Raw genomic sequence first — 112,651 nt, 5'->3', positions numbered from 1 at the left:
CCGTCGCCGACCGCCTCGCCGAGGACCCGGATGCGGGCGTACGCGTGCGGCTCGCGCTGTGCCACCCGGCACCGCCCCCTGCTCTGCTGCTGCGCAGCTACCTGGAGTACGACGGGCCTGACCGGCTGCACCTGACGACCCGGCCCGGTTTTCCGGTCGCCGGTCTCGCCCGGTTCGCCGGCGACCCGGACCCGGCGCTGCGGCTGCTGGCTCTGCTCGACCCCGAGGTGCCCGCGGCGGTGGTCGACGGGTTGCTCGCCGACCCGGCCCGCCCCGTGTGGACGGCGGCGGCCCGCCACCCGCGGCTGCCCACCGACCGGCTGCGGGACCTGCTCGGCACCGAGCGGGCTCGTCACGCCGCCGCGAATCCCGCACTCGACGCCGCCACGCTGCACGGGCTGCTGGACGCAGCCCGCATCCCGGCGACACCGCGCCAGGCGAGGTCCGGGCCGTGATGCGCGTCCCGGGGGCGCGGACGTGCCCCGGGACGCGCTGCCACGCGGCGGGGTCAGCCGCGCCGCCACTTCTGGTTGGCGCCGCCGGTGCACTCCCAGGTCGACAGCGGGGTGCCGGTGCCGCCCCAGCCGGTGACGTCGACACACTTGTTGGCTTGCGGGTTCACCAGGTCGCCCGCGCCGGTGAGCACGAACTGCTGGGCCGGGTTGCCGCTGCAGCCGACGATCTGTATCGCCGCGCCGTTCGCGGTGGACCCCCAGGCGACGTCCATGCACAGACCGTTGACGGTGCGGATGGTGCCGTCGCCGGGGAAGTTCCAGTTCTGCGCGTTGGTGCCGTTGCAGTCCCACAGTTGCAGGCGCTGGCCGTCGACGAAGTTGGAGTTCGGCACGTCGATGCACTTGTCCTGCCAACCGATGATGCGGCTGGTCGAACCGCCGCCCCCGGTCGTGGTGAGGGTGAGCCCGTACGCGCCGAGGATCTCGTTGACGGGCTGGTAGAAGGTGGTGCCGCCGGTGGAGCAGTTGCCCGAGCCGCCGGAGGTGACGCCCTGGGCCTGGTTGCCGCTCATCCACGCGCCGCCGGAGTCGCCGCCCTCGGCACAGGCCGTGGTCTGGGTGAGACCGTAGACGGTCCGGCCGTCGGAGTAGTTGACGGTGACGTTCTTGGCCTGGATCACGCCGCAGCGCCAGCCGGTGGTGCGCCCGGATCGGCAGATGGACGCGCCGATCGCGGCCTCCTGCGACCCGGCGACGGCGACGTTTCCGCCCGCGTAGTTGTTCACCCACGGCCGCGGGGTCCAGTTGGCGTTGGTGCGCACCCAGGCGTAGTCGTTGCCAGGGAACGACGATCCGGCGAAGGTGCCCTGGCCGACGTTGTTGTAGCCCAGGGTCGGGCTGCCCGCGCCGCCGCAGTGCCCGGCGGTGACGAAGCCGCCGTTGTTGACGGAGAAGCCGATCGAGCACAGCGTGTTGCCGTTGATGACGTACTGGTCGCCGCCGCGGATGTCGTACAGCGGGCGCGGGGCCTGGCCGGTCACGACCCGCACGTCGGCGGCGGCCAGGCCGCTCGCGGCGAGGAACCGGCCCGCGGCGGCGGTCGTCGCCGCGCTCACGGTGACGGTGTTGGCGGCGACGTCGACATACCAGCCGTGCACGTCGCGGCCGGCCGCGGCGGCCTTGCCGTCGAGCTTCGCCTTGACGGCGTCGAGCTGCCGCTCGCTGCGGTCGACCCGGACGGGCAGCGCGCCCGCGGCACGGGCCTGGGCGGCGGCGGCCTCGTCGAGGACGCCGACCTTGAGGCGGCTGTCCTCGGGCGAGTACCAGGCGCCGGCGAACCGGCTGCCGAGGCGGGCACGCACGGCGCGCTCGACGACGGGCGCGGCGGCCTCGTGCGCCTGGCGGACGCGGGCCTGGTCCGCGGTCAGGCCCAGGTCGCGGTGCAGCGCCTGCTGCATGCCGAGGTCGGGGGTGGGGGCGGCGTAGGCGGGCGCGGGGGCGATCAGCGCCACGGCGAGCACCGCCGCGCTGGTCAGCGCAGTGAGTCTCACGTCGAGTCCTTCAGGGGTAGGACGGATCAGGGCGTGAGAGCGCTCTCAAGAAACAGACTTTACTGTGGACGGATCCGAAGTCAATAGATACCGATGTATTACTCTGCGTGCGCGACCAGCCGGCGGGGCGCCGCAGGGGGCGGGGCTGCGTCAGGGTTCGGGGAAGGACTCGCGGGCGAGGGCGAAGATCTCGTCCGGCGCGGCGGTGTCGTCGGCGGAGGTGACCGCCTCGGTCGCCGCCATCGCGATCGCGGCCAGTCGCCGCAGCTCCTCGGCGGGCACCTGCCCGCGCAGGGAGTCGAACTCCTCTTCCTCCTCCAGCTCGCCGTGCTCGATCACGGCGTCACGCAGGTTGGCCAGCTTCTCCGCGAAATCGTCGTGCTCCAGCCCGAGTTCATACAGCTCCAGCAGGTCTTGCTCGGCCTGGTCCTCCTCCTCGATGCGGGCGTCCACCACGGCGTCGCCGTCGGCCAGCCGCGCCCGCGCCAGCGGATGCACCAGCAGCTGCTCGATGCTCTCGTGGACGGCCAGCAGGCGCACCAGCTCGGCGAACAGGTCCCGGCGGCGCGCGCCACGCGCGCCGTCCAGCTCGTCGAACAGGTCGCCGAGCTGCTGGTGCTGGACCAGCAGCACGTCGATCACGTCGCCGGGGTCGAAGGGCGGCGGCGCGGGGGCGGCCCCGGCGGGCACCCGCTTGGCCGGGCGCGGCGGCTTCGGCACCCGCGAGCTGGGCGCCTGGTCATCGGGCGGCACCACGCTCTTCTTGCCCGTGGCGACCTTGGCCATGGGGCGCGCCCGCTGGTCGGAGTGCATGGTCTTGACGAGTTCGCGGACCAGCTCGTCCTTGTGCATCTGCGAGGTCCCCGGCACGCCCTTCTCCCGCAGCAGCGCGCGCAGTTCCTGCACCTTCATCCGGTACGCGTCGCGCTCGGTGCGGCCGCGCTGCTCCGCCTGGGCGTCGCCGGTCGCCTCGTCGTCCGCCGGCTCGCGCTCGGACATCCGCGTCACCTCACAAAGTCCGTTTCGTCACCATAGTGACCGAACCTGTGGGGCTGCGGGCCGAAACAGCGCCATGGCCGCCGTACGGGTCACCACAGACCCACGGCGGGGCGGCTACCGGCCGAGTTCCCCCGAGCGGTAGTGGCGGCGGCAGAGCACCTGGTAGCGGACCTCGGAGCGGTCGGCGGCGGCGGTGTCGCCGATGACGACCTGCTCGCCCTCGCGGGCCACCGCGCCGTCGACTATGCGCGCGTTGAGCAGGCCCTCCCGGCCGCACCAGCACAGCACCTCGACCTGCAGCCGGTTCACCTCGTCGGCCAGCTCGAACAGCCGCTGCGCGGCCGGGAACAGGAAGGAGCGGAAGTCGGAGGCGAGGCCGAAGGCGTACACGTCGACGTCGTAGGAGTCGACCAGGTCGGCCAGCTGCTCGATCTGCTCGACGGTGTAGAAGCACGCCTCGTCGCAGATCAGGTAGTCGATGCGGGCGCCGTCGCCCCACGCCTTGCGCACCAACGCGATGAGGTCCATGTCGTCGGTGACCTCGACGGCCGCGTGGGCCAGCCCGATCCGGGTGGTGACCTGCGGACCCATCGAGCGGTCGTTGCGGGTCAGCACGAGCCCCCGGCGGCCCTGGCGGCCGTGGTTGTGATCCATCTGCAGGGCAAGGGTCGACTTGCCGCAGTCCATCGGGCCCCAGAAGAACTTCAGGGCGGCCCCGTGGCGCAGTCGGCCGTCCCCCGCGGACTGGCAGTGCGCCGGGGCGATGGTGGGTTCGTCAGCAGCGGTCACGGAGGGGCAGCCTAGTGGCTACCCCTCCGTTATCGGGAATCCATGACGGCGATTCGCAGGCCGCCGGGCGTGTCAGAGCCTCTCGGGCGGGGTGTTGCCGACGGCGGAGATGGCCCGCGCCATGGGCACCATCATCAGCATGATGAACCCGACGACGAAGAACACGATCAGCGAGATGATCGCGACCCGGTACGAGCCCGTCAGGTCGTACGCGAGACCGAACAGCAGCGGCCCGAGCCAGCTGGTGCCCTTGTCGGAGATCTCGTAGAGGCCGAAGTACTCGCCCTCCTTGCCACGCGGGATCAGCTGGCTGAACAGCGAGCGGCTCAGCGCCTGGCTGCCGCCGAGCACGATGCCGATGGCCCCGCCGAGGATCACGAACGGCACCGCCTGGCCGTACGGCAGGAAGAACGCGGCGACCAGGATGCCCGTCCAGCCGACCAGGCTGCCGAGGACCGTCTTCCACGCGCCGAACGTCTTGGCCAGCCGGCCCAGCAGCATCGCGCCCGCGAACGCCAGGAACTGCACCATGAGGATCGTCGGCATGAGCACCGTGTTGTCGAAGCCGAGCTGCTTGGACCCGTACGTGCCCGCCATCGCGATGACGGTCTGGATGCCGTCGTTGTAGATGAGGAACGCGCCCAGGAAGAACAGCGTCAGCGGGAACGCCCGCATCTCCTTGAGGGTGTGCCCGAGCTGCTTGAACCCGTCGATCAGCACCGAGCCGCGGGCAGTGCCCGCCGGCGACGGCCGGTCGCGCAGCCACAGCAGCGGCAGCGTGGTGAAGCCCGCCCACCACAGGCCCGCCGACACCAGCGACCAGCGGGCGATCTCGCCCTGGTTCTCCTCGCCGCCGATCAGCACCACGATCACGTTGAGCAGCAGCAGCAGGCCGCCGCCGAGGTAGCCGAAGGCCCAGCCGCGGCTGGACACCCCGTCGCGCTCGTTCTCGTCGGCGATCTGCGGCAGGAACGAGTTGTAGACCACGATGCTGGCGCCGAACGCCAGGTTCGCCACGAGGAACAGCCCCGCACCGAGCTGGTAGCGGTCACCGGTCAGGAACACCAGGCCGCAGGTCGCCCCGGCGCCGATGTAGGCGAAGATCGCGAGCCAGATCTTCTTGCTGGCGGCCCGGTCGGCGATCGCCCCGACCACCGGCAGCAGCAGCACCTGCAACAGCACCGACAGCGAGGTGGTGTACGCGAACAGCGAGCCCGCCTTGAACGACATGCCGAGCAGGTGCACGTCGCCCGCGGCGTCGGCCCCGTTCTCGGCGATGGCGGTCAGGTAGGGGCCGAGGAACGCGGTGACGACCGTGGTGGAGAACGCCGAGTTGGCCCAGTCGTAGAAGTACCAGCCGACCCGCTCACGTTTGGTGCTCTCGCCATACCCTTCGGCAGGCGCGGGGGGTGCGCTGACATCAGCGGTCATGCCTTCTCCTCGCTACGCTCGTCGGCGGCACGGCCAAGCCCGCCGATTCGCTCGCTCTGCTCGCTCATTCCTGGTCCTTCCAGAGGCCCCGGTGCGTGAAAACTTCCCGTAACACGGCGATGCGATCGGTCATGATGCCATCCACACCGAGATCAAGTAACCCCTCCATCACGGCAGGATCGTCGACCGTCCACACATGCACGTGGAGCCCGAGGGCGTGCGCGTGGTCCACGAACCGCCGGTCGACCAGCCGCACCGCGCCGAACCGGATCGGCACCTGCGCCGCGACCGCTGTCGGGGGCAGCACGATGCGCCGCCGCAGCCGCGAGGCCAGCCACAGCCGGGCCGTCTCCCGCTGCGCCAGCGAGGTGGCGTACATGGGACCGGCCAGCTCCCGCGCCCGCTGCAGCCGCGCGTCGGAGAACGATGCCAGCAGCACCTGATCCGGGGTGGCGCGCTCGTGCACCGCGGTGACGGTCGGCGCGACAGCCGCGTCGGCCTTGATGTCGATGTTGAACCGGATCTCCGGCCAGGCGTCGAGCACCTCGTCGAGCCGTGGCACGGCGGCCGACCCGCCGACCCGCACCGTCTTCAGGTCTGCCCAGGTCATCGACGCCACCGCCTGCGGTTCACCGGCGACGCGGCGCAGGTTCGCGTCGTGCAGCACCACGGCGATCCCGTCCCGGGTGGCGTGCACATCGGTCTCGACATAGCGGTAGCCCGCTTTCACCGCCCGGTCGAACGCGTCGGCGGTGTTCTCGTCGCCCTCGGCCGCGCCACCCCGATGGGCGAAGGCGAGCGGCGGCGCGGCGAGATACGGATGGGGGTGACCCTGCGGCGTCTCCATCTGGGAAAGCTTGCCACTGCCGGGTGCGGATGGATGGCCCGCGTACTGACCGCTCGCCAACAACGGGCGACATCGGTGAGAATGTCCGCACCACCGCGTCGAAACAAATCGATCTTTCCGGGGCCGCTGGTGGGGAGTCCACGGCGAATCGCCGTTCAGGCGATCGCCGGGACGATCCACTAGCGGAATGGATGCTCTGAAGGGGTGCTCAGGTGGCCGACGACGACCCTGTGGACTGGCTGCGACAGCTGTCCCCGGTTCAGCGTGCGCTGCTGGACCGGCTGGCTGACGGCGCGACGATAGCCGCGGCGGCCGCCGCGGAGTACCTGTCGCTGCGCACGGCCAACCGCCGTATCGCCGACCTACGCCAGGAACTGGGCCTGGCCACCACCCGCGAACTGGTGGCCGCCTACCGCTCCCGCCGGGGGTAGCCGCGACGGCCCGGCACCGGCCCGACCTCCGTCAGCGTGCGCTGCGCGGCCGGGCGCGCCGGGTCTCGGTGGGACGGGACGGGTCGGTGAAGCGCGGGACGTCGGGCTCGCCGGCGCGCAGCGGGGCCAACTCGACGGTGATCGCGTCGATGATGCGGTCGGCGATGCGCTGCGCCGCGCCCGGCCGGGCCGCGTCGATGCCGGACAGGTCGACCGGCGGGCCGACGTGCACCCGCACCCGCGGCCGGTGCCGCAGCGACTTCCCGACCATCGGCCACATCCCGGTGGGCGCGGCGTACGGGATGACCTCGTGGCTGCCCCAGATCGCGATCGGCACGACGGGCGCGCCGGTGGCCAGCACGAGCCGGCCGACGCCGGTGCGGCCGCGCTCGGGCCACATGCCCGGGTCCAGGCCGATCCGGCCCTCGGGATAGATCATCAACGGCGCGCCGCCGTTCAGCGCGGTGACGCTGTCGGTGACGGCGTTGCCGGCGGTCGGCTCGCCGCGGTCCACCTGGATGTGGCCCTGCCAGCGCATCAGCGGCCCGATCACCGGGGTGCGGAACAGGCCCGCGTTCGCCATGATCCGCGGGTACACGCCGAGCCTGCGGAAGGCCGCCGCGACCGCGACCGGGTCGAAGGGGCTGATGTGGTTGGCCGCGAGGATCAGCGGGCGGCCGCGCAGCCCGGCGGGGATGTCCCCGGTGACCTCCATCCGGGTCAGCAGCCGCACCACGCCTTCGGCCAGCAGCATCGCGAAACGCAGCAGCGGGGGCGGGGACCAGCTCGTCGAGGGGCTCACGGTCCACGATCCTGCCATGCGCCGTCACGGACCCGGGCACTTGTTCGACGCAGGGTCCCCGAAGTCGCCCACCGGGCCGCCGACCTGTGCGTATGGTCGGCGAAAGGGATCGATCCGGCAAGTGGGGAGTCCACGGCATGGACGCGACGGAACTGGCCCGGTGGCAGTTCGGCATCACCACCGTGTACCACTTCCTGTTCGTCCCGATCACGATCGGCCTGTCGTTCCTCGTCGCGGGGCTGCAGACGGCCTGGTCGCGCACCGGGGACGAGAAGTGGCTCAAACTGACGAAGTTCTACGGCAAGCTGCTGCTGATCAACTTCGCGATGGGCGTGGTGACGGGCCTGGTGCAGGAGTTCCAGTTCGGCATGAACTGGAGCGAGTACTCGCGCTTCGTCGGCGACATCTTCGGCGCGCCGCTGGCCCTGGAGGCCCTGCTCGCGTTCTTCCTGGAGTCGACGTTCCTCGGCCTGTGGATCTTCGGCTGGGACAAGCTGCCCAAGAAGATCCACCTGGCCTGCATCTGGATCGTCGCGGTCGGCACGGTGCTCAGCGCGTACTTCATCCTGGCCGCGAACTCCTGGATGCAGAACCCGGTCGGCTTCCGGATCAACCCGGAGCGCGGCCGGGCCGAGCTGACCGACTTCGGGGCGGTGCTCACCAACAAGGTCGCCATGATCACCCTCCCGCACACGATCACGGGCGCGTTCCTCACCGCGGGCGCCCTGATGGCCGCGGTGGCCATGTGGCACCTGGTGCGCCGGCCCGGGCGCGACACGGCGGCGTTCCGCAGCGCGGTGAAGCTCGGCTCGTGGACGTCGCTGGTGGCGATGGCGCTGCTGTTCATCACCGGGGACATCCAGGGCAAGATCATGACCGAGGTGCAGCCGATGAAGATGGCCGCCGCAGAGGCCCTCTACAGCACCGAGCAGCCCGCGCCGTTCTCCCTGTTCACCATCGGCACGCTCGACGGCAGCCGGCCCGTCTGGTCGCTGGACGTGCCCCGGGTGCTGTCGTTCCTGGCCACCGGCACCTTCGACGGCCGGGTGCAGGGCATCAACGACCTGCAGGCCGAGTACGCGGCCAGGTTCGGCCCCGGCGACTACACACCCAACATCCCGGTGACGTACTGGTCGTTCCGGCTCATGATCGGGCTGGGCATCCTGGCCGCGCTGCTGGCCCTGTGGGCGCTGTGGGCCATCCGCAAGGGCCGCTCCCCCGCGCCGCACCGGCGCACCACCCGGCTGCTCATGTGGGGCATGATCGCGCTGCCGCTGCTGCCACTGGCCGCGAACTCCTTCGGCTGGATCTTCACCGAGATGGGCCGGCAGCCCTGGATCGTGTTCAGCCAGATGAAGACCGCGATCGCGGCGTCGCCCGCCGCCTCCTCCGGCGACGTGATCACCTCGATGATCGTGTACACCCTGCTCTACGGCGCGCTGGCCGTCGTCGAGGTGGGCCTGCTGCTGCACTACGCCCGCGCCGGGCTGCCCGACGTCACCCCGCCACCGGCCGCCGAGTCCGACGAGGACCGGCCGCTGGCGTTCGCGTACTAGGAGATCGCCGTGGCGCTGTCGACGCTGTGGTTCCTGCTCATCGCGCTGCTGTTCACCGGCTACTTCGTGCTGGAGGGCTTCGACTTCGGCGTCGGCATGCTGCTGCCGGTGCTCGGCCGCGACGACCGCGAGCGCCGCGTGCTGATCAACACCATCGGCCCGGTCTGGGACGGCAACGAGGTCTGGCTGATCACCGCGGGCGGCGCGATGTTCGCCGCCTTCCCCGAGTGGTACGCGTCCCTGTTCTCCGGCTTCTACCTGCCGCTGCTGCTGATCCTGCTCGCGCTGATCCTGCGCGGGGTCGCGTTCGAGTACCGCGGCAAGCGGCCCGCGGCGTCGTGGAAGCGCCGCTGGGACTGGTGCATCGTGTTCGGCTCCGTGGTGCCGGCGTTCCTGTGGGGCGTCGCGTTCGCCAACATCGTACGCGGCGTGCCGCTGGACACCGGGCACAACTACACCGGCAGCCTGTTCACCCTGCTCAACCTGTACGCCCTGCTCGGCGGCCTGACCATGGTCGCGCTGTTCCTGACCCACGGCGCGATCTTCGTGGCGCTGAAGACCACCGGCGACATCCGGCACCGGGCCAACCTGCTGGCCGAACGCCTGGGCGTGTTCGCCGCGATCGCCGCGGTGCTGTTCCTCGGCGTGACCCTGCTGCGGCGGGCCACCCCGGCCGCCGTCGTGCTGGCCGTGCTCGCCGCCCTGTGCCTGGTCGGCGGCCTGATCGCGAACCGGATGCCGTCCCGCACCGACCCGCAGGGCCGGCGCGAGGGCTGGGCGTTCACGGGCACCGCCGCGGCGATCGCGCTGGCCGTGGCGTCGCTGTTCGCCGACCTCTACCCGTTCGTGCTGCCGTCGACCGTCGACCCGCTCGCCAACAGCCTGACCGTGACCAACGCGTCGTCCACGCCGTACACCCTCAAGATCATGACCTGGGTGGCCCTGGTCTTCACCCCGATCGTGCTGCTCTACCAGGGCTGGACCTACTGGGTGTTCCGCAAGCGCATCGGCACCAGCCAGATCCCCGAGGAACCGGCCCCGGTGCCCGCCGGCGGCGGCCGCCCCGCCTGAACTCCCCGCGAGCCGAAGGAAGGCCACCTTCCCATCGCCATGCGTTGTAGAAGGTGCCCTTCCCCACTCCGGGCGTCCATGACCCGGGCGAGCAGTTCGGCGCACGGAGACCGCCGCTCGCCGACGCGGGGCCGGGCGGGCACCGACGGCATTCACCATCGCCACTAGACTGCCGGATCGGGAGCAGCGGCCGTTCGCCCGGGTGGACGGCCCGCACCGACTGCCGAGGGCGCACACGGGCCGAGCCCGGGTGGCGGCAGCGCATCCGCGCACCTACGGCCACACAGCCGGACGTGCGTCTCCTCCTCGGCAAGGAGCAAGCTCCATGACCCCACGCAGAGCCCTGCACGCCCTGTGGCTCGCCGTCGTCCCCCTCATCGCCGCGGTGGTCCTCACCGTGGCCTCCCCCGCCGCCGCCGCGACCCTGACCGAGGTCACCGGCTTCGGCGCGAACCCCGGCGGCCTGCGCATGTTCCTCTACGTCCCGAACACCGTCGCGCCCCGGCCCGCCCTGCTGGTCGCGGTGCACTGGTGCCACGGCGACGGCCCCGCGATGTACAACGGCTCCGACTACGCCCGGCTCGCCGACCAGTACGGCTTCATCGTGGTCTACCCGTCGGTGACCCGCAGCGACGGGTGCTTCGACGTCGCGTCGAGCGCCACGCTCACGCACAACGGCGGCGGCGACTCGCTCAGCATCGTCTCGATGACGAAGTACGTGCAGCAGACCCACAACGCCGACCCGGCCCGCACCTACGTCACCGGCGTCTCGTCCGGCGGCATGATGACCAACGTCCTGCTCGGCGCGTACCCGGACGTGTACCGGGCCGGCTCGGCCTTCGCCGGGGTGCCGTTCGGCTGCTTCGCCGGGACGGAGAGCTGGAACAGCGCCTGCGCTCAGGGCCAGGTCGTCAAGACCCCGCAGCAGTGGGGTGACCTGGTCCGCAACGCCTACCCGGGCTACACCGGGGCACGGCCGCGGATGCAACTGTGGCACGGCGTCAACGACGAGGTCCTGTCGTACGTCAACTTCGGCGAGGCGATCGAGCAGTGGACCGACGTGCACGGCCTGAGCCAGACGCCGACCTCGACCGACACCCCGCAGTCGGGCTGGACGCGCACCCGCTACGCCAACAGCTCCGGGCAGGTGCTGGTCGAGGCCGTCAGCATGGCCAACACCCCGCACAACCTGCCCGTGCAGTACGGCGCGGCGGTCGCCTTCTTCGGCCTGAACACCACCGCCAGCCCGTCGGCGAGCCCGTCCACCCCGCCGTCACCCAGCGCGTCGCCGTCGGTGTCGCCCTCACCGTCCCGGTCGCCGTCGCCGAGCGCGTCACCGTCACCGTCGCCCAGCGGATCGCCTCCGCCGACCGGCGGCTGCACGGCGGCGTTCACCGTGAGCAACGCCTGGACCGGCGGGTTCGTCGCCGCGGTGCGGGTCACCGCGGGCAGCGGCGGGATCGACGGCTGGCGCGTCGCGCTGGCGCTGCCGTCCGGGGCGACCCTGGTCAACGGCTGGAACGGGCAGTTCACGGGGACGACTGGCACGGTCCAGGTGAGCAACCTGGGCTACAACGGCAAGCTGGCCGCGGGCGGTTACACCGACTTCGGCTTCCAGGCCAACGGCGCGCCGGCCGGCACCACGGTGACCTGCACGGCACTGTGACCTCGCCGGGGCGTATGCAGCTCGGGACTGGTTCACATGTCGGGATGCACCCGCCGCGCGGCGACGCCGCCGAGCGCGAGCGGCGCTGACCACGCGCACGAAGAAGCGGGGTGGCCGTGACGGCCACCCCGCTTCCGGGAAATCTCAGGCGCCTGCCGCGCCCAGCTCGGCGAGCTTGGCCTCAAGCTCGGCCAGCTCGGCGCGCAGCTTCAGCGCGTGCGCCTCGGCCTCGGCCCGCTCGGCGGCCAGGATGTGCTCCACGGCCTCCTGCACACCCGGCACGTCCAGCATCGACACCATCTTCAGCGCCTCCTGCGCCTTGATGATGTAGGGCTTGGCGAGCGCCTTGGTGCCCTGGACCGCGCCGACCGTCCACTCGCCCTCGGTGTAGGCCAGCGTCACGGTCAACCCGGCCGGCGGCTTGACCTTGGGGCCCTTGCCGGCGGCGGGCTTGCGCGGGGCGGGCGCCACGGCGGGCGTCTCCTGTTCGGACACCTCGGGATTTACGGACACGGGTCGCTCCTGACGGACAGGCTTCTCACGGATGATCATGAACTCGGGCTCGGGCGGGGCGACCGGCTCCGGAACCGGCTCGGGCGTGGGCTTGCGGCCCGTGGCGCCCTTGGGCGCGATGACGAGATCGCCGGGCGCGAACGGCAGCACGTCGCTGCCGAACTTGACCATGATCCATTCATCGTGGGTGGCCGGGTCGTCGAGCTGCACGACCTGTCCCAGCTGGCCCGCGATCTGGCCGGCCGCCTCGGTGAACATGACCCGGGGCCGCTTGCCGGTCGCAAGCGTCTCCTGGATCTGCGTCAACTCCTGAGTCGACAGTGCCATAACCGCGCTCCCACCCTCCAGCAGCGGCAGCACCGCCACCGCAGATACCCTCGCCGAACACATGTTTGATACGCATGTTCTATCAGAGGCCACCGACAAGAGCGGCACTGACACCATGCGGAAAGTGGGGACATCTTCGCAGCACCCACCCGATTCGCGCACCGGGTGTGTCGGCGGTGACAGTGTCGCGGTCTGTCGCGGCCGCACCACGGTTGCTCTAATGGGGCGATGGGGATCATCATCGTGACCGGCGGCAGCCGCGGCATAGGTGCCGCCACCTGCGTGAAGCTCGCCATGGCGGGACATGACGTCGCCGTCGGCTACCGGGGGGACGCCGACGCGGCGGCAGAGGTCGTCGCGAAGGTCGAGGCGTCCGGACGGCGGGCGATCGCGGTGCGGGTCGACGTGTCCGACGGCACGCAGGTGCGCGAGCTGTTCGACCGCACGCAGGCCGAACTCGGCACACCCACCGGACTGGTCAACAACGCCGCGGTGAGCAGCGCCATCGGGCCGTTCACCGAGCTGTCCGAAGCCGACCTGCGCCGCGTGGTCGAGGTCAACGTCGTCGGCGCGTTCCTCTGCGCCCAGCAGGCGGCCCGGCGGATGGGTCCGGGCGGCGCGATCGTCAACGTCTCCTCGGTCGCCGCGACCCTGGGCAGCCCCGGCGAGTACGTGCACTACGCCGCGTCGAAGGCGGCGGTCGAGACGCTGACCGTGGGCCTGTCCAAGGAGCTCGGCCCCGCCGGGATCCGGGTCAACACGGTCTCCCCCGGCGTCATCCACACCGGATTCCACGCCGGCAGCGGCGAGCCCGGGCGCGCGGACCGACTCGGTCCGGCCGCCCCATTGGGCCGCTCGGGGCAGCCCGAGGAGGTCGCGAACGCCATCGTCTGGCTGCTGAGCGACGAGGCGTCGTACACCACCGGCGCGACCCTCAAAGTCTCCGGCGGCCGCTGACCCCCGCCGCCGCGGCAGGCGCGGCTCATGATCCACCGACTTGCCAGGCACCTGGTCGAATGCCGCCTCAAGATACGCACAGGTGCCCGGCAAGTCGAACGGTCATGGTGAGGAACGTCCCCGGGTCGAAGCGCGGAAGGCGCCAGCCGCCGGCCCCCGGCGCGGTGTCAGGGGCGGGCGGGCTCGTGGTGCTCGGGGTGGGCCGGGGCGATGATCACTGGTTCGGCCAGGGGGTGCGCGGAGCGGGGCAGGATCACCCGCACGACCAGGCCGCCGCCGGGGCGGGGCACGGCGACGGCGTCGCCGCGGTGGGCCTGGGCGACCGCGCGCACGATGGACAGCCCGAGGCCGCTGCCGCGCGACGAGCCGACCCGGTCGGTGAGCCGCCGGAACGGCTCGAACAACGTGGGCACCTCGTACGACGAGATGACCGCGCCGGTGTTGCTCACCACGATCTCGGCATGGCGGGGCCGGGCCACGGTCTGCACGCGCACCCAGCCGCCCTCGACGTTGTACCGGGTCGCGTTGTCGATCAGGTTGCGGATCATCTGCTCCAGCAGGATCGGGTCGCCCGTCACCGGCGCGGGCGTCAGCTCGCGGCCGATCTGCACACCCAGCCGCCGGGCCAGGCCCTCGGTGGTGTCGGCGGCGATGTTCGCCAGCTCCGCGATGTCGACCAGGCGGCGCTCGGTCACCGCGTCCTCGGCGCGGGCGAGCGTGAGTAGGGCGTCGATGAGCCGCTCATGGCGCTGGTTGACGGCGAGCAGGTTCTGGCCGAGCTGGTGCACCTGCGGCGGGCTGTCGGGGCGGCTCATCGCGACCTCGACCAGGGTGCGGTTCAGCGCGATCGGGGTCTTCAGCTCGTGGGCCGCGTTGGCGATGAACCGGCCCTGACCGGCGAAGGCCTCGTCGAGGCGGTCGAGCATGCTGTCGAACGAGTCCGCGAGGCTCTTCACCTCGCCGGGCGGGGCGTCCAGATCGATGCGCTTGTGCAGGGTGCGCCCGGCGATCCGGTGCGCGGTCGCGGTGATCATGCTGAGCGGGCGCAGCAGCCGCCCGGCCACGAACCAGCCCGCGGCGGTGGCCACGACCCACATCGCCAGCAGCGTCAGCCCGCCCTTGAACAGCAGGTTGGCCTGCATCGAGTCCATGATCGTCTGCTTGGACGCCGCGATGGAGCTGACCATCTCGGGGCTCTGGTAGCCGCCCGCGTACCTCTTGTCGGCCAGCAGGATGCCCATGCTGTACTCCATGGCGTTGTTCACCATGATCAGCACGCCGGCCAGCACCGACCCGCCCGCCAGGGCGAACACGAGGCTGAACACCACGGTCAGGCGTACCCGCAGATTGCCCCGCCACTCGCCCATCAGCGGATCCGGTAGCCGACGGCGGTGACCGTCTCGATGGGCTGCGGGTCGCCCAGCTTGCGGCGCAGACCGCTGATGGTGACCCGCACGATCGTGGTGAACGGGTCCATGTGCTCGTCCCAGACCTTCTCCAGCAGCGTCTCCGCCGACACCACCGCGCCCTCGGCCCGCAGCAGCTCCTCCAGCACCGCGAACTCGCGGCGGGACAGGCTGACGTAGCGGCCGTCGCGGTACGTCTCACGGTGGTGCGGGTCGAGCCGGATGCCGGCCCGCTCCAGCACCGGCGGCGTCGCCGGGCGGGCCCGGCGGCCCAGCGCCCGCACCCGCGCCACCAGCTCCGCGAACGCGAACGGCTTGGGCAGGTAGTCGTCGGCGCCGAGGCTGAGCCCGGCGACCCGCTCGGCCACCGTCACCGACACCGTGAGCATCAGCACCCGCACGTCCAGGCCCTGCGCCACCACCTGGCGGCACACCTCGTCCCCGTGCACCCGCGGCAGGTCACGATCCAGGACCATGACGTCGTACGCGTTGACCGCGAGCTTCTCCAGCGCCGCCGCCCCGTCGTAGGCGACGTCGACGGCGATCGCCTCCTGCCGCAGCCCCTCGGCGATGGCCTCGGCCATCAGTTCCTCGTCCTCCACGACCAGGACCCGCACCCTTGCCACCTCCTCGACCGACCGACCGCAAGTATGCACGGGCGTTGTTAGCGCAGCGTTAGTGAAATCCCTCTCGGCACCCTCACACCCCCTGTTGTTGGCTACCGAACGTGACTGGAGAGCTGGCTGAGGCGGTAGTCGACCTCGCGGCGATCGCGGGCAACGTCGAACGGATCGCCGGGGCCACGACCGCCGCGGTGATGGCCGTGGTGAAGGCGGACGGGTTCGGCCACGGCGCGGTGCCGGTGGCCCGGGCCGCGCTGGCCGGCGGCGCGACCTGGCTCGGGGTCACCAGCGCCGCCGAGGCGCTGCAGTTGCGCTCCGCCGGACTCACCGCGCCGGTGCTGAGCTGGCTGCACGGCCCCGGCACCGACTTCGCCGCACTGGCCGCCGCCGAGGTGGACGTGTCGGTGGCCGCCCCGGAGCTGCTCGACGCGGTCGCCGCCGCGGCCCGCGCCACCGGCCGCACCGCCCAGGTCCACCTCAAGATCGACACCGGCATGTCGCGGCACGGCGCCACCGCCGAGGGCTGGCCGGAGCTGGTCGCGTGGGCCCGCAAGTACGAGCGCGAGGGCGTGCTCGCCGTACGGGGCCTGTGGTCGCACCTGGCCACCGCCGACTCCTCGCCGTACGGCGTGACCGCGCAGACGGCCGCGTTCGCCGAGGCGGTGGCGTACGCCCGGGACGCCGGGCTGGACCCGGAACTGCTCCACCTGGCGAACTCGGCCGCCGCCTTCACCGCCCCGCACACTCACTTCGACCTGGTCCGTGCCGGCATCGCGGTGTACGGGGTCGAGCCCGTGCCCGGTCGCGCCTTCGGGCTGCGTCCGGCGCTCACCCTGCGTACGCAGGTGATCATGGCCAAGCGGGTGCCCGCCGGGACCGGGGTCTCCTACCAGCACACCCACGTCACGACCCGGCCCACCACCCTCGCCCTGATCCCGCTCGGCTTCGCCGACGGCATCCCGCGCGGCGTCGACGGCCGCGCACAGGTCCTGCTCGGGGGGCGGCGATTGCCGATCATCGGCCGCGTCGCCATGGACCAGTGCGTCGTCGACGCCGGCGATCTGGACGTACGGATCGGCGACCCGGTCACCGTCCTCGGCCCCGGCGACTCGGGCGAACCCACCGCCACCGACTGGGCCACCTGGGCAGACACCAACCCGCACGAGATCCTCACCGGCATCGGCACCCGCGTGCCCCGCCGCCACGAAAGGAAGGGCACCTTCACAGCGGACGTCCGTGTAGAAGGTGCCCTTCCTTTCCCGCACCACGGAAGGAAGCGACCATGAAGCTGGCCGTCATTTATGGGGGGCGCAGTGGGGAGCACGACGTCTCGTGCAAGAGCGCCCGCAGCATCCTGGCCCACCTGGACCGCGCCCGGTACGACATCACCGAGGTCGTCATCGGCCGCGACGGCGCCTGGCACGTCGACGGCATCCCGGTGAGCATGGGCGACGCGCTGCGCACGCTGGGCCGCGCCGACGTGGTCTTCCCCGCGCTGCACGGGCCCTACGGCGAGGACGGCACGGTGCAGTCGCTGCTGGAGCTGGCCGGTGTGCCGTACGTCGGCAGCGGCGTGCTGGCCAGCGCCACCGGCATGGACAAGGAGTTCACCAAGAAGATCCTGGCCGCTGACGGGCTGCGGGTGGCCGACGGCGTCGTGCTGCGCCCCGGCCAGGACGACGTGTCCCCCGCCGACCGCGAGCGCCTGGGCCTGCCCGTCTTCGTCAAACCGGCCCGCGCCGGGTCCAGCATCGGCGTCACCCGCGTCGACGACTGGGCGCAGCTGCCCGCGGCGCTGGCCGCCGCCCGCGCCTGCGACGGCAAGGTCCTCGTCGAGGCCGGGGTCGTCGGGCGCGAGGTCGACGTGGCCGTGCTGGAGCACCCGGACGGGTCGCTGCAGGCCGGGCCGCCGCTGGAGATCCGGGTCACCGGCGGGCACGACTTCTTCGACTACGACGCCAAGTACACCGCCGGTGAGGTGGTGTTCGACATCCCGGCGAGGCTCGACCCATGGGTCACCGCGCTGCTGCAGTGCCGGGCCCTGCAGGCGTTCGCCGCGCTGGAGTGCCGCGGCCTGCTGCGCGTGGACTTCTTCCTGCCCGCCGACGGCGGCGAGCCGGTCCTCAACGAGGTCAACACGTTCCCGGGGTTCACCGCGGCGTCGCAGTACCCGCGCATCTGGCAGGCCGCCGGCATGTCATACCCGGAGCTGCTGGACACGCTCGTGAACACCGCGGCCGCCACGGCGGCCCGCTCCCTGACCGCCCTGGCCGGGCGGCGCTGAGACGCCGCGGAGCCGGGCCACTGGGGAGGGCCGGCTCCGCGGACACCTCGCGCCGGCCCGGGGACGCCGACCGCCCGAACCTGGCGGCTTAGGCGGTTCGGCTCCCCGGGCCGGCGCACCAGCTCAGGAGTGCAGCACCTCGGCGAGGAACGCGTCGACCCGCGCGTCGACCGCGTCACCGGGCACGCATGCCAGGTCGGCGCACATGTACGTGCCGACGGTGTCGCCGCGCCGTCCCGCGTCGCCCTTGCGGCGCGCGGTGAACAGGGTGACCTCGTCGGACGGGCGCACCGACTGGCACAGCAGGCACATCGCGGCCCGCCGCCGCGACATCACCGAGTCGGCGGCCCGCAGCAGCAGGCCCACCGGTCTGCCGTCCCGCCAGCGCAGCAGGTAGCCGCGCTGCTCCAGCTTCCCGTCGCGCCAGCCGAGGAAACTGCGTCCCGCCCAGTCCAGCTCGGCGAAGTCCTTCGGCAGTGTCATCGCGGATGCGTCGCCGCGTGAGCAGTTCGCCATCGCCCGCCTGATCTGCGGTTCTGTCATCGCTTCCACCCAGCGGAGGCTACGCGCGGCCCACCGGGCCGGGCCACCGGTTTTGCAGCGGTGACCAGCGGCACCCGCGGCACACCCGTGCGGGGTATGCGCCCCCGCGCCCGATATCCTGGGCAGATGATCAAGGCCGTGGTGTTCGACGTGGGCGAGACGCTGATCGACGAGACCCGCATCTGGAGCCGCTGGGCCGACCGCCTCGGCGTGCCCCGCTTCGCGATGCTCGGGCTGCTCGGCGGCATGGCCGCGATGGACCGCCCGCACGGCGACGCGTTCGCGCTGCTGCGCCCCGGCCTCGACGTCGACGCCGAGATGGCCGCCTGGGCCGCCGACGAGCCGGACGGGCTGCGCGAGAACTTCGACGAGGTCGACCTCTACCCCGACGTGCGCCCGGCCTTCGCCGAGCTGCGCCGCCGCGGGCTTGCCGTGATCATCGCGGGCAACCAGCCGCCGCAGGCCAAGGCCGCGCTGGAGCGGATGGACCTGCCGGTGGACGCGATCTACACCTCGGCCGAGTGGGGCATCGAGAAGCCCCATCCGAGCTTCTTCACCAAGGTCGCCGAAGTCGCCGACCTCGCCCCGGCGGCGATCTGCTACGTCGGCGACCGGGTCGACAACGACGTGCTGCCGTCCACCCGCGCCGGCATGAAACCCGTGCTGGTCCGCCGCGGCCCGTGGGGCTACCTCGGCTCGGAGAAGCCCGAGGCGGCGCGCCACGCCACCATCGTCGACAGCCTCGACGCCCTGCCCGACCTGCTGCGGCCCGCCTGACCGAGTGCTGATTCGCCAACCGCCTGCGGCCCGCCGCCCGCGCTCCTTAGCGTGGAGGTGATCCGTCGAGGAGGAGCGATGCCCAAGAACAACCAGTCCCGCCGCCACCCGCGCCAGGACAAGCCGCGTGTCGAGCAGGACCAGCCCGGAACGCCGCACGCCGAGCACGACCACGCGCCCGGCGAGCACGCCGCCTGGGCGTCCGAGCACGCGCAGGAGCAGTCCCGCCAGCGCGCCATGGCGGCGCGGGAGAAGGCCACCCGTACCCAGATGTCGGTGGGCCAGTCCGGCGTGATGCGCCTGAAGAAGGGCAACCAGCCCCGCGGCGGCCGCTGACCCGGTCCCGCAGACCCGGCCCCAGGGCCGTGACCTGCTGCTACCGTTGACCGAATGGAAGGCTGTGATACCGGGCCGGGCCGATGCCCGGCCTGCGCGTACCGGCCGGCACTCCGGGCGGGCCTCAGGTGATCGATGGTGGGCGACCACTGGATCCAACTCGTTCTGGTAGCCGTACTGATCGTGTTGAACGCGCTGTTCGCCGGCAGCGAGATGGCGCTGGTCTCGCTGCGTGAAGGCCAGCTGCGCCGGATGGAGCAGCAGGGTGGCGGAGCCGCGGCCGCCGCGGCGCTCGCCCGGGACCCGAACCGGTTCCTGGCCACCATCCAGATCGGCATCACCCTGGCCGGGTTCCTGGCCTCGGCGACCGCCGCCATCGCGCTGGCCGAGGTGCTCCAGCCCGCGCTGGGCTTCCTCGGGCGCGCCGCGCGGCCCGCCGCCGTCATCGTGGTGACCCTGCTGCTGACGTTCCTCACCCTGGTCTTCGGTGAGCTCGCGCCCAAACGCGTCGCGATGCAGCACGCCGAACGGTGGGCCAGGCTCGCGGGCCGGCCGCTGACCGTGCTCGCCACCGTGTCCCGGCCGTTCGTCTGGGTGCTGAGCAAAGCCACCGATCTGGGCGTACGCCTCATGGGCGGCGACCCGCACCGCCACCGCGGCGACGAGATCACCCCCGCGGAGGTGCGCGACATGGTCAGCGTGCACCGCGGCTTCACCGCCGAGCAGCGCCTGATCATCGCGGGCGCCGTGGAGATCACCGAACGGGTGCTGCGCGAGGTGCTGATCCCGCGCCGCAACGTGTTCACCCTCGACGCCGACCTGCCGGTGGAGGTGGCCCGCAAGGAACTCGCGGGCTCGGGATTCTCGCGCGCGCCCGTGGTGCGCCGGCGCAACCTGGACGACACCCTGGGCGTCGTGCACCTGCGCGACCTGCTGGCCGACGACGCGGCGGGCCTGGCCGACCTCGCCCGCCCGGCGCTGCTGCTGCCCGACTCCCTGCACGCCGCGGACGCGCTGCGCCGATTCAAGGTCGAGCACCAGCAGTTCGCCCTGGTCGTCGACGAGCACGGGGCGGTCGACGGCATCGTGACGCTGGAGGACCTGCTGGAGGAGGTCGTCGGCGAGATCTACGACGAGACCGACCGGGACGTCATGGCGGTGCAGCAGGGCGACGACGGCGACATGCTGCTGCCCGGCATGTTCCCGATCCACGACCTGCCCGACATCGGGGTGAACCTGGACGAGCGGCCCGGCGGCGACTACATCACCATCGCGGGGCTGGTCATCGCGATGCTCGGGCACGTGCCGACCCGGCCGGGCGAGATCGTGCACCTGGACGGATGGACCGCGCAGGTGACGTCGGTGGACCGGCACGCGATCACCGAGATCCGGCTGCGCCCCTGCGGCGGCCCCGCCGGCGACGCGCTGTGCCCACCGAAACCGCGCACCGGGTGACCCCGGTTCCGTCCGGGTTCAGGCCGGGGCGAGCAGGGTGTCGAACACGGTGGTGAGGAAGGCGTCGAACGCGGCGGGCGAGCGGTCGGTGCGTGCCCGGATGAGCGTGCCCTCCCAGGCGTTGAGGAGAAAGCCGGCCGTGACGGCGGGGTCGAGGTCGGTGCGGATCCCCCCGGTGCGCTGGGCCTCGGTCAGGGTCGCCGCGATGAGGGCGGCCCACGTGTCGAAGCTGTCACGTACGGCGTCGCGGACGGTGTCCATGTGGTCGACGATCTCCGCGCCGAAGTTGCCGTAGAGGCAACCGCGCTGGTAGCCGTGCCGGACGACGTCGTCGCGCAGGAACGCGAAGTGCGCCCGGAGCCGGTGGAGCGGTGGCGTGCCGGTGTCCGCAAGGTCCTCGAGCCGGCGGTCCGCGCCGTACCGTTCGAGCGCCACGACGGCAAGATCCTCCTTACTGTCGAAGTGGTTGTAGAACGACCCCTTCGGCACCCCGGCGGCGTCGGTGATGTCCTTGACCGCCGCAGCGTGGTAGCCGCGGCGGTGGAACTGATCGAGCGCGGCCGTGACGATCTCCTCGCGCATGCTCTTCCTGCCCATGAGCAGCACCTCCGCGTTCAATATGACCGGTCGTCTCGATCGCGTCAAGGCCTGCGCGCCGTGATCCAGCCCTCGTTGTCGCGGTTAAGACGACCGGTCATATTTGCGCTGTCGACCCCGCTTCACCTGACAACGGAGGCAGCACCGTGAACGATCTGACGGAGTTCGTCATCAACGCCCACGGCGGCCTGGACCGCTACCGGCGGTTCAGCTCGGCCACGGTCCACTTCCGCTCGGGCGGAGCACTGTGGGCGATCAAGGGCCAGGAAGGGATCTTCGACGAGGCCGACGTGCGGGTCGACCTGACCCGGCAGCACGCCAGTCACCGCCCCTTCACCGCGCCCGACCTGCACACCTCGTTCACGGCACAGCGCGTGGCCGTGGAGAGCGACACCGGCGAGGTGAAGGCCGAACGGCTCGACCCCCGCGCGGCCTTCGCCGGGCACACCCTGCACACCCCCTGGGACGACCTCCACGTCGCCTACTTCGCCGGCAACGCCATGTGGACGTACCTGACCTCGCCGTTCTCGTTCGTTTCGCCGGGCTTCCGGACCGAGGAACTGACCCCGGTGACCGAGGACGGGCAGACCTGGCGCCGCCTCAAGGTCACCTTCCCCGAGCACATCGCCACCCACTGCCGGGAGCAGACGTTCTACTACGACCAGGACGGCCTGCTGCGTCGACACGACTACACGGCCGAGGTCATCAACGCCGGGCCGGCCGCGCACTACTGCTCCGACCACCGCGAGTTCGACGGCATCATGGTCCCCACCAGGCGGCGCGTGCACCCGCTGGGCGAGGACGGCACGGTGGCGCGCGACATCGAGCTGGTCACCATCGACGTCGACGGCGTCACGTTCGCCTGATCCCCGCGGCGCCCGGGTGTCGAACCCGGCTCGGTCCGGGTCTGCGCCGCTAGCGGAGCCACGGCAGGTCGGCCTCGGGTTCGAAGAGGGCCGCGTACAGCGTGGCGTCGGAGCCGGGTCCGGTCAGCGCCAGCGGCACCCGGGTGGCCAGCTCGCCCTCGTCGAGCAGGATCAGGCCGTGCCGGGCGAGCAGGCGCAGCACGTGCTGGACGGTCTCACTGTTCCCGCGTCGCCGCGGCAGCAGCAGCCGCCCCGACGCGGGCGCATCCCCGAGGTGCAGCACCACGGCGTACGGACCGACCATGGACAGCCGGACCATCAGCGGCTCGGGACCGTGCAGCACCAGCGTGAACGACACGTCGCCGTTGACGTCGGTGTCGTCGGCGACCCGGCCGAGCGCCGCGAGCTCGTGACACAAATCGCGGTAGGGCAGGCGGTCCATCGCCGCGGTCACGAACGAACGGTTCGGCGCCGCCGGACTGCGGTACGCCGTCCTCAGGTGTTCCATGCACGTGGCGAGCACCGCCTGCCGGAACCTGCTCACCCGCACCGGTGGCGCTCCGCTCCTGCTGAACGCCGTGTTGCGGATCCGCCTCGTGCGGCCGTGTCGCGCCAGCAGGTCCAGCACCGCGGGCACCGTCGAGCCTTCGGACAGACAGCGCTGCAGCCAGTCGCTCCAGGTCGCCAGCAGTTCGGGCCCGAGGCCGGGCACGTCGCCGCGCGCTTCGAGGATCGCGTGCTCCGCCGCGCGGCGGGTGGCGTACGCCCGGTCCTTCTCGTCGCGGGCCAGCGCCACCCAGCGGTCCCGGCCCTCGCGATCGACCGCGAGCATCGCCACCACGACCGACATCATCATGACGGGGTCTGCCGCAGCCGCGGCCAGCAGCCGTCCGTGACATTCGGGGCGGTCCATCGCCAGCAGGTAGAGCCGCCCGCGCTGGTGCTCGTCGGCCGGGTCGGCCGGCACCGGCACGCCGACGCAGCCGGCCAGCGCCGTCACCTCGCCGACGAGTGAGTCCGAGTCCGCCACCACGCGACCTCCCCCCGCCAAGCGTGTCCCCGCGCATCGGCCGGTCCGTGCGAGGGATCATGCCAGAGACGCTCGATCAGCCGCCGAACAATTCGGCGAGCTGCGGGAATCTGGCACGGCTCGCCTCACCACCAAACCTGACGTACCGGTCACGAGGCATTTCGCTGGGGCGTTCGTCGAATTCGTCCGGTGGCTCGATCCCGGCGCCGATCGCCGGTGGGATCTTCTCTAGAACCAGCTCGAAAGCATGTTCGCCGACCCCGCACAGCTCCCCCATGTCCGGGAATTCGGCGTTGGTCCAGGGCCGATCGCCCGCCAGCGCGGCGATCTCGGGGATGTCGGCGAGGGCGTCGGGGTCGGCGAGCACGTCCTCGAACACATCCCGGCCCAGGTGGAGCAGCCACAGCCGGAAGTCGACGAACGAATCCCCGCTGCAGCCGCCATGGCGGGCGAAGACGATGTCGGCCGCGGCCAGCATTTCCCAGGTCGCCGCCCGGTTCGCCAGGAGCATCGCGGTCGCGTGGAAGCGGGCGATCCGCGGGATCGGGCGGCGGGCCAGTTCCGCGGTCAGCCCGTCGATGAACTCGCCCCTTCCGGCGCGGGCGCGGACCTGTTCCACCAGATCCCAGAAGTCGTCGAGGTCGTCGCGTGGCACGGCTTCAGCCCAGGTAGGGCGTCGGGCGGTGGTCGAGGTGGTGGCGCAGCCGCAGGCGGGTCGACTCGTGGATCGGCATCGCGTCGAACTCGGCCGGGGCGACGTAGCGCAGCTCGGTGGATTCGTCGCTGAGCGCCAGCTCGCCGCCGACAACCCGGGCGCGGAACACGAGGCTGAACTGCTGGCGCGCCTCGCCGTCGCCGTACGCGATGACGTGCCCGGGGTCGGTGTAGACGCCGACCAGGCCGGTGACCTCGACGTCGAGGCCGGTCTCCTCGCGCACCTCGCGCACGACGCACTGTTCGAGGGTCTCGCCGATCTCCATGGTGCCGCCGGGCAGCGACCAGTTGCCCGAGTCGGCACGCCGCTGCAGCAGCACCCGCGCCTGCTCGTCGACGATGACGGCGACCCCGCCGGGCACGATGCGGGTGGCCGTCGGCGCGGCAGGGTCGTGGTAGTGGTCCCGGCGGATGCTCATGCCGCCTTCGTACCAGGCGGCTCCGTCACGGAGCCAGCCCGGCGAAGACCACGGCGAGGGTACGGGTCTGCAGGCGCTCGTCCCAGCCGCCCGTGACCGCGCCCTGGCACACCGCGCTGAGCAGCGCCATCACCTCGGGCAGGCGGACATCGCGGCGGACCGTGCCCGCGTCCTGCGCCGAGTGCAGCAGCCCGTCGACGGAGCGTTCGAGCAGGCCGACCGCGTCGGGGATGCTCAGCTCCGCACCCGCCTGGGCGAGCAGGTCGAGCACTGTCTTCTGCCGGGCCGCCTGGGCGACCAGCGTGGTGAAGAAGGCGAACAGGGCCGCTCCGGGCGGGCTTTCGCGTCGCAGTGTCTCCACATCGGAGACCAGCCGCGCCAGCAGGCTCTTCATGATCTCGCGGAGCAGGTCGCCCTTGGTCGGGAAGTGCCGGAAGACGGTGCCGATGGCGACACCGGCCCGGTTGGCGACCTCCTCGGTCGACGCGGCCGGTCCGCGCTCGGAGAACACCTGCTCGGCGGCCTCCAGGATGCGGACGCGGTTACGCAAGGCGTCGGTGCGCAGCGGCTTGTCGTCGGGCGGCACGGCCCTCTCCCTTGAAAAAGTGAGTCGCCACTCATTATCGTACGAAGTCGAGTCGCCGCTCATCTTAGCTGGAGGTGTCCGATGTCCACGCCCCACGAAGCGTTCGCCCGACTGCGGCAGCAGTGGTTCCTGTCCGACCGGCCCACGCTCGACCCGGACCTGTTCACCGAGGACGTCGTCGTGGAGATGCCGTTCGCGGCGCCCGGCCACCCCGACCGCATCGAGGGCCGGGCCGCGTTCGTCGCGTTCGCCGAGGCCGGACGGGCCGCGCTGCCGGTGCGGTTCGACCAGTGCCTGATCACCGCGGCGCACGAGACCGCCGACCCTGACGTCATCGTCGTCGAGTACGAACTGGGCGGCACCGTCACCACCACCGGCGCACGGGCGTCCGCGCCCTTTATCGGCGTGCTGCGCGCCCGCGACGGCCGCATCGCCCGGTGGCGCGAATACCAGCACACCCTTGCCATCGCCGAAGCCCTCGCGGCGGCCTGACGCCATCAGCCCTGCTGGGCTGCGGGCTCCTGCCCGTCCGGTCTCGCCACCCTCTCGTCCCTGGACGCGTCGGGCAGTTCGCCGGTCGCGCAGCATCTGCGGAGGACCTCCATCGCAAGGTCCATGGGCAGCCACGCCTCCGGCGGGTAGGACCGCCCGCCGTCGGCGGCCACCCCGACCGAGGTCAGACCCTCCATCGTCACCACCTTCGACTGACTGCGGTCAGCCGGATCGACCTGTAGCACGGTCCGCTCCTCACCGAGGCTGATCCGCACCGTCACGCCGCCCTCGGACGTGAAGTCGGCGAACCTCGGCAGGCCCCTGCGGCTTGACCGGGCGCGGACGGGTGGCCGCCGCGACCCGGCGGGCCTCGCGCGCCACGGTGCCGAGCGCCACCAGCATCAGCGCCACCGCCAGCGAATTGCGCCACGCCTGAGCCCCGGTGCCGGGCACGAACCGGTCGACCAGCACGATTCCCAGCGTGTAGAGGAGCGGAACCGCCCACATGCGATACCGCCGGGCTTGCGTCCACATCGATTGCCTCGGCGGCAGAACCGCTCCCGCCGCCGGACCTGTGCCGGACGGTTCGATCGGCTCGCGGTCCCTCAGATAGTCGTTGACCCTGCCGAGGCCGAGCACTCCCACGATCGCCGGTACGAGCAGGAAGCCGCGGATGAACCCGTCCGGCACGAACAGGTGAACGCAGATACAGGCGAGCATGCAGAACGCGAGAGCCGTCCCCACGAAGCCGTGCCCGGACACCGACTTCCACCGTCGAGTCAGGCTCGATCGCACCCGCGCACCGGTCACCGGCCGGATCCCTTCGCCATGCCGGACAGTTCGCCGGTCGCACAGTATCGTCCGAGCACGTCGACGGCGACGTCCACGGGGATGACCGCGCTCGGCGGGAACACCGAGCGCCCGCCTTCGCGCCAGGGCACCTCGAACCACCCGCATGGAGCGGCCACCGCGAAAATCGCGAACGCCAGGAGCACCAGCGGGATCATGGAGTAGAAACCCAGCCGGTGTTCCTTGAGCGCCTGCTTCACGACAGGCCACATGTCGCCACCCGACGAACCGGAACGGCGGCGGTCGCCGCCCTCTCCCGGCTCTCCGCGTGCGCGCATGACCGCCGACACGGAACTGAACGTGTGCAACACGGCAAGCTGTACCGACCAGAACGCCATGACGACGATGCCGGGCGGTAGGTTGCCGTCCTCCGGCACCAGCTCGAAGACGAGGAAGACGGTCAGGAGGTTTCCCGCAATGCCCGCGCCGGCCAGGACGTACGACCCGAAGCGGGTCCAGAGTCGACTCACACCAATCGCCCCCGTGCCATGTTGATCGTCGGCGTCACCGTAGTGAGCACCCGCCACCGGCGGGAGCGCCTGCCCTTCAGGAAGCCGATCCGGTCGTCGGCCCGAGCGGCTCGCCGGATGCTCGAGCGGCACTCTGGCCGGGAAGTTCACCGGTGGTGAAGTACCGGTCGAGCACGTCGATCGCGACCTCGACAGGGATGGCCGAGGCCGGCGGGAACAGCACCGTGCCGTCCTCCGCGCGCCCGACCGGTGCGGTGGCGAGGCCGCCGGGCTCATTCGTCACGACGAGCGGGTCGCCGGCGACCGGCAGGATCGTCACCAGGCTGTCCTCGCCGCCCAGGGCGACGCTGACCCGCGCTCCCACCGCCGGCACGAAGTCGACGATCCGCTGCATCTCCACCGAACTGAGGTGCAGATGCAGCAACTGGTCGCGCAGCCGTGCCGAGGTGTGCACCGCACACTCCCTGCGTCCTCCGTGCCACACCAGCCTCGCGGCGAAACCGACCGGTGCTGCCGCCGGAGCGGGCAGCGGTTCGCCCGGTCCTAGCGGGGCGTTGACCGTCGCCGTGGAACGGGGCTCGTCATGCGGTCTGGTCGACGGCCGCAGGCGGTCGGGAGTCAGCGGGTCGAGGGTGTTCTCCACGGCCCGAGCGAGCGAGCGGGACGGCGGCAACGGCTCGATCCGGTCAAGGGCGAGCCATGCCACTCCCGTCGCGATCAGAAACATCGCGAGTTCCATCGCCTTGGGCGCCAGCGGGCCCCATGCGACCGGCACCAATCGGTGCATGACCATGACGCTCAGAATGAACACCGGAAGTACCGAAGCGACCGGACCATACCGCCGGAACAGCTGCTTCCAGTGCAGCGTCGGCCGCGCGGCCTCGGCCCGCAGTCGCGGATCGCGCGACCGCCGAGCCCGCGCCCAATCCAACCACCAGGTGATGTAGAACCACGCACCGACGAAAGCGAGCCACCAGGCCCCTCCCACGGCCAGCTGCGCCATGATCCAGTCTTTCGGCAGCCACCGCTCCACACCGCGGTATCCCAGCGCGAAGAGTGCGAAAAGCACCAAGGCGCTGACCACTCTCCACAATCGACCCATGTGACGACGCCCCCGTCATAACCGTGATCACGCAGACGGTAGCGGGAACGCGCCACCCTGTGGGGTCAGCGCGGTTTCTGCTTCTTCAGGTAGCCGACCAGCGCGTCGTACGCGCCGCCCTCGTCGGCGAACATCGCCACGTTGCGGGCGGTGGTGAACCACGGCCCCGTGGACGGGCGCACCTCGCGCAGCGCCGCCTCGAAGTCGCGCTGCTCGATCATCCGCAGGTCGCCGCTGGGGCTACTCGTGGGTCGTGCCGCCGCTGCCGCGCCGGTGGCTGATGCGCCGCTGGCGCTGGCCGTCGCCTCACGCGGGGCGCGGCCGTCGGACGGCCGTGGCATGATCTGCGGCCATGCGGCTACTCGACGACGAGGCCCTGCAGCGGTCCTCGGTGGTGGCGAACAACGCGATGAACCGCGAACGCGGGCTCGACGGCGTCAACAGCTACGCCCGTGACCTGGGCCTGCATCCGCTGGACCGGCTCCGGTCACGCCTGGCGGAACACGGTGCGGCGGCCTGGCTGGACCTGTGCTGCGGCCAGGGCCGCGCGTTGGCCCAGGCCGCCCGGCAGGCGCCGGACGGCCTGGAGCTGGTCGGCGTGGACCTGGTCGACCACTTCGACCCGCAGGCGACCGGGGTGGACGGCCTGACGCTGGTCACCGCCTCGGTCTCGCAGTGGCAGCCGGACCGGACGTTCGACCTGATCACCTGCGTGCACGGGCTGCACTACGTCGGCGACAAGCTCGGCGTGCTGGCCCGTGCGCTGACCTGGCTGTCGCCGGATGGCGTGTTCGCCGCACACCTGGACCTGGCGAGCGTCCGGCTGGCCGACGGGACCCCGGCAGCACAGCTGGTCCGGCGGCTGCTGCGCAAGGCCGGGGTCGCCTACGACGCCCGCCGCCGCATCGTCACCCGCACCGGCCCGGCCGTGCTGGACCTGCCGCTGGAGTACGCAGGGGCCGACGACCAGGCCGGCCCCAACTACACCGGCCAGCCTGCCGTCGACTCCTACTACCGCCCGCTGCGCACCGGCACCCGCCCCGACCCGGTGCCGCCGCCGCGCCGCGCGGTGGCCGTCGACGACCGCGGCGTACGCGTCGAGCACGACGGCTCGACCTTCGAGGCCGCGTGGCACGACGTCCACCGCGCCTCGGTCTCCCGGTTCGTGGTCGAGATCGCCGACATCGACCATCTCGAACTGACCGTCGACCTCGTGTACGGCCACCACCTGACCGTCCTCGACACCGACGAGGGCTTCGCCGCAGCCGTGGCCGAGTTCGCCCACCGGTCCGGACGCCCCGCGCCCGACCTGTCGCGGCTGCGAGCCGGGCACGACGACATCGAGCTGTGGCAGCGGGACAGCTGACCCGGCCCGGCACGGTGACACGGCCCGGTCCACCGACACGCGATTGGCCGTGCCACGGCCGACGACGGCCACGTTAAGGTGCCGGTATGCGGATAAGGATCATCGACGCGTTCACCGACCGGCCGTTCGGCGGCAACCCGGCCGGTGTCGTCGTGCTCGACGCCGACACGTTCCCGGACGAGACGTGGATGCAGCGCGTCGCGGCCGAGATGAACCTGGCCGAGACCGCATTCGCGCACCCGCGCGGCGGGCAGGACTGGGCGCTGCGCTGGTTCACGCCGCTGTGCGAGGTGAACCTGTGCGGCCACGCCACCCTGGCCATGGCCCACGCCCTGGTCGAGGACAAGCTGATCGGCGACGTGGTCGCGTTCGACAGCCGCAGCGGGATCCTGACCACCGCCGTCGCCGAGGACGGGGACATCACCCTGGACTTCCCGGTATCGCCGCTGACCCCCGTCGAGCCGGCCGGAGTCGCCGAGGCGCTGGGCGCGCCGGTGCTCGCCGCGTACGAGACCGGCCCTGCGCTGGGCGACCTGCTCGTCGAGCTCGCCGACGAGCAGACGGTCCGCAGCCTGCGACCGGACCTGGGCCGGGTCGCGGCGCTGGCCACCCGTGGGGTGATCGTGACGGCGGCCGCCGACGACCCGGCGTCGGGATACGACTTCGTGTCACGGTTCTTCGGCCCGGCCGTCGGCGTCCCGGAGGACCCGGTGACCGGCAGCGCCCACACCGCGCTCGCGCCGCTGTGGGCGTCGCGGCTGGGCCGCGACGAGCTGGTCGGGCTGCAGGCCTCGGCCCGGTCCGGCCTGGTCCGCACCGCACTGCGCGGCGACCGCGTCGAACTGACCGGCCGCGCCGTCACCGTCCTCGACGGCACCCTGCACGCCTGATCAGCCCACCGCCCAGATCATCCGGGCCTAAGTTCTAGTTCACCGCCGCGTGTACTCGGCCAGACGTTCGTCGAGCCGACGTCGCCGCTCTGGGTCGGCGCGGCGTACGTCTGCTTCGAAGACCGATCGCGCTATGCGTTCGTACTCGTCTCTTGGCACCGCTTCGACGCCGACCGCGGCCAGTGCGCGTCGGGTCGCCTCACGGACGTGGTCTGCGGCGTCCTCGTCGCATGCCCGCGACGCATCGGCGAAGTCATCGGCCAGCTCGGCGGTCACTCCAGGAAGCCTATGCCGGTATGACGTCGCCGTCACCGAGCTGTACGCAGGCGGGCCTTCTCGCGGACCTTCTCGGGCAGGGCGTCGGCGGCCAGCAGCTGCGGCAGCAGCTCGGGCTCCAGGGTCAGCGCGCGGAAGGTCAGCGAAACCGTCACGTCGTGGTCGGGGCGGTGCAGCACGGTGACCGGGTCGCCCTGCCGCACCCGGCCGGGCACGACCACGCGCAGGTATGCCCCCGGCAGCGCGCGCTGCGTGAACGTCTTGATCCAGCCCTGCTCGCGCATCTGGTCGGCGAACGTGCGGCACGGGATGCGCGGCAGCGCCACCTCCAGCACCGCCTCGTCGCCGACCTGCCAGCGCTCGCCGATGCGCGCCCCGTTCACGTCGATGCCGGAGGTGGTCAGGTTCTCCCCGAACATGCCGCCGGGGATCTCCCGCCCCAGCTCCGCCGCCCAGCCGTCGAGATCCTCCCGGGCGTACGCGTACACGGCCTGGTCGTCGCCGCCGTGGTGGCGCCGGTCGCAGATCTCGTCACCGACCACGCCGCTGCCCAGCCCGCCCTCCTTCGGCCCCGGCGCGCGCAGTTCGACGGACCCGGCGACCGGGTGCTTGTCGATCGCGGTCACGCCGACGTCGGCGGCGTCGCAGTGCCGGGCCTTGCCCAGGTTCACGGAGAGTACGGTGCCCATCCGGCCAGCCTAGTGGGCGTGGCCCGGACGGCCACCGAGTATCGTCCCCGCCATGATCCGCCCCGCCGTGCCGGCCGACGTCCCGGTGCTCATCGACCTGATCCGCGAGCTGGCCGAGTACGAGAAGGCCCCGCAGGAGGCCAAGGCGACACCCGCGCAGCTGCACGAGGCGCTGTTCGGCCCGCACCCGGCCGCGTTCGCGCACCTGGCCGTCGACGACGAGACCGGTGAGCCGGTCGGCATGGCGATGTGGTTCCTGAACTTCTCCACCTGGCACGGCGTGCACGGCATCTACCTGGAGGACCTGTACGTGCGCCCGGCGGCCCGCGGCCGGGGCCACGGCAAGGCCCTGCTGCGCGAACTGGCCCGCATCTGCCGCGAACGCGGCTACACCCGCCTGCAGTGGTGGGTCCTGAACTGGAACACCCCCGCGATCGACTTCTACCGCTCGATCGGTGCCAAGCCGATGGACGACTGGACCGTGTACCGGGTCACCGGCGACGCCCTGGCCGCCCTGTCCGAATGACCAGCAGGTTTGACTGACGGCGGCCGATACCGAAGGCTTCCCCCATGCTTGATCCGGGGACGACGCTCGGCGGCCGGTACACCCTCAGGACCCTGATCGCCCGCGGCGGCATGGGCGAGGTGTGGAGCGCCGAGGACACGGTGCTGGCCCGCCGGGTGGCGGTGAAGGTGCTGCTGCCGAACCTGGCCACCGACCCCGGTTTCGCCGCCCGGTTCCGGGCCGAGGCGCAGGCGATGGCGGCGCTCAGCGATCCGGGCATCGTCGAGATCTACGACTACGGCCAGGCCGACGGCATCGCATACCTGGTGATGCAGTTCGTCGAGGGCGAGTCGCTGCTGTCGCTGGTGCGCCGGGTCGGCCCGCTGGAGCCCGCCCGGGCGATGCGGCTGCTGGCCCAGGCGGCCGACGCCATTCACGCCGCGCACCTGCAGGGCATCGTGCACCGTGACGTGAAGCCGGCGAACCTGCTGCTGCGCCCGGACGGGCGGCTGGCGCTGACCGACTTCGGCATCGCCCGGATCGTCGCCGCCGACCGGCTCACCGCCGCCGGCGAGATCTTCGGCACCGCGTCCTATCTGGCCCCGGAACAGGTGACCGGCGCGGACATCGGCCCGGCGACCGATGTGTACGCCCTGGGTGTGGTCGCCTACGAGATGCTGACGCAGCGCCGGCCGTTCACCGGGGAGACGCCGTTCGCGGTGGCGATCCAGCATGTGCACGAGCCGCCGCCGGAGCTGCCGGACGGCGTGCCGGCACCGGTGCGGACACTGGTCATGCGGGCGCTGGCCAAAGATCCGGCGCAGCGGTGGCCTAGCGCGGCCGCTCTGAGTGCGGCGGCCTCGGCAGCGGTCACCGCATCTGAGAGCTCGGCTCCGGCGCGTACGCGGGAAGGGTCTGGGTCCGCGCGTCCCGCGGCCGCGCAGGGACCGGTCGCCGCGCAGGGACCGGTCGCCGCGTTCGGGCGTCGGCGGCCGGTGCTGGCCGGTGCAGCGGCGGGGTTGGCGCTGGTGGCGATCGTCGCGTTCGTGCTGTCGCGGGGCGGTGCCGAGGACACGCCGTCGCAGGGTTCGGCGGCGTCGCCGCCGGCGGCCGTGTCCGGCAGCGCCGTTCCTGGCATGACGACGTCGGCGAGACCGCTGCTGGGCGGCACGCCGACCCGCCTTACCTCACCGGCCGCGACCGGCGGGACCGGGCCGTCGCCGGCCCCCGCGAATTCGCCCGCACCCGACCCGGCCGAACCCTCCGACCCCGCCGCGCCACCGAGCCCCGCATCCACGAGCCGGACCGTGCCGGGCATGTTCAGCTGGCGGGAGGTCGAGGCGAAGGATGCGCTGCAGCGCCTCGGCCTGGTGGCGCACATCGAGTACCGGTCGACACTCGACGAGTGCCATGTCCTGGAGCAGTCACCCGCAGGCGGCACCGTCGTGGCGGCCGGGTCGACCGTCGACGTGGTGGTCGGCAAACCCACCGGGGTCTGCAAGGCCACCTGATCCGCTTGTCGGCACGCCGCCCCGCCGGTCGGCTCAGGGCAGGGTCGTGCGCGCCGGGTTCCTGGACCGCCTGGCAGACACCCGGACGGCCACGACCCCGGACAGCAGCGCTGCGGCGACCACGTGCTGCAGCCGTACCCCCGTGGCTGCGGGAAGCTCCGCACCGGGCAGCGACGGCACCGCCGCAAGGCCCGCCAGACCCGACACGACAGCCGTCGTCCAGAACACCCGGGGGCACGCCGCGGGTGGTCCCGAGCCGCCGGCGGCTGTCGGGACGGCGACCTCGTCGTCGCCGGACCGCCGTCCGGCACGGACCGCGACGGCGACCACGACGGCCGCGCCGATGACCGTGCTCGCCAGGTCGGACACCGTCCACCAGGGGATCGTGCTGACGTCTGCCCAGCGCACGCCGAACACCGTGTCAATCCAGCCGTCGGTGTGGGTGAGGCGGTCCCACGCGACGTGGCTCGCCGCGCCGAGCAGGCACGAACCGGCGGTGATCGGCCACCGGTGGCGGTGGTGGGCCAGATCCGCGTACGCCCGCCAGGTGAAACGTCGGCTGTCGGGCAGGTGCACGATGACCGTGGCTATCGTGCGCCGGACCACCCACGTGTATGCCAGCGCCACCGGCAGGCACCACCACAGCAGCGCCCGCCACGCGTGGGTGTCGGCGAACTGTCGGCCGTCGGCGTCCAGCGCCAGGTAGGCGACGTCCGGCGCGACCGCGCCCGCGGCCAGTGCCACGCCGTCGAACCACCGCGGCCGCCACAGCTTCAGCGGCAGCACCGGCGCCAGATGCGAGGGGAAGGTCAACGGCACCGCGGGAGCATAACGACGGGCGACCCCTTCCCCGCCCGCGCCGACACCCGCGCGGGCGGACAACGCCGCTCCGGGTCTCACGGATCCAGGAGGCTTGTGGCTGCTGGAACGGCCACAACCCTCCTGGATCCGGATGTCGGGGTTCGGCCGAGGACGGCCGGGTATGGGCAACGGCATGACGAAGGATGTGGTGGCGCCGCCCGGCGGGGTGATGACCGACGAGGTCGGCACGATCACCGGTGAGCTGACGCTGGAGCCGAAGATCGGCTCCGACGGCACGGTGCGGCTGCGGGCGCAGTACAAGGGCGCCGAGGAGTGGTACACCGTCACCGGCGCGCAGATCAAGGTCGACCCCGGCAACGGCGCCGCCGTCGACCGCGCCGCCCAGGACCTGCTGTCCCGCTTCACGCCCTGACCTGCCGACCACCGCCGGCACAACTCTTACCGAGCCGCGGCCACCGCCACGTCCCCGAGCCGCAACTCCGTCAGAGTTGCGGCTTGGAGGGGCCCGGGTCGGGCGAGATAGTGTGGCGATCATGCGCTATCGGGCACTGGGAAAGTCGGGGCTGGTCGTTTCGGCGGTCGGGCTGGGCTGCAACAACTTCGGATGGCGGCTCGATCTGGACGGCACGCGTGCCGTGGTCGACGCCGCGATCGACGCGGGGATCACGTTCTTCGACACCGCGGACATCTATGGCCGGGCGACCGCCATCGGGGCGTCGGAGTCGATGCTGGGCGAGGTCCTCAAGGGACGCCGTGACCAGGTGGTGCTGGCCACCAAGTTCGGCCACCAGGGCGCGGACATGGGCTACGGGCCCGCCGCGGGCGCCAAGGGCGGGCGCAAGTACATCCGCCGGGCGGTCGAGGAGTCGCTGCGGCGGCTGAACACCGACCACATCGACCTGTACCAACTGCACACGCCGGACCCGGCCACGCCGCTGGCGGAGACCCTGGCGGCGCTGCACGAACTGGTCGTCGAGGGCAAGGTGCGCTACATCGGCAGCTCGCAGTTCGCGGGCTGGCAGATCGCCGACGCGGCGCGGCTGGCGCAGGCGTTGGGCGTGACGCCGTTCGTGAGCGCGCAGAACCACTGGTCGATGCTGGAGCGCGGCAGCGAGGTCGAGGTCGTGCCCGCGGCGCGGCACTTCGGGCTGGGCGTGCTGCCGTTCTTCCCCCTCGCGAACGGCCTGCTGACGGGCAAGGTCCGCCGGGGCAAGGACGCGCCGTCGGACAGCCGGCTGGCCAAGGACCAGGCCGGGTTCATCACCGACGAGCGCCTGGACACCGTCGAGGCGCTCGCGGGCTGGGCCGAGGCCAACGGCCACGAGCTGGGCAAGGTCGCGATCGGCTGGCTGGCGGCGCAGCCGGGCTGCGGGTCGGTCATCGCCGGGGCGACCAGCCCCGCACAGGTCGCCGCGAACGCGGCCGCGGCGGACTGGGAGCCGACCGCGGCGGAGCTGGCCGAGCTGGACAAGCTCGCGCCACTGCCCACCCTGTGACATCGGGTACGGAGGAGACGGTCGTGACCCAGGTCGAGGTCATCGAGGTGCCCGAGAGCAGCCGGTACGAGGCCCGCGAAGGCGGCCGCCTGCTGGGCGTGCTGACCTACCACCGCAAGCCGGGGTCGATCGTGTTCGACCACACCGGGGTCGAGCCGGAGGCGCGCGGGCGCGGCATCGGCGCGCTGCTGTGCGCGGCGGCGCTGGCCGGGGCCGCCGAGGACGACGTGTACGTGGTGCCGCAGTGCTCGTTCGTGCGCCGCTGGGTGCAGGACCATCCGGAATACCTGCCGCTGATCGAGCGGGCGTAAATCACTGGCCGCATAGTGGGGCCGGCCGTTAGGCTGGCCCCACTATGGAGCTGTGACATCACCGACCGGCCTGTGATCTGAGGCTGCGAGCCGCCCGACCGCGTCCGCGGGGGCCGCCGCACACGCCCGGCAGGCATCTGTTCCGAAAACCTCCCGGTGGTGTTCATGCCTGCGCAAACCCTCATCGCTGTTGATCTTGCCAAGTTCTTCGGTGACCGCCGCGTGCTCGACGGCGTCAGCCTGACCGTCTCCCCGGGCCGCCGCGTCGGCCTGGTCGGCGAGAACGGGGCCGGCAAGTCCACACTGCTGCGCCTGCTCGCCGGCGCCGACACCCCCGACAGCGGGACCGTCACCCGCCCCGCCGACATCGGGCTGCTGCACCAGGAACTGCCGTACTCCCCCGGCGACACCGTCGGCGACGTGCTCGCCGAGGCGCTGCGGGAAAGCCGCGAGCTGCTCGCCCTGCTCGACGAGCTGGCCCGCGACCTGACCGGCGAGGACCGGCTCGCCGCGTACGGCTCGGCCCTGGCCAGGGCCGAGCAGCTCGACGCCTGGGACGCCGAACGCCGCGCGGAGCTGGTCATGCACGGCCTCGGCCTGGCCGAACTGCGCCGCGAACGCGCCCTGGGCACGCTGTCCGGCGGCCAGCGCTCCCGCGTCGCCCTGGCCGCGCTGCTGGTGCGCCGACCGGCCGCGCTGCTGCTCGACGAGCCCACCAACCATCTCGACGACGAGGCCGTGGCGTTCGTGGAGCAGCAGCTGCGGCAGCTGCCCGGCGCGGTCGTGGTCGCCAGCCACGACCGGGTGTTCCTCGACGAGGTCTGCACCGACATCGTCGACCTGGACCCCGCCGCCGACGCCCCCGGCGGCCTGGTCCGCTACGGCGGCGCCTACACCCAGTACGTGCAGGCCAAACGGGCGCAGCGGGCCCGCTGGGAGCGCGCGTACGCCGACCGGCAGGCCGAGCTGGAGGCGCTGCGGGTCGCCACGGCGACGACGGCCCGCCAGGTCGCCCCGGGCCGGGCGCCGCGCGACGGCGACAAGATGGGCTACAAGTTCCACGGCGCGCGGGTGCAGTCCCAGGTGTCGCGGCGGGTCCGCAACTCCGAGCAGCGCCTGGCCGTGCTCGAACGCGACCCGATCCGCAAGCCGCCCGCCCTGCTGCGTTTCCAGGCACCGGCACTGACCGCCGCCGCGGCAGAGGACACCGCGCTGGTCCTGCGGGACGTGCACGTGCCCGGCCGGCTGCGGCTGGACCGCCTCGACCTGCCCGCCGACGGGCGGCTGCTGGTCACCGGACCGAACGGCGCGGGCAAGTCGACACTGCTGTCGGTGCTGGCCGGGCAGCTGCGCCCGGCTGCGGGCAGCGTCACCCGACGCCGCGGGCTGCGGGTCGGCCTGCTGGCCCAGGACGACCGGTTCGACGACCCGGCCGCGACACCCCGGGCGCTGTACGAACGCTGCCAAGCCGCCGTGCCGCTGGCGGACCTCGGCCTGGTCGCCCCGCGCGACCTGGACCGGCCCGTCGGCGCGCTCAGCGTCGGGCAGCGCCGCCGGGTCGCCCTCGCCCTGCTCATCGCCGACCCGCCGCACCTGCTGCTGCTCGACGAACCCACCAACCACCTGTCCCCCGCGCTGGCCGACGAACTCGAGGACGCGCTCGGCCGCGCGCCGGGCGCGATCGTGGTCGCCAGCCACGACCGCTGGCTGCGCCGACACTGGCCCGGCGCGACGCTGGACCTCGTCTGCTAGGAAGGTATGAGCGCAGGTCGAGTGGACCCGCACCCCAGAGGAGATGCAGTTCCGTGGTTTTCAAGAAGATGCTCGCCGCCTTCGGCGTCGGCGGCCCGTCGGTGGACACCGTGCTCGCGACCCCCGTCGTGCAGCCTGGCGGCACGCTCAGCGGCACCGTGCACATCCGCGGCGGTGACCACGACGCCCTGATCGAATACGTCTCCGTCGGCCTGGTCACCCGGGTCGAGGTGGAAGGCCACGACAGCGAGTACGACACCACCGTGGAGTTCCACCGGGTGCAGCTGACCGGCTCGTTCACGCTGGCCGCCGGCGCGCAGCAGGCGCTGCCGTTCTCGATCGAGATGCCCTGGGAGACCCCGGTCACCCGGTTCTACGGCACGCCGCTGCACGGCATGACCATGGGCGTGCGCACGGAGCTGTCGGTGGCCAAGGCCGTGGACAAGACCGACCTCGACCCGGTCGGCGTCGAGCCGCTGCCGCTGCAGGCCGCGGTGATGGCGGCGTTCGCGCGGCTCGGCTTCCACTTCACCCGTGCCGACCTGGAGCGCGGCCGCATCCACGGGGTGCACCAGACGCTGCCGTTCTACCAGGAGATCGAGTTCCACCCGTCCCAGGCGTACGCGGGCCGCATGCGCCAGCTGGAGCTGACCTTCGTGACCAGCCCGCAGGGCATGGACGTGATCCTGGAGTTCGACAAGCGCGGCTTCCTCGGCTCGCACGACACGTTCAGCCGCCACCACGTCGGCCACGGCGACGCCGACCGCACCGACTGGCACACCGTCGTCGACGGCTGGATCCGTGCGGCGCTGGACCGCCACCGCTCCGGCCACGGCGGCGGCTACGGTCACGGCGGCGGGCACGGCTTCCACGGCGGGCACGGCGGGCACCAGAGCCACCGCGGCCACGGCATGGGCGGCGTCGCCGCCGGTGCGGCCGCGGGCTTCGTCGGCGGCATGGTCGCCGGCGAGGTCGCCGAGGAGGTCTTCGACATGGACATGGACATGGACATGGACTTCGGCTTCGGCGACGACGAGTAGCCGTCCATCCGGCACCGTCCCGCCGTCGGACGGTGCCGCGACTCTTGACGAGTCGCGGCCTCAGTACTGTCCTGAGGCCGCGACTTTTTCACAGTTGCGCCAGGTTGGGGCAGGGCGGGTGGTGCGCCGCCCGCTACTCGGTCGCGGTGGCGGCGGCGTTCTGGATGATCTTCGCGACCTGGTCCGGGTGGGAGACCATCACGACGTGGGACGCGCCGTCGACGACGACCGTCTCCTTGGACCCGGCCCGCTGCGCCATGAACGCCTGCGCCTGCGCGGGGATGTTCTTGTCCGCCGACCCGTACACGAACCACGACGGGATGTTCTTCCACGCCGCGTTCGCCGACGGCTCGTTCAGCGCCGCCTCGGTGATCGGGCGCTGGCCCGCCGCCATCAGCGCGGCCTGCGCAGCGGGCACGTCCGCGGCGAACTGATCGTGGAACTTCGCCTGGTCGATGAACAGGTCGTTGCCGCCACCCGGCAGCGCCACCGGCTTGGCCAGCGCCGGCCCCAGCGTGCTGCCGGGGAACTTCGCCGACAGCGCCGCCGCCGACTCGCCCACCTCCGGCGCGAACGCGGCGACGTACACCAGCGCCTTGACGTTCGGGTTGCCCTCGGCCGCGTTCGTGATCACACTGCCGCCGTAGGAGTGGCCGACCAGCACGATCGGCCCGGTGATGCTCTTGAGCACGGCGGAGACCTCGGCCGCGTCGCCTTTCACGCTGCGCAGCTCGTTCGGCACCGCCACCACCGGATAACCCTGCGCCTGCAGCAGCGGTATGACGCCGTTCCAGCTCGACGCGTCCGCGAACGCGCCGTGTACCAGTACGATCGTCGGTTTTGTTTGTTTCTGTGTCGCTGACGCCGGTGTGGCCACGACCGCCAGCGCCGTGGCGGCGAACAGGGCGAGGACGCCCAGGAACCTGCTGCGACCCGACATGGTCGACTCCTCCCATTCCGTTACGGCCCGGGGGTCGACCACGACCCAACCTACGCCAGGCCCGCGCTGCGCGATGCGGGGTTCGCCGAGACCGCCCCACCGCCGCCCTCGATCACCGGCGGCGCAGTCGCTATGGTTGCCGGGTGTTCAAGGCCCTCGTCTGCTTCATGCTGCTCTTCATCGCCATCGGGGCGATCGGGATGTGGCTCGCCACCCAGCGGCGTAAATCCTCATGATCCACAGCACCCCCGTGCCGGCTCGTGGACGCCGGTAGCCTCAGCCTGCTGCTGACCGCCGCCACCGCCGCCGGGTGGGTGGACGCCGTGGTCGGCGGAGGTGGCCTGCTCCTGCTCCCCGCCCTGCTCATCGGCCTGCCCCAGGTGCCGCTGGCGACCGCCCTGGGCACCAACAAGATGACCGCGATCGCCGGCACCACCAGCGCCGCGATCACCTACGCGCGGCGCACCCGCATCGACTGGCGCGTCGCGGGGCCCGCCGGGGCGATCGCCGTGGTCGTGTCCGGCATCGGCGCCTGGCTGGCCATCGCCCTGACCCCCAACAAGGACGTCTACCGCCCGGTCGTGCTGGGCATCCTGGTCGCCGTCGCGCTGTTCGTCACGTTCCGCCCCAACAACGGCATCTACGCCCACCCCGAACGCCGCACCCGCGGCCGCGCCGCCCTCGCGGTCGCGCTCGCCGGTGGCCTCATCGCGCTCTACGACGGCATGATCGGCCCCGGCACCGGCACCTTCCTGGTGCTCACCTTCACCACCGTCATCGGCGCGGACTTCCTGCACGGCTCCGCCATGGCCAAGATCGTCAACGCGGGCACCAACCTCGGCGCGCTCATCGTGTTCGCCTGGGGCGGGCACGTGTGGTGGCAGCTCGGCGCGGCCATGGCCGTCTGCAACATCATCGGAGCCCAGCTCGGCGCCCGGATGGCCATCAAGCGCGGGTCCGGGTTCGTCCGCATCGTGCTACTGGTGGTCGTGCTGGCCCTGATCGCCCGGCTGTCCTACGACCAGTGGCTGGCCTGACCGCCACCGCTCCGCCAGCGCGTGGGCGGCGACCCGCTCGATCACCAGGCTCACCGCGGGCCAATGCTCCCGGCCCGGCCTGGTGATCGAGAACATGCGCCGCCGCACCGGCACCCCCGGCATCGGCACGTACCGCACGCCGGGATGCTCGGGCAGGTAACCGGGCACCAGCGCCACCCCCAGGTCCGCCGACACCAGATCCAGCACCAGATCCATGCTGTCCGCCCGATGTTCGATCATCGGCTGGTACGCCGCCAGCGCGCACACCCGCACCGCCAGCTCGTCGTCGGCCGGCCCGCGCGAGTTCACCACCCACGACTGCCCCGCCAGCGCGCACAACCGCCCCGGCTCGTCGATCTCGTCGGGCAGCGTCCGCTCCGCGGGCACGGCCAGCACCATCGGCGTCTCGCAGAGCTGCCGCACCGTGTACCCGTCATAGCCGCGCGGGACCAGGTCGTAGTCGTAGACGAAACCGAGGTCGACCTCGTCCTCCTCCAGCAGCCGCACCACCTCCGGCGGCTCACGCTCCTGCAGCAGCAGCTGCAACCCCGGATGCGACACCGCCAGCTCCCGCACCACCGGGATCAGATCCCCCGACAGCACCGACGCGTACGCCGCCACGTGCACCGCCCCGCCCGGCTCCCCGCCCCGGGCCAGCGCCGCCCGGGCCGCGTCCACCGCCGCCAGGATCGGCCGCGCGTGCGTCACCAGCCGCCGACCCGCCGGAGTCAGCCGCACCGTCCGCCCCGTGCGTTCGACCAGCGGCGCCCCGACCTCCCGGGTCAGCGTCGCCAACTGCTGCGACACTGCCGACGTGCCGTACCCGGTGGCCTCGGCGACCGCGCGCAGCGTGCCCCGGTCCGACAACTCGACGAGCACGCGCAGCAGCCTGGTGTCCACGCCCCCATCATCCGCGAATCGCGGACGGTCCGTCCGCAGACCCGTGGTGGACGGCGTGATCTCTGTCCGGTGACATGGAGTGGTGACCGCCGTCGACATCGCCACCAGCACCGCCCGCCGTCAGAGCACCGCCCCGGCCATCGGGCTGATCATGGGCTCGATGCTCTCCGTGCAGGTCGGCGCGGCCGCCTCCACCCGCCTGTTCGACGACATCGGCCCCGCCGGCACCGCCTGGCTGCGCGGCTGCTGGGCCGCCCTCGCCTTCGTGCTCATCGCCCGCCCGTCGCCGCGATGGCTGCGCGCCCAGTCCCGGCACGACCTGCTCGGCGCGGTCGGCCTCGGCGTGGTCAGCGCCGCGATGAGCATCGCCTTCTTCGAATCCATCGCCCGCATCCCGCTGGCCACCGCCGTCGCACTGGAGTTCCTCGGCCCGCTGTCGCTGGCCGTGCTGCGCCGCACCGGCCGCTGGGGACTGCTGTGGCCCGCGCTGGCCCTGGCCGGCGTGCTCGCCCTCACCCGCCCCTGGCGCGGCGACATCAACCTCGTGGGCGTCGCGCTCGCGCTGGTCGCGGCCGCGGGCTGGGCCGGCTACATCATCCTCACCCAGCGGGTCGGCGACAGCTTCAGCGGCGTCAAAGGCCTCGCCATCGCGATGCCCGTCTCCGCCGTCGCCGCCGCCACCATCGGCGCACCCCAGGCCCTGCCCCACCTCACCGGGGAGATCCTCGTCCAGGGAGCCTGGCTGGCGCTCCTGCTGCCGGTGCTGCCGTTCGCCCTGGAGCTGCTCGCCCTGCGCCGCCTGACCGTCGCCGCCTTCGGCACCCTGATGTGCCTGGAACCCGCCTTCGCCCTCGCCGTCGGCGCGACCCTGCTCCACCAGACCCCGCACCCGCTCCAGATCGCCGGCATCGCCTTCGTCGTCGCCGCCGGCATCGGCACCCAACGCTCCAGCCACCGCTGAAAGGAAGGGCACCTTCACATCGCTATGCGTTGTAGAAGGTGCCCTTGCCCACCCATGACCGGCCCTGAGCAGGGGACTCGCCGTCACGAGCCGAGCAGTGCCCGCTCCCGCCGGGCCGTGATGATCGACAGGCGCTCGGACGCGAACTTGTGCCGTTCGGCCAGCAGCCCGCCGATCCGGGCGACCTGCTTGTCGCACTCCTCGACGCGGGCCTGCGCTTTCTTGATCCGGTCGTGGACGGCGAAGTCGGTGAAGATGTTGTCCAACCACACGTCCGCGAACCGGGTCAGCTCGCCGATGACGAGCGCTGCCGCGGTCCCCCTGCCCGATACATCCGCGAGCTCCGCGTTCAGGGCCGCGACGCGCTGGTCGGCGAGGGCCGCCGCGGCTGCCGCCTCGTCGAGTTCCTGGTGCTTGAACAGGCTGGTGAAAATGCCGCCGACGAGCATGTCGGACACCGACGATTCGGCCGCGATGTCGAGCAGTCGCCCGAGTTCCGCGAGCGCCTCGGTCGCCGACGCCGCCGCCCGCCGCGCCTCCGCGATCTCCTTGACCTCCGCCTCGGCGACACCGCGCTGCTCGGCGAGTTCGAGCAGCTGCCGGGCGCGGGGGTCGCCGGTCTCGGCCAGCAGGCGCTGCTTCTCGTCGAGCGCCGCGGCATACCGGGCGGGGGCGTCGTGCAGCGCGGCCAGCCGGACGGCGACGCCGTCGAGTTCGCGCCGCAGCGCGTCCGTGTCGGCCCTCGCCGAAGCCAGCCGGTACGCCGCGGCGTCGGCCTCGGCCCGCTCGCGGGCGATCGCGTCGTCGCGCGTCCCCCACAAGGCGGCAACCACCCGAGTGAGAGTCATCCCCTCGAGTCGGGCGACGTCACGCGCCTCCAGTTCGTGCGCCTGCGACAGCTCCAGCACCTGAGCGTCGGCCTCGGCCACCCGCCGAAGCAACTCGTCGTGACGGGCCGTCACGGCCTGCTGTTCCCGGTGCGCCTCGGCGGCGGCCGACAGCCGCGCCTCCATGTCCCCGTGTCCCATGGCGGACATTGCAGCAGCACCCGGCAAGCCCGCGCCGCCGTCCACCCGACCGGTGCTCAAGATCGCCGTTCGGTGTCCAGATCTGTGCCCCGACCACAGATCTGGACACCAACTCGCGATCATCGCCGAAGCGGCGCGGGTGGCCGGGCCGGGCGTGTCGGACGGCACCGCGCCTACCGGATCCTAGGACGCTAGGCTGAGACGGGTGCTGGCAGGCGACGGCACCGGTGGTCCACACTGGATCTCTGCCGAGCCCGTCGGACGAGGGAGTCGACCATCAACAGCGTGCCGAGTGTGAGCGAGACACTCCCCGGGGCCCGCGCCGCGATCCTGGCCCGGCTCTGGGGCGCGCTGGTCCGCGAGCCGCTGCCGGGCGTCGTCGAGCGGCAGGCATACGGCGGCGACACCCGGGTCACCCTGGCGAGCGGCCGGCGGCTGATCGGGTCGACCGCGCTGGCGCAGCCGTTCGCGGTCCCGCCCGAGGGCATGCGCGTCGTCACCGACGCCGGGGCGTTCGACGACCCGGTCGAGCTGCTGCGCGCCCTGCGCCTGCCCGGCGACGTCGCGCGGCTGACCACCGAGGTCGACGCGAGCGTGGCGGGGCTGGCCCTGGCCCGCGCCGCCCAGCCGTACCGGCCCGGCGGCGAGCCGACGCTGACCGTGCTCGCGGGCCGCCCGGACGGCCTGGCGCTGCTGGAGCAGTCCGTGGTGGACGGCCACCCGCTGCATCCGTGCTGCCGCACCCGGATGGGCATGTCGCAGGCCGACGTGCTGCGCTTCGCGCCCGAGCACCGGCCGACGGTGGAGCTGGAGGTGTTCACCGTGCCGGCCAAGCGCTGGCTGACCACCGGCGCGGGGCTCGCACCGCGGCTGCCCGTGCACCCGTGGCAGCGCGAGCACGTGCTGTCGGCGTACCCCTTCCTCAAGCCCGACGGCGCCCGGATCGCGGCCATGCCGCTGATGTCGCTGCGCACCCTGGCCGCGGTCGCCGACCCGACGCGGCACTACAAGACCGCCGTCGACGTGCAGATGACCAGCGCGGTGCGGATCGTGTCCCCGGCCGCGGTGCGCAACGGCCCGGTCGTGTCGAAGCTGCTGTCCGTCGTCGCCGCCGACCTCGGCCTGCAGGTGTGGCCCGAGCTTGCCGGGGGTGCCGTGCTGGACACCGACGGGACGCCGCTGCGCAGCCTCGCCGTGGTCGTCCGGCGGGCCGCCCGGCCCGGCCCGAACGAGGTGATCCTGCCGGTCGCGGCGCTGGCCGCACCGTCGCCGGCCGACGGCCGCCCGCTGATCCGGGAGGCGGTGCTGCTCGGCTACGGCGGCCACCCGGCCGGATTCCTCGCCGACCTGGCCGCCCTGATCGTGCCGGTGCTGCTGACGCTGCTGCACCGGGGCGTCGCACTGGAGGCGCACGGGCAGAACCTGCTGGTCACGCTCACGCACGGGCGGCCGACGGGGCTGTCCTACCGCGACGTCGGCGGGGTGCGGCTGAGCCCCGCCCGGCTGCGCCGCCACGGCGTCGACGTGCCCGCCCTGCACGGCGACCTGGCCAGTGACGACCCGGCGCAGCTGCGGGCCAAGGCGCTGGGCTCGGGCATCGCGGTGGCGCTCGGCGAGCCGATCGCCGTGCTGTCGCGCGAGTACGGCATCGAGCCGCAGCAGCTGTGGCGCCTGGTCCGCGACCGGGTCGAGCAGGCGTACGACAGCCTGCCGCCGTCGGCCGCCGCGGACGCGCAGTCCGTGCTCGGCGACCCGCTGCCGCTGAAGGCGACGACCGCGATGCGGCTGGCCGACGACCCGCTCGACGACGTCTGGGCGCAGCTGCCCAATCCCCTGGCCGCGTGATGCGCCCGCTCACCGACCCCATCGCCGCCGAGCTGGCGGACCTGGCCCCGCAGCTGGTGCACGGCTACTTCGACGCGCTGCCGCGGGCCCGGGTCACCGTGGCCACGCGGCTGGCCGAGGCGCTGTGGCGCGAGGACATCGGCGACGCGCGCGCCCGCTTCCGCGGCGAGCGGCACGGCTTCGACCGGGTGCTGCTGGACCCGGTCGACGTGGACCCGGTCACCCTGGTGACCCACGAGGGCCTGCGGGCGGAGCTGGACAGCGCGGTGCACGGGCTGGCGCTGGCGTATGCCCGGCGCGCGTCCATGGACCCCGGGCACCGCGCCGCCGCCGCGGTGGCGGGCGCGCCCGACATGCTCGCGCTGCTCGACGGCACAGCGCCGGACGAGCGCACCGCCCGGCTGGAGCAGCTCGCGGTCGAGGGGCACAACCTGCATCCGTGCGGGCGCACCCGGCTGGGCTGGGGCACCGGCGACCTCATCGCGCACGACCTGGAGAGCGAGTCGACCGCGATCGGCTTCCTGGCCGTGCCGCCGGAGCTGGCGCTGGGTGACGACCTGTCCGAACGGCTCGGCGTCGCCGCGCCCGGCGGGCGGCTCCTGCTGCCGGCGCACATCTGGCAGCTGCGGCACCTGACCGGCCGGCACCCGGGCCTGTTCGCCGACGGCACGCTGCGGGTGCTCGACGAGGTGCTGCCGGCCCGGCCCACCGCGGCGCTTCGTACGGTGCTGCCGCCGGGGTCGACCTACCTCAAGTTGTCGCTGGACATCCAGGTCACCTCGACCCGGCGCAGCATCTCCATCGCCTCCACCCGCAACGGCCCGGCGCTCAGCGCGGTGCTCGCGCAGCTGCTGGAGCGGGTGCCCGGCGGCGGGCGGGTGCTGCTGATGACCGAGCCCGCCGGCGTCGCCGGGCTGCTGGAGGACGGCCGCCAGCTCAGCACCATCGTGCGTGACGGGCTGGGCGGCCGGCTGGCCGCGGGCGAGCAGCCGGTCCCGGCGAGTTCACTGGCCGCGCTCGACCCGGTCAGCGGGCGGACTCTGCTGTCCGGCCTGGTCGACCGGTACGCGGCCGCCCGCGCGCTGACCGGCCCGCGCACCGCGGCGGCCGGTTTCCTGCGCGAGTACGCCGGGCTGCTGCTGCCGCCGGTGCTGGCGCTGGCCGCCCGGCACGGCATCGGGTTGGAGGCGCACCTGCAGAACTGCGTCCCGACCTTCCTCGACGGCGTCCCGCACCGGCTCGGCCTGCGGGACCTGGCGGGCCTGCGCGTGCACCACCCGCGGCTGGCCGGCTCCGGGGCGAGGCTGCGGCTGTGGCCCGGCTCGGTGATCGGCACCGAGGACGAGACGGTGCTGCTGTCCAAGGTGGCCTACACCGCGTTCCAGGCACACCTGGGCGAGCTGGTGCTGCGCCTCGGGCAGTCGCACGGTCTGGCCGCCGACGCCGCCTGGCGGATCGTGCGCGAGGTGGTGGACGAGAGCCTGCGCGGGCACCCCGACCACGCCTTCTACACGGCCGCGACGGTGCCGCACAAGGCGCTGACCCGCATGCGGCTGGCCGGTGCGGGCGACCTCTACGTCCCGGTGCAGAATCCGCTCCATGGCCTCTGACCAGCGCTTCCCGCTCCGCGACGCGGCGGCGGTGTCCGTGCGCCCGCATACGGTCCCGAAGCGGGTGGCGGCGGCGCTGCGCGCACTCGGCGGGCCGGTCTGCGCGTACGTCTACGACCCGGCCGTGCTGCGGGCCCGCGTCGCCGAGCTGCGGCGAGCGCTGCCGGGCGTCACCGTCTGCTACGCGGTGAAGGCCAACGGGCATCCGGCGGTCGTGGCGGCGGCGGCCGAGGCCTGCGACGGGCTGGAGGTCGCCTCGAGCGGCGAGCTCGCGCTGGCCGAAGCGGCCGGGGCGGCGCGGATCGTGTTCGGCGGTCCGGCCAAGACCGAGGCGGAGCTGGCCCACGCGCTGCGCCTGGGCGCGACGGTCAACGTGGAGAGCACCCTCGAACTGCGGCGGCTCAGCCTGCTGGCACAGCGGGCGGGCACGACCGCGGCCATCACACTGCGGGTGAACCGCGCCGATGCGGGACTGCCCGGCACGCATGCGATGACGGGCGCGCCGACCCCGTTCGGCGTCGACGAGGCGCAGCTGCCCGAGGCGGTGGCGCTGGCGAGGTCGCTGCCCGGTCTCGACCTGTCCGGCTGGCACCTGCACGCGGTCTCCAACAACCTCGACGCGGCCGCGCACTCGGCCTTCCTCGCCGAGGCGCTGCGCTGGTCGGCGGAGGCGTCCCGGCGGCTGGGCGTGCCGCTGCGTACGGTCAACGCGGGCGGCGGCTTCGGCGTGGACTACGCCGGGGACGCCGTGTTCGCGCTGGACGAGCTGCGGGTGCGCGTGCCGGACGGGGTCGAGCTGCTGGTGGAGCCGGGCCGGTGGCTCGCCGCCGACACCGGTTGGTACGCCGCGGAGGTGCTCGACCTCAAGCACACGCACGGCCGCTGGTTCGCGGTGCTGCGCGGCGGCACGCACCACTTCCGCCTGCCCGCGGCGTGGGGATACGACCACCCGTTCACCGTGCTGCCGGTGGAGCGGTGGGACGCGCCGTGGCCCCGTCCCGAGGTCGCGGGGGTGGCGGTGGACGCCGTCGGCGAGCTGTGCACGCCGCGCGACGTGCTCTGCCGCGGGCAGCGCGTGGACCGGCTGCGGGTCGGGGATCTACTGGTTTTCGGGCGTACCGGGGCATATGGCTGGGACATCTCGCACCACGCGTTCCTGCGCCACCCGGAGCCGGATTTCCTCGTCCTCTGAACGCGCAGCGTGATCTCACGTCTACCCAGCGAATCGGATGATCACGAGATGGTCCGCACTGTTCGACCTGGCTTGACAACGCCCTAGACTGTGCCGGTCCACCACGAGTTGTGGTGCGTGACACCCCCCTTTCACCCCCCTCGACACCCCTCGAAAGCGGAGGCCCCGATGCCGAACGGCCGTAACTCCACGGTCCGATCGCACCGGCGCGGTGGCGGCCGTCGCCGCAGCATCGCACCGTGGATCGTCATCCCGACGGCGCTCGTGCTGATCGGCTCCGGTGCGACCATCGGCTACGTGTACGTCATCAAGGACGCGTGCAGTGGCAGCACCGAGGCCACTGTCGTGGCCGCCCCGGGCACGGCCACCCTGCTGCGCTCCCTGGCCGGCAAGTGGTCCGAGACCAACCCGTCCGTCGACGGCGTCTGCGCCAAGGTGGTCATCGGCGAGCAGGACACCGCGGCGACCATGCGCGCACTGACCCGCGAGTGGGACACGGCCGTCTCCGGCCCGGCTCCCGACGTGTGGGTCCCGCCGTCCAGCGCCTGGGTCAAGGCAGCCGCCGCCGGCAGCGAGGCAGCCGACAAGGTCCTGCCGGACCTGCTGCCGAGCGTGGCGCGTACGCCCGTCGTCATCGCCATGCCGAAGACCGCGGCCGAGAAGCTCGGCTGGCCCGACGCCAAGCTCGACTGGAAGGACCTGCTCGACAAGCTCGCGCAGGACAGCTCCGTCAAGGTCGGCATGAGCGACCCCGGAGCATCCACCGCCGGTCTGCTGGCCCTGTCGGCGATCATCGACGCCGACGACAACACCGAGGTCGACCCGACCGAGCTGGGCCGGGTCTTCGCGCTGGAGCAGCGCATGGCGATCTACAGGACCAGCACCGAGGAACTGTTCGCCGAGTACGTGAGCAGCGGCGGCAAGACGGTCAACGCGTTCCCGGCCCTGGAGCAGGACGTGGTGCGGCACAACACCGAGCACCCCGACCTGCAGCTGGTGGCCGTCTACCCGCAGAACGCCACCACCGAGGCCGACAACCCGTACCTGGTGCTGAAGAACGCCGGCTGGACCAACCCGCAGCGCATCGGCGCGGCCGAGGCGTTCCTGACCTACCTGCGCGGCGACGCCGCTCGCAGCGAGGTGCAGAAGCTGGGCTACCGCGACTCCAACCGCCAGCCCGGCCCGCAGCTGTCCACCGCCAACGGCGTGATCAGCAAGCTCACCGCGCTGCCCGGCGGCGTGCTGCTCACCGAGTCGATCACCAAGACCACGGAGACGTGGCGGGCGCTCACCCGTCCCACCAACATGCTGCTGGTGCTCGACGTGTCGGGCTCCATGGGCAGCGTGGTGCGGGGCACCGACGGCCAGACCAAGCTCGACCTGACCAAGTCGGGCGCGCAGGAAGCCGTCGACATGTTCGGCGACGACGCCCAGGTCGGCCTGTGGAGCTTCTCGTCCAAGCAGACCGGCAACAGGGCGTACAAGGAGCTGGTCCCGCTCGGCAAGCTGACCGAGGAGGTCGCCGGCAAGGCCCGCCGCGACCAGCTCAAGTCCAAGCTCAAGGCCCTGGAGCCGGGCGGCGCGACCGGTATGTACGACACGGTCTGGGCGGCGTACCAGAACATGCAGAAGAACTACGTGCCGGGCGCGACGAACATGATCGTGCTGCTCTCCGACGGCGCGGACGACGACCAGCTGCAGGGCCTCAAGCTCGACCAGCTCATCGAGAAGATCAAGGGCGCGGACAAGGAGCGCCCGGTCAAGGTGGTCACCATCGCTCTGGGCAAGCCGTCCAACAGCGACGCGCTGCAAAAGATCTCGGCCGCCACGGGTGTCAGCACCTACAGCTCCGAGCGCTCCTACGACATCGGCAACGTCCTGCGCGCCGCCATCTTCGACTACCAGTGACGACCCCGGGCGGCCCTGCCGGGCCCGCCCCTCCTCGCGACGTTCAAGGACTCGCGGCCTCAGGGACATCCTGAGGCCGCGAGTCCTTGAACGTTGCGCCAGGTGAAGGGCGGTCAGATGAGGCCGTGGAGGGCGGCGCGGACGGGGGCGGCTTTGGCGGCGGCTTCGGCCACCTCGGCGGCGGGGTCGGAGTCGATGGTGATGCCGCCGCCGGCCCAGACGTGCAGCCGGCGGCCGTCGGCGACGACGGTGCGGATGGTCAGGCCGAGGTCGATGCCGTCGGGGCCGATCCAGCCCAGCGCGCCCATGCTCGCCCCGCGGCCGACGGGTTCCAGGGCGGCGATCTCGCGCAGCGCGGCGAACTTCGGCGCGCCGGTGACCGAGCCGCCGGGGCAGATCGCCCGCAGCACCTCCGCCAGGCCGGTGCCGGGACGCAGCCGCGCGCTGACCTCCGACTCGGCCTGCCACAGGTCGGCCCACCGGCGCACGGCGAACAGCTCGGGCACCCGCACCGTGCCGGTCACCGCGACGTGGGACAGGTCGTTGCGCTGCAGGTCGACGATCATGATGTGCTCGGCGCGCTCCTTGGGCGAGGCCAGCAGCTCGACCCGGCCCGTCTCGGTCGCGGGTGCGGTGCCCTTGATGGGCCGGGTGACGGCGTGCCCGCCGCGCACCTCGAGCAGGGTCTCCGGGGAGGCGCAGCCGACGGCCCAGCCGTCGCCCTGCAGGATCCCGGCGTACCGGGCCCCGGGCAGCCGGGTCACCCGGCGCAGCGCGGGCAGCGGGTCGCCGTGGTACTCCGCGGCGGCATGGCCGACCATGTTGACCTGGTAAACGTCTCCCCGGGCGATCGCCTCGCGGACCGCCTGCACGGCCTCGGCATGGCGCGAAGGGCTCCAGGACGGCCGCCACGGGCCGAGCCGCCACGCCCCCACCGTTCGGCCGAGGTCACCACCCGCGGGCTCCTGGAGGCGTACGTTTGCCGTGTGTTCGTAGACCACGACGACGACGTCCGGCACGGCCGGCGCGGGGCTGGGCGCCCCGAGGCAGCCGCCGATCATGGCGGCTCCACCCGCCGCGGACACGAACAGCGCGGCGCCGCACACCTCATGGGCCAGCCCGGCCAGCGACGGCCCGGACAGGTCGCCGACCGGCAGACCATGCCGGGCCAGGAAGTTCTCCACCAGCGTGGCCGGATCGCCCGGGTCGCCCACACGCCACTCCAGCCGGGAGCGTTCCCACGCCTGGTCACGGCACGTCACCGGTATGCCGGGAATATCCCTGGCCATCCCGTGGGTGGGGGCTAGACCGACTGGCTTCATTCCGCTCGTCCGAAAGGTTGATATCTAGAAAGGCCCTGCGTTACCTGCTCGTAAAAGGCTCGTTCGGCTTGGTAGCGTGCGTCACTGTTGTGATCGACAGCACACCGGCGACGGACGGTCTCAGATCGAGCTTCCAACGCCACCACCCCTAACCGAATCGCGGAGAACCCCGATGTTGTGCCAGCACCAACCGGTCTGCCCTTCAGCCGACGCGATCGACCACGACGCCGCCAAGGTCGTCGCGTCCTTCCCTGAGCAGGGCTGGAGCCTGCTCTGCAACGGCGTCATCGTTTTCGAGGACACCGGCGAGCTGCTCCCCGACGGGTCGAGCATCGCCCCGCACCGCGGTCCCGCAGTGCACGCCATGGCCTGACCCTAGCGGCGCGAACCCGGGGCGCGACGGCGCGCCCCGAAGATCATCTCATTGTCACACCCGCCGAGCCGGCCCGAAGCCCGCGTCGTAGGACGCCTCCCCGGGCCGGCGGCAGCAGACCTCAGGCGAACGCCTCCGGCGGCGGGCACGAGCAGACCAGGTTCCGGTCCCCGAACGCGCCGTCGATGCGCCGGACCGGCGGCCAGTACTTGCCGGCGCGCTCCGACGCGCTCACCAGACCCGGGTAGGCCGCAACCGTTCGCGGGTACGCGTGCTCCCAGGAGTCCCCGGTCACCATCGACGCCGTGTGCGGTGCGTTGACCAGCGGGTTGTCCCCGGCCGGCCACTCCCCCGAGCCCACCTTGTCGATCTCGCGACGGATCGAGATCATCGCGGTCACGAACCGGTCCAGCTCGCCCAGGTCCTCGCTCTCGGTCGGCTCCACCATCAGGGTGCCGGCGACGGGGAACGACATCGTCGGCGCGTGGAAGCCGTAGTCGATCAGGCGCTTGGCCACGTCGTCCACCGTCACGCCGGTGGCCTTGGTGATCGGCCGCAGGTCGAGGATGCACTCGTGGGCCACCAGGCCCTTGTTGCCGCTGTAGAGCACCGGGTAGTGGTCGCGCAGCCGGGCCGCGACGTAGTTGGCCGCCAGCACCGCGGTGCCGGTCGCGGCCGCCAGGCCCTCCGGGCCCATCATGCGCAGGTATGCCCACGGGATGGGCAGGATGCCGGCGCTACCGTGCGGGGCCGCGCTGATCGCCGACACGTCCGAGCTGCCCGGCAGGAACGGGGCCAGGTGCGCGCGCACGGCCACCGGGCCGACGCCGGGGCCGCCGCCGCCGTGCGGGATGCAGAACGTCTTGTGCAGGTTCAGGTGCGACACGTCCGCGCCGAACTTGCCCGGCTTGGCGAAGCCGACCAGCGCGTTGAGGTTCGCGCCGTCGACGTACACCTGGCCGCCGGCCTCGTGCACCTTGGCGCACAGCGAGGCGATGCCGGTCTCGTACACGCCGTGAGTCGACGGGTAGGTGACCATGATCGCGGCGAGGTCGTCGCGGTGCTTCTCGATGGCCCGGTCCAGGTCGACCAGGTCCACGTTGCCCGAGTCGTCGCAGGCCACCACGACCACGCGCATACCGGCCATCACGGCGCTGGCCGCGTTGGTGCCGTGCGCGCTGGACGGGATCAGGCAGACGTCGCGGTGGGCCTCGCCGTTGGCGCGGTGGAAGGCCCGGATCGCCAGCAGGCCGGCCAGCTCGCCCTGGGATCCGGCGTTGGGCTGCACGCTGACCGCGTCGTAGCCGGTGACCTCGGCCAGCCAGCCCTCCAGCTGCGCGATCAGGTCGCGGTAGCCGGCCGTCTGGTGCTCCGGCGCGAAGGGGTGCAGCTGCCCGAACTCGGGCCAGGTGACCGCCTCCATCTCGGTGGTGGCGTTGAGCTTCATGGTGCACGAGCCCAGCGGGATCATGCCCCGGTCCAGCGCGTAGTCCAGGTCGGACAGGCGGCGCAGGTAGCGCAGCATGGCCGTCTCGCTGTGGTGGCTGGAGAACACCTCGTGGGTCAGGAACTCGGTGTCGCGGGCCAGCGCCGTCGGGATCGCGGTGGCCTGGCGCGGCTCGGCCAGGGCCACGCCGAACGCGGCGCAGACCGCCTTGAGGTGCGCGACCGTGGTGGTCTCGTCGCAGGACACGCTGACCCGGTCGGCGTCGACCAGGCGCAGGTTGATCCCGTCGCGCTCGGCCGCGGCGACCACGGTCTGCGCGCGGCCCGGCACGACCGCGGTGACGGTGTCGAAGAACGCGGTGTGCGCGACCTCGACGCCGCCGGTGAGCAGGCTGACCGCCAGGCGGCTCGCGCTGTCGTGGGCGTGGCGGGCGATCTTCCGCAGGCCGTCCGGGCCGTGGTAGACGGCGTACATGCTGGCCATGACGGCGAGCAGCACCTGCGCGGTGCAGATGTTGCTGGTCGCCTTCTCGCGCCGGATGTGCTGCTCGCGGGTCTGCAGGGCGAGCCGGTAGGCGCGGGTGCCATCGGCGTCCTTGGAGACGCCCACCAGGCGGCCGGGCAGCGAGCGCTCCAGGCCGGCGCGCACCGCGAGGTAGCCGGCGTGTGGGCCGCCGAAGCCCATCGGCACGCCGAAGCGCTGGGCGCTGCCGCAGGCGATGTCGGCGCCGATGCTGCCCGGGGCGCGGACCAGGGTCAGCGCCAGCAGGTCGGCGGCAACGGAGACCAGGGCCTGGCGCGCGTGCGCGGTCTCGATCAGGGCGGCGTGGTCGCGCAGCGCGCCGGACGCGCCCGGGTACTGCAGCTGCAGGCCGAAGAACTGCTCGGGCAGTTCCTCGGTGTCCAGGTCGACGATCCGCACCTCGATGCCGAGCGGCTCGGCCCGGGTGGTGATCACGTCGATGGTCTGCGGCAGCGTGTCCGCGTCGACGACGAACACGTTGCTCTTGCTCTTCGACGACCGGCGGGCCAGCGTCATCGCCTCGGCGGCGGCGGTGCCCTCGTCGAGCATGGAGGCGTTCGCGGTGGCCAGGCCGGTCAGGTCGGTGACCACGGTCTGGAAGTTGAGCAGAGCCTCCAGCCGGCCCTGGCTGATCTCCGGCTGGTACGGCGTGTAGGCCGTGTACCAGGCCGGGCTCTCCAGCACGTTGCGCTTGATCACGCCGGGCACGTGGGTGCCGTAGTAGCCCAGGCCGATCATGGAGGTGGCCACGGTGTTGCGGGCGGCGAAGGCGCGCAGCTCGGCGATGGTCTCCGCCTCGGTGGCGGCGGCGGGCAGGTCCAGCGTGCCGTGCCAGCGGATCACCTCGGGGATGGCGGCGTCCATCAGCTCCTCGATCGAGGAGTAGCCGACGGCGTCGAGCATGCGCTCGGTCTGCTCAGAACCGGGACCGATGTGACGGTCTACGAAGGCGCTCATGTGGGACTCCGGGGTCGAGGACTATGGAAGTCCTCCCCCTCTGTCACGGACGACGCCCGTGAGCCTCGCCACGGCGGTCGCGCCGCTCCAGAGTCGCCATGCCCGTATGGTCCGGGTGCCTGAGAGGTTCCGGGGAGGAATTGCCCCTTCGGCGCCGCTTTACGCGGACTCTCCCACACGGGTGTGCCGGCACCGCCCACGCTACCAGCACGTGTGTTTCGGCACCGTAACCCAGGCCACTCACCACGCCGCCAACCCGCCGCCCACGCGCCCCTTGATCGCCCGACGTGCCAGGCACCTGTGCGTATCTTGCGAACCCATTCACCTATGTGCCTGGCAAATCGGATGATCAAGAGGGCGCGGCGGCGGTCGAGGCGGGACGAATGGGGCGGGAGGGCCGGACGGTCAGGGAATCAGGACGACCTTGCCGGTGGTGGCGCGGGTCTGCAGGGCGGTGTGGGCGCGGGCGGCCTCGGCGAGGGGGAAGGTGGTGATCGCCGGGGTGAACCAGCCCTCGGCGGCGTCGCGCAGGGCCTGCTCCTCCAGGGGGCGCAGGCCCCCGGCGACCTTCATCATGGCCGGGCCGATCGCCGAGGAGGCGACGATGCCGCGGGCGTACAGGTCCTGCGTGGTGAGCTGGGTCGGCGTCCCCGCCGAACCGCCGAAGATCAGGAAGCGGCCCAGCGGGGCGAGCAGTTCCAGGGCCGCCCGGCCCTCCGTGCCGCCCACGCCGTCGAGCACCACGGTCAGGTCCCGCTCGCCCAGCTCGGCGCGCACCTTCCCGGCCCAGCCGGGCTCGCGGTAGTCGGCGGCGATGTCGGCCCCGTTGCGCTGCACCAGGGCCACCTTGTCCGGCCCGCCCGCCGCGCCGACGACCAGCGCCCCGGCCCGCTGCGCCGCCTGCACCAGCAGCGTGCCCAGGCCCCCGGCCGCGCCGGTGACCAGCACCGCGTCACTGTCGCGCAGCTGCGCCAGGCGCAGCACGCCCACCGCGGTCCGGCCCGTTCCGATCATCGCCACGGCGGCCGGGGCGGTCAGCGGCTCGGGTATCTCGTGCAGGGCGGCGACCGCGGCGACGGCGCGGGAGGCGTACCCACCGCTGGTCATACCCAGGTGCGCGACCACGCGCCGACCCCGCCAGGCCGGGTCGACGCCCGGCCCGGTGCCGCCCACCCGGCCGGCGACCTCCCGGCCCGGGGTCATCGGCAGCCGCGGCGGCGGGAACGGCCCGGGGCTGCCGGAGCGGATCGTGGTGTCGATGAGATGCACCCCGGCCGCCTCGACCTCGATGAGCACCTGCCCCTCGCCGGGGATCAGGTCGGGGACCTCCTCGTAGCGCAGGTTCTCGGCCGGGCCGAACTCGTACTGCCGGATGGCGTGCATGGTCGCTCCTGGTGTGCGTCGGATGCCGACGACGCTAGAAGCTCAAGCGCACTCGAAGTCAAGCCCCGGCGGCCTGCTTCGCCAGCGCGCGCACCGCGTCCAGCAGCACGTCCACGTCGCCGGCGGTCGTGTAGTGGTAGATGCCCGCCCGCACCGCCCCGCCGGACTCGCGCAGGCCCATCGTGTGGAAGTACTCCCACGCGTAGTAGTCCCCGGCGAACGCGCAGATCCCGGCGTCGCCGAGCGCCTTCGACGTCTCCGCCGGGTGCTGGGAGCCGACCCGGAACGACACCGTCGGGCAGCGGTCGGCCGGGGCCGGGCACAGCGACACCCCGTCGATCCCGGTGAGACCGTCGACGAGCCGGGCGAACAGGTCCGCCTCGTAGTCGCGTACCGCGGAAAGCGACGTCAGCAGCCGCTCGCGCCGGGTGCCGGTCGCGGCCGGGTCGAGGCCGGCCAGGTGGTCGACGGCGGCGGTGACCCCGGCCAGGGAGGCGAAGCTCGGCGTGCCGAACTCGAAGCGCTCCGGCACCGCGTCGCTGGACGGGCGCAGCTTCGCCGGGAACATCCCGGCCCACAGCGCCGGGTCGGCGGCGCAGGCGGCCAGGTGCGGCCCGGACCACTTGTACGCGCTGGTCACGTAGAAGTCCGCGCCGAGGGCGGCGACGTCGGTCGGCTGGTGCGGGGTGGCGTGCACGCCGTCGACGAAGACCAGGGCGCCCGCGGCGTGCGCCAGCGCGGCGATCGCGGCGACATCGGGCCTGGTGCCGATGGCGTTGCTGCCCGCGGTCACCGCGACCAGCCGGGTCGCCTCGCTGATCAGGTCCCGGTACTGGTCGGTCGGCAGCTTCCCGGTCGCCGGGTCGAACTCGGCCCAGAGCACCGTCGCGCCCTGCTCCTCGGCCACCTGCACCCACGGGCGCACATTCGAGTCGTGGTCCAGCCGCGACACGACGATCTCGTCGCCCGGACCCCACGACTGCGCCAGCGTGCGCGCCACCAGGTAGACCAGCGACGTCGCGCTGTTGCCGAAGACCACCCCCGCCGGGTCCGCGCCGAGCAGGTCGGCGACCGCCCGGCGGGCGTCGGCGACGATGGCGATCGCGCGGCGGCCCGGCGCGAAGGCGTCGCTGCGGTTGGCGACCGCGCCCCGGTACACGGCGTCGACCGCCTGCGCGACCGGCTCCGCGACCAGCGAACCCGCGGCCGCGTCGAAGTGCCGGAAACCCTCACCCAAGGCCGGGTATGCAGCGCGAGCCCGCGCGATGTCGAACGCCATGCCCGCCACCCTAACCACCCGCCCCGCTCCCGTCATGATCCAAACGGCCGGTCGGCGTGCTGCACTTTCGGGGAAGGTGCGGGAACCGGCGACCCGATTGCGGCACCTTCCCCGAAACAGCAGCTCCGGCACGCCGGCGGCGGGGCGGTCGGCAAGGTGGTTCGTAGGATGGGGGCGTGGCGGAGATCGTGCAGTTGCTGGCGTCGGCGGTGCGGCGGTTCCAGGGGCGGCCGGCCGACGGGCCGTCGCCCGCGCCGCCGGATGAGCTGGTCGCGCAGGTGCGGGTGCGGGCGCAGCTCGGCATCGTCGGCGACCGGTACTTCGGCAGGCAGGCCCACCGCGACGCGAGCGTGACCGTGATCGCGCAGGAGTCGCTGCCGCCCGGCGCGGACCTGACCCACGTCCGGCGCAACATCCTGACCAGCGGCATCGCCGTCGACGACCTCGTCGGCTCGGTGCTGGTGCTGGACTCCGGGGACGGGCCGGTGCGGCTGCGCGTCAACCGGCCCGCCAACCCCTGCGCCTGGATGGACGTGATGATCGCCCCCGGCGCGTGGCGGGCCCTGCGCGGCCACGGCGGCATCCGCTGCACGCCACTCGACGACGGCATCCTGCGCGTCGGCCCGGTCCAGTTCTCGATCACGGGCTGACCGGGCGTCACCAGGGTTCGGCGCCGTCCTCGCTGAAGAAGCCCGCCGTCGGGCCGTCCTCGGGGAGCGTCGCCAGCCGCACCGCGACCGCCGCGCCCTGCGCCGGGGTACGCGGCCCGGCGTGCCCGTTGAGGTCCGTGGCGCAGTAGCCCGGATCGGCCGCGTTCACCTTGACCGCCGTGCCCCGCAGCTCGTTGGCGTAGGCCACGGTGACCGCGTTCAGCGCGCTCTTCGACGCGTTGTACGCCAGCAGCGGGAACGGCGCGTACGGGCCGTCCGGATCACTGGTCAGCGTCAACGACCCCAGCCCGCTGGAGAGGTTGACGATCCGCGCCGCCGGGGCCCGCCGCAGCAGCGGCAGCAGCGCGTTGGTCACCCGCACCACGGCGTACACGTTGGTGGCGAAGGTCCGCTCCAGCACCTCCACCGGCATGGTGCTCGGCCGCTGGCCGCGTTCGAGCAGGATGCCCGCGTTGTTGACCAGGATGTCGAGCCGGCCGTGCGCCAGCTCGATCCGCGCCGCGGCGGCCGACACCGACACCGGGTCGGTCACGTCCACCTCCAGCGCCGTCGCGGTGATCCCCTCCGCGGCCAGCTTCTCCGCCGCGGTCGCGCCCCGCGCCGCGTCCCGCGACCCGACCAGCACCGTCACCCCGGCCAGGCCGAGCCCCCGCGCGATCTCGTACCCGATGCCCTTGTTGGCCCCCGTCACGAGGGCGACCTTCGCTTCGCTCATGCCGTCGAGCCTGCGGCGTCGCGGTCGCCGTAGGCAGAGCACGGCGCATCCAGGGACCGGCGGTCCCTGGATGGGCGGCGCGGGCCCGGCGCATGATGGCGGCATGGATCGCCGCCAGCTCGCCGAGTTCCTGCAGAGCCGACGCGCCCGTGTGCAGCCCGGCGACGTGGGGCTGCCCGCCGGGACCCGGCGGCGCACCCCCGGCCTGCGGCGCGAGGAGGCGGCCCGGCTCGCCGGGATCTCCGTCGACTACTACACGCGGCTGGAGCAGGCACGCGGGCCGCGCCCGTCGCGGCAGGTGCTGTCCGCGCTGGCCCGCGCGCTGCGACTGTCCGACGACGAGCGCGCCCACCTGTACCACCTGGTCGGCGAGCTGCCCGCCCCGCCGACCGGGCCGAGCCCGGACGTGCCCGCGGGCATCCTGCACCTGCTGGACCGGCTCGACGACACACCCGCCTACGTCATCGACGTCAAGTACGAGATCCTGGCCTGGAATCCGATGGCCGCCGCCCTGCTCGGCGACCCGACGACGTGGCCGCCCGGCCGCCGCAACATGGTGTGGAACATGTTCGGCAGCGAGCTGAGCGCCATCGCCCTCGCCGACCCGCAGTCATCGGCCTTCGCCGACGAGTGCGTCGCCGAGCTGCGCGCGGCCGCCGCCCAGTATCCCCGGGACCCCGGCATCCACGGCCTGATCGCCCGGCTGCGCGCGGCCAGCCCGGAGTTCGTCCGGCGGTGGGAGCAGCTGCGGGTGTACGTGCGGCGCGGCTCGACGACCAAGCAGGTCCGCCACCCCGTGATCGGCGAGCTGACCCTGGAGTGCGAGGTGCTGGACGTCGCCGGGCACGGGCAGCGCCTGATCGTCTACACCGCCGCGCCCGGCAGCCCGTCCGCCGAGGCGCTGAAGCTGCTCGGCGTCGTCGGCACCCAGTGGCCGTCGGAACACCTCGCCTGACCGATCACGGCTTGGGCGTGCCGTCCTTGGACGGGCCCATGGACACGCACCAACGGCCGTCGCAGTCCTGCAGCCAGATCGTCGTGCGGTACGGCGCGCCGTCGAGAGTCCCGGACAGCTCCACGGCCTTGGTCGCGTCGGACTCCGTGTCAGTGATCTTCCACTGGGTGACGGTCAGCGCGGGTCCGCCGAGGCGCGCCAGCCTGCTGTCGATCTCGGCCGTGGCGTCGCTGCGCGGATGGGCGAGCAGGCGCAACCGGGCCCGGTCCGCGGCGTGGAGCGCGGCCACGTACTCGGTGACTGCCGCCTCCGGCGTCGCCCGGCCGGGGGTGTCGCGCGTGGCCAGGAAGACCCCGACGGCGATCACGACTCCCACGGCCGCGATGAAGGCGGCCACCGCGCCTCTGGACCTCATACCGGGGAGCATAGGGCGATTCATCTACATCGGTCGAGCTTCACCGAGGCGCTGAAGCTGGTCGGTGTCGTGCGCATCCGGTCGCCTGAACTCCGGCCGGCTGTCGATCCTGCGGTCGCTCGTTCGTATGAGGGGTGACGGGCCGGCATCGAGCCGGCCGCCGCCGGGCAGGAGAGACGCATGCGCAAGCTGATGGTCATCGAGTTCGTGACGCTGGACGGGGTCATGCAGGGCCTCGGGTCGCCCGACGAGGACCGCGACGGCGGCTTCGAGCACGGCGGCTGGTCCGCGCCGTACTTCGACGAGACCCAGGCGTCGGTCGCGGGCGAAGGGCTCAAGGACACGACGGCGTACCTGTTCGGGCGGCGCACGTACGAGAAGATGGCCGCGTTCTGGCCGACCCAGCCCGACGAGAACCCGATGGCGGCGCACCTCAACGCGACCCCGAAGTACGTGGCGACACGTACCCTGACCAGCCTCGACTGGCCGCACGCCCGAGTGCTCGACGGTGCACTGGTGCCGGCCGTGCAGCGCCTGAAGGCCGAAGGTGACGGCGTCATCACCGTGCTGGGCAGCGGAGTCCTGGTGCAGGAGCTGATCGCCGCCGACCTCGTCGACGGCTACCGCCTGTTCCTGCACCCCCTGCTGCTCGGCACCGGCAAGCGCCTGTTCCGCGAGCTACCCCGCCCGCAGCGCCTGCGCCTCGTCGACGCCACCCCGACCAGCACCGGCGTGCTCATGCTCGGCTACGACGTGGCCTGACGGAGACAGGCGGCACGGCCGGACGTTTCCTTGCACTTTCGGGGAAACTGCGGCAATCGCCGCCGCCATGGCTGCAGTTTCCCCGAAACTGCAGGCCCACGAGACCGTGGGCACGCCGGAGGCGGGATCTTGGGGGCTACTAGGGTGGTCCGTATGACGTACGTGGCAGACCCGAAGCGATACGACTCCATGATCTACCGGCGCAGCGGCCGCAGCGGGCTGAAACTGCCCGCGATCTCGCTGGGGCTGTGGCACAACTTCGGCCACGAGCGTCCGTGGGACCGCCAGCGCGACATCGTGCGCCGCGCGTTCGACCTCGGCGTGACCCACTTCGACCTGGCCAACAACTACGGCCCGCCGCCGGGCGCGGCCGAGGAGAACTTCGGCCGGATGCTGGCGACCGACCTGAAGCCCTACCGCGACGAGCTGGTCATCGCGACGAAGGCCGGCTACGACATGTGGCCGGGCCCGTATGGCGAGTGGGGGTCGCGCAAGTACCTGACCGCGTCGCTGGACCAGTCGCTCCAGCGCATGGGGCTCGACTACGTCGACGTCTTCTACTCGCACCGCTTCGACCCGGACACCCCGCTGGAAGAGACCATGGGCGCGCTGGACGCGGCCGTGCGCGCGGGCAAGGCGCTGTACGTCGGCATCTCGTCGTACACCTCGGCGCAGACGCGGGAGGCCGCGGCGATCCTGAAGTCGCTGGGCACGCCGCTGCTCATCCACCAGCCGTCGTACTCGATGATCAACCGCTGGACCGAGCGCGACCAGCTGCTCGACACCCTCGAAGAGGTCGGCGCGGGCTGCATCTCGTTCTCGCCGCTGGCCCAGGGCCTGCTGACCGACCGCTACCTGCAGGGCGTGCCCGAGGACTCGCGCATCCGCACCAGCCGCTTCCTGAACGAGGACGCGCTGACCCCGAGCAACCGGGTGAAGGTCGAGGGCCTCAACGCCGTCGCCCGGCGGCGCGGGCAGTCGCTGGCGCAGCTGGCGCTGGCCTGGGCGCTGCGCGACGAGCGGATGACCAGCCTGGTCATCGGCGCGTCGAGCGTGGCCCAGCTGGAGAACAACATCGCCGCGCTGGGCAACCTCGACTTCACCGCCGAGGAGCTGACCGAGATCGACCAGTTCGCCACCGAGGCCGAGATCGTCGTCTAGTGATCGAGGAGCACCGGCTCGTCGTCGAGCACAGCATCCTGTCGGTGGTGGTGGGCTCGCGGGCCTACGGCCTCGCGGGGCCCGCCTCCGACACCGACCGCCGCGGCGTGTTCGTCGCGCCCACGAGGCTGTTCTGGGGTCTGGACAAGCCGCCCACGCACGTGGACGGCCCGGCCGAGGAGCAGTTCTCGTGGGAGGTCGAGCGGCTGTGCACGCTGGCGCTGACGGCGAACCCGACGGTGCTGGAGTGCCTGTGGTCGCCGCTGGTCGAGCTGCGCACGCCGACCGGTGAGCGGCTGCTGGCGGTCCGCGGGGCGTTCCTGTCGAGCCGCGCGGCCGAGACCTACGGCCGGTATGCCGCCGACCAGTTCGCCAAGCTGCGCGCGCATCGCGAGCGCACCGGTGACGTGCGCTGGAAGCAGGCCATGCACATGCTGCGGCTGCTGCGGGCCGGGGCGCACGTGCTGCGGACCGGTGAGGTGCTGGTCGACGTGTCCGACGAGCGCGAGCTGCTGCTGTCGGTCAAACGCGGCGAGGTGCCGTTCGCCGAGGTCTCGGCGCTGGCCGAGGCCCGCTCCGCGGACCTGGCGCAGGCGGCGGCCGACACCGTGCTGCCGGCCGAGCCGGACCGGGCCGCGGTGGAGAAGTTCCTGGTGGGGGTACGCGAGGACGGGCTGGACTCGGCCGTTCGGTGACGACGGCGGCCGATCGGGTGGCCTTACGGCGGCGTATCAGCGTTGTGGATACTTGCCCGGTGACCCGACCCCTCGGCCGCCGCCTCGCGCTGCTCTGCGCCGCGCTCCTCGCCACCGCCGTCGCCGCCTGCGACACCGCCTCCGACGACCCGGCGTTCGTGCCGCCGAGTGCGGCCGCCCCGTCGGGCTCGACGGCGCCCGAGCCGGCCCCGGCCGCGTTCGCCGGCTGGCACGACCCCGCGCAGACCGGCAAGCCGTGGGGCGACAAGGTCAAGGGCCTGCTGACGTTCCGGGGCAACCCGACGCGCACCTTCCACGGCACCGGGCCGCTGCCGAAGACCAAGCCCGAGGAGCTGTGGCGCTTCCCGAAGACGGGCAACATGTGCCGCCCGTCGGTCGACGAGCACGGCGAGCGGATCTGGTGCGGCATGGGCTGGACCGGCCAGCCCGCGGTGTTCGAGCGCGACGGCAAGACCTGGATCGTGTTCGGGGCGTACGACGGCAAGGTGCACTTCCTCGACGCCACCAGCGGCGAGCGGCTGCTGCCCGACTTCACCACCAACGACATCATCAAGGGCTCGGTGACCATCGACCCGGACGGCTTCCCGCTGGTCTACACCGGTTCGCGCGACGACTACTTCCGGATCATCGCGATCGACGGCGACAAGCCCAAGGAGCTGTGGAAGCTCTCGGCGTACGCGGTGAAGCCGACGCTGTGGAACAACGACTGGGACAGCTCGGCGATCATCATCGACGACTACCTGTTCGAGGGCGGCGAGAACAGCCAGTTCCACATCGTGAAGCTCAACCGGGGCTACGACGCCAACGGCAAGGTCACCGTCAACCCGAAGCTGATCTGGAACACGCCGAGCTGGGACGAGAAACTGATCAAGGAGGCCGGGCACAAGACGTTCTCGGTGGAGAACTCGGTCAACGTCTCCGGCAACACCATCTACTTCGCGAACTCGGCCGGCCTCGTGCAGGGCTGGGACATCAGCGGGCTCAAGAGCGGCCAGAAGCCCAAGCGGGTGCTGCGCTTCTGGACCGGAGACGACACCGACGGCTCGATCGTCTCCGACGAGAAGGGCATGCTGTACGTCGGCTCGGAGTACGAGAAGAAGAACGCCCGGTCCAAGACCGTCGGGCAGCTGATGAAGCTCGACCCGAGCAAGCCCGACGACCCGCTGGTCTGGAAGATCGACGAGCGCAACGGCGGCACGTACAGCACCGCGGCGCTGCACAAGGACATCGTCATCTTCGGCACGCACGCGATGGACCTGGTCGGCGTGGACCGCGAGACGGGCAAGGAGCGCTGGCGCCAGCACGTGCCGGGCATGGGCCACGGTTCGCCGGTCATCGTCGACGACGTGCTGGTTATCGGCGACTGCAATGCCGGCTGGCTGAACGCCTACGACGTCGCCGACACCTCCGTCGCGCCGAAGCTGCTGTGGAGGGTCAAGCCGGGCGCCTGCATCGAGTCGACGCCCGCGGTCTGGAACGGCGTGATCTACGTCGGCACCCGGGCCGGCCAGCTGCACGCCCTCGCGCTGCGATGACGGTCACCGTCCCGGACTGGACCGGCCAGGTCGCCGACGAGCAGCCGTACCCGCTGGTCTTCGCGACCGTCAGCGGCGCGCACCTGTACGGGTTCGCCTCGGTCGACTCCGACGTGGACCTGCGCGGGGCGCACCTGCTGCCCGCCGCGGAGCTGGTCGGGCTGCGCCAGGGCCCGCCGACGATCAACCACATCGGCGACCGGCACGGCGTCGAACTCGACCTGGTCACGCACGACCTGGCCAAGTGCGCGAAGCTGCTGCTCGGCCGCAGTGGCGACGTGCTGGAGCAGGTCACCTCGCCGCTGGTGGTGCGCAGCACGCCGCTGCACGCCGAGCTGCTGTCGCTGGTGCCGGGCTGCCTCAACGCCGGGTACGCCGACCACTACCTGGGCTTCTCGATCTCGTCGGAGAAGCTGTTCGCGAGCACCGGCAAGCTCAAGCCCGCGCTGTACCTGCTCCGGGTGCTGGCGACCGGCCTGCACCTGATGCGCACCGGCGAGGTCGTCGCCGACCTGACCCTGCTGGCCGAGGACGCGAAACTGCCGTACGTGCCGGAGCTGATCGCGGCCAAGCGGCAGGGTGAGCACCGGCGGCTCGGCGTCGACCCCGGCCTGCCCGGCCCGGAGCAGATCCTGGCGGACACCGAACGGCTGCGCGAGCAGCTCCGCGAGGCGAAGGCGACGACCGGGCTGCCCGCGCAGCCGACCGCCTACGACGCGCTGCACGACCTGATCGTGCGAGCCCGGCTGTCCGCGCGCTGACCGTCCCCGGACGGCAAAGGGCCCGCCTGCGCCCCTGACCGGCGCAGGCGGGCGTTCAAGGGGCCCGCGCGAGGCGGGCCGGGTGTTACCGGCGGCGCCAGTTGCGGCCGCGCACCGCGGCGGCGAAACCGGCCAGGTGCAGCGCGACGAACAGGAAGCCGAGCAGGGTCAGCGTGCCGACGGTGAACAGCGGCTCGACGCCCTCGCCGAGCAGGTCGAGCAGCAGGGCGAGCCCGAAGCAGATCGCGGCGATGATGGCGAACATCGAAACTCCAGTTATGTCAGAGGGGGTTGCCTGACACTGGGATGTCCACATGCGCATGAGCGCAAACCTCAGCGCAACGACACCAGCAGTCGGCCCTGTTCGGTGACGGTGACCTGGGTGCCGAGTTCCGCGCAGGCCTTGCCGAACCGCCACCCGATCCACTCCGCCTCGTGCGGCATCGCCGGCCGGGTGCGGGTGAAGTCCAGCGCCAGCGGCACCGCCTCGACCGACACCGGCCCCTGCTCGTCGATGGTGACCTCGAACAGCAGCCCGAGATCGTTGCGCAGCCCGGGATCGACGGCGTAGTCGTCGACGAAGTCGCCGAGGTCGTACAGCACCGGCCCGTGCACACCATGGAACACGTGCGCCGAGTGCCCCGCCACCAGCGTCGCCCCGGCCGCCAGGAGCTGTGTCGCGGCCTCGCGTACGTGCCCGACCGGGCCGCTGGTCATGTTCGGCCCCCAGTGCGGGGTCACCAGCGCCACGTCGACCTGCGCGGCCATCTCGCCGACCAGCGCGGTCAGCCAGTCCGGCACGCCGTGCCGCAGGTCGGCGAAGGCCACCCCGGGGCCGTCCTCGGTCGCCGCGAAGTCCTGCGGGTGGTCGGTGACGCCGAGCACGCCGACGCGTACGCCGCCCGCCTCCAGCAGCCGCCAGGCCCGCGCGCGCGCCTGGTCCGGGCCCGCGCCCACCACCGCGACGCCGACCCGGTCCAGGTGCTCCAGGGTGTCGGCGAGCGCGACCGGGCCGAAGTCCAGGGCGTGGTTGTTGGCCAGGGTCACGCAGTCGACGCCCAGCCACGCCAGCAGGCCCGCGGCGCGCGGCGGGGCGCGGAAGAAGAACGGCTTGCCGGGCGCGGGCCACGGCTCGCCGCGCTCGGAGATGCAGCACTCCAGGTTGACCACGCACAGGTCCGCGGCGGCGGTGAGCTGCTGCACCTGTTCGGCGAAGATCTCCTCGTACGCCGCGTGGCCGAGGGTGAGCCGGTCACCCACGGACCGGCCGAGCATCGTGTCCCCCGCCAGCACGAGCTTCACGCCCTCATTGTGCTCCTGTCGCGATCTTGTGGCCTCGCATAATCCCCGAAATCCGGCTGTTCGGACAAGATTCCTGACAGTGGGCGCGGCGAGGGATGATGGGGGCACAGGAGGGCGGCTATGCGACCGACTCTGCGGTTGGGCAGCATCGCCGGCATCCCGGTCGGCGTGCACTGGTCGGTGTTTCTGATCATGTTGCTGCTGGGCCAGGGGCTGGCGACCGCCGTGCTGCCCGCGGGCGCGCCGGGCGGCTCCGCCGGGGCGTACTGGATCGTCGCCCTCGCGGTCACCGTGCTGTTCCTCGGCTCGCTGCTGGCGCACGAGCTCAGCCACGCGATCGTGGCCCGCCACTACGGCGTGAGCGTCCGCCGGATCACCCTGTGGCTGCTCGGCGGCATGGCCGAGCTGGAGTCCGAGCCACCGCACGCCCGCGCCGACCTGTTCGTCGCCCTCGCCGGGCCGCTGGCCAGCCTCGGCGCGGCCGCCGTGTTCGGCGCGGCCGCGGGCGGCCTCTACCTGACCGGGATCGCCCCGCTGGCCTGGGTCGCGCTGGCCTGGCTCGCCCTGGTCAACGCCGTGCTCGCGGTGTTCAACCTGCTGCCCGGCGCGCCCCTGGACGGCGGGCGGGTGCTGCGCGCGGCCCTGTGGTGGTGGCGCGGCGACCGGGCCTTCGCCGCCCGTACGGCCGCGCGGGCCGGCATGGTCGTCAGCATCCTGATGATCACGGGCGGCACCCTGCAGGTGCTGTGGCTGGCCGACATCGGCGGCCTGTGGCTGGTGCTGCTCGGCTGGTTCCTGCTGTTCGCGGGCCAGGCCGAGCAGGCCGACGCCCGCCTGCGCACCGCCCTGTCCGGCGTCCTGGTCCGCGACGCGATGGTCCCGCCACCCGTGGCCGGCTACGTCAGCCAGCGCCTCGACGACTTCATCGCCGTCGCCGCCGCGCACCGCCCCGCCGACGCCTACCCCGTGCTCGACCCCGACGGCCGCCCCGCCGGCCTGGTCACCCTCTTCTCCCTGGCCCGCCTGAGCCCCGCCCAGCGCACCGACAAGACCCTCCGCGACGTCCGCTTCCCCCTCGACCGCCTGACCGTCCTCTCCCCCGACGACCCCCTCGAAGAAGCCGCCCGCCGCATCCTCTCCACCCGCCTCCCCTGCCTCGTCATGGACCAAGGCACCCTGGTCGGCCTGATAACCCCCACCGACCTGAACCGCACCATCGACATGCGCACCCTGAGCGAAGGAAGGGCACCTTCTTAGCGGTTTCCGTAGAGGAAGGGCACCTTCTTAACCCCTCAACCCGGTTGAGCTGGGCATACCCATCGGCTGCGGGGCGGGTACGCGGCCCCGGCCGGATCTCGCCGTTCCACGCCGGAGCGGCTTGTTGCACATCCATGGCAACAGCGGCTACCTTGCGAAACGTGTCGTCACCTGGTGTCGTCGTCGAGGCCATCCTGCTCTCCGCGCAGGACGGCGGCCTGCGCTTCCGCCGGCGCCGCGCCGAGGTCACCGGCGGCGCGCACCCCGACGACGTCGCCCGGCAACTCGCGGGCCTGTCCCCGTGCACCGACGGCGGGCTGCTGCACTCGACCTCGTGGCGGGTCGAGGACGGCGTCGTCGTGCTGACCTACGCCGCCCTGCCCGACCTGGACCCGCGGCACACCCGGCCGGTGCGCGTCGACGCGATGACCTCCGGTCCGCATCCGCTGGCGCCCAGCCCCGCGACGGTGGACCTGGACGCCGTCGCCGCGCACGCCTGCCGCCACCTCGCGATGCTGGCCGGCACCGACGCCACCGTGGCGGCCACCACCCGGCTGCTGCCGCAGCTGTGGGAACCGCTGCGCAAGCTCGTCCCGGTGCCCGCCGGCGCACTCGCCGCGGTCCCGGTCTGACCGGACCTCGCCCGACCGGGCCCCGGCAGGCGTCAGCTCCGGTGACCGCACCCGGGGTTCAGGAAGCCGGGTCCAGCAGGAAGATCCCGTAGGAGAACGGGCCCGCGGTGACACCCGCCCCGTCGGCCTCGACCCCGCGCACGTCGACCGGCCGGGCTCCGGCCAGGCTCGGCACGGGCACGGCGGCGGGCTCGCGGCGCGGGTGCACCACCACCAGGTGGGTGCCGCCGCGCACGTAGACGAACGGGTACCCGGCGTGCAGCACCTCCACCTCGCCGCCGGTACGCAGCGCGGGCGTGTCCCGCCGCAGCGCGATCAGGCGGCGCACGGTGTGCAGCAGCGACTCGCTGTCGGCCCGCTGCGCGGCGACGTCCGGCCGGTCCGGCGACGGGTCGAGCGGCAGGTAGAACCGCTCGGCGGGCGCGGTGGAGAACCCGGCGCCGTCGCCGCCGTCCCACTGCATCGGCGTACGCGACCCGGCCCGGTTGTAGGTCTCGCCGAGCACGCTGCCCTCCTTGTCGGGCAGGCCGGGCACGTACCGCATGCCGATCTCGTCGCCGTAGTAGACGGTCGGCATCGTCGGCCAGGTGAACAGCAGCGCGAACGCGGGCGCGAGCTGGTCGCGGGTGCGCGGCCCGCAGGCCAGGCGCGAGAAGTCGTGATTGGAGCTGGGCAGCGCGATGTGCCCGGCCCCGCCGGCGGCGTCGGCCGCCTGCCGCCACTCGGCCAGGAACTCCGCGACCGACCCCGCGCCCTCGGCGTCGAAGTAGCACGGGCCGTCGCCCCAGGCCGGGTCATGGGTGCCGGTCTGGTTGTTCCACAGCGAGCCGAACGCCCGTCCGCGGAAGTGCAGGAAGAAGTCGGCGTGGAAGCCCGCGGCGACGGCGGCGGCCGGGTCGCTCCACTCCGACAGCAGCGCGGCGTCGGGATAGGAGCGGTCGAGCCAGGCCCGCATCTCGCGCCACAGCCGCGACGTCTCCACGAACCCGGGATCGTCCTTGACCAGCGAGGCCGCCATGTCGACCCGGAAGCCGGCGACGCCGCGGTCCAGCCAGTACGCCATGATCTCGCGCAGCGCCGCTCGGTTGGCCTGCGGGCCTGCGGCGTCGACCGGCTGCCGCCACGGCTCGGCGGCGTCGAGGCGGGCGTAGCCGAAGTTCAGGGCAGGCTGGATGTCGAAGAAGTTCTGCAGGTAGTGGCCGGAGCGCGGGCCCGGCGACGTGACCCAGCCCGGCCGGCCCGCGACCTCGTCGCCGGCCCAGACGTATCGGTGGTCGGCGGCGTCGTCGCGCGAGTGCAGGAACCAGGGGTGCTGGTCGGAGGTGTGTCCGGCGACCAGGTCCAGCATGATCCGGATGCCGCGGGCGCGCGCGGCGTCGACGAGGCGCAGCAGATCGTCATTGGTGCCGTAGCGCGGCGCGACGGTGAGGTAGTCGGCCACGTCGTAGCCCGCGTCACCGAACGGCGAGGCGAAGCACGGGCTGAACCAGACGGTGTTCACCCCGAGCCACTGCAGGTATTCCAGGCGCTGCTCGACACCCGCGAAGTCGCCGATGCCGTCGCCGTCGGAGTCGGCGAAGGTCTGCGGATAGATCTGGTACAGCACGCTGTCGTTCAGCCAGGCCGGCCCCGAGCCCACGGTCACGGCGTCCCCCGTCGGTGCGTTCGCGGCGGCCCGCCCGCCGACGCGGCTACCCTACCCGGCTGCCGCGAATCCGCGGATTCATGACTAACTGCGGACCGCATCGGGTAGACCTCGAAAGAACGACTAATCGGACCTTCGGGAGGAACCATGAGCCAGACGGCGAGCACCACCCGCCAGCGCAAGGCCACGACCCCGGCGAAGAAGGCCGCCAAGGCCACCAAGACGATGGCCAAGACGACCGCCAGGACCGCCCCCAAGTCGGCGGCCAAGACCTCGCAGGGCAAGAAGTCCATGCCGGCGGCCGCCGTGGGCCAGGACGCGATCGCGCTGCTGAAGGACGACCACAAGGTCGTCGAGAAGCTGTTCAAGGAGTTCGAGAAGGCCGGCGACGCCGCGTACGCCAAGAAGCGCAAGATCGTCGACCAGGTGATCAGCGAGCTGACCACGCACGCGTACATCGAGGAGACCCTGTTCTACCCGACGGCGCGCAAGGCGGCTCCGGAGACCGGCGAGCACGTGCTGGAGAGCGTCGAGGAGCACCACGTGGTGGCCTGGATGCTGTCCGAGCTGGCCGGCACCGACCCGCACGACGAGCGCTTCGACGCCAAGATGACGGTGCTGATGGAGAACGTCCGCCACCACGTCAAGGAGGAGGAGCAGGAGTGGTTCCCGGAGGTCCGCAAGGCGATGAGCCGCGGTGACCTCAAGGAGCTGTGCGCGAGGATGGAGGCGGCCGAGAGCAAGGCCCCGTCCGACCCGCTGAAGCTGCGCAGCGCCAAGGCCTGATCCCACCGACCGCCGCCCCGGACCGCGCCCGCGGCCCGGGGCGGCGGCGCTGTATCCGGGCCCGATGAGCCCAGCTCACTCCCAGGTCGGTGTTAAGAAGGTGCCCTTCCGCTACGCAGAGCGATGTGCAGGTGCCCTTCCTTGCGAACGGGCCGTGAGGGCTTGGGCGTCGGTGATGGCGGCGGCGTGCGGGTCGTTGTTGAAGTAGACGTGGACGGGGGCGCCGGCGGGGAACGTGTCGGTGAGGCGGGACAGCCAGGTGGCGAGGGCGGCGCGGCCGTAGCGGGGGCTGGGGTCGGCGCGGCCCTCGTGGAAGCGGAGGTAGCCGAAGTCGGTGGTGCGCCAGAGCGGGGTGATGGGGCGGCCCAGGCGGTCTGCCCAGCACAGGGCCGCGTGGTGGTGTTCCAGCACGGCGCGGATGTCGTCGGTCCACCAGGAGCGGTGGCGGGGTTCCACGGCGACGCGCACGTGCGGCGGAAAGCAGGCCAGCACGGCGGACAGCGCCTCGGGATCGGCGCGCAGGGTCGGTGGGAGCTGCAGCAGCACCGGGCCGAGGTGGTCGCCGAGCGCGCCTGCCACACCGAGGAAGCGGTCGACCGGCTCCCGCGGGTCGCGCAGCCGTTTGACGTGGGTGAGGTAGCGGCTCATCTTGACCGCCATGACGAAACCGGCGGGCAGCTGCTCGCGCCACTGCGCGAAGGTCTCGCGCGGCGGCAGGCGGTAGAAGACGCTGTTGACCTCGACGGTCGGGAAGTGCTCGGCGTAGTAGCGCAGCCAGAGGCGCTGCGGCAGGTCCGCGGGGTAGAACGGGCCCCGCCAGTCGGCGTACTGCCAGCCGGACGTGCCGACGACGATCACCGTTCCAGTGTCACCCGGGACCGGCCGGGCCACACCTTCCTGTGATCATCGAGCCGTGACGGTGACGAGTGTGCACGATCGCGACGAGCTGGCGCGGCTGCTGGGCGGCGATCCGGCGCTGCACGCGTACCAGCTCGGCGATCTCGACGACTTCTTCTGGCCGTACACGTCCTGGTACCACGACGGCGATGCGGTCGCGCTGGTCTACCACGGTGGCGGCATGCCCACCCTGCTCGCCTTCGATCACCGCCCGGGGGCGTCGCACGCGCTGCTGGCGGGGCTCGTGCCGCTGCTGCCTCGGCGCTTCTACGCCCACCTGTCCCCCGGTGCCGAGCAGGTGCTGGGCGCGGACTTCGACGCCGCGCCAGGCGGCCCGCACCTGAAGATGGCGCTGACCGACCCGGCCGCGCTCGCCGCCCCGCTCGGCGACGTGCTGACCCCCGCCGACCTGCCGGAACTGCTGGCGCTCTACGAGGTCGCCTACCCCGGCAACTGGTTCGACGCGCGGATGCTGGAGACCGGCCAGTACGTCGGGGTGCGCCGCGACGGCGAGCTGCTGGCGGTCGCGGGCGTGCACGTGTGGTCGCCGAAGTACCGGGTGGCGGCGCTGGGCAACGTCACCACGCATCCGCGCGCTCGCGGTGCGGGCCTGGCCCGGGGTGCGGTGTCCGCGCTGTGCCGGCGGCTGCTGGACACCGTCGACCACGTGACCTTGAACGTCAAGGCCGACAACGCGGCCGCGTGTGCGCTGTACGGCCGCCTCGGCTTCACCCCGGCGGCCGAGTACGGCGAGTTCACCTTCACCGCTCGTTGACGGACGCCGTCCCGGCTCCTACGCTCGACGCCGTCCGGTGATGTTGGATTTCGTTGGAACAGGTGGAATTCCGTGGGCGGTTCGGAGCTGGTGGCGCTGCGCGCCGCCGGGGTGTCGCTGGTGCTCGGCGTGGCCGGCCCCGGCGTGCCGCGGGTGCTGCACTGGGGCGCCGATCTCGGTGACGCCGTCCCGCTCGACCAGCTGGCCGCCGCGCAGGACGCGGGCGGCAACGCGCTGCCGCCCACCGCGCCGCTGCTGCCCACCCAGCGCGACCGCTGGGCCGGTCGCCCCGGCCTGTCCGGCCACCGCGACGGCGGGCCCGGCCACCTGCGGCTCAGCCTGACCGAGCCGGTCACGGTCACCATCGACCCGACCGGCGGGGGTACGGTGACCGCCACGTCCCACGACGAGGTCGCGGGCATCGCGGTGCGCACCGAACTGGAGCTCACCCCGCAGGGCCTGATCCGCCAGCGGCACGCCGTCACCAACACCGCACCGGGCCGGTGGCACGTCGACAGCCTGCTGTGCCTGCTCCCGGTGCCCGCCCAGGCCGCCGAGGTGCTCGACTTCACCGGCCGCTGGTCCCGTGAGCGGGCGCCGCAGCGCAGCGCGTTCGGCGACCAGACCATCGCCCACGAGAGCCGCCGCGGGCGTACCGGCTTCGGCGCGCCGTCGCTGTTCACCGCGGGCACCCCCGGTTTCGGTTTCCGCACCGGCGAGGTGTGGGGCGTGCACGTCGGCTGGTCCGGCGACCACCAGCACCTGGCCCAGCGCCTGCCCGACCGCGACGGCGTGCTCGGCGGCGGCGAGCTGCTGGCGCCCGGGGAGGTGTGGCTGGCCGAGGGCGAGACGTACACCAGCCCGTGGGCGCACTTCGCCTACTCGGCGTCGGGGTTGGACGGGCTGTCCGCGGCGGTGCACGGCTGGCTGCGCGCCCGCCCGTCGCACCCGGTCTCGCCCCGGCCGCTGACCCTGAACACCTGGGAGGCGGTCTACTTCGACCACGACCTGGGCAAGCTGACCGCGCTCGCGCGCACCGCCGCCGAGCTGGGCGTGGAGCGGTTCGTGCTGGACGACGGCTGGTTCCTGGGCCGCCGCGACGACAAGGCTGGCCTCGGCGACTGGTACGTCGACGCCGACGTGTGGCCCGACGGCCTGCACCCGCTGGTGGACGAGGTGAACCGGCTCGGCATGCAGTTCGGGCTGTGGGTCGAGCCGGAGATGGTCAACCCGCGCTCCCGGCTGGCCGAGCTGCACCCCGACTGGGTGCTGGCCGCGCCCGGCAGGCTGCCCGAGGAGCAGCGCTGGCAGCACGTGCTCGACGTGGCTCGCCCGGAGGTCTTCGAGCACCTGCTGGAGCGGCTCGACGCGCTGGTCACCGAGTACCGTCCGGCGTACCTGAAGTGGGACCACAACCGCGACCTGGTCGAGGCGGTGCACGACGGCGCGGCCGGGGTGCACGCGCAGACCGACGCCGTGTACCGGCTGCTCGACGCGCTGCGCGCGCGGCACCCCGGCCTGGAGATCGAGTCGTGCTCGTCCGGCGGCAGCCGCGTCGACCTTGGTGTGCTGGCCCGCACCGACCGGGTGTGGGGTTCGGACAACAACGATCCGCTGGAGCGCCAGCACATCCAGCGCTGGACCGGCCTGCTGCTGCCGCCGGAGCTGGTCGGCTGCCACGTCGGCCCGCCCGTCTCGCACACCAACGGCCGCGCCACCTCGCTGGCGTTCCGCTGCGCCACCGCGCTGTTCGGCCACGCGGGCATCGAGTGGGACATCACCGGCTGCACCGACGACGAGCGCGCGGCGCTGCGCTCCTGGATCGGGGCGTACCGCCGGCTGCGCGGGCTGATCCACACCGGACGCACGGTGCGGGCCGACCATCCCGACCCGACGGCGTTCCTGCACGGCGTGGTCGCCACGGACGGCGGGCACGCGCTGTACGCGTACGCCCAGCTCGGTTCCAGCGCCCGCGACGGCGCCACCCGGCTGCGCCTGCCCGGCCTGGACCCCGCCGCCTCCTACCGGGTGTCCCTGCTCCCCGAACTCCCCGGCCCACACCTGCACGGCCGCCCCTGGCAGCCCGACCTGCTCCTCACCGGCGCGGCCCTGGCCGGCCACGGCCTGCTCGCTCCCCCACTGCGCCCCGCCGAGGCCTTCATCCTGGAACTGCACCGCCAGCCCTGACCACCACCACCCCCTCGGGTTGATCATGAACTTGTGGCACGGCTCGGCGGCGTGTCATGTGCCCAACTTCATGATCACCCATAGCCACGGCAGGGCGGATCAGGGTTTGGAGTTGCGGCGTTGGGCCTGGATACCGACGCCGAGGGCGACGCCCATGGCGACGCCGACGCCGACGCCCATGGCGAGGTTGCCCAGCGCCAGGCCGAAGGCCGCGCCGAACGCCGCGCCGAGCGCGATGCCCAGCGCCAGGGCGCTGCCCGAGCCCTCGCCCGCTGCCTCGGCACCGTCCCCGCCCGGGTCCTCGACGGGCCGGTCGTTGTCCCTGTCGTCCGTCACGATCGCCTCCCACTGTCGGGCAACCCGATACCCGGGTCGGCTCGAACCATGCCAGACGCCGTCAACCCGCCGGTGGCGGGCTCAGCGGTGAGTGACCGGCACCCCGCGTCATGCCGGGCGTCGTCACGGCCCGGTCACTCCGGCAGGCCGGGGATCGTCAGCTGCCCGGGAATCTCCGGGACGGGTCCGCCGCCCCGGGCGTCGTCCGTTTCGTCGGACGGGACCGGGCCGTCGGGCACCACGGGCACGGGCGGCAGTGGCCCGGCCGCCGGATCCGGGAACAGCCGGGCGAGTTGGGGCAGGCGGCGGATGGTCTCGGCGGGGTCGTCGAAGTTCCAGTGCTCGTCCTGCAGGGTCTGCAGCCGGGGCTTGGTCCGGTGCTCCTCGACCGCGCGGTAGATGGTGGCGCCGTGGCCGCGTACGCCCTCGAAGGCTTCGGAGGCGGCGTAGTTGAGCTCCTCCCACTCCGGCCACTCCTCGGCGCGCCAGTCGCCGCGCACGCGCCCGGCCAGGCTGCGGACCTGCGGCACGCGCGCGAGCGCGTCCGGGTCGTCGACCAGGCGCTCGAAGGCGTCCCTGCCCAGGCTCATCAGCCAGGTGCGGAAGTAGCAGAAGCCGTCGTCGGAGCAGCCACCGAAGATCCGGTATGCCGCGCCCCACATCAGCCAGGTCATGGCGCGGTCGGACGCGTCGTCCAGGTGCGCCTCGAACTCCAGGATCTCCTCGACCTCACGTGCCGCGAGCTGCGCCTGGATCCAGCCGGCACGGCGTGCCCGGCCGGGATCCTCCCGCACCGCACGCTCGATGAGCCCCCAGAACTCCCCCACATCCACGGCAGGCACTCTCCCACATCCGTCCGACGGTCCCGCCCCGGCACCGATGTCGATCACGGTGCCGGGGCAGTGACACGCCGTCGAACACGTCCATAAGTTCATGATCGACGCGGGGAGTGGGGCCCGGGCGGCGGGGGCGCCGCCCGGGGTGGGGGTCAGCCTGCGGGGAACAGGCTGCCGTAGTCGGCGAACGCCATGGCGATGTCCGACTGGGCCCAGAAGCGGTGGTAGGTGAAGGTGGGTGCCGGGCCGGTGCCGTTCATGTACGCCGCGACCGCCGGCCAGGCCGGGTCGGTGGCGTAGAACGGGCGGACGGACATGAACGTCGAGCTGGAGTTGATCGGCACGCCGGTGCCCATCATGCCGCTGAAGCCCGACGGAACGTACATGCCGGTCTGCGTGGTGGAGTTCCACACGTCGTCGAACCGGTTGTAGTCCTCGCGGACCTCAGGCACCACGATGCCCTTGGTGTCGTTCGCCTTCAGCAGGATCATCCGGTCCAGCAGGCCCTTCGCGGTCGCCTTGGCGGAGTTGCCCAGGGTCGAGCCGTTCTCCTTGGCCGCGTAGTAGGTCAGCGTACGGGCGTAGGCCGCCGCGACGCCGACGTCGTTGCTGGTCTTGGAGACCGTCACGTGCAGGTTGGGGTTGGCCGCCGGGGTGCCGCCGCCGCTGAAGTTGCCGGACGGCTGGCCGGACCAGGTCATGTCACCGGGGATGGCGAACGTCGAGCCCGAGCCGAGCGTGGTGTTGGCGACCGCCCAGGCGACCCACTTGTCGAGGATGGCCTTGGCCTTGGCGTTGCCGGTGACGTAGTAGTACTCCGCCACCCGGTGCAGCGACCACGCCTGGAAGCCGAACCACTGGTTGCTGGGCGGGTCGTGGTAGACCGGCTTGACGTCGTACGCCATGCCGTAGAACGTCGGCGTGCCGGACGGCGGGGCGGAGTAGTTGCCGTTCCAGCTGTTCGTCGCGCCACCGGCGATGGCGCCCTCGGCCGACTGCAGCCAGAGGTAGAAGTCCAGCTGCCGGGTGAGGCTGGTGTCCCAGTCCGTCGCCGCCGTGGGCGACTGCGGGCGCAGCGCCGACGGGCCCGACGAGCCGAGCACGTACGCCGCCAGCGGGTTCTGGTAGCCCTGGTGGTTGTGGCTGGAGCCGATGCGCCACGACCACGCCCCGCCGATGTCGCCGCCCCAGGCGTAGTACCAGGACAGCAGGTAGTTGGAGCTGCTCTTGCCACTGCCCGGCGTGCAGGAGGTGGAGGTGCAGCCCGGGGTCTTGAAGTACTTGTCGTACATCGCGTACCGCAGGTAGTCGCCCATCTTGGCGGCCTTGGCGATGGTCGCCGAGATCTGCGACTGGTTGCCCTGGGCCGTGGCCCACTGCAGCGCCCAGTACGCGGCCTCGACGGCACGCGCGTCGGCGTCCGGCGCGTTGGTGTAGCGCCACTGGTTGGTGCCCGACCCCTGGATGAACAGTGACGGGAAGTTCGCGAACCGGCCCGTGTCACAGGACGGGTGCGCGACCGTCTCCCAGGTGGACTCCTGCGGCCCGCGCTGGAACGTGTTGATGTAGGTGACGCGCTGCGTGCTGTCGCCGCACTCGGCCCCGGTGCGCCCGGTGCCGTACTTGTACACGTCGTCGACGTCGAGCAGCCAGTGCATGCCGTAGATGTTGCGGTTGCCGTACGTGCTCTGCAGCTCGTTGGCCAGCGGGTCCTGGCCGGCGACCACGCTGGTGCTCAGCGCCACCGGGTAGCCGTTGGGCTGCAACGACTCGGGCGCGTAGTCGGCCGGGTCGCTCGGGTTGTAGGTGCTCTGTCCCGGCTGGGCGGCCGCGGACGGGATGATGTACTGCTCGGTGATGTTCCAGGCGTTGTTGAACGGGGTCCAGTTGCCGGTGACCCGGCCGTACTGGGCCTCCATCCAGATCCAGAAGCTGAACGCCTCGGACGTCGTCTCGTGGCCGTGGTCGGGCGCCTCGACGAGCAGCGTCTCGATGGTGTGGTACGGGATGCCCTCGGGCGAGAAGTACCCGTTGTTCGGGTCCTTGAGCTTGTTGTACTGCGTGGTGAACTCGGTGATGTAGGCGTTGGCGGTGTTCTCGTCGTCGACCTCGGTCGCGGTGACGGTCACCGAGCTCAGCCCGCTGGACGCGACCGTGATCGGCCGGGTGCCGTTGGTGCTGTCGCTGTCCTGCGCCGCGGCCAGGGTCACGTTCTGCGTGGTGTTCCAGTTGCTGGTCGTGAACGTCAGGCTCGCGCCCGACGACACGGTGAGATCGCTGTCACCGGAACCCGCGGTCGAGGTGACCGTGACGTTGCCGCTCGGCTGGACGGCCAGGCGCACCGCGTACACGGCGGTCGAGCCCTCGGGCACGCTCACGCTGGTCGGCGAGACCACCAGCGACTGGGTCGTGCCGGTGTCGTTGTCGGCCTCGATCGCGGTCACCGTCACCGAGGTCAGGCCGCTGGATGCGACCGTGATCGGCCTGGTGCCGTTGGTCGTGTCGCTGTCCTCGGCCGCGGCCAGGGTCACCGTCTGGGCGGCGCTCCAGTTGCTCGTCGTGAACGTCAGGCTGGAGCCCGACGACACCGTGATGCTGGTGTCACCGGAACCGGCCGTGTTGGTGACCGTCACGTTGCCGCTCGGCTGCGCGGCCAGGCGCACCGTGTACGACGCCGTGCCGCCTTCCGGCACGGTGACGCCGGTCGACGAGACCACCAGCGACTGGGTCGTGGTGCTGTCGTTGTCGGCCTCGGTCGCGTTGACCGTCACCGAGCTCAACCCGGACGCCGCCACGGTGAACGGCCGGGTGCCGTTGCTCGTGTCGGAGTCCTCGGCGGCGGCCAGGGTGACGATCTGGTTGGTGTTCCAGTTGCTCGTCGTGAACGTCAGGCTGGAGCCCGAGGACACGGTGAGGTTGGCGTCACCGGAACCGGCCGTGGTGCTGACCGTGACGCTGCTGCTGGGCTGGGCCGACAGGCGTACCGCGTAGGTCGCGGTGCCGCCCTCGGGCACGCTCACCGACGTCGGCGACACGACCAGGCTCACCGTCGGCGTGGTGCCGCCGCAGGAGACCCCATTGATCGCGAAGTTGGACGGGTTGGTGTTCGTGCCGCTGTACGAGCCGTTGAACCCGATGCCGGTCGACGCGCCCGTGGCCAGGTTGCCGTTGTAGGACAGGTTCGTCGCGGTGACGTTCTGCCCGGACTGGCTGTAGTTGGCCGACCAGCCCTGGATGCCGCCCTGGTTGCCGGGCCAGGTCCAGGTCAGCGACCAGCTGGTCAGCGGGTCGCCGGTGTTGGTGATGTTGATGTTGGCGCCGAAGCCGCTGCCGTTGTCCCAGGCTTTCGTATAGGTCACCTGGCAGGACACGGCGGCGTGGGCCGGGGACGCGATCGTCGCCCCCGTGACCACGACCATGGCGCCCACCGCGACCAGCGCGACGCGACGCCTCAACGTGCGGAAACTCATGAGCTCTCCTCGTGGAGCGGGTGCCGGCCGCTTGTCCCGGATCGGGCCGTGGACGGGACGGACACGCGGCGGCCGCGCAGCGGCCGACCAGGCGCCGTCCGGTCCCACCGGTTGCCCTCGGCCGCCCGTTCCGCGTGTGGCTCCACACGAGTAGATGCATCGTCGCATCGACCCCTGCTGATCACAAGGGTCGATCACGCAGCAGTTCTCAGCGCCCTCTCAACGTTCTCAGGAAACGCACAGCAGGTCGCGGGCATCGACGACGGGCTCCGGTCCCAGGGCGGACCCGCCGTCGACGCCGTCAGCCGCGCAGCACGTGGCCGCGCCGCTCGCCGGTGAACCGTCCCGCGTCGACGACCAGATGACCCGCCAGCACGACGTGCTCGACGCCCGTCGGCCGCACGTCGGGCACCGCGTAGGTGCCGTCATGGCCGATCGTCGCCGGGTCGAACGCGACCAGGTCGGCGACCGCGCCCGCGCCGACGTAGCCGCGCCCGGTGAGTCCGAACTGGTCGGCGATCGCCGAGGTCATCTTGCGGACCGCCTCGGGCAGCGTGAGCAGGCCGCGCTCGCGCACGTACTCGCCCAGCACCCGGGGGAAGCAGCCCCAGGTGCGCGGGTGCTGCAGGCCGACCGGCGGGCCGTTGTCGGAGCCGATGCCGATCAGCGGATCGACCATGATCGTCTCGACGTCCTCCTCGGCCATCAGGGTGATCACCATGCCCGCGCCCGGGTCGGCCGCGAGCACCTCGCACAGCGTGTCGAAGGCGTCGCCGGTGCCCGCGAGCTCGGCCAGGGTGCGCCCGGTGACCTCGGGCCGGGTCGTGTGCGTGGTGACCAGGACGTCGGCCGGGCTCACCCGGGCCCAGAAGCCGTTGGGCTGCGTCAGGTCCTCGGCCAGGGCGCGCAGCTCGGCGCGGGCGGCCGGGTCGGCGAGCCGGGCCCGCAACGCCTGCGTGCCGCCGACCTGCGCCGCACCCGGCAGCAGCGCGTTGAGGAAGGTGCCGCCGGCGCGGTACGGGTACTGGTCGCCGCGCACGTCGACCCCCGCGAGGCGGGCCTCGTGCAGCTTCGCCAGCAACAGCTTGGCGTTGCCGTGGTTGGCCTGCCCGGCGACCTTGCAGTGCGACACCTGCAGTCGCACCCGGGCCTGCGTGGCGATGGCGATCGCCTCGTCCAGGGCCTCGCCGAGCCGGTCGTCCTCATTGCGCATGTGGGTGGTGTAGGGGCGGTTCCAGCGATGCGCGACCCGGGCCAGGGCGATCAGCTCGTCGGTGTCGCCGTAGCTGCCCGGCGGGTAGATCAGGCCGCTGGACACGCCGACCGCCCCCGCCGCGAACGCGTCGTCGGCCAGGCGGCACATCTGCTCCAGCGCGCCGGGGCGCAGCCGCTCGTCCATGCCGTTGGCGAACGCCCGCAGCGTGTTGTGCCCGACCAGGGCGGCGATGTGGTTGGTCGGTCCGGCGGCCGCGATGTCGGCCAGGTAGCCCGCGAAGTCGCGCGGCACGACCGGCACGCCCCCGGCCAGCTCGGCGAAGAGCGGCCCGGTGGCCTCGATCGTGGCGTCGTCCAGGGGCGCGAACGAGAACCCGCAGTTGCCCACGATCTCCGTGGTGACGCCCTGGAACAGCTTGAACGGCTGCGGCTCGGGCAGCAGCGGCACCGGATCGGAGTGGCTGTGCGCGTCGATGAAACCGGGCGCGACGGCCAGGCCGGTCACGTCGATCTCCCGCCGGGCCGGGCCGAGGTCCGCGCCGACGGCGACCACATGGTCGCCCGCGACCGCCACGTCGGCGGCGACACCGGGGCCGCCGAGGCCGTCGTACACCGTGCCGCCGCGCAGCACCAGGTCGTGCATGGTGTCATTCCTCCACAGGGTGGGCCGACCGGCTCGCACAAGGTGCGCCCGGTCGAGGGGGTGGATCCGCGCCGGGGATGGTCAGGCGACGCGGGCGCGGGCCGCGGCGGTGAAGGCGATGAGTCCGGCCGCCACGATCGGCAGGCCGATGGAGAACAGGGCCAGCGCGCCGAGTGCGCACAGCAGCACCCCGGACGCGAGCAGCGCGGGAGCCCGGAACCGCCGCGAGCGGATCGACCCGTGCAGCGTCAGCGCCGCCGCGACCAGCAGGCCGCCCACGAACCAGAGCACCGGCACGTCGCCCTGTCCGAGCACGAGCACGACGTAACCGGTGGCCGAGCCCAGGCACAGCAGCGCGACGACGAGTGCCAGCCAGTCGACACCTGGTCGGGTACGCGTTGCCACCCCGTCATTGTCGCTGACGACGGCCCCACCGGCACGACCAACAGCCCGACCAGCGCGCCTTCGGCGTCATCGGGCGAGCCACTGGGTCGCGGTGGTGACCTCGGCGAGGGCGTCGGGGTCGGGGTCGACGCCGATGCCCGGGCCGGTGGGCACCGCCAGATGGCCTTCGGCCAGCACGAACGGGGCGGTGACGTCGCGGCGGAAGTAACGGCCGGAAGCGGAGGTGTCGCCGGGCAGCACGCAGCCGGGCAGCGCGGCCAGGGCCACGTTCGCGGCACGCCCGATGCCGGTCTCCAGCATGCCGCCGACCCAGACCGGCACCCCGTTGGCCGCGCACACGTCGTGCACCCGGCGGGCCTCCAGGTAGCCGCCGACCCGGCCGGGTTTGATGTTGACGACCGACGTCGCGCCGAGCGCGATCGCGTCGGCGGCGGCCCGCGCGCTGGTGATCGACTCGTCGAGGCAGATCGGCGTGCGCACCTGCCGGGCCAGCTCGGCGTGGCCCCGGATGTCGTCCTCGGGCAGCGGCTGCTCCATCAGCAGCAGGTCGAACGGGTCCAGCTTGGCCAGGTGGCGAGCATCGGCCAGGGTGTACGCCGTGTTCGCGTCGACCTGGAGCAGGATGTCGCCGAAGCGCTCACGCACCGCGCGCACCGGCGCGACGTCCCAGCCGGGCTGGATCTTCAGCTTGATCCGCAGGTAGCCCTCGGCCAGGTAGCCCTCGACCGCCTCCAGCAGCTCCGGGATCGAGTCCATGATGCCGACCGAGACGCCCGCGGGCACCCGGTCGCGCACCGCGCCCAGGTGCGCCGCCAGCGGCAGTCCGGCCGTGCGCAGCTTCGCGTCCAGCAGTGCCGTCTGCACGGCGGCCTTCGCCATCGGATGACCCTTGATCTTCGCGAAGGGCACCTCGGCCAGGTACGGGTCCGCGTCCGGCAGGCTCAGCACCGCCGGGATCAGGAAACGCCGGATCACCTCGGCGGCCCCGTCGACGTACTCGCTGGAGTACAGCGGCTCGGACATGGCCACGCACTCGCCCCAGCCCTCGGCCCCGTCCTCGGTGACCGCGCGCACCAGCAGCACGTCGCGGTCGTGCTCCACCCCGAACGAGGTTCGGAACGGACTGACCAGCGGCATCGCGATCCGACGCAGCTCGAACCCGGTCACTTTCACGACTTTTCCTCCAACACGTACCATCCGTCACGGCTGATCCCGGTGATCCGGTAGCCGGCCTCCAGCGCCCCGCAGACCGCGTCCCGCACCGCGGGCCGCCACAGCTTCGCGACCACGGGGTTCTCCGCCCGCAGCCGCTCGATGTCACCCGGCACCGCGACCAGCAGCACCCGGCCGTCCGCCGGCACCGGGGCCGCGGGCGGGACCGGCGCGTCGCGCTCGGTGCGGCCCAGCAGCTCGGCCGCACCCTCGGCGCGCAGCGCCGGCAGGTCGACCTCGCGCACCTCACCCCGGGCGGCGGCCACCGCGGCCGGGGACAGCAGCTCCCAGCGGACGTAGATGCGGTCGGTCGCCTCGCCGGTGTTGATGCCGTCGTTCATCTCGCCGTAGAAGTCCGGCAGGTAGTCCGCCGCCGTCGCGCCGAGCTTGTGCAGGTTCACGTGCGCGTTGCGGCGTACCAGGGGGTCGAAGGTCCAGCAGATCTCGCCGATGCCGCGGGCCAGGGTCCAGGCACGCTGGTGCTGCTTGAGGGCGAAGCCGACGCCGCCGCTCTGCCGGGTCGGGTCCACGCCCGCGATGTGGGAGTGCAGGTGGCCGGTGCCGAAGAAGCCCACGGCCGCGCCGATCAGCTCGTCGCCGCGGTAGGCCCCGACCACGTAGTTGCCGGAGTGCTCCAGCGCGCGCAGCATGCCGCCGTTGATGAGCTGGTCGGGCGAGTCGGCCCGCCAGACCCGGCACAGCAGGTCCGCCGCCCGGTTCTGCTCGGCCACGGTGGACAGCTCGCGCATGCGTACGCCCAGCCGGTCGGCCGCGGCCCGCGCCAGCTCCTCGGCCTGCACCACCGCGTCCACGGTGATCTGCTGCGTCACGTCGCCCCACTCTCCCGCGCGGGCGTGCCCTGAGCGCGCCGCCGTCTCCACCGTAGGCACGATCATGCCGTCCCGCGATGGGCCTGCCCGGCGGAGGCGTCGGTACGAATGCAGCCCAGGATGTTCCGGCTCGTCATGTCCCCGAGCGTATGGCCGGGTGCGCTCCCGGTGATGGTGGCGGCCGACGAAAGGGACCACCGCCGGTGGTGCCCGCGCACATGGCGGCAGGCCGGAGGTCAGCGCGCCGGGTTGACCGTGGCGACGAGCGTGAGCGCCTCGTCGAGCGTCCGCGGCCGCAGCACACCGGCGGGCAGTTCATCGGGCCAGCCGGGGCCGGTCGCCGCGACGACGGCGGGGCGGCGCGGCAGCTCCAGCACGGCCCGCAGCGTGGCCACGTCCGCCGTCTCGGGCAGGTGCGACCACACGACCACGATGGACGGGCCGGTGCGGCGTACGGCGTCGAGCAGGGCGCGCGGGGGGACGCGGGCGCCGAGCAGCCGGGCGCCCACGCCGCGTTCGGCCAGCGCGGCGGCCATGGCCTCCAGCGGCAGGCTGTGCTGCTCCTCGTCGGCGCAGGCCAGCAGCACCGGCACCGGCGACCCGGGGGCGGGGCGGCGCACGCCGCCGAAGACCTCGCTGACGCAGCGGGAGACGAGGTGTTCGACGTCGATGAGGCGCTGGGTGGCGGCATGGCGGGTGCCGATGCCGACGAGCACGGGCACGAGCAGGTCCTGCCAGGCGTCGACGACGCCGTGCTCGGCCACGGACTCCTGCACCAGGTGGCGCACGGTCAGCGCGTCCAGCCGCATGGCGGCCCGGGCCAGGCCGCGGGCCTGCGCACCGGCCCGGCCGACGGCGACGGTGTGGCCGCCGCCGTCACGGGTGTGCGGGCGCTGCTCGGTGAGCTGGGCGATCCCGTCAGCGGCGGCGGAGCGGGCGACGCGGGCGGCTTCGGCGGCCGGCACGCCCTCGGCGGTGAGCCGGCGCATGGTCTCCAGGCGGGCCAGCGCATCGGCGTCGTAGCGGCGGTGGTGGCCGGGGTCGTGGCCGCTGGGGCCGAGGCCGTAGCGCTGGTGCCACGTGCGCAAGGTGGTGACGGCGATGCCGAGGCGCCGGGCGACGGCGCCCGCGCTAAGCCCTTCGTCCTCGCCTGCCACGTCACGAGCCTATCGCGGCGTACAGTTGCGTTGATTGCTGCATCGTTTATCTCCCGCCGACGCCTGGGGATGATCATGAAAACCGTCGTCGTACTGCTGACCCGCGATCTACGCGTGCACGATCATCCCGCGCTGGCCGCCTCCTGCGCCAACGCCGAACGGGTGGTCCCGCTGTTCGTCGCCGACCCGGCGCTGACCGTGCCGGACAACCGCCGCCGCTTCCTGCTGGAGAGCCTGCACGACCTGCGCGACGGCCTGCGCCGGCGCGGTGGCGACCTGCTGGTGCGCTCGGGCGACCCGGTCGCCGAGGCGGTGCGCACGGCCCGTGAGGTCGGGGCCGAGGGCATCGCGCTGACCGCCGACGTCTCCGCGTACGCCGCCCGGCGGCAGGAGCGGCTCGCCCGGGCCTGCGCGCGCGAGCGGCTCGCGCTCAAACTGTTCCCCGGCGTCACGATCGTCCCCGCGGGCGAGGTCACCCCGTCGACCGGCGGCGACCACTACAAGGTGTTCACCCCGTACTGGCGGGCCTGGCAGGCGCGGCGCTGGCGCGGCACCGTCGCCACCCCGCGGAAGATCCACCTGCCCGACGGCGTGACCGGCGACGACCCGCGCACGGTGCTCGGCGACGCGAAGAGCGAGTCGCCCAGCCCGATGACCGGCGGCGAGACCGAGGCCCTGCGCCGCGTCAAGGCCTGGCAGGCCAAGGCCGCCGCGTACGCCGACCGGCACGACGACCTGCCCGGCGACGCCACCTCCCGGCTCAGCCCCTACCTGCACTTCGGGTGCCTGTCCCCGCTCGCCCTGGCCACCACCGACGGCATGCCCGAGGCGTACCTGCGGCAGCTGTGCTGGCGCGACTTCTACCACCAGCTGCTGGCCGCGTTCCCGAAGCTCGGCACGCAGGCCTTCCGGCCGGGGGCGCAGGAGCAGTGGCAGGACGATCCGGTGGCGTTGCAGGCGTGGCAGGCCGGCGAGACCGGGGTGCCCATCGTGGACGCGGGCATGAGGCAGCTGGCCGCCGAGGGCTGGATGCACAACCGGGCCCGGCTGGTCACCGCGTCCTACCTGACCAAGTCCCTCGGGCTGGACTGGCGCGACGGCGCGGCCTGGTACAACCGGCTGCTCATCGACGCCGACGTGGCCAACAACTACGGCAACTGGCAGTGGGTGGCCGGGACCGGCACCGACACCAAGCCGTACCGCCGCTTCAACCCCGACCGGCAGGCCGCCCGCTTCGACCCCGACGGCGCGTACGTGCGCCGCTGGACCTGATGCGGTCAGCCCGGCCGACCGTACCCGTGGTTCCTCCGGAACCCCATCTCGGTCAGCAGCCGCTCCGGCGCGAGCTCGTACCAGGGCGTGCCGCCACCGGGTACCGGCGGTGCGTGCGCAGGGAAGCCCGCCCAGGCCAGCAGCAGCGCTATCCGCTCCGCGGGGTCCGGGTACAGCCGGGCGGCGAGGTCGGCGAGCCGCTCCTCCGCGTCGTCATCCTGCCGTGACGCGGCCTCGGCGGCCTCGGTGAGGCCCGGCGGCGCGGCCCGCACCCAGGCGACCCGGCGGTGCTCCTCCTGCGCCTCGTACTCGGCCAGCAGCTGCTGCGTCTCGTGGGACCCGGTCAGTCCGCGGGCGGCCAGCCAGTCCGCGAGCGCGGCGCCGTCCCGCAGGTCGGCGTCGCCGTCACCGACGCCCCGCAGGCCGGTCTGGTGGTGCAGGGTCCACTGGGCGACGTCACGGCCGAGCGCATCGCGCACGAGGATCGTCGGCCACCCCGGGCACCGACAGCGATCGCCGGTGCCACCGTCGACCACGGCAAGCAGCCGGGCCAGCTCGGCGATGCCCTCGCCGGACACCGTGATCCGAGCCGCGTCCGGTGCGTCGACCTCGTCCGGGGACGCCTCGACGACGACCACCTGCGCGGCACCGTCCAGCACCTGGCGCAGCGCCGCCGTGGTGGGTGCCGCGTCGTCGGGCACGCCCAGGGAGAAGTCGTCGCGGGCACGAGAAAGGTCGGTCACGGCGGGCAGCGTACCCGCGCCGCGGCGGTCAGGCCGCCCGCTCACGTCGCGGTACCGGTTCCACCTCGCCGGGGAGGCCGATCATCATGCGCTGACCTGCCTTTTCATACCCACGGAAAGTCGACCTGATCGTTGCGTCAACGGATTTCACGATCCGCGGCGACGCCCGAGCGGCCCGGTTCGAGGCTCTGACCTGCCGCTATCCGCCGACGAAGAAGTCGTCAATCATGATCACAACAGTTTTGATCATGATTCGGGCCGGCGGTGACGGTGGCGAGGCAGACTTGGTGTCCAGCCCCGCGGTGGCGCGCCGCGGCAGGGGCCGTGACACGGGCAGACGGCGATCGAGGGAGCAGACATGCGCACACCGGCGCTGGAGGTTCGTGAGGCGGCGACGGGCAGCCCGCGGGCGCTGGTGATCCTGCTGCACGGCGGGGTGGTCGACGGGCACGGCCGGGCCCATCGCGGCCGGGCCGCGTACCTGCGCATGCTTCCGTTCCGGCGGGCCATGCCCGACGACGTCACGGTCTGGCGGCTGCGCTACCGCTACCGCGGCTGGAACGGCGCGGCCGCCGACCCGGTCCGCGACCTGGCCTGGGCCCTGGACCAGGCCCGCACCCGCCACCCGCGACTACCCGTCATCCTGGTCGGACATTCGATGGGCGCCCGCGCCGCCCTGTGGGGCGCGGGTGATCCGCAGGTCACCGCCGTCTGCGCGCTCGCCCCGTGGATCGAGCCCGGCGACCCGGTCGATCAGCTCGCCGGGCGTACCGTCCTCATCGCGCACGGCGTCGCCGACCGGATCACCGACCCGGCCGCCTCCCGCCGGTACGCCGCAGCGGCCGAGCGGGCCGGCGCGTTCGTCACCTTCCTCGACGTCACCGGCGACGGCCACGGCATGGTGCGCCGCGCCCGATACTGGCACCGGCTGGTCGGCGACTTCGTGGCGGCCCGGACGCCCCGGCCGGACACCGCACCCGCGACGAGCTCCTGACCCGGGGCCGCCTCACTGCCCGGACAGCGTGATGCGGGCCGGGCAGCACCCGCCCGGCCCGCATCGCGGCTGTGGTGTCAGTCGCCGCTCGACCGCGAGGCGATCGGCGCGACCAGCGCGACGCCCAGCGCCGCGAATCCGATCTGGAAGAGGAGTTCCAGCCAGTCGACGCCGCCCGTGTTCGCCACGTCGAAGGCTCCGGCGACGAAAGTGCCCAGCAGCGCCGCGGCGACGCCGATGAGGATGGTCAGCCACAGTGCGATGGCCTGCCGGCCCGGCAGGACCAGCCGACCGAGCACACCGATGACCAGACCGATGATGATCGCGGTGAAGATACCGGTGATTTCCACGGTGTCCTTCCTTTCCCTGTCGTTGCCTGGGAAATGCCCACCCCGCGACACCCGCAAACCCGCCTGGTCCATTCCCGACCCGACGCCCCTCGCGCAGAGAGAGACGGGCCCCGACGCGTACGCCGGGGCCCGCCCTTTTCACCTCGTCACCGACGTTCGCGGTCGGCGTAGTACGTGCCGACCTGATCGCGGTACAGCGCTTCGTCGCGGAGGTCCGGGTCGTACTCCGGAGCGTCCTTGATCTCGGCCTTCGAGCGGGTGACGTAGACCTTCTCCTCGAGGAAGTCGATGTTGTGCACGACTCCCGCGGGGAGCATCCGCTTGCTGCCGAAGATCCATGGACCGGTATCGACCACGATGTAGCTGGAGCCGACGGCCCCGGTCGCTTCATCGATCTTGCCGATACCGCCGTCGACGGCCTCGACGTGGAAACCGACGATCGAGCGGTCCCCGCCTTCGTCCGTCGTCTTGTAGTCGAGGTCCGCGCTGTAGCTCCACGGGTCCCAGGGGATCGGGTTCATGGCAGTCATGAGTGTTCCTCCTCCTCGTTGGACTGGTGCTGACGACGACCGCCTACCCACTCCGCCGTCCGCCTAACCCGCCGTCCGCCGCCCAAGATCGCTCGACTTGCCAGGCACCTGGGCGAATGGACGCGCAAGATACGCGCATCTGCCCGGCAAGTCGGTGGATCACGGCCGACACCCTGCGGCTTATGAGCGTTATGCATAGTTCGCACGGGGATGGGGTACGACCCTCGCATGGCACGAACCGAGCGCGTCATCGCGGCCTCGCCCGAGCGCGTCTTCGCCGTCCTCGCCGACGGCTGGACGTACGCGGACTGGGTCGTCGGCACCGCGCACATCAGGGACGTCGACTCCTCCTGGCCCGCCCTCGGCAGCCGGCTGCACCACCAGGTCGGGCCGTGGCCGCTGTCGACCGCCGACGTCACCCACGTGGTCCGCTGCGAGGCGCCGTACCGGCTGGTGATGCGGGCCCGCATGTGGCCGCTCGGCGAGGCGGTCGTGGACTTCCGCCTGGTCCGCCTGGACGCCGCGTCGACGCTGGTCACCCTCGTCGAGGACTTCACCCGCGGTCCGCTGCTCGCGGTCCGCAACAAGCTCAACGACCTGGTGCTGCACGGCCGCAACAAGGAGGCGCTGAGCCGACTGGCCGACTTCGCCGAGAACCGCGAGAGCACGTACGACGCCCGGGCGCTGGCCGAGGTGCGGCTGGAGCGTGTCGCCCGGCACTGACCTCCCCGACTGCGACGATGACCGCCGTGGACGACCTGATCACGCTCGTCATCCGCACCGAGGACGCCGAGGCGGCCGCGGCCTGGTACGCCCGCCTCGGCTTCACCAAGGACAGGGAGCACCGCTTCGAGCCGGGGCTGCCGCTGTTCGTGTCGGTGCCGCACGGCGGCTGAGGCGGCGCGAAGTGGGTCGTGATACCCGGACCGGCCCGGCAGGGTGCATCATCTGCACATGCCCCTGCCGTCGCCGAGCCTCAGGAAGCTGGACTACTACCTGCTCGCCGCCGACGAGTCCGCGCGTCCGGAGGCGGTCGTCGTCGAGGAACTGGTGCTGCGGGACGACGGCACCGCCATCGGCATCGACAATGTGACCTGGACGGCCACCGGCGGCTCGTGGCAGTGCACCCCGGCACTCAGCCGCGACCTGCGCGCCGACGAACGGCTGCGCGCACGGGTACGCGCGGTCGACGCCGGCACGGCCGAGACCGCGTTGCGCTCGCTCGGTGGCGGCGACCTGCCGGAGGAGACGTGGCTGCGGGCGCGGTTCGCCGACTTCCTGCCGCTGCCCTCGGCTCCGCTCCTGCGCCTCGGACCGGCGCAGGCGCCGCCCGGCTTCCGCGACCGGCGCGTCTACCGGATCCTGTTCGCGGGCGACCTGGACCGGCACGGCCTGCAATGCCTGCGGCTGTGGTGGCGGCTGGAGCCGGTCGAACCCGCCGCCGACCCGTCGGGCCGCCTCGTCGGGCGCGCCCGCCGCGAGGTGGACGGGCACGAGCTGAGCTGGGAGCTGCGCCGGGTCGGGCCGGGCCTCGGCTGGGCCGTCGACCTGACCGCCTGCCTGCGCGACGGTCCCGCCGGAGCGGTGCCCGCGCTGCTGCGCGACCTGCGGCAGCTGGCCCGCGCCCACGGCCTGATCCCGGTGGCCGTCGAGCGCCTCGGCTGAGCCCTGCGGGTATCGGCGGCCGGGCGTTGATCAGACCCGGTCGAGCGGCAGGTGCGGCTCGGCGGGCAGTTCGACGGTGACCGTGTCGCCGGGGCGCACCGGGCCGCCGGTCAGCACGATGCTCATGATGCCGGCCCTGCGGATCAGGGCGCCCTCGTCGTCGCGGTAGACGACCTGCTTGAGCAGCCCGTCCTCGAAGCCGTCGATCTGCGCGCACGGGTTGCGCAGGCCGGTCACCTCGACGACGGCCCGCGGGCCGATGCGCAGCACCGTGCCCCGGGGCAGCGACAGCAGGTCCAGTCCGCGGGTGGTGATGTTCTCGCCGAGCTGACCCGGCGCGACCTCGAAGCCCTGCTCGCGCACCTCGTCGTGCAGCTCGGCGTGGATCAGGTGGACCTGGCGCAGGTTGGGCTGGGTCGGGTCGGCGGCGACCCGCGACAGGTGCTGCACGGTCACCCCCGCGTGGGCGTCCCCGGCCACTCCGAGCCCCGCGATCAGCTCGATCTCATCGGTGTTCGGCTTGCTGAAACGGTGTTCGGCGTCCCGGCTGACGGCCACCACGATCGGAGCGGACATGGGCACATTCTCGCATCGGGCCGCAGGGACCACATTCGGCGTTGCGCGCCTGGCGGCCGGAATATGTACGGCGGCCGGTCATCGGTGAAGCCGGGCCGGGCGGGTCCGCCGGTTTTCCGGCTGGTGGGCCGCAGAATCATGTCATGGCATACGGGATGATTTCCGATGAAACCTCCCATGAGCGGCTGGCAGTGCGAGTCGCCGGGATCGTCCAGGGTGTGGGCTTCCGGCCGTTCGTGTACACCCTCGCGCAACGGCTGCACCTGCACGGACACGTCGGCAACGACACCGAGGGCGTGTTCATCGAGGCGGAGGGCCCCCGCCCGGCGCTGGACGCGTTCCTCTGCGCGCTGGATCTGGAACGCCCGCCGCTGGCCGTGATCGACTCGATGACGGCCGCGCACCTTCCGGTCACCGGCTCGCCCGGCTTCACGATCGTGCCCAGCGACGCATCCGGCCCGCCCGCCGCGCAGGTCACCCCCGACGCCGCGACCTGCGAGGCATGCCTGGAGGAGACCACCGGCGGGGGCGGCCGCCGGCAGGGGTACGCGTTCACGAACTGCACCCACTGCGGCCCCCGGTTCACCATCGTGCGCGACGTGCCCTACGACCGGCCGAACACGACCATGGCCGGGTTCGCCATGTGCGACGACTGCGCCAAGGAGTACGGCGACCCGGACGACCGCCGCTTCCATGCCCAGCCCGTGTGCTGCCCGGCGTGCGGGCCCCGGCTGAGCCTGCTGAGCATGGACGGCGGCGCGCTGCTCGCCGCCGGCGCCGACCCGATCGCCGCGACCGCGCGGCTGCTGCGCGGCGGCGCGATCGTCGCGATCAAGGGCCTCGGCGGCTACCACCTGGCCGTGGACGCGACACACCCCGAGGCCGCCGCCCGGCTGCGTGCCGCCAAGCACCGCGAGGACAAGCCGTTCGCGCTGATGGTGGCCGACCTCGCGGAGGCGGCCGGGATCGCCGAAGTGGAACCGGCGGCGGCACGGCTGCTGCGGCACCCTGCCCGGCCGATCGTGCTGCTGCCCCGCCGCACCCGCCATCCGGCGCACCGGATCGCCGAGGCGGTCGCGCCGGGCTGCCGCGAGCTGGGCGTGCTGCTCCCGTACACCCCGCTGCACCACCTGCTGCTCGCCACGATCGTCCGGCCGCTCGTGCTCACCAGCGGAAACGTCTCCGACGAGCCGATCGCGTACCGCGACGACGACGCGCTGGCCCGGCTGGCCGGCATCGCCGACGTCGCGCTGACCCACGACCGGCCGATCCACCTGCGCACCGACGACTCGGTGGCGCGCGTGGTGCGCGGCTCGCCGATGCTGCTGCGCCGCTCGCGGGGGTACGTGCCGCGGCCGGTGCGGCTGCCGGTCAAGCTGCGCCGGCCCACGCTGGGCTGCGGGGCCGCGCTGAAGAACACGTTCTGCCTGGCCCGGGGTGAGTTCGCGGCACTGTCCCACCACGTCGGCGACCTCTCGAACGCGGCGACGTTCCGCTCGTACACCGAGGGCGTCGGGCACCTGGAGCGGCTGCTGGGGATCACGCCCGAACTGCTCGCGCACGACCTGCACCCGGACTACCCGTCCACGGCGTACGCGCAGGAGCGGGAGGGTGTCGAGCTGGTCGGGGTGCAGCACCACCACGCCCACATCGCGTCCTGCCTGGCCGAGCACGGGGAGCAGGAGACGGTCATCGGGGTCGCGTTCGACGGGCTCGGCTACGGCGACGACGGCACGCTGTGGGGCGGCGAGATCCTGGTGGCGGATCTGGCGGCGTACACCCGGGCGGGCCATCTGGCCGCGGTGCCGATGCCCGGCGGCGCGGCGGCGGTCCGCGAGCCCTGGCGGATGGCGCTGTCCTACCTGGACGCGCTCGGCGGCGAGCTGCCCGGCGTGGCGGTCGCGCAGCGGCACGCGGCGGCGTGGCGGCCGCTGCGCGACGCGGTGCGGGCGGGCGTGAACGCACCGCTGACCTCCAGCGCGGGACGGCTGTTCGACGCGGTGGCGGCGCTGCTGGACCTGCGCGACGAGGTCACCTACGAGGGGCAGGCCGCCGTCGAGCTGGAGCAGGTGGCGCGGCGCGGCGAGGTCGCGGGTTACCCGGCGGAGATCGCCGAGGATCCGGTGCTGACGCTCAGTGGGGCCGACCTGGTCGGCGCGGTGCTGGCGGACCGGCTGGACGGGGTCTCCGTGCCGGAGATCGCGGCCCGGTTCCACGCCGGCGTCGCCGACCTGATCGTGAACGCATGCCTGCTGGTTCGCGAGCGGCACGGCCTGCACACCGTGGCGCTGTCCGGCGGCGTCTTCCAGAACACGCTGCTCCTGGGCCGGACGATGGACGGCTTGACCCTGTCCGGCTTCCGGGTCCTCACCCACCGCCAGGTGCCACCGAACGACGGCGGCATCAGCCTCGGTCAGGTCGCGGTGGCCGGCGCCCGCGACCGGCGTTAGAGAGGGGAGCATCCAATGAACCCGTCAGCGAAACCCAACGTGGTGTTCATCCTGGCCGACAATTTGGGCTGGGGGGATCTGGGCTGTTACGGCGGCACGGTGGCGACGCCGCGCATCGATTCGATCGCGGCGGACGGGCTGCGGCTGGACAACTACACGGTCGAGGCGCAGTGCACGCCCACCAGGTCGGCGCTGCTGACCGGGCGGCTGCCGGTGCGTTCGGGCACGTCGATCGTGCCGATGCCGGGCCAGGCCGGTGGTCTCGCACCGTGGGAGTACACGCTGGCACAGCTGTTCTCCGACGCCGGGTACGCCACTGCCGCATACGGCAAGTGGCACCTGGGTGAGGAGCCGGGCCGGTTGCCGACCGACCAGGGCTTCGACGAGTGGTTCGGGATCAAGAACTCCTCCGACGAGGCCGGATACTCGGCATACGAGCAGTTCCGCGCACTCGGTGAACCGGAGCCGCAGGAGTGGGAGGGCGTGCGGGGCGAGCCGGTGCGGCCGGTCGGCGTGTTCGACAAGCAGGCCAAGGACCTCGGCGACGAGAAGATCACCCAGCGCACGATCGGGTTCATCGAGAGGCAGGCGAAGGCGCACCGGCCGTTCTTCGTCTACGTGGCGATGTACCAGGTCCATCCGCCGATGGGGGTGCATCCGGACTTCGTCCGCAAGTCAGGCGGCGGCATCTATGCCGACAGCGTCGCCGAACTGGACCACCGCACCGGCCAGATCCTCGACGCCCTCGACCGTGCGGGCGTCGCCGACGACACGATCGTCGTATTCAGCAGCGACAACGCCACCAGCCCGCTCGCCGGCGCCCACGGCGGCTCGAACGGGCCCTGGCGGGGTGACTTCTTCACCCCGCCGTACGAGGGAAGTTACCGCACCGCCGCGGTGATCCGCTGGCCCGGCCGCATCCCGGCGGGACGGCGCAGCCAGGAGATGTTCTGCGCGGTGGACTGGCTGCCGACCTTCGCCGGCATCATCGGCGAGTCGGGGCGGGTGCCCACCGACCGACCCATCGACGGGATCGACGCCGCTGAGCACCTGCTCGGCCGGCGAGAGAGCTCGGGCCGGGACTCGGTCCTCTACTTCGGCATCGACGGCAGGCTGATGTCGGTCAAGTGGAAGAACTACAAGGTCATCTTCCGTACGTCGGACGGCATCGACCGCCCGATCACCGACGTGCAGATGCCCCTGGTGTTCGACCTGATCGGCGACCCTGGCGAGCGGTTCAACATCTGGGAACACGCCATGGACGTCGGATGGGTGTTCCGGCCGGTCTACGGCTTGATCAAGCAGTACCAGCAGAGCGTGGCTAAGTATCGCAACATCGAGACGGGCGAGGACTTCCCGGGATATCGGTGACCGGACACTGCCGCCGCGCTTCGGGCGCCTGGCACGAGCAGCGCGTCCGCCCTTTAGGCCCCGATGGCGACATGAAGGTGTTCTTTCCTCACTTCATGAGGCGTTGGACGCCGTCGAGGATGACGTCGAGGCCGAAGGCGAAGGCGTGGGCCGGGTCGGCGGAGGCCTGGTAGACCTGGCTGCTGGCCTCCCCGACGCGACCGGCGACCGGGAAGTCGTGGCCGGTCATGACCCGCTCCAGCACAGGGGCGGTGGCGCGCCACCACTCCGTCTCGGTCAGGCCGGATTCGCGTTGCGCACGGGCCAGGCCGGCGTGGCTGCGGGCGACGCCCTCGACGTGGGTGAGGACCAGGGTGAGCACGGAGTCCATCTGCAGGTCGGTCAGCCCGACGCCGTCGAGGACACGCAGCTCGGCCTCGTACTTGAGAACCGCGTTCGGGCCCAGGGTCGGCCGGCCGCCGGTGGCGTCGAGCAGCCAGGGGTGGCGCAGGCTGACGTCCCAGTTGCGCTCGGCGACGTAGCGCAGGCCCTCGCGCCAGCCGCCGTGGCCGGCCGGCTCGTCGACGCCCGTGTACAGCTCACCGAGAACCGTGTCGACCATGAGGTCGTTGAGCTCGGCCTTGCCGGGCACGTGGGTGTAGAGCGACATGGTGCCCACGCCGATCTTGTCGGCGACCCGGCGCATGGTGGCCGCGTCCAGGCCCTCGGCGTCGGCCAGCTCGATCGCCGCGTCGACGATCGCCCGGACCGTCAGGCCGGACCGGCCGGGCCGGGTGTGCGAGCCCCACAGCAGCGCGAGGCTGCGACCTGGGTCACTCTTGGCGCTCACGGGAACACTCCACCTCGTCTTATCCGTTGGCGTACACCGTACGGTACAGGCTACGCTTGCGAGCCGCCCCCACGACCCGATCCCCGGAGGTCCGACCGTGACCGACTACGGCTTCATCCAGGTACGCGGAGCCCGCGAGAACAACCTCAAGGACATCAGTCTCGACATCCCGAAGCGTAAGATCACACTCTTCACGGGCGTGTCCGGTTCGGGCAAGTCCTCGCTGGTGTTCGACACCATCGCCGCGGAGTCGCAGCGACTGATCAACGAGACGTACACGGCCTTCCTGCAGTCCCTGCTGCCCGGCTACGGCCAGCCGGACGTCGACTCGCTGGCGAACCTGTCCGCCGCGATCATCGTCGACCAGAAGCGCCTGGGCGGGAACTCCCGCTCCACGGTCGGCACGGTCACCGACGCGTACTCCATGCTCCGGCTGATCTTCGCCCGGCTCGGCTCGCCCGCCGTCGCCAACCCGGGCGTGCTGTCGTTCAACGACCCCAACGGCATGTGCCCGGACTGCGAGGGCCTCGGCGACGTCGCCGCCATCGACGAGGACGCGATCGTCGACCGGGACAAGTCGCTCAACGAGGGCGCCATCCGGTTGTCCGGCTTCAACGTGGACAGCTGGTTCTGGGCGATCATCACGCAGTCCGGCTTCTTCGACAACGACAAGAAGCTGCGCGACTACACCCCCGACGAGTGGCACCGGCTCATGTACCTGCCGGAGGCGAAGGTCAAGCTGGCCACCCCGGCGGGCAGCATGAACTCCACGTACGAGGGCCTGGTGCCCAAGTTCAAGCGGCTCTACCTGACCAAGCAGACCGAGACCACCGCCGCGCACATCCGCGCGGCGATCGACCGGATCGCCACCCGTTCGGCCTGCGCCGCGTGCGGCGGCGCCCGGCTCAACGCCGCTGCCCTCGCCTGCCGGATCGACGGCCGCAACATCGCCGAGTGCGCCGCCATGGAGGTCGCCGACCTGGCCGCGTTCATCCGCGGCGTCGACGCGCCCACCCTGGCCCCGATGCTGAACTCCCTCGCCGCCCGGCTCGACAACCTCACCCACATCGGGCTCGGCTACCTCAGCCTCAACCGGCCCAGCGCCACCCTGTCCGGCGGCGAGTCCCAGCGGGTGAAGATGGTCCGCCACCTCGGCTCCAGCCTCACCGACATGACGTACGTCTTCGACGAGCCCAGCGTCGGGCTGCACCCGCACGACGTGCACCGCCTCAACGAGCTGCTGGTCCGGCTGCGCGACAAGGGCAACACGGTGCTCGTCGTCGAGCACCGGCCCTCGGTCATCGCCATCGCCGACCACGTCGTGGACATGGGCCCGCGCGCCGGCCGCGACGGCGGGCAGGTCGTCTACTCCGGCGACCTGGCCGGGCTGGCCGCCTCCGGCACGCTCACCGGCGAGCACCTCAGCCGCCACCAGGCGCTCAAGCCCAAGGTGCGGGCCGCCACCGGCGAGCTGGTCATCAAGGACGCGGCGCTGCACAACCTCAAGGGCGTCACCGCGTCCCTCCCGGAAGGCGTGCTGACCGTGGTCACCGGCGTGGCCGGGTCCGGCAAGAGCTCGCTCATCCAGGGCTGCCTGCCCCGGCACCACCCCGACGCGATCTTCATCGACCAGCGGCCGATCCGCGGCTCGAAACGCTCCACCCCGGCCACCTACACCGGCGTGCTCGACCCGATCCGCAAGGCGTTCGCCAAGGCCAACGGCGTCAACGCGGCCCTGTTCAGCGCCAACTCCAAGGGCGCCTGCCCACAGTGCCAGGGCATCGGCCTGCTCTACACCGACCTGGCCTTCATGGACCCGGTGGTGAGCACCTGCGAAGCCTGCGACGGCCGGCGCTTCCTGCCCGAGGTCCTCGAACACACGCTGCGCGGCCAGAACATCAGCGACGTGCTGCGGATGCAGATCACCGAGGCGGCGTCGTTCTTCACCGAGAAGGCGATCAGGCCGATGGTCACCGCCCTGGTCGACGTCGGCCTGGGCTACCTCACCCTGGGCCAGTCGCTGGACACCCTGTCCGGCGGCGAGCGCCAGCGCCTCAAACTCGCCACCGAACTGGGCAACAGCTCACGCGTCTACGTGCTCGACGAACCCACCACCGGCCTGCACATGAACGACGTGGACAACCTCATCGGCCTGCTGGACCGCCTCGTCGACGGCGGCAGCACGGTGATCGTCATCGAACACAACCTCGACGTCATCTCCCGCGCCGACTGGATCATCGACATGGGCCCCGGCGCGGGCCACGACGGCGGCCGGATCGTCTTCGCGGGCACGCCCCACGACCTGCTGACCGACGAGCAATCGCTGACCGCCGCCCACCTCCGCACCCACCTGAGCTGACAAGCGAAGGAAGGGCACCTTCTTAACGGACGTCCGTGTAGAAGGTGCCCTTCCTTCGCTTCAGGGCTGGAGGTGGGTGGGGGGCTCTGGGGAGGTCGGTGGGTCGGCGGGCGTGGGCGGGGCGAATGCCGACGGGACGGCCGTCGCGGGGACCGGTGCGGCGGGCAGGGCCATGGTGAGGCGGCTGTGGCCGAGGTGGGCGGCGGCGGCGGCCTCGTGGTAGGCGTCGAGTTCGGCCAGGAACTGCTCGGACCGGTAGAGGGTGCCGTCGACGACCGGACCTGACCGGCCTTCGAGCACGGCGACGACGTCGTCGCCGGTGAGCGTCTTGTGCGTCTCCAGCGCGTGGGCGAGGGCGAGCACGTCGCGGCGGTGCTGGGCCAGCAGCTCGGCCGTACGGGCGAGCAGGTCGCCGAGCATGTCCTCGATCCGGTCGGCCAGCGCGTGGCGTACCTCGGCCTCCGTGTCCTGGCCCTTCTTGCGACGGCCGCCCTGCCCGCCGCCGGGTGCGCCGACCTCCAGGCGCTTGGCAGTCGAGTACGACGACACGGTGCCGCCCATGCCCCAGAAGCCCTCCATGAACGAGGCGACCGTGGTGGCCGACTCCAGGTCGCCCGAGACGCCGGACGAGCTGTCCCCGCCGAAGAACATCCGCTCCCCCGCGAGCGAGGCCAGCGACACGCAGATGTCGGCCTCGTACTCGGTGCGCCACCGGGTGAACTGGTCCTCCGGCGGGATGCTGGCCACCATGCCGAGGTAGTCGCTGCCCTTCTCGATGGTGGCGATGTCGATCTCCATGTGGTGCCGGGTGCGGTACGCGATGACCGCGTGGCAGGCCTCGTGCACCGCGACGGCATGCCGCTCCCGCTCGATGTACTCGACGTCCTCGGGCGGCCCGAGTTCCTTGAGCTGCTTGGCCCGCATCACGTCGCGCCAGGCGATGACCTCGCGGCCGTCCCGGATCGCGGTGATCAGCGCCTCGTTGATCAGGTCCTTGATGGTCGCCCCGGTGGCGTACGGCGTGATCGTCGCCAGTTTGTCGATCTCGGCGGCGGTCAGCTCGTGGCGCACCTTGCCCAGGTAACCCTCGTAGGTGCGGACCCGGCCCGCCTTGCTCGGGTAACCGACCTTGTAGATCCGGTCGATGCGCCCCGGTCGCAGCAGCGCCTCGTCGAGGGCCTCCGGCAGGTTGGTCGCCATCATCACCAGGATCCGGTAGCGCGGCGGCGGCTTCGGGCGCATGCCCAGCGCGCGGCGCACGAACCGGTTGACGAAGCCGCGCGGCTTCTTCAGCCCGGACAGCTCGGTGAGCAGAGCCTGCAGGGTGCCCATACCCCCGCCGTTGTTCATGCCCGCGCCCATCACGAACCGGTTGCGCCGCACCGGGGCCGGGACCTCCTCGGTCGCGTGCTCGGCCGCCGTGTGCCGGGCCAGCCGCCACTGCGTGTCCGGCGACAGGTAGCCGAACCCGTGGCAGCCCGGGCCGGTGGTGAACGCCGGGGTCATGCCGCGCGGGAAGCCGGGGCCGCCCTGGGCGAGCTGCCCGCGGCTGCCCAGCGAGTCGGCCTCGTCGAAGAAGACGATCACGCCGCCGTAGCGCAGCGCCAGCTTGCGCAGCTTGCGGAACAGCGACTTCACCTTGAGGATGCCGACGCCCATGAACATGTTGGTGAACGCGCCCGGGTCGACGAACACGTAGGGCTTGCCGGTCTCCCCCGCCACCGCCTCGGCCATCAGCGTCTTGCCGGTGCCCGGCGGGCCCCACAGCAGCAGGCCGGAGGGCACGTAGCCGCCCTTGGCCTCGATCGCGTCGGGCTGCTCCAGGAAGACGATGTTCTCCCGCACCCGGGCCAGCACGTGGTCCTGGCCCCACACGTCGGTGAACCGGGTCTTGATGTCGTCGGGGTAGTACACCTCGACGCCGCCCCGGGACAGGAACCAGAAGATCGCCACGAACTGCATCACGACGACGAACAGCAGGAACACCATCTGCAGCACGAACGGCATCAGCGCCCACAGGATCGCCGGGGCCTGGAACAGCGCCAGCACCGGCGAGGTGTCCAGCACGGCGCCCGCCACGAGCGCGAACACCACGATCCAGAACACCCACTTCAGGATGCGGGCCAGCCGGAACCTGGTCCAGTCGGACAGCCGCCGCCGGGAGAAGCGCTCGACGCCGCCGAACACCCGGTGGCTCCAGAACCGGTGGTATGCCGCCCAGTGCTCGCTGACCAGGAAGTGCAGCTGCCGCAGCAGTTCCAGCCCGGCCAGGATCAGCAGCCAGCGCGACTCCACGAGGTGGATGCGCGCCGCCTCCACGAACGGCATGCCGCCCGGGAAGTCGGCCATCTCCGCCCACACCAGCACCAGCCAGGCGACGGCGAACAGGAACAGGAACTTGATCCGGTCCCAGAACGGCAGCTTCTTGCGCTTGGGACGCTCTTCCACCCGCGCCGGCTCTCCCGGCGGGCGCAGGCCTTCCACCGGCTCGCTCATGCCACGCTCCTGACCGTGAAGGACTGCACGACCACGTCGAGTTCCGCCGCCCGCTCGCGGTAGCACGAGGCCGAGCAGCGCAGGATGAACTGGTACAGCCGCCGCCCGGCGTCGTCGACGTAGACGGTCTGGTCGAACGTCTGCAGCGAGCCGCCACCGGGGCTGTAGTTGAACACCGAGCGCACCCCGCGGACCGAGCCGTCGCTCGGCAGGATCTCGTCGGAGACCAGCTCGAAGCCCTGGAACACCGCGCTCTGCGCGTTGTCCGCGCGGGCCGAGTCGGTGACCGGCAGGAGCAGATCACGGGCCCCGTTCAGGGACACCGCGTTGATCTCGTTCTCGGACAGCCGGCGCACCATCGCGTACACGAACGGCTGGTCGCCGGTGCCGAGGAACAGGTGCAGCGGCTGCGGGACGACCGAGGCGTCGTAGCCGACCGACCAGATCCGCTCCCGCCGCGCCGCCGCGGCCACCGAGTCGGGATCCTCCCCGGACAGCATCACGTCCATCGCCTCGTGCTCGATGCGCTGCCAGCCGTGGGGGACCTTGAAGTAGACGCCGTCGTCGGCGTTCTTGACGTAGTCGAACTCCGGCGCGCCGCACCCGCCCAGCGCGAGCGCCACCGTCGTGAGGAGGGCGACCAGCGCCGCCCGCTTTCCCGCTGCCTGCCGCCTGTCCTTCATGACGCGCCCCCACCGCCGTCGGGCTGTCCTGATCGGTCACTGCTCGCGTGCGGGCGACGACACCTCCGGTGGTGTCACCGACCGGCACGGTGGCTGTCGGTGCTCCTGTAAGGAGTATGGCGGCGACACATCCGGGTTCAGAATGGCTGCACAGTCGGCAATGTCGACCGCACTACCGATAGCGCGATCGACATACATGCCTGATTATCCTGGTGGCGCGTCGAGTCCTTACGTCAGCCCAGGTTGGGGCGGAGCCAGCGTTCGGCGTCGGCGAGGTCGGCGCCGCGCCGGGTGGCGTAGTCCGCCAGCTGGTCGCGGCCGATGCGGCCGACGGTGAAGTAGCGCGAGTCCGGGTGCGCCAGCAGCAGGCCGCTGACGGCGGCGGCGGGGGTCATCGCGTACGACTCGGTCAGGCCCATGCCGATCTTCTCCGCGCCGAGCAGGTCGAACAGCTCCCGCTTGAGGGTGTGGTCGGGCGTGGCCGGGTAGCCGAACGCGGGCCGGATGCCGCGGAAGCGCTCGGCGTGCAGGTCCTCGATCGCCGGGTCGGCGTCGGGCTCGAACCAGTCCCGCCGGGCCTGCAGGTGCAGGTGCTCGGCGAACGCCTCGGCGAGCCGGTCGGCCAGCGCCTTGACCATGATGGCCCGGTAGTCGTCGTGCTCGGCCTCGTACTTCGCGGCCAGCTCGTCCGCGCCGTGGATGGCCACGGCGAAGCCGCCGACGTGGTCCCCGGCCGGGGCCAGGTAGTCCGACAGGCAGCGGTTGGGCCGCCCGGCCGGCTTGACGGTCTGCTGGCGCAGCATCGGCATGCGGGCCTCGCCCTCGATGACGATGTCGTCGCCCTCGGCGTGCGCGGGCCAGAAGCCGTACACCCCGTGGGCCTGCAGCGAGCCGTCCGCGATGATCTGGTCGAGCATGGTGTTGGCGTCGTCGAACAGCTCCCGCGCCTGCGGCCGCTCCAGGATCGCCGGGTACTTGCCCTTGAGCTCCCAGGCCAGGAACAGGAACTGCCAGTCGATCATCTTGCGCAGCTCGGCCAGGTCCGGCGTGACCTCGCGCAGGCCGGTGAACGCGGGCACCGGCAGGTCGGTGAAGTCGGGCCGCTCGGCGTTGGCCCGTGCCTGCGCCAGGGTCAGCAGCGGCTGGCGGGTCTTGTTGGCGTGCTCGTCGCGCAGCCGTGCCTGCTCGGTGCGGTTGTCCGCGGCCAGCCCCTCGGCCCGCGCGGGGTCGAGCAGCTGGGACACGACGCCGACGACGCGGGAGGCGTCGAGCACATGCACGGTCGCCGACTCGTACGCCGGGGCGATGCGCACCGCGGTGTGCTGCCGGGACGTGGTGGCCCCACCGATCAGCAGCGGCAGCTTCAGGCCGCGGCGCTGCATCTCCTGCGCGACCGAGACCATCTCGTCCAGCGACGGGGTGATCAGCCCGGACAGGCCGATCACGTCCGCGCCCTCGGCCAGCGCGGTGTCCAGGATCTTCGCCGCGGGCACCATCACGCCGAGGTCGACGACCTCGTAGTTGTTGCAGCCCAGCACGACGCCGACGATGTTCTTGCCGATGTCGTGCACGTCGCCCTTGACCGTGGCCAGCACGACCTTGCCCTGCCCGCGCGTGGTCTCGGCCTTGCCGTCGCGGCGGGCCTGCTCCTTCTCGGCCTCCATGTACGGCTCCAGGTAGGCCACCGCGCGCTTCATCACCCGGGCGCTCTTGACCACCTGCGGCAGGAACATCTTGCCCGCGCCGAACAGGTCGCCGACGACCTTCATGCCGTCCATCAGCGGGCCCTCGATGACTTCGAGGGGACGCGCGGCCTCCTGCCGGGCCTCCTCGGTGTCCTCCTCGATGAAGTCCACGATGCCGTGCACCAGCGCGTGCGACAGCCGCTGCGCCACGGGAGCCTCGCGCCAGGCCAGGTCGGCGACGCGCTTGGTCCCTTCGCCGCTGACCGTGCCCGCGTACGCGACGAGCCGGTCGGTGGCGTCGGGACGGCGGTCGAACAGCACGTCCTCGACGAGGTCGCGCAGCTCGGCCGGGATGTCCTCGTACACGGCGAGCTGTCCGGCGTTGACGATGCCCATGTCGAGCCCCGCCCGGACGGCGTGCAGCAGGAACGCCGAGTGCATGGCCTCGCGCACCACGTCGTTGCCGCGGAACGAGAACGACAGGTTGGAGATGCCGCCGCTGGTCCGCGCCCCGGGGCAGCGCGCCTTGATCAGCGGCAGCGCGTCGATGAACGCCTTGGCGTACCCGTTGTGCTCGGCGATGCCGGTGGCCACGGCCAGCACGTTCGGGTCGAACACGATGTCCTCGGCGGCGAACCCGGCCTGCTGGGTGAGCAGGTCGTACGCCCGCCCGCAGATGCTGACCTTGCGCTCGACGGTGTCGGCCTGGCCCTGCTCGTCGAAGGCCATCACCACCACGCCCGCGCCGTAGCCCTGGATACGCCGGGCCTGGTCGAGGAAGACCTCCTCGCCCTCCTTGAGGCTGATCGAGTTGACCACGCCCTTGCCCTGCACGCACTTGAGACCGGCTTCGAGCACACTCCACTTGGAGCTGTCCACCATGATCGGAATGCGGGCCACCTCGGGCTCGGTCGCGATCAGGTTGAGGAACGTGGTCATCGCCAGCTCGCTGTCGAGCAGGTCGGCGTCCATGTTCACGTCGAGCAGGTTGGCCCCGCCGCGCACCTGGTCCAGCGCCACCGCGACCGCGCCCTGGTGGTCGTCGGCCTCGATGAGGCGGCGGAACTTCGCCGAGCCGGTCACGTTGGTGCGCTCGCCGATCATGACGAAACCGGTGTCCGGGCCGATCGCGAACGGCTCCAGGCCGCTGAACCGGGTGGCCTTCGGCAGCTGTGGCACCGCGCGCGGCGGCAGCCCCTTGACGGCCGCGGCGACCTGCGCGATGTGCTCGGGCGTGGTGCCGCAGCAGCCGCCCGCGATGTTGACCAGGCCCGACGTGGCGAACTCGCCCAGCAGCGCGCCGGTCTCCTCCGGCGTCTGGTCGTAGCCGCCGAACGCGTTGGGCAGGCCGGCGTTGGGGTGGCTGGCGGTGTAGATCCCGGCGAGGCGGGACAGCTCCTCGACGTGCGGGCGCATCTCGGTCGCGCCGAGCGAGCAGTTCACGCCGACGACCAGCGGCTGCGCCCGTTCGATGGAGCGCCAGAACGCCTCCACGGTCTGCCCGGACAGGGTGCGGCCGGACAGGTCGACGATGGTCACCGAGATCCACAGCGGCAGCTGCGGGGCGACCTCTCGGGCCGCCGCGATGGCCGCCTTGGCGTTGAGGGTGTCGAAGATCGTCTCGACGAGCAGGATGTCGACGCCGCCCTCGGCCAGCGCCGAGATCTGCTCGGCGTACGTCTCGAAGACCCGGTCGTAGGAGACAGTCCGGTAGGACGGGTCGTCGACGCGCGGGGACAGCGACAGGGTCACGTTGAGCGGGCCGACCGAGCCGGCCACGAAGCGCCCGCCGAACTCGTCGGCGGCCTGCCGGGCCAGCTGCGCGCCGCGCAGGTTCATCTCGCGCACGTACGCCTCCAGGCCGTAGTCGGCCTGGGCGATGCTCGTCGCGGTGAAGGTGTTCGTCGAGGTGATGTCCGCGCCTGCGGCGAGGTAGCGCCGGTGCACGTCGAGGATCAGGTCGGGCCGGGTCAGGATGAGCACGTCCGGGTTGCCGGTGAGGTCGTGCGAGTGGTCGCCGAAGCGGTCGCCGCGGTAGTCCTCGGGGCCCAGCTTGGCGTTCTGCAGCATGGTGCCCCACGCGCCGTCGAGCACCGCGATCCGCTGGTCGAGCAGCGAACGCAGCTCCTGCACGCGGGTGGCGGGGGAAGAAGACCGGCTCAACGCGAACACCTCCGAAAGAACTCTCGGAGGCGCCCTTGCAACGGTGTGTCCAGCCGAGCGTGGCGGGCTGTGCCCGTTGCAGCGCCTCTCGACCTGAACACGAAGTTTACCGTCAGTCCCACCACCGCTCGCGACCGCGGCACCTCCCGTCCCGCAGATCGGGACGGGCCGCCCGGCTCCACCTCGATCATCCGACTTGCCTGGCAGCTGTGCGTATCTTGAGGCAGCTTCCGAACATCTGCCAGGCAAGTCCGACAATCATGAGCGCTGTCCCGCGATGCGGACGCCTCCGCGTGGAACAACGCTCGCGGTGGGGCGCCCGCTTCCCGCGACGTTGGGCCGGGTCAGGCCAGGGGGCGCAGGGCGTCGACGAGCGGGGTGCTGGGGCGGCCCGCCAGGCGGGACAGGTCGCCGGTGGTCAGCGCCAGGGCACCGGCGCGGATGTCGCCGTCGACGGCGACCAGGAAGCCCGCGGTGCCGGCGTCGAGGCCCGCCTCGGTGAGCAGCTTCAGGTGCTCCTCCGGCGAGACGCGCCGGTAGACGACGTCGCGGCCGAGCACGGTCGCGAACGCCGCGGCCAGCTCGTCGAAGTCCCAGGCGTGGTCGCCGGACAGCTCGTACACCGCGCCTTCGTGGCCGTCGCCGGTGAGCGCCGCGGCGGTGGCGGCGGCATAGTCGGCGCGGGTGGCGCTGGCGACCCGGCCGTCACCGGCGCTGGACAGCACCACCCCGGCGGCGCGGGCCTGGACCAGCGCGGGTGCGTAGTTCTCGGTGTACCAGCCGTTGCGCAGCAGGGTGAACGGGATGCCCGAGGCCCGGATCGCCTGCTCGGTGGCGACGTGGTCGGGTGCTACCGGCAGCGCGGACTCGGCCGCGTCCAGCACGCTGGTGTAGGCCAGGCGGGCCACCCCGGCCGCCTTCGCCGCGTCGATCACGGCCTGGTGCTGGGCGACCCGGCGGCCGACCTCACTGCCGGAGACCAGCAGCAGCGTGTCGCCCTCGGCCAGGGCCGCGGACAGGCTCGCCGGGTCGTCGTAGTCGAACCGGACGGTGCGTACGCCGCGCGCGGCCAGCTCGGCGAGCCGGCTCTCGTCGCGGGCCCCGGCCACGAGCTGCCCCGGGGCGACACCGCGGTCCAGCAGCGCGGCGACGACGAGCCGCCCGAGCTGCCCGGTGGCCCCGCTGATCACGATAGACATCTGTTCTCCCACATGTCTCGGCGGTCCGGGCATGGGTGCTCCGGCCGCGAAAGCCTCTCGAAAACGGGGACTACTCCCCGGTTAGCCGACCGTAGCACAACCGGGGATGTCTCCCCACTTCGCTATGCTGGCGGTATGGCCACCACCGCCCTCCGCGCCGACGCCGAGCGCAACCGCCGCCGGCTGGTCGACGCCGCGCTGGCCGTGTTCAGCGAGCGCGGGCTGGACGCACCCCTCGATGAGATCGCGCGCACCGCCGGAGTCGGTAACGCCACGCTCTACCGGCACTTCCCCGCCCGGCGCGACCTGATCGCGGCGGTGTACGCGGAGACGCTGGCCGAGATCGTCACGGCCGCCGAGCGCGCGGCCGCCCACCCCGACGCCTGGACCGGGTTCCACGACCACCTGGTCTACCTGTGCGGGGTGCAGTCGCGTTGCCGGGCGACGTCCGACCTGCTTACCGCCGCGGTGGCCGGGGTGCCGGGGCTCGACGCGCTGCACGACCGCGCGTACCACGGGCTGCAGCAGCTCATCGAGCGCGCGCAGGCGGCCGGCGAGCTGCGCGCGGACTTCCGGCACGAGGACGTGGCGCTGATCCTGATGGCGAACGCCGGGCTCATCGAGCGCACCGCCGACACCGCGCCGACGGCCTGGCGGCGGCAGCTCGCGTACACCCTCGACGGGCTGCGCTCCCCCGGCCGCACGCCCGCCCCGCCGAGTCCCGGCGTGGACCGGGTGATGGACGCGATGCGCGAGCGCGGCCGCCGCTTCGCGGGCGAACCGGCGAACTGACCTCACTCTCCGTATCGGCACGGGGTGCCCGCAGCCATCGACCACGCTCGAAATGATTTCGGCACATTCCGAAAGCGTTGCGGTCGCAGGTGATACGGCATGGCCGAATTTGCCTGTATGCATGCCATTGACATCGATCAGACCCTCTGCCTGAATGAACCGAAAGCGTTTTAGATCGTCTTCGGTCGATCATTCGGTGGCAGCTCACCGCCTGCCGCGCACAACACGCACGGTGACGGTTTCACCGTGCCCGCTCCCGTTCCCCCGCCGCACGCGCGCCGCCCGGACGCGCTGCCGAAAGGACGGCACATGCCCCTCTCACTCCCCCGCCGCCGATGGCCGGTCATCGTGGTGACCCTGCTGGCCCTCAGCACCGGCGCCCCCGCCTCGGCCGTGCCGGCCGGCGCCCAGGACGGCGCCGCCCCGGCCGTCCAGGCCGGTCCCGGCCTGGTCTATTCCGGACTGTCCGCCGAGCGCACCGGCGCGTGCGCCGGCATGTTCCGCGTCGTCGGCGTCAGCTCGACGATGTGCACGCACGGCCCCGACCCGGCCCCGGCCGGGCTGTCGGTCACCCGTTCCGTCGCGCCCCTGCCCGCACGGGCCGCCACCGCGGCGGCACCGCTCGCGCTGCCGGTGTGCGAGGGCGACGGCACCTCCGGCCGCCGCGTCGAGGTGCTGTACGTACGCGGCAGCACCAGCCGCTACAGCCAGTACCTGGAGACGTTCCGGCAGCTCGCCGAGCAGGTCGACGTCATCTTCAACGAGAGCGCCAAGGCCACCGGCGGCGAGCGGCACGTCCGCTACGTCACCGAGACCGTCGGCGGCGCCTGCCGCCCGGTCGTGCGCGACGTGCAGATCCCGGACGCGGCGCTCAACGCCAACGACTGGGCGCCGCTGCTCAACGCGGTCAAGGCGGCCGGCTACGCCCGCACCGACCGCAAGTACCTGCAGTTCGTCGACGCCAACATCTACTGCGGCATCGGCGGCTTCGCCGGGGACACCCGCAAGTCCGACGCCAACCGGTCCAACACCGGGCCGGAGTACGCCCGCGCGGACAACGGCTGCTGGACCGCCGGGGTGGCCGCGCACGAGCTCGGGCACACGCTCGGCGCGGTGAACAACAACGCCCCCAACGCCTCCGGCGCCGCGCACTGCGTCGACGAGTACGACGTCATGTGCTACAAGGACGGCCCCAACGTGGTGCTGCGCTACTCCTGCCCGAGCCAGGCTCTGGACCAGCGGCTGGACTGCAACCACGACGACTACTACCACACGAACCCGCCCGCGGGCAGCTACCTGGCGACCTACTACAACGTCGCCGACAACCTGTTCCTGATCAAGGGCGGCGCCACCAACCCGCCACCGGTCACCAACCTGGCCCTGTCGGCGACGGCGAGCGCGTCGTACACCTCCTCCTGGGAGAGCGTGCTCGCGATCAACGACGGCATCGACCCGCCGTCCTCGAACGACACCGTCAACCGCCGCTGGGGCACCTGGCCCGACACCGGCCAGCAGTGGGCCCAGCTGACCTGGTCGGCGGCGCAGTCGGTCCGCGTCGCCGACGTCTACTTCTTCGACGACAACGGCGGCGTGCGCCTGCCCGCCTCGTGGAGCCTGCAGTACTGGAACGGCAGCGCGTACGTGGCCGTGCCCGGCGCGAGCGGCTACCCCGTGGCGGCCAACCAGTACAACCGCGTCACCTTCACCACGGTCAGCACCACCCGCCTGCGCGTCGTCCTCAACAGCGGCGCAGGCTCCGTCGGCCTCCTCGAAGTCAAGGTCACCAGCTGAGCCGAAGGAAGGGCACCTTCCCAACCATATTGGTGCGGAGGGTGCCCTTCCTTACCACTCAATGGTTCTGAGCAGGGAGGGTGCGTATGAAAGTGAGCTGGCCGCGCGGGGGCGCGGTGCTGGTGGTCGCGGCCGGGCTCGTGTTCGGGGCTGCGGCCCCGGCGGGCGCGCACCGGGGTGTGCTGCCGACGCTGCACCACGACGGGCGGGGCACGGTCTGGCTCACGCTGGCCTGGGACGACGGCCATCCCGTCACGGAGCCCGGACTGGCGATGCTGTCGGCGATCGGCGACACGGGCACGACCGTGCCGGTCACCGCGCTGCGCCCGCTCCCCCACGACCCGGCGACCCTGCCACTGCCCGGCGCGCTGGCCGCCGGCGACTGGACGGTCACCGTGGACGTCGCCACGCCGGGGGTCGGGTACTGCTCCGCCAGGGTGCGCGTCGCCGCCGACGCGGTGCCCCAGACGCTCCCCTGCGCTCCACCCGCCACCTCCTCGGCCGTGGCCGCCGCCCCCCGCACCGAGGGGCCACCGCTCGTGCTGGTGGCAGCGCTGGCCGCGGCCGCGCTCGCCGCCGGCGTCCTGTGGTCGCGCCGTCCGACCCGCCACCGCGCCCGGACACGGGACGGGCGTCAGGTGTAGCTGATGTCGGTGAAGTCGATGGACACCATGAGCATGTCCATGATCGGGCGGCGGTCGGGGCCGCGGGTGTAGGCACGACGCCTCGTCGGCAGGCTGATGCCGTCCACGGTCACGTGCTCCGAGGTCAGCTGGGACGCGCCGAAGCCACCCGCGATGTTGACGTGGTAGTCGTGGCGGCACAGCATCCGGCTGTCGTCGAAGAAGAAGTCCTGCACCGCGCTGTGTGTCTCGATCGAGCCGGGGAAGTACGCCCGCAGCACCCGCCACGTCCGCGCACCCTCCCGCCAGGGCTCGGTCTCCTCGACGCGCACCCCGTCCCACGCGAGCAGGAACGGCGTCACCAGGTATGTCCACAGTGCCTCACCGTTGAAGTAGGCCCGCTGCAACCCGTCCCAGGGCGTGTTCATCTGGTGCCCGGCGAAGGAGTCGTGCGGGGCGTACCGCTCCGCGACGACCGTGCCGTCGAGCTTCTCGATCGAGATCCGGTCGGGCGTGAACATGGTCAGCTGGTCGGGCGCGCCGTAGGGCAGCACCGACGAGCGCTCCTCATGCAGCCACACCGTCATGCGGCGCGGGTCCGCGTCCTGCAACAGCCCCTTCAGCGCGAAGAAGCCCCCGCCGGAGACGATCGTCGCCTCGACCTTCTCGTAGGACTTCCAGCGGTCCATACCGCCGTACGCGTCGATGACCTCGGCCAGAAGTTCGTTCATCGCGGCCCCCACCGTGCGAGTTGGCGCAGCCTTCCCGATGGTGCCGACGTCGTGGCCGCGACCTGCCGTCGAGCCTAGTCATCCCTGCCGTGATCAACATGCCGGAAGCCGCCGGCAGATTACATAAGTAGCTTCTATAAGCATGTGATATTGTTCGTGGTTGTGGCGACGACACCGGCTCCTCTTTCCGTGGACACCGCCCAGCAAGACCTGGCGCTGACCGTGCAGCGGCTGTTCGCGGTGCTGCGGCGGCTCAGCCCGCCAGGCATCAGCCTCAGCGCCGCGGCGACCCTGGCCACCCTGGAGCGCGAGGGGCCGCAGCGGCTCACCGAGCTCGCGGTGCGCGAGGGCGTCACCCAGCCCGCGATGACCCAGATCGTCACCCGGCTGGAACGCGACGCGCTGGCTGCCCGGACCGCCGACCCGGCCGACCGCCGGGTGGTCCTCGTCGAGATCACCCAGGCCGGGCGCGACCTGCTGCGCCATCGCCGCGACGTACGCGCCGAACGCGTCGCCGCACTGCTGGCCCAGCTCGACCCCGCCGACCGCGCCGCCATCGAGGCGGCCCTGCCCGCCCTCGGCCGGCTGGCCGACCACGCGGCGACCGCCTGAGCCGACCCGCCGCCTGCTCGGCCGGCCCTCGGCCGGTCCTGCGGCACCCCGTTCCGACAGCCGAAGGCACACCTCATGACCAGCCATGACGCCCGCTACAAGTGGGTCGCCCTGTCCAACACGACGCTCGGCATGCTGATCGCGACGATCAACTCGTCGATCGTGCTGATCTCGCTCCCGGCGATCTTCAACGGCGTGGGCCTCAACCCGCTGCAGCCCGGCAACGTCGGCTACCTGCTCTGGATGCTGATGGGCTACATGCTGGTCACCGCGGTCCTGGTGGTCACCCTCGGCCGCCTGGGCGACATATACGGCCGGGTACGCATCTACAACCTCGGCTTCGCCATCTTCGCGGTGACCTCGGTGATCCTCGCCCTGGACCCGTTCACCGGCGGCGCGGGCGCGCTGTGGCTGATCGGCTGGCGGGTGGTGCAGGCCGTCGGCGGCGCGATGCTGATGGCCAACTCGGCCGCGATCATCACCGACGCGTTCCCGGCCCGCCAGCGCGGCACGGCGCTGGGCATCAACGTGGTGGCCGCCATCGCCGGCTCGTTCATCGGCCTGGTCCTGGGCGGCCTGCTGGCCGAGTGGAGCTGGCGCTCGATCTTCTGGGTCAACGTGCCCATCGCCGCGGCCGGCACCGTCTGGGCGTACCGGTCGCTGCGCGACAACGGCGAGCGCCGCCCCGGCCGGATCGACTGGTGGGGCAACGTCACCTTCGCCGCGGGTCTGACCCTGCTACTGGCCGCGATCACCTACGGCATCCAGCCCTACGGCGGCCACCCCATGGGCTGGACCAACCCGTGGATCATCGGCGGGCTGACCGGCGGCGTCGCCCTGCTGGCCCTGTTCGGCCTCATCGAGACCCGGGTCGCCGAGCCGATGTTCCCGCTGCACCTGTTCCGCGTCGCGGCGTTCACCGGTGGCAACGTCGCCAGCCTGCTCGGCTCGATCGCCCGCGGCGGCCTGCAGTTCATGCTGATCATCTGGCTGCAGGGCATCTGGCTGCCGCTGCACGGCTACGACTACGAGGCGACGCCGCTGTGGGCGGGCATCTACCTGCTGCCGCTGACCGTCGGCTTCCTGGCCGCCGGGCCGCTGTCCGGCGCGCTGTCGGACCGTTTCGGGGCGCGGTGGTTCGCGGCGGGCGGGCTGGTGCTGATGTCGGCCTCGTTCGCCGCGCTGCTGCTGGTGCCGACCGACTTCCACTACGGCGTGTTCGCCGCGCTGGTGTTCCTCAACGGGTTCGGCGGCGGCCTGTTCTCCGCGCCGAACACCTCACTGATCATGTCGAGCGTGCCCGCGCACCTGCGCGGCGTCGCGTCCGGCATGCGCGCCACGTTCCAGAACGCGGGCATGGTGCTGTCCATCGGCGTCTTCTTCTCGCTGATGGTGGCGGGGCTGGCCCGCTCGCTGCCGACCGCGCTGGACGCCGGGCTCACCGCGCAGGGGGTGCCCGCCGGGGCGGCGCACGCCGTGTCGCAGCTGCCGCCGGTCGGCACCCTGTTCGCCGCGTTCCTGGGCTACAACCCGATCCAGGAGCTGCTCGGCCCGCAGGTGCTCGGCGCGCTGCCCGCGGCGAACGCCGCCGCGCTGACCGACCGCCAGTTCTTCCCCGACCTGATCTCCGGCCCGTTCCACGACGGCCTGGTCATCGTGTTCTGGCTGGCCATCGTGATGGGCCTGCTCGGCGCCGCCGCCTCGCTGGCCGGTCCGCGCCGGCGGCGCACCCCCGGCGAGCCCGACGCCGAGGAGATCCCCAACGTGACACGCCGGGGAGCCCCGCTCGGCTCCCCGGCGTGAGTCACGGAGTGGGATGTCCCGGGCGCGCCGCCTTTCCACGTGCGGCGCGCCCGGCCCCCACCGACATCAACCGAGCCCGTTGCGCCCGATGACGCCGGCAAACCAGCGCGCACTGTCCTTCGGAGTGCGCCGCTGGGTGTCGTAGTCGACATGCACGATGCCGAACCGTTTGCCGTAGCCGTATGCCCACTCGTAATTGTCCAACAGCGACCATGCAAGATATCCACGCATGTCCGCACCCTCGGACAGGGCCGCGTGCACGGCCCGCAGGTGACCGTCGAGGTAGGCGATGCGGTCGTGGTCGGCCACCCGGCCCCCGTCGAGCACGTCGTCGTACGCCGCGCCGTTCTCGG

109 protein-coding genes and 1 riboswitch (2 of these 110 running past the window's edge) are annotated in these 112,651 nt (G+C 72.3%); of the genes, 54 read left to right on the top strand and 55 right to left on the bottom strand.

Annotation, left to right across the window (positions count from 1 at the left end; all coding sequences use genetic code 11):
• Window positions 1-455: the 3' portion of a translation initiation factor 2 gene (locus HAV39_RS15620; RefSeq protein WP_191839934.1), read on the top strand. It extends 1,042 nt beyond the left edge of the window; the window shows 455 of its 1,497 coding nt (coding positions 1,043-1,497); the start codon falls outside the window, past its left edge; the stop codon is at window positions 453-455.
• Between the two features lie 53 nt (window positions 456-508).
• Here HAV39_RS15620 and HAV39_RS15615 read toward each other — a convergent pair whose 3' ends face one another.
• The 5 genes from HAV39_RS15615 to HAV39_RS15595 form a co-directional block, all read right to left on the bottom strand.
• Window positions 509-2,005, bottom strand: coding sequence for a ricin-type beta-trefoil lectin domain protein (locus HAV39_RS15615; RefSeq protein ID WP_373311663.1), 1,497 nt, complete (start codon window positions 2,003-2,005; stop codon window positions 509-511).
• Between the two features lie 150 nt (window positions 2,006-2,155).
• Window positions 2,156-3,004: a hemerythrin domain-containing protein gene (locus tag HAV39_RS15610; RefSeq protein ID WP_191839933.1), complete on the bottom strand. Its 849-nt coding sequence runs from the start codon at window positions 3,002-3,004 to the stop codon at window positions 2,156-2,158.
• 114 nt (window positions 3,005-3,118) lie between these two features.
• The gene (locus HAV39_RS15605; RefSeq protein WP_191839932.1) at window positions 3,119-3,793 is read right to left on the bottom strand and encodes a thymidine kinase; all 675 of its coding nucleotides are present in this window, start codon (window positions 3,791-3,793) and stop codon (window positions 3,119-3,121) included.
• 72 nt (window positions 3,794-3,865) lie between these two features.
• On the bottom strand, window positions 3,866-5,224 hold the full coding sequence (locus HAV39_RS15600; protein WP_191839931.1) for an MFS transporter: 1,359 nt from the start codon (window positions 5,222-5,224) through the stop codon (window positions 3,866-3,868).
• Window positions 5,225-5,288: 64 nt separating this feature from the next.
• Entirely contained in the window at window positions 5,289-6,071 is a 783-nt protein-coding gene (locus HAV39_RS15595) for a glycerophosphodiester phosphodiesterase family protein (RefSeq protein ID WP_191839930.1), read from the bottom strand.
• 212 nt (window positions 6,072-6,283) lie between these two features.
• Here HAV39_RS15595 and HAV39_RS15590 point away from each other — a divergent pair, with 212 nt between their 5' ends.
• Entirely contained in the window at window positions 6,284-6,502 is a 219-nt protein-coding gene (locus HAV39_RS15590; protein WP_230686784.1) for a hypothetical protein, read from the top strand.
• A 31-nt stretch (window positions 6,503-6,533) separates the two neighbouring features.
• On the opposite strand, the gene HAV39_RS15585 is transcribed toward HAV39_RS15590, so the two are convergent.
• Complete coding sequence (locus HAV39_RS15585) at window positions 6,534-7,256, bottom strand: lysophospholipid acyltransferase family protein (protein ID WP_191840047.1); 723 nt, start codon at window positions 7,254-7,256, stop codon at window positions 6,534-6,536.
• A gap of 185 nt (window positions 7,257-7,441) precedes the next feature.
• Here HAV39_RS15585 and HAV39_RS15580 point away from each other — a divergent pair, with 185 nt between their 5' ends.
• The 3 genes from HAV39_RS15580 (at window position 7,442) to HAV39_RS15570 (ending at window position 11,597) form a co-directional block, all read left to right on the top strand.
• Complete coding sequence (locus tag HAV39_RS15580) at window positions 7,442-8,860, top strand: cytochrome ubiquinol oxidase subunit I (RefSeq protein WP_191839929.1); 1,419 nt, start codon at window positions 7,442-7,444, stop codon at window positions 8,858-8,860.
• Between the two features lie 9 nt (window positions 8,861-8,869).
• Complete coding sequence (gene cydB, locus HAV39_RS15575) at window positions 8,870-9,931, top strand: cytochrome d ubiquinol oxidase subunit II (RefSeq protein ID WP_191839928.1); 1,062 nt, start codon at window positions 8,870-8,872, stop codon at window positions 9,929-9,931.
• A gap of 325 nt (window positions 9,932-10,256) precedes the next feature.
• The gene (locus HAV39_RS15570; RefSeq protein WP_191839927.1) at window positions 10,257-11,597 is read left to right on the top strand and encodes an extracellular catalytic domain type 1 short-chain-length polyhydroxyalkanoate depolymerase; all 1,341 of its coding nucleotides are present in this window, start codon (window positions 10,257-10,259) and stop codon (window positions 11,595-11,597) included.
• 144 nt (window positions 11,598-11,741) lie between these two features.
• Here HAV39_RS15570 and HAV39_RS15565 read toward each other — a convergent pair whose 3' ends face one another.
• Window positions 11,742-12,437 carry a hypothetical protein gene (locus tag HAV39_RS15565; protein ID WP_191839926.1) on the bottom strand — a complete coding sequence of 232 codons (696 nt, stop codon included), beginning with the start codon at window positions 12,435-12,437 and terminating at the stop codon, window positions 11,742-11,744.
• A 228-nt stretch (window positions 12,438-12,665) separates the two neighbouring features.
• Here HAV39_RS15565 and HAV39_RS15560 point away from each other — a divergent pair, with 228 nt between their 5' ends.
• Window positions 12,666-13,394, top strand: a complete 729-nt coding sequence (locus HAV39_RS15560) for an SDR family oxidoreductase (RefSeq protein WP_191839925.1) — start codon at window positions 12,666-12,668, stop codon at window positions 13,392-13,394.
• Between the two features lie 167 nt (window positions 13,395-13,561).
• Here HAV39_RS15560 and HAV39_RS15555 read toward each other — a convergent pair whose 3' ends face one another.
• Window positions 13,562-14,761, bottom strand: coding sequence for a sensor histidine kinase (locus tag HAV39_RS15555; protein ID WP_191839924.1), 1,200 nt, complete (start codon window positions 14,759-14,761; stop codon window positions 13,562-13,564).
• Window positions 14,761-15,417 carry a response regulator transcription factor gene (locus HAV39_RS15550; RefSeq protein ID WP_120315420.1) on the bottom strand — a complete coding sequence of 219 codons (657 nt, stop codon included), beginning with the start codon at window positions 15,415-15,417 and terminating at the stop codon, window positions 14,761-14,763. The genes HAV39_RS15555 and HAV39_RS15550 overlap by 1 nt, the downstream gene beginning before the upstream one ends.
• A 110-nt stretch (window positions 15,418-15,527) precedes the next feature.
• On the opposite strand from HAV39_RS15550, the gene alr reads away from it, so the two are divergent.
• Both alr and HAV39_RS15540 read left to right on the top strand, forming a co-directional pair.
• Window positions 15,528-16,709 (top strand): alanine racemase, encoded by a 1,182-nt coding sequence (gene alr / locus HAV39_RS15545; RefSeq protein WP_203736151.1) that lies wholly within the window; start codon window positions 15,528-15,530, stop codon window positions 16,707-16,709.
• Window positions 16,706-17,707 (top strand): D-alanine--D-alanine ligase family protein, encoded by a 1,002-nt coding sequence (locus tag HAV39_RS15540; RefSeq protein WP_191839923.1) that lies wholly within the window; start codon window positions 16,706-16,708, stop codon window positions 17,705-17,707. The genes alr and HAV39_RS15540 overlap by 4 nt, the downstream gene beginning before the upstream one ends.
• A gap of 123 nt (window positions 17,708-17,830) precedes the next feature.
• On the opposite strand, the gene HAV39_RS15535 is transcribed toward HAV39_RS15540, so the two are convergent.
• Complete coding sequence (locus tag HAV39_RS15535) at window positions 17,831-18,250, bottom strand: FBP domain-containing protein (protein ID WP_191839922.1); 420 nt, start codon at window positions 18,248-18,250, stop codon at window positions 17,831-17,833.
• Window positions 18,251-18,376: 126 nt separating this feature from the next.
• On the opposite strand from HAV39_RS15535, the gene HAV39_RS15530 reads away from it, so the two are divergent.
• The 3 genes from HAV39_RS15530 (at window position 18,377) to HAV39_RS15520 (ending at window position 20,818) form a co-directional block, all read left to right on the top strand.
• Complete coding sequence (locus tag HAV39_RS15530) at window positions 18,377-19,027, top strand: HAD family hydrolase (protein WP_120315423.1); 651 nt, start codon at window positions 18,377-18,379, stop codon at window positions 19,025-19,027.
• A gap of 78 nt (window positions 19,028-19,105) precedes the next feature.
• A complete protein-coding gene (locus HAV39_RS15525; protein WP_191839921.1) occupies window positions 19,106-19,363 on the top strand; it encodes a hypothetical protein in 258 nt (85 codons plus the stop codon).
• A gap of 138 nt (window positions 19,364-19,501) precedes the next feature.
• Entirely contained in the window at window positions 19,502-20,818 is a 1,317-nt protein-coding gene (locus HAV39_RS15520) for a hemolysin family protein (RefSeq protein ID WP_203736164.1), read from the top strand.
• A gap of 18 nt (window positions 20,819-20,836) precedes the next feature.
• On the opposite strand, the gene HAV39_RS15515 is transcribed toward HAV39_RS15520, so the two are convergent.
• The gene (locus HAV39_RS15515) at window positions 20,837-21,415 is read right to left on the bottom strand and encodes a TetR/AcrR family transcriptional regulator (protein WP_191839919.1); all 579 of its coding nucleotides are present in this window, start codon (window positions 21,413-21,415) and stop codon (window positions 20,837-20,839) included.
• Window positions 21,416-21,561: 146 nt separating this feature from the next.
• On the opposite strand from HAV39_RS15515, the gene HAV39_RS15510 reads away from it, so the two are divergent.
• Complete coding sequence (locus HAV39_RS15510) at window positions 21,562-22,281, top strand: hypothetical protein (RefSeq protein WP_191839918.1); 720 nt, start codon at window positions 21,562-21,564, stop codon at window positions 22,279-22,281.
• A gap of 49 nt (window positions 22,282-22,330) precedes the next feature.
• Here HAV39_RS15510 and HAV39_RS15505 read toward each other — a convergent pair whose 3' ends face one another.
• The 4 genes from HAV39_RS15505 to HAV39_RS15490 form a co-directional block, all read right to left on the bottom strand.
• Window positions 22,331-23,314 (bottom strand): hypothetical protein, encoded by a 984-nt coding sequence (locus HAV39_RS15505; protein ID WP_191839917.1) that lies wholly within the window; start codon window positions 23,312-23,314, stop codon window positions 22,331-22,333.
• Between the two features lie 73 nt (window positions 23,315-23,387).
• Complete coding sequence (locus tag HAV39_RS15500; RefSeq protein ID WP_191839916.1) at window positions 23,388-23,966, bottom strand: DUF4240 domain-containing protein; 579 nt, start codon at window positions 23,964-23,966, stop codon at window positions 23,388-23,390.
• A gap of 4 nt (window positions 23,967-23,970) precedes the next feature.
• Window positions 23,971-24,444: an NUDIX domain-containing protein gene (locus HAV39_RS15495; protein WP_191839915.1), complete on the bottom strand. Its 474-nt coding sequence runs from the start codon at window positions 24,442-24,444 to the stop codon at window positions 23,971-23,973.
• Between the two features lie 25 nt (window positions 24,445-24,469).
• Window positions 24,470-25,030: a TetR/AcrR family transcriptional regulator gene (locus tag HAV39_RS15490; RefSeq protein WP_239120386.1), complete on the bottom strand. Its 561-nt coding sequence runs from the start codon at window positions 25,028-25,030 to the stop codon at window positions 24,470-24,472.
• Between the two features lie 81 nt (window positions 25,031-25,111).
• On the opposite strand from HAV39_RS15490, the gene HAV39_RS15485 reads away from it, so the two are divergent.
• Window positions 25,112-25,522, top strand: coding sequence for a nuclear transport factor 2 family protein (locus HAV39_RS15485; RefSeq protein WP_191839913.1), 411 nt, complete (start codon window positions 25,112-25,114; stop codon window positions 25,520-25,522).
• Window positions 25,523-25,527: 5 nt separating this feature from the next.
• On the opposite strand, the gene HAV39_RS15480 is transcribed toward HAV39_RS15485, so the two are convergent.
• The 5 genes from HAV39_RS15480 to HAV39_RS15460 all read right to left on the bottom strand — a co-directional run bounded on the left by HAV39_RS15480 (window position 25,528) and on the right by HAV39_RS15460 (window position 28,284).
• Complete coding sequence (locus tag HAV39_RS15480; RefSeq protein ID WP_191839912.1) at window positions 25,528-25,719, bottom strand: hypothetical protein; 192 nt, start codon at window positions 25,717-25,719, stop codon at window positions 25,528-25,530.
• A 58-nt stretch (window positions 25,720-25,777) separates the two neighbouring features.
• Window positions 25,778-26,332 carry a hypothetical protein gene (locus HAV39_RS15475; RefSeq protein WP_191839911.1) on the bottom strand — a complete coding sequence of 185 codons (555 nt, stop codon included), beginning with the start codon at window positions 26,330-26,332 and terminating at the stop codon, window positions 25,778-25,780.
• Window positions 26,329-26,841: a hypothetical protein gene (locus HAV39_RS15470; protein WP_191839910.1), complete on the bottom strand. Its 513-nt coding sequence runs from the start codon at window positions 26,839-26,841 to the stop codon at window positions 26,329-26,331. Before HAV39_RS15470 ends, HAV39_RS15475 begins: the two co-directional genes overlap by 4 nt.
• A 76-nt stretch (window positions 26,842-26,917) precedes the next feature.
• Window positions 26,918-27,925, bottom strand: coding sequence for an Imm1 family immunity protein (locus tag HAV39_RS15465; protein ID WP_191839909.1), 1,008 nt, complete (start codon window positions 27,923-27,925; stop codon window positions 26,918-26,920).
• Between the two features lie 83 nt (window positions 27,926-28,008).
• A complete protein-coding gene (locus HAV39_RS15460) occupies window positions 28,009-28,284 on the bottom strand; it encodes a hypothetical protein (RefSeq protein ID WP_191839908.1) in 276 nt (91 codons plus the stop codon).
• An 11-nt stretch (window positions 28,285-28,295) separates the two neighbouring features.
• Between HAV39_RS15460 and HAV39_RS15455 the strand changes: the two genes are divergently transcribed.
• Together HAV39_RS15455 and HAV39_RS15450 are read left to right on the top strand one after the other, a co-directional pair.
• Window positions 28,296-29,309: a class I SAM-dependent methyltransferase gene (locus HAV39_RS15455; protein WP_191839907.1), complete on the top strand. Its 1,014-nt coding sequence runs from the start codon at window positions 28,296-28,298 to the stop codon at window positions 29,307-29,309.
• An 86-nt stretch (window positions 29,310-29,395) separates the two neighbouring features.
• Window positions 29,396-30,199, top strand: a complete 804-nt coding sequence (locus HAV39_RS15450; protein WP_191839906.1) for a PhzF family phenazine biosynthesis protein — start codon at window positions 29,396-29,398, stop codon at window positions 30,197-30,199.
• 39 nt (window positions 30,200-30,238) lie between these two features.
• Here HAV39_RS15450 and HAV39_RS15445 read toward each other — a convergent pair whose 3' ends face one another.
• Complete coding sequence (locus HAV39_RS15445; protein ID WP_191839905.1) at window positions 30,239-30,475, bottom strand: hypothetical protein; 237 nt, start codon at window positions 30,473-30,475, stop codon at window positions 30,239-30,241.
• Between the two features lie 32 nt (window positions 30,476-30,507).
• Entirely contained in the window at window positions 30,508-31,164 is a 657-nt protein-coding gene (locus tag HAV39_RS15440; protein WP_191839904.1) for an MOSC domain-containing protein, read from the bottom strand.
• Between the two features lie 52 nt (window positions 31,165-31,216).
• Between HAV39_RS15440 and HAV39_RS15435 the strand changes: the two genes are divergently transcribed.
• Window positions 31,217-31,690: a GNAT family N-acetyltransferase gene (locus HAV39_RS15435; RefSeq protein ID WP_191839903.1), complete on the top strand. Its 474-nt coding sequence runs from the start codon at window positions 31,217-31,219 to the stop codon at window positions 31,688-31,690.
• Window positions 31,691-31,734: 44 nt separating this feature from the next.
• The gene (locus HAV39_RS15430) at window positions 31,735-33,180 is read left to right on the top strand and encodes a serine/threonine-protein kinase (RefSeq protein WP_191839902.1); all 1,446 of its coding nucleotides are present in this window, start codon (window positions 31,735-31,737) and stop codon (window positions 33,178-33,180) included.
• 33 nt (window positions 33,181-33,213) lie between these two features.
• Here the strand turns inward: HAV39_RS15430 and HAV39_RS15425 are convergent, their stop codons facing one another.
• On the bottom strand, window positions 33,214-33,999 hold the full coding sequence (locus HAV39_RS15425) for a DUF4184 family protein (protein ID WP_191839901.1): 786 nt from the start codon (window positions 33,997-33,999) through the stop codon (window positions 33,214-33,216).
• Between the two features lie 175 nt (window positions 34,000-34,174).
• Between HAV39_RS15425 and HAV39_RS15420 the strand changes: the two genes are divergently transcribed.
• The 5 genes from HAV39_RS15420 to HAV39_RS15400 all read left to right on the top strand — a co-directional run bounded on the left by HAV39_RS15420 (window position 34,175) and on the right by HAV39_RS15400 (window position 38,601).
• Complete coding sequence (locus tag HAV39_RS15420) at window positions 34,175-34,414, top strand: hypothetical protein (RefSeq protein WP_239120385.1); 240 nt, start codon at window positions 34,175-34,177, stop codon at window positions 34,412-34,414.
• Window positions 34,415-34,535: 121 nt separating this feature from the next.
• Window positions 34,536-35,498, top strand: coding sequence for an aldo/keto reductase (locus tag HAV39_RS15415; protein WP_191839899.1), 963 nt, complete (start codon window positions 34,536-34,538; stop codon window positions 35,496-35,498).
• 23 nt (window positions 35,499-35,521) lie between these two features.
• The gene (locus HAV39_RS15410) at window positions 35,522-35,809 is read left to right on the top strand and encodes a GNAT family N-acetyltransferase (RefSeq protein ID WP_191839898.1); all 288 of its coding nucleotides are present in this window, start codon (window positions 35,522-35,524) and stop codon (window positions 35,807-35,809) included.
• Between the two features lie 165 nt (window positions 35,810-35,974).
• Entirely contained in the window at window positions 35,975-37,561 is a 1,587-nt protein-coding gene (locus HAV39_RS15405; RefSeq protein ID WP_191839897.1) for an ABC-F family ATP-binding cassette domain-containing protein, read from the top strand.
• 53 nt (window positions 37,562-37,614) lie between these two features.
• The gene (locus tag HAV39_RS15400) at window positions 37,615-38,601 is read left to right on the top strand and encodes a sporulation protein (protein ID WP_191839896.1); all 987 of its coding nucleotides are present in this window, start codon (window positions 37,615-37,617) and stop codon (window positions 38,599-38,601) included.
• Between the two features lie 133 nt (window positions 38,602-38,734).
• Here HAV39_RS15400 and HAV39_RS15395 read toward each other — a convergent pair whose 3' ends face one another.
• Window positions 38,735-39,541: an alpha/beta fold hydrolase gene (locus HAV39_RS15395; RefSeq protein ID WP_191839895.1), complete on the bottom strand. Its 807-nt coding sequence runs from the start codon at window positions 39,539-39,541 to the stop codon at window positions 38,735-38,737.
• A gap of 260 nt (window positions 39,542-39,801) precedes the next feature.
• Here HAV39_RS15395 and HAV39_RS15390 point away from each other — a divergent pair, with 260 nt between their 5' ends.
• On the top strand, window positions 39,802-40,578 hold the full coding sequence (locus HAV39_RS15390; protein ID WP_191839894.1) for a sulfite exporter TauE/SafE family protein: 777 nt from the start codon (window positions 39,802-39,804) through the stop codon (window positions 40,576-40,578).
• On the opposite strand, the gene HAV39_RS15385 is transcribed toward HAV39_RS15390, so the two are convergent.
• The gene (locus HAV39_RS15385) at window positions 40,519-41,478 is read right to left on the bottom strand and encodes a LysR family transcriptional regulator (protein WP_120315447.1); all 960 of its coding nucleotides are present in this window, start codon (window positions 41,476-41,478) and stop codon (window positions 40,519-40,521) included. The two genes, HAV39_RS15390 and HAV39_RS15385, sit on opposite strands and share 60 nt — an antisense overlap.
• Window positions 41,479-41,560: 82 nt before the next feature.
• Here HAV39_RS15385 and HAV39_RS15380 point away from each other — a divergent pair, with 82 nt between their 5' ends.
• The gene (locus HAV39_RS15380; protein ID WP_239120384.1) at window positions 41,561-42,439 is read left to right on the top strand and encodes an EamA family transporter; all 879 of its coding nucleotides are present in this window, start codon (window positions 41,561-41,563) and stop codon (window positions 42,437-42,439) included.
• 83 nt (window positions 42,440-42,522) lie between these two features.
• Here HAV39_RS15380 and HAV39_RS15375 read toward each other — a convergent pair whose 3' ends face one another.
• A complete protein-coding gene (locus HAV39_RS15375) occupies window positions 42,523-43,467 on the bottom strand; it encodes a hypothetical protein (protein WP_191839893.1) in 945 nt (314 codons plus the stop codon).
• 294 nt (window positions 43,468-43,761) lie between these two features.
• On the opposite strand from HAV39_RS15375, the gene HAV39_RS15370 reads away from it, so the two are divergent.
• The 4 genes from HAV39_RS15370 (at window position 43,762) to HAV39_RS15355 (ending at window position 50,022) form a co-directional block, all read left to right on the top strand.
• Window positions 43,762-45,312, top strand: coding sequence for an IucA/IucC family protein (locus HAV39_RS15370; protein WP_203736149.1), 1,551 nt, complete (start codon window positions 43,762-43,764; stop codon window positions 45,310-45,312).
• Entirely contained in the window at window positions 45,312-46,922 is a 1,611-nt protein-coding gene (locus tag HAV39_RS15365) for an IucA/IucC family protein (protein ID WP_191840043.1), read from the top strand. Before HAV39_RS15370 ends, HAV39_RS15365 begins: the two co-directional genes overlap by 1 nt.
• Window positions 46,912-48,114 carry an alanine racemase gene (locus tag HAV39_RS15360; protein ID WP_191839892.1) on the top strand — a complete coding sequence of 401 codons (1,203 nt, stop codon included), beginning with the start codon at window positions 46,912-46,914 and terminating at the stop codon, window positions 48,112-48,114. The genes HAV39_RS15365 and HAV39_RS15360 overlap by 11 nt, the downstream gene beginning before the upstream one ends.
• A gap of 168 nt (window positions 48,115-48,282) precedes the next feature.
• The gene (locus HAV39_RS15355) at window positions 48,283-50,022 is read left to right on the top strand and encodes a substrate-binding and VWA domain-containing protein (protein ID WP_191839891.1); all 1,740 of its coding nucleotides are present in this window, start codon (window positions 48,283-48,285) and stop codon (window positions 50,020-50,022) included.
• Window positions 50,023-50,135: 113 nt separating this feature from the next.
• Here the strand turns inward: HAV39_RS15355 and HAV39_RS15350 are convergent, their stop codons facing one another.
• Window positions 50,136-51,344, bottom strand: a complete 1,209-nt coding sequence (locus tag HAV39_RS15350; RefSeq protein ID WP_373311662.1) for a chorismate-binding protein — start codon at window positions 51,342-51,344, stop codon at window positions 50,136-50,138.
• Between the two features lie 175 nt (window positions 51,345-51,519).
• Here HAV39_RS15350 and HAV39_RS15345 point away from each other — a divergent pair, with 175 nt between their 5' ends.
• Entirely contained in the window at window positions 51,520-51,717 is a 198-nt protein-coding gene (locus HAV39_RS15345) for a DUF5999 family protein (RefSeq protein ID WP_120321268.1), read from the top strand.
• 121 nt (window positions 51,718-51,838) lie between these two features.
• Here HAV39_RS15345 and gcvP read toward each other — a convergent pair whose 3' ends face one another.
• From gcvP to HAV39_RS15330, 3 genes are all read right to left on the bottom strand, one after another.
• Window positions 51,839-54,643, bottom strand: coding sequence for an aminomethyl-transferring glycine dehydrogenase (gcvP, locus tag HAV39_RS15340; protein WP_191839889.1), 2,805 nt, complete (start codon window positions 54,641-54,643; stop codon window positions 51,839-51,841).
• A gap of 97 nt (window positions 54,644-54,740) precedes the next feature.
• Window positions 54,741-54,829: riboswitch (glycine riboswitch) on the bottom strand.
• Window positions 54,830-55,048: 219 nt separating this feature from the next.
• Window positions 55,049-56,026: a zinc-binding dehydrogenase gene (locus HAV39_RS15335; RefSeq protein ID WP_191839888.1), complete on the bottom strand. Its 978-nt coding sequence runs from the start codon at window positions 56,024-56,026 to the stop codon at window positions 55,049-55,051.
• Between the two features lie 58 nt (window positions 56,027-56,084).
• The gene (locus tag HAV39_RS15330) at window positions 56,085-57,305 is read right to left on the bottom strand and encodes a cysteine desulfurase-like protein (RefSeq protein WP_191839887.1); all 1,221 of its coding nucleotides are present in this window, start codon (window positions 57,303-57,305) and stop codon (window positions 56,085-56,087) included.
• Between the two features lie 176 nt (window positions 57,306-57,481).
• Between HAV39_RS15330 and HAV39_RS15325 the strand changes: the two genes are divergently transcribed.
• Entirely contained in the window at window positions 57,482-57,955 is a 474-nt protein-coding gene (locus HAV39_RS15325; RefSeq protein ID WP_191839886.1) for a molybdenum cofactor biosysynthesis protein, read from the top strand.
• A 7-nt stretch (window positions 57,956-57,962) separates the two neighbouring features.
• On the opposite strand, the gene HAV39_RS15320 is transcribed toward HAV39_RS15325, so the two are convergent.
• On the bottom strand, window positions 57,963-58,691 hold the full coding sequence (locus HAV39_RS15320) for an SDR family oxidoreductase (RefSeq protein ID WP_191839885.1): 729 nt from the start codon (window positions 58,689-58,691) through the stop codon (window positions 57,963-57,965).
• Between the two features lie 103 nt (window positions 58,692-58,794).
• Between HAV39_RS15320 and HAV39_RS15315 the strand changes: the two genes are divergently transcribed.
• Window positions 58,795-59,646 carry a helix-turn-helix transcriptional regulator gene (locus tag HAV39_RS15315; RefSeq protein WP_120315458.1) on the top strand — a complete coding sequence of 284 codons (852 nt, stop codon included), beginning with the start codon at window positions 58,795-58,797 and terminating at the stop codon, window positions 59,644-59,646.
• 4 nt (window positions 59,647-59,650) lie between these two features.
• Here the strand turns inward: HAV39_RS15315 and HAV39_RS15310 are convergent, their stop codons facing one another.
• Window positions 59,651-60,061 (bottom strand): hypothetical protein, encoded by a 411-nt coding sequence (locus HAV39_RS15310; protein WP_191839884.1) that lies wholly within the window; start codon window positions 60,059-60,061, stop codon window positions 59,651-59,653.
• A gap of 180 nt (window positions 60,062-60,241) precedes the next feature.
• Here HAV39_RS15310 and HAV39_RS15305 point away from each other — a divergent pair, with 180 nt between their 5' ends.
• The 5 genes from HAV39_RS15305 to HAV39_RS15285 all read left to right on the top strand — a co-directional run bounded on the left by HAV39_RS15305 (window position 60,242) and on the right by HAV39_RS15285 (window position 64,996).
• Window positions 60,242-60,823, top strand: a complete 582-nt coding sequence (locus HAV39_RS15305) for a dihydrofolate reductase family protein (protein WP_191839883.1) — start codon at window positions 60,242-60,244, stop codon at window positions 60,821-60,823.
• A 153-nt stretch (window positions 60,824-60,976) separates the two neighbouring features.
• Entirely contained in the window at window positions 60,977-61,984 is a 1,008-nt protein-coding gene (gene mgrA, locus HAV39_RS15300) for an L-glyceraldehyde 3-phosphate reductase (RefSeq protein ID WP_191839882.1), read from the top strand.
• Window positions 61,984-62,679 (top strand): nucleotidyltransferase domain-containing protein, encoded by a 696-nt coding sequence (locus HAV39_RS15295; RefSeq protein ID WP_239120383.1) that lies wholly within the window; start codon window positions 61,984-61,986, stop codon window positions 62,677-62,679. Before mgrA ends, HAV39_RS15295 begins: the two co-directional genes overlap by 1 nt.
• Window positions 62,680-62,738: 59 nt before the next feature.
• Window positions 62,739-64,235: an outer membrane protein assembly factor BamB family protein gene (locus tag HAV39_RS15290; RefSeq protein ID WP_191839881.1), complete on the top strand. Its 1,497-nt coding sequence runs from the start codon at window positions 62,739-62,741 to the stop codon at window positions 64,233-64,235.
• Entirely contained in the window at window positions 64,232-64,996 is a 765-nt protein-coding gene (locus HAV39_RS15285; protein WP_191839880.1) for a nucleotidyltransferase domain-containing protein, read from the top strand. The genes HAV39_RS15290 and HAV39_RS15285 overlap by 4 nt, the downstream gene beginning before the upstream one ends.
• 85 nt (window positions 64,997-65,081) lie before the next feature.
• On the opposite strand, the gene HAV39_RS15280 is transcribed toward HAV39_RS15285, so the two are convergent.
• Both HAV39_RS15280 and HAV39_RS15275 read right to left on the bottom strand, forming a co-directional pair.
• Window positions 65,082-65,261: a hypothetical protein gene (locus HAV39_RS15280; protein ID WP_120315464.1), complete on the bottom strand. Its 180-nt coding sequence runs from the start codon at window positions 65,259-65,261 to the stop codon at window positions 65,082-65,084.
• A 68-nt stretch (window positions 65,262-65,329) separates the two neighbouring features.
• Complete coding sequence (locus tag HAV39_RS15275) at window positions 65,330-66,298, bottom strand: CapA family protein (RefSeq protein ID WP_191839879.1); 969 nt, start codon at window positions 66,296-66,298, stop codon at window positions 65,330-65,332.
• Window positions 66,299-66,418: 120 nt separating this feature from the next.
• Between HAV39_RS15275 and HAV39_RS15270 the strand changes: the two genes are divergently transcribed.
• Window positions 66,419-67,555 (top strand): site-2 protease family protein, encoded by a 1,137-nt coding sequence (locus tag HAV39_RS15270; RefSeq protein WP_191839878.1) that lies wholly within the window; start codon window positions 66,419-66,421, stop codon window positions 67,553-67,555.
• A gap of 161 nt (window positions 67,556-67,716) precedes the next feature.
• A complete protein-coding gene (locus HAV39_RS15265) occupies window positions 67,717-68,187 on the top strand; it encodes a hypothetical protein (protein ID WP_191839877.1) in 471 nt (156 codons plus the stop codon).
• Window positions 68,188-68,245: 58 nt separating this feature from the next.
• Here HAV39_RS15265 and HAV39_RS15260 read toward each other — a convergent pair whose 3' ends face one another.
• Window positions 68,246-69,832 (bottom strand): alpha-amylase family glycosyl hydrolase, encoded by a 1,587-nt coding sequence (locus HAV39_RS15260; protein ID WP_191839876.1) that lies wholly within the window; start codon window positions 69,830-69,832, stop codon window positions 68,246-68,248.
• Between the two features lie 147 nt (window positions 69,833-69,979).
• Here HAV39_RS15260 and HAV39_RS15255 point away from each other — a divergent pair, with 147 nt between their 5' ends.
• Window positions 69,980-70,618, top strand: a complete 639-nt coding sequence (locus HAV39_RS15255; protein WP_239120382.1) for a hemerythrin domain-containing protein — start codon at window positions 69,980-69,982, stop codon at window positions 70,616-70,618.
• 111 nt (window positions 70,619-70,729) lie between these two features.
• Here HAV39_RS15255 and HAV39_RS15250 read toward each other — a convergent pair whose 3' ends face one another.
• Window positions 70,730-71,476: a DUF72 domain-containing protein gene (locus tag HAV39_RS15250; RefSeq protein WP_191839875.1), complete on the bottom strand. Its 747-nt coding sequence runs from the start codon at window positions 71,474-71,476 to the stop codon at window positions 70,730-70,732.
• 55 nt (window positions 71,477-71,531) lie between these two features.
• Here HAV39_RS15250 and HAV39_RS15245 point away from each other — a divergent pair, with 55 nt between their 5' ends.
• Both HAV39_RS15245 and HAV39_RS15240 read left to right on the top strand, forming a co-directional pair.
• Entirely contained in the window at window positions 71,532-72,290 is a 759-nt protein-coding gene (locus tag HAV39_RS15245; RefSeq protein WP_191839874.1) for a GNAT family N-acetyltransferase, read from the top strand.
• A 72-nt stretch (window positions 72,291-72,362) separates the two neighbouring features.
• Window positions 72,363-74,477: an alpha-galactosidase gene (locus tag HAV39_RS15240; RefSeq protein WP_191839873.1), complete on the top strand. Its 2,115-nt coding sequence runs from the start codon at window positions 72,363-72,365 to the stop codon at window positions 74,475-74,477.
• Between the two features lie 99 nt (window positions 74,478-74,576).
• Here the strand turns inward: HAV39_RS15240 and HAV39_RS15235 are convergent, their stop codons facing one another.
• The 8 genes from HAV39_RS15235 to HAV39_RS15200 form a co-directional block, all read right to left on the bottom strand.
• Complete coding sequence (locus tag HAV39_RS15235) at window positions 74,577-74,813, bottom strand: glycine zipper domain-containing protein (protein WP_191840063.1); 237 nt, start codon at window positions 74,811-74,813, stop codon at window positions 74,577-74,579.
• Window positions 74,814-74,947: 134 nt separating this feature from the next.
• Window positions 74,948-75,655: a DUF4240 domain-containing protein gene (locus HAV39_RS15230; RefSeq protein ID WP_191839872.1), complete on the bottom strand. Its 708-nt coding sequence runs from the start codon at window positions 75,653-75,655 to the stop codon at window positions 74,948-74,950.
• A 146-nt stretch (window positions 75,656-75,801) separates the two neighbouring features.
• A complete protein-coding gene (locus HAV39_RS15225) occupies window positions 75,802-79,119 on the bottom strand; it encodes a glycoside hydrolase family 48 protein (RefSeq protein WP_191839871.1) in 3,318 nt (1,105 codons plus the stop codon).
• A gap of 301 nt (window positions 79,120-79,420) precedes the next feature.
• Window positions 79,421-80,977, bottom strand: a complete 1,557-nt coding sequence (locus tag HAV39_RS15220; protein WP_191839870.1) for an N-acyl-D-amino-acid deacylase family protein — start codon at window positions 80,975-80,977, stop codon at window positions 79,421-79,423.
• Window positions 80,978-81,058: 81 nt separating this feature from the next.
• Window positions 81,059-81,382: a hypothetical protein gene (locus tag HAV39_RS15215; protein ID WP_120315474.1), complete on the bottom strand. Its 324-nt coding sequence runs from the start codon at window positions 81,380-81,382 to the stop codon at window positions 81,059-81,061.
• Between the two features lie 66 nt (window positions 81,383-81,448).
• Window positions 81,449-82,555: an o-succinylbenzoate synthase gene (gene menC / locus HAV39_RS15210; protein ID WP_191839869.1), complete on the bottom strand. Its 1,107-nt coding sequence runs from the start codon at window positions 82,553-82,555 to the stop codon at window positions 81,449-81,451.
• Complete coding sequence (locus HAV39_RS15205; protein WP_191839868.1) at window positions 82,552-83,490, bottom strand: GNAT family N-acetyltransferase; 939 nt, start codon at window positions 83,488-83,490, stop codon at window positions 82,552-82,554. The genes menC and HAV39_RS15205 overlap by 4 nt, the downstream gene beginning before the upstream one ends.
• 170 nt (window positions 83,491-83,660) lie before the next feature.
• Window positions 83,661-84,581, bottom strand: coding sequence for a MerR family transcriptional regulator (locus HAV39_RS15200; RefSeq protein WP_191839867.1), 921 nt, complete (start codon window positions 84,579-84,581; stop codon window positions 83,661-83,663).
• A 69-nt stretch (window positions 84,582-84,650) separates the two neighbouring features.
• On the opposite strand from HAV39_RS15200, the gene HAV39_RS15195 reads away from it, so the two are divergent.
• Window positions 84,651-85,853: a cryptochrome/photolyase family protein gene (locus HAV39_RS15195; RefSeq protein WP_191839866.1), complete on the top strand. Its 1,203-nt coding sequence runs from the start codon at window positions 84,651-84,653 to the stop codon at window positions 85,851-85,853.
• A 5-nt stretch (window positions 85,854-85,858) separates the two neighbouring features.
• Here HAV39_RS15195 and HAV39_RS15190 read toward each other — a convergent pair whose 3' ends face one another.
• Window positions 85,859-86,596 carry a hypothetical protein gene (locus tag HAV39_RS15190; RefSeq protein ID WP_191839865.1) on the bottom strand — a complete coding sequence of 246 codons (738 nt, stop codon included), beginning with the start codon at window positions 86,594-86,596 and terminating at the stop codon, window positions 85,859-85,861.
• A gap of 358 nt (window positions 86,597-86,954) precedes the next feature.
• Here HAV39_RS15190 and HAV39_RS15185 point away from each other — a divergent pair, with 358 nt between their 5' ends.
• Window positions 86,955-87,590 carry an alpha/beta hydrolase gene (locus HAV39_RS15185; protein WP_191839864.1) on the top strand — a complete coding sequence of 212 codons (636 nt, stop codon included), beginning with the start codon at window positions 86,955-86,957 and terminating at the stop codon, window positions 87,588-87,590.
• A 77-nt stretch (window positions 87,591-87,667) separates the two neighbouring features.
• On the opposite strand, the gene HAV39_RS15180 is transcribed toward HAV39_RS15185, so the two are convergent.
• Both HAV39_RS15180 and HAV39_RS15175 read right to left on the bottom strand, forming a co-directional pair.
• Window positions 87,668-87,940, bottom strand: coding sequence for a GlsB/YeaQ/YmgE family stress response membrane protein (locus tag HAV39_RS15180; RefSeq protein ID WP_120315484.1), 273 nt, complete (start codon window positions 87,938-87,940; stop codon window positions 87,668-87,670).
• 146 nt (window positions 87,941-88,086) lie between these two features.
• Entirely contained in the window at window positions 88,087-88,470 is a 384-nt protein-coding gene (locus HAV39_RS15175; protein ID WP_239120996.1) for a PRC-barrel domain containing protein, read from the bottom strand.
• 228 nt (window positions 88,471-88,698) lie between these two features.
• Here HAV39_RS15175 and HAV39_RS15170 point away from each other — a divergent pair, with 228 nt between their 5' ends.
• Genes HAV39_RS15170 through HAV39_RS15160 form a run of 3 tightly spaced genes read left to right on the top strand, consistent with a single transcriptional unit; the run spans window position 88,699 to window position 90,135 of the window.
• Window positions 88,699-89,193: an SRPBCC family protein gene (locus tag HAV39_RS15170; RefSeq protein WP_191839863.1), complete on the top strand. Its 495-nt coding sequence runs from the start codon at window positions 88,699-88,701 to the stop codon at window positions 89,191-89,193.
• A 17-nt stretch (window positions 89,194-89,210) separates the two neighbouring features.
• Window positions 89,211-89,366: a hypothetical protein gene (locus tag HAV39_RS15165; protein WP_191839862.1), complete on the top strand. Its 156-nt coding sequence runs from the start codon at window positions 89,211-89,213 to the stop codon at window positions 89,364-89,366.
• A gap of 58 nt (window positions 89,367-89,424) precedes the next feature.
• Window positions 89,425-90,135, top strand: a complete 711-nt coding sequence (locus tag HAV39_RS15160) for a hypothetical protein (protein ID WP_191839861.1) — start codon at window positions 89,425-89,427, stop codon at window positions 90,133-90,135.
• Between the two features lie 30 nt (window positions 90,136-90,165).
• Here the strand turns inward: HAV39_RS15160 and HAV39_RS15155 are convergent, their stop codons facing one another.
• Window positions 90,166-90,711, bottom strand: a complete 546-nt coding sequence (locus HAV39_RS15155) for an MOSC domain-containing protein (RefSeq protein WP_191839860.1) — start codon at window positions 90,709-90,711, stop codon at window positions 90,166-90,168.
• A 143-nt stretch (window positions 90,712-90,854) separates the two neighbouring features.
• On the opposite strand from HAV39_RS15155, the gene hypF reads away from it, so the two are divergent.
• Both hypF and HAV39_RS15145 read left to right on the top strand, forming a co-directional pair.
• A complete protein-coding gene (gene hypF, locus HAV39_RS15150) occupies window positions 90,855-93,161 on the top strand; it encodes a carbamoyltransferase HypF (protein WP_203736700.1) in 2,307 nt (768 codons plus the stop codon).
• A 15-nt stretch (window positions 93,162-93,176) separates the two neighbouring features.
• Window positions 93,177-94,532 carry an arylsulfatase gene (locus HAV39_RS15145; protein WP_191839859.1) on the top strand — a complete coding sequence of 452 codons (1,356 nt, stop codon included), beginning with the start codon at window positions 93,177-93,179 and terminating at the stop codon, window positions 94,530-94,532.
• Between the two features lie 88 nt (window positions 94,533-94,620).
• On the opposite strand, the gene HAV39_RS15140 is transcribed toward HAV39_RS15145, so the two are convergent.
• On the bottom strand, window positions 94,621-95,361 hold the full coding sequence (locus tag HAV39_RS15140) for a TetR/AcrR family transcriptional regulator (protein WP_191839858.1): 741 nt from the start codon (window positions 95,359-95,361) through the stop codon (window positions 94,621-94,623).
• 97 nt (window positions 95,362-95,458) lie between these two features.
• On the opposite strand from HAV39_RS15140, the gene HAV39_RS15135 reads away from it, so the two are divergent.
• Entirely contained in the window at window positions 95,459-97,720 is a 2,262-nt protein-coding gene (locus HAV39_RS15135; RefSeq protein ID WP_191839857.1) for an ATP-binding cassette domain-containing protein, read from the top strand.
• Window positions 97,721-97,780: 60 nt separating this feature from the next.
• Here HAV39_RS15135 and HAV39_RS15130 read toward each other — a convergent pair whose 3' ends face one another.
• From HAV39_RS15130 to HAV39_RS15115, 4 genes are all read right to left on the bottom strand, one after another.
• On the bottom strand, window positions 97,781-100,216 hold the full coding sequence (locus HAV39_RS15130; protein ID WP_191839856.1) for an AAA family ATPase: 2,436 nt from the start codon (window positions 100,214-100,216) through the stop codon (window positions 97,781-97,783).
• The gene (locus HAV39_RS15125; protein WP_239120995.1) at window positions 100,213-100,899 is read right to left on the bottom strand and encodes a hypothetical protein; all 687 of its coding nucleotides are present in this window, start codon (window positions 100,897-100,899) and stop codon (window positions 100,213-100,215) included. The genes HAV39_RS15130 and HAV39_RS15125 overlap by 4 nt, the downstream gene beginning before the upstream one ends.
• 233 nt (window positions 100,900-101,132) lie before the next feature.
• Complete coding sequence (metH, locus tag HAV39_RS15120) at window positions 101,133-104,747, bottom strand: methionine synthase (protein WP_239120994.1); 3,615 nt, start codon at window positions 104,745-104,747, stop codon at window positions 101,133-101,135.
• Window positions 104,748-105,091: 344 nt separating this feature from the next.
• The gene (locus HAV39_RS15115; RefSeq protein ID WP_191839855.1) at window positions 105,092-105,946 is read right to left on the bottom strand and encodes an SDR family oxidoreductase; all 855 of its coding nucleotides are present in this window, start codon (window positions 105,944-105,946) and stop codon (window positions 105,092-105,094) included.
• A 135-nt stretch (window positions 105,947-106,081) separates the two neighbouring features.
• On the opposite strand from HAV39_RS15115, the gene HAV39_RS15110 reads away from it, so the two are divergent.
• The 3 genes from HAV39_RS15110 (at window position 106,082) to HAV39_RS15100 (ending at window position 109,173) form a co-directional block, all read left to right on the top strand.
• Window positions 106,082-106,738: a TetR/AcrR family transcriptional regulator gene (locus HAV39_RS15110; RefSeq protein ID WP_191839854.1), complete on the top strand. Its 657-nt coding sequence runs from the start codon at window positions 106,082-106,084 to the stop codon at window positions 106,736-106,738.
• Window positions 106,739-107,047: 309 nt separating this feature from the next.
• Complete coding sequence (locus HAV39_RS42670; RefSeq protein WP_239120993.1) at window positions 107,048-108,529, top strand: hypothetical protein; 1,482 nt, start codon at window positions 107,048-107,050, stop codon at window positions 108,527-108,529.
• An 86-nt stretch (window positions 108,530-108,615) separates the two neighbouring features.
• A complete protein-coding gene (locus HAV39_RS15100) occupies window positions 108,616-109,173 on the top strand; it encodes a hypothetical protein (protein ID WP_191839853.1) in 558 nt (185 codons plus the stop codon).
• On the opposite strand, the gene HAV39_RS15095 is transcribed toward HAV39_RS15100, so the two are convergent.
• Entirely contained in the window at window positions 109,164-109,883 is a 720-nt protein-coding gene (locus HAV39_RS15095; RefSeq protein WP_191839852.1) for a hypothetical protein, read from the bottom strand. The two genes, HAV39_RS15100 and HAV39_RS15095, sit on opposite strands and share 10 nt — an antisense overlap.
• A 189-nt stretch (window positions 109,884-110,072) precedes the next feature.
• On the opposite strand from HAV39_RS15095, the gene HAV39_RS15090 reads away from it, so the two are divergent.
• Window positions 110,073-110,495 carry a MarR family transcriptional regulator gene (locus HAV39_RS15090; protein ID WP_203736699.1) on the top strand — a complete coding sequence of 141 codons (423 nt, stop codon included), beginning with the start codon at window positions 110,073-110,075 and terminating at the stop codon, window positions 110,493-110,495.
• Window positions 110,496-110,570: 75 nt separating this feature from the next.
• Window positions 110,571-112,298 (top strand): MFS transporter, encoded by a 1,728-nt coding sequence (locus tag HAV39_RS15085; protein ID WP_191839850.1) that lies wholly within the window; start codon window positions 110,571-110,573, stop codon window positions 112,296-112,298.
• Window positions 112,299-112,364: 66 nt separating this feature from the next.
• Here HAV39_RS15085 and HAV39_RS15080 read toward each other — a convergent pair whose 3' ends face one another.
• On the bottom strand, window positions 112,365-112,651 hold the 3' end of the coding sequence (locus tag HAV39_RS15080; protein WP_191840035.1) for a GH1 family beta-glucosidase. The gene runs 1,075 nt beyond the window's last position; only the last 287 of its 1,362 coding nucleotides appear in the window; its start codon lies off the right edge, out of view; the stop codon is at window positions 112,365-112,367.

Source organism: Catellatospora chokoriensis, assembly GCF_011297315.1.
Classification (GTDB): domain Bacteria; phylum Actinomycetota; class Actinomycetes; order Mycobacteriales; family Micromonosporaceae; genus Catellatospora; species Catellatospora citrea.
This window is presented reverse-complemented; position numbering and strand designations above follow the sequence as displayed.

What these genes read in the sequence shown, in the direction of transcription:
- HAV39_RS15610 (WP_191839933.1), bottom strand. Translation starts at nt 3,004, where the DNA reads ATGTCCGAGCGCGAGCCGGCGGACGACGAGGCGACCGGCGACGCCCAG.
- HAV39_RS15600 (WP_191839931.1), bottom strand. Translation starts at nt 5,224, where the DNA reads ATGACCGCTGATGTCAGCGCACCCCCCGCGCCTGCCGAAGGGTATGGC.
- HAV39_RS15595 (WP_191839930.1), bottom strand. Translation starts at nt 6,071, where the DNA reads ATGGAGACGCCGCAGGGTCACCCCCATCCGTATCTCGCCGCGCCGCCG.
- HAV39_RS15585 (WP_191840047.1), bottom strand. Translation starts at nt 7,256, where the DNA reads ATGCTGCTGGCCGAAGGCGTGGTGCGGCTGCTGACCCGGATGGAGGTC.
- HAV39_RS15580 (WP_191839929.1), top strand. Translation starts at nt 7,442, where the DNA reads ATGGACGCGACGGAACTGGCCCGGTGGCAGTTCGGCATCACCACCGTG.
- HAV39_RS15570 (WP_191839927.1), top strand. Translation starts at nt 10,257, where the DNA reads ATGACCCCACGCAGAGCCCTGCACGCCCTGTGGCTCGCCGTCGTCCCC.
- HAV39_RS15565 (WP_191839926.1), bottom strand. Translation starts at nt 12,437, where the DNA reads ATGGCACTGTCGACTCAGGAGTTGACGCAGATCCAGGAGACGCTTGCG.
- HAV39_RS15560 (WP_191839925.1), top strand. Translation starts at nt 12,666, where the DNA reads ATGGGGATCATCATCGTGACCGGCGGCAGCCGCGGCATAGGTGCCGCC.
- HAV39_RS15555 (WP_191839924.1), bottom strand. Translation starts at nt 14,761, where the DNA reads ATGGGCGAGTGGCGGGGCAATCTGCGGGTACGCCTGACCGTGGTGTTC.
- HAV39_RS15540 (WP_191839923.1), top strand. Translation starts at nt 16,706, where the DNA reads ATGAAGCTGGCCGTCATTTATGGGGGGCGCAGTGGGGAGCACGACGTC.
- HAV39_RS15535 (WP_191839922.1), bottom strand. Translation starts at nt 18,250, where the DNA reads ATGACAGAACCGCAGATCAGGCGGGCGATGGCGAACTGCTCACGCGGC.
- HAV39_RS15530 (WP_120315423.1), top strand. Translation starts at nt 18,377, where the DNA reads ATGATCAAGGCCGTGGTGTTCGACGTGGGCGAGACGCTGATCGACGAG.
- HAV39_RS15525 (WP_191839921.1), top strand. Translation starts at nt 19,106, where the DNA reads ATGCCCAAGAACAACCAGTCCCGCCGCCACCCGCGCCAGGACAAGCCG.
- HAV39_RS15515 (WP_191839919.1), bottom strand. Translation starts at nt 21,415, where the DNA reads ATGGGCAGGAAGAGCATGCGCGAGGAGATCGTCACGGCCGCGCTCGAT.
- HAV39_RS15495 (WP_191839915.1), bottom strand. Translation starts at nt 24,444, where the DNA reads ATGAGCATCCGCCGGGACCACTACCACGACCCTGCCGCGCCGACGGCC.
- HAV39_RS15485 (WP_191839913.1), top strand. Translation starts at nt 25,112, where the DNA reads ATGTCCACGCCCCACGAAGCGTTCGCCCGACTGCGGCAGCAGTGGTTC.
- HAV39_RS15480 (WP_191839912.1), bottom strand. Translation starts at nt 25,719, where the DNA reads ATGGAGGGTCTGACCTCGGTCGGGGTGGCCGCCGACGGCGGGCGGTCC.
- HAV39_RS15460 (WP_191839908.1), bottom strand. Translation starts at nt 28,284, where the DNA reads ATGCCACGGCCGTCCGACGGCCGCGCCCCGCGTGAGGCGACGGCCAGC.
- HAV39_RS15455 (WP_191839907.1), top strand. Translation starts at nt 28,296, where the DNA reads ATGCGGCTACTCGACGACGAGGCCCTGCAGCGGTCCTCGGTGGTGGCG.
- HAV39_RS15450 (WP_191839906.1), top strand. Translation starts at nt 29,396, where the DNA reads ATGCGGATAAGGATCATCGACGCGTTCACCGACCGGCCGTTCGGCGGC.
- HAV39_RS15440 (WP_191839904.1), bottom strand. Translation starts at nt 31,164, where the DNA reads ATGGGCACCGTACTCTCCGTGAACCTGGGCAAGGCCCGGCACTGCGAC.
- HAV39_RS15435 (WP_191839903.1), top strand. Translation starts at nt 31,217, where the DNA reads ATGATCCGCCCCGCCGTGCCGGCCGACGTCCCGGTGCTCATCGACCTG.
- HAV39_RS15430 (WP_191839902.1), top strand. Translation starts at nt 31,735, where the DNA reads ATGCTTGATCCGGGGACGACGCTCGGCGGCCGGTACACCCTCAGGACC.
- HAV39_RS15420 (WP_239120385.1), top strand. Translation starts at nt 34,175, where the DNA reads ATGACGAAGGATGTGGTGGCGCCGCCCGGCGGGGTGATGACCGACGAG.
- HAV39_RS15415 (WP_191839899.1), top strand. Translation starts at nt 34,536, where the DNA reads ATGCGCTATCGGGCACTGGGAAAGTCGGGGCTGGTCGTTTCGGCGGTC.
- HAV39_RS15405 (WP_191839897.1), top strand. Translation starts at nt 35,975, where the DNA reads ATGCCTGCGCAAACCCTCATCGCTGTTGATCTTGCCAAGTTCTTCGGT.
- HAV39_RS15395 (WP_191839895.1), bottom strand. Translation starts at nt 39,541, where the DNA reads ATGTCGGGTCGCAGCAGGTTCCTGGGCGTCCTCGCCCTGTTCGCCGCC.
- HAV39_RS15375 (WP_191839893.1), bottom strand. Translation starts at nt 43,467, where the DNA reads ATGGGACACGGGGACATGGAGGCGCGGCTGTCGGCCGCCGCCGAGGCG.
- HAV39_RS15365 (WP_191840043.1), top strand. Translation starts at nt 45,312, where the DNA reads ATGCGCCCGCTCACCGACCCCATCGCCGCCGAGCTGGCGGACCTGGCC.
- HAV39_RS15360 (WP_191839892.1), top strand. Translation starts at nt 46,912, where the DNA reads ATGGCCTCTGACCAGCGCTTCCCGCTCCGCGACGCGGCGGCGGTGTCC.
- HAV39_RS15355 (WP_191839891.1), top strand. Translation starts at nt 48,283, where the DNA reads ATGCCGAACGGCCGTAACTCCACGGTCCGATCGCACCGGCGCGGTGGC.
- HAV39_RS15350 (WP_373311662.1), bottom strand. Translation starts at nt 51,344, where the DNA reads ATGAAGCCAGTCGGTCTAGCCCCCACCCACGGGATGGCCAGGGATATT.
- gcvP (WP_191839889.1), bottom strand. Translation starts at nt 54,643, where the DNA reads ATGAGCGCCTTCGTAGACCGTCACATCGGTCCCGGTTCTGAGCAGACC.
- HAV39_RS15335 (WP_191839888.1), bottom strand. Translation starts at nt 56,026, where the DNA reads ATGCACGCCATCCGGCAGTACGAGTTCGGCCCGGCCGAGAACCTGCGC.
- HAV39_RS15330 (WP_191839887.1), bottom strand. Translation starts at nt 57,305, where the DNA reads ATGGCGTTCGACATCGCGCGGGCTCGCGCTGCATACCCGGCCTTGGGT.
- HAV39_RS15320 (WP_191839885.1), bottom strand. Translation starts at nt 58,691, where the DNA reads ATGAGCGAAGCGAAGGTCGCCCTCGTGACGGGGGCCAACAAGGGCATC.
- HAV39_RS15315 (WP_120315458.1), top strand. Translation starts at nt 58,795, where the DNA reads ATGGATCGCCGCCAGCTCGCCGAGTTCCTGCAGAGCCGACGCGCCCGT.
- HAV39_RS15310 (WP_191839884.1), bottom strand. Translation starts at nt 60,061, where the DNA reads ATGAGGTCCAGAGGCGCGGTGGCCGCCTTCATCGCGGCCGTGGGAGTC.
- HAV39_RS15305 (WP_191839883.1), top strand. Translation starts at nt 60,242, where the DNA reads ATGCGCAAGCTGATGGTCATCGAGTTCGTGACGCTGGACGGGGTCATG.
- mgrA (WP_191839882.1), top strand. Translation starts at nt 60,977, where the DNA reads ATGACGTACGTGGCAGACCCGAAGCGATACGACTCCATGATCTACCGG.
- HAV39_RS15285 (WP_191839880.1), top strand. Translation starts at nt 64,232, where the DNA reads ATGACGGTCACCGTCCCGGACTGGACCGGCCAGGTCGCCGACGAGCAG.
- HAV39_RS15280 (WP_120315464.1), bottom strand. Translation starts at nt 65,261, where the DNA reads ATGTTCGCCATCATCGCCGCGATCTGCTTCGGGCTCGCCCTGCTGCTC.
- HAV39_RS15270 (WP_191839878.1), top strand. Translation starts at nt 66,419, where the DNA reads ATGCGACCGACTCTGCGGTTGGGCAGCATCGCCGGCATCCCGGTCGGC.
- HAV39_RS15255 (WP_239120382.1), top strand. Translation starts at nt 69,980, where the DNA reads ATGAGCCAGACGGCGAGCACCACCCGCCAGCGCAAGGCCACGACCCCG.
- HAV39_RS15225 (WP_191839871.1), bottom strand. Translation starts at nt 79,119, where the DNA reads ATGAGTTTCCGCACGTTGAGGCGTCGCGTCGCGCTGGTCGCGGTGGGC.
- HAV39_RS15220 (WP_191839870.1), bottom strand. Translation starts at nt 80,977, where the DNA reads ATGCACGACCTGGTGCTGCGCGGCGGCACGGTGTACGACGGCCTCGGC.
- HAV39_RS15205 (WP_191839868.1), bottom strand. Translation starts at nt 83,490, where the DNA reads ATGATCGTGCCTACGGTGGAGACGGCGGCGCGCTCAGGGCACGCCCGC.
- HAV39_RS15195 (WP_191839866.1), top strand. Translation starts at nt 84,651, where the DNA reads ATGATCATGAAAACCGTCGTCGTACTGCTGACCCGCGATCTACGCGTG.
- HAV39_RS15185 (WP_191839864.1), top strand. Translation starts at nt 86,955, where the DNA reads ATGCGCACACCGGCGCTGGAGGTTCGTGAGGCGGCGACGGGCAGCCCG.
- HAV39_RS15175 (WP_239120996.1), bottom strand. Translation starts at nt 88,470, where the DNA reads ATGACTGCCATGAACCCGATCCCCTGGGACCCGTGGAGCTACAGCGCG.
- HAV39_RS15170 (WP_191839863.1), top strand. Translation starts at nt 88,699, where the DNA reads ATGGCACGAACCGAGCGCGTCATCGCGGCCTCGCCCGAGCGCGTCTTC.
- HAV39_RS15165 (WP_191839862.1), top strand. Translation starts at nt 89,211, where the DNA reads ATGACCGCCGTGGACGACCTGATCACGCTCGTCATCCGCACCGAGGAC.
- HAV39_RS15160 (WP_191839861.1), top strand. Translation starts at nt 89,425, where the DNA reads ATGCCCCTGCCGTCGCCGAGCCTCAGGAAGCTGGACTACTACCTGCTC.
- HAV39_RS15155 (WP_191839860.1), bottom strand. Translation starts at nt 90,711, where the DNA reads ATGTCCGCTCCGATCGTGGTGGCCGTCAGCCGGGACGCCGAACACCGT.
- hypF (WP_203736700.1), top strand. Translation starts at nt 90,855, where the DNA reads ATGGCATACGGGATGATTTCCGATGAAACCTCCCATGAGCGGCTGGCA.
- HAV39_RS15145 (WP_191839859.1), top strand. Translation starts at nt 93,177, where the DNA reads ATGAACCCGTCAGCGAAACCCAACGTGGTGTTCATCCTGGCCGACAAT.
- HAV39_RS15130 (WP_191839856.1), bottom strand. Translation starts at nt 100,216, where the DNA reads ATGAGCGAGCCGGTGGAAGGCCTGCGCCCGCCGGGAGAGCCGGCGCGG.
- HAV39_RS15125 (WP_239120995.1), bottom strand. Translation starts at nt 100,899, where the DNA reads ATGAAGGACAGGCGGCAGGCAGCGGGAAAGCGGGCGGCGCTGGTCGCC.
- HAV39_RS15115 (WP_191839855.1), bottom strand. Translation starts at nt 105,946, where the DNA reads ATGTCTATCGTGATCAGCGGGGCCACCGGGCAGCTCGGGCGGCTCGTC.
- HAV39_RS15110 (WP_191839854.1), top strand. Translation starts at nt 106,082, where the DNA reads ATGGCCACCACCGCCCTCCGCGCCGACGCCGAGCGCAACCGCCGCCGG.
- HAV39_RS42670 (WP_239120993.1), top strand. Translation starts at nt 107,048, where the DNA reads ATGCCCCTCTCACTCCCCCGCCGCCGATGGCCGGTCATCGTGGTGACC.
- HAV39_RS15100 (WP_191839853.1), top strand. Translation starts at nt 108,616, where the DNA reads ATGAAAGTGAGCTGGCCGCGCGGGGGCGCGGTGCTGGTGGTCGCGGCC.
- HAV39_RS15095 (WP_191839852.1), bottom strand. Translation starts at nt 109,883, where the DNA reads ATGAACGAACTTCTGGCCGAGGTCATCGACGCGTACGGCGGTATGGAC.
- HAV39_RS15085 (WP_191839850.1), top strand. Translation starts at nt 110,571, where the DNA reads ATGACCAGCCATGACGCCCGCTACAAGTGGGTCGCCCTGTCCAACACG.